The following is a 115343-nucleotide window of genomic DNA, read 5'->3' as shown; positions in this document are numbered from 1 at the left end:
ATGTCTACAAACAACAGGAGTCCATTAAAAAGAATATCGGTTATATGAGCCAGAAGTTCTCCCTGTACGAAAATCTTACGGTGCTGGAGAATATCGAATTTTTCGGGGGCGTGTACGGCGTATCGCCTGCGGAGATCCGCCACCGCAGCGACCGGCTGGTCAATAAACTGGGACTCGCACAGGAAGCAAGGAAGCTTGTAGGCGCGCTGCCGTTGGGCTGGAAGCAGAAGCTGGCCTTTTCGGTCGCTATCTTCCACGATCCGCAGATCGTATTCCTGGACGAGCCTACCGGTGGCGTGGACCCCATCACACGACGGCAGTTCTGGGATATGATTTACGAAGCCGCTGCTGCAGGGATCACGGTATTTGTCACCACCCACTACATGGATGAAGCGGAATACTGCAACCGCATCACCGTAATGGTTGATGGTAAAGTGGAGGCGCTGGATACGCCCGGTAATCTGAAGACGAAGTTCGGCGCAGGCTCTATGGACGAAGTATTTTATCAACTGGCCCGTGGCGCTAAAAGGTCGGCCGATTAAAAGGATGATATGAAACAGTTGTTGGTATTCATCAGGAAAGAATTTTTTCATGTGTTCAGGGACAAACGTACCCTGCTGATCATGTTCGGCCTGCCGGTGGTACAGATCGTGCTTTTCGGCTTCGCACTCACCAGTGAAGTGAAAAATATAACCCTTACCGTTATCGATCAGGCGCGGGATGTTAATTCCACCCAGGTCATCAACAAAATAAAGTCATCTTCCTATTTTATTGTGGACGAATCGACGGTCAACTACGATGCGGTAACCACCGCGTTTAAGAAGGGGACTGCCAAATGTGCGCTGATTTTCCCCGCGGGATTCGGCAATGACCTTCAGCATGCAGGCCAGGCGCAGGTGCAGATCCTGACAGATGGCTCCGATCCCAACATGGCCAAAACGGTGGTCAATTACCTGACGGCTATCCTGACAGCCTATCAGCAGGAGATCAGCCCCGGAACACAGTTGCCCTACCGGATCATCCCGGAGCAGCGCATGCTGTATAACGAAGAGGGCAATGGCTCCCTGAATTTCATCCCCGGCGTGATGGCGCTGGTCCTGATGCTGGTGTGTACGGCGCTTACTTCGGTGGCGGTTGTCCGCGAAAAGGAACTGGGCACCATGGAGATCCTGCTGGTATCGCCTTTTAAGCCGCTGCTGGTGCTGCTGGCCAAAGCGGTGCCTTACCTGGTGCTGTCATTGGCCAACTTTACGCTGATACTGTTGCTGGCCGTATTCGTATTGCATGTGGACGTGAAAGGCAGCGTCCTGCTGCTCTTCCTGGTCAGCACCTTGTTTATCATCGCTTGTTTGTCCATCGGGTTGATGATTTCCAATGCCACCAATTCCCAGCAAACAGCCCTCCTGTTGTCGATGATGGGCATGATGATACCTACGCTGATCTTCACAGGGTTTATGTTCCCGCTGGAGAATATGCCCTGGATATTCCAGTGGATCTCCTACGTAGTGCCGTCACGGTGGTACTTCCTGATCATTAAGGCCGTCATGCTGAAAGGACTGGGCTTTTCCTATATCTGGAAGGAGATGGTCGTATTGCTGGGGATGACAGTGGTAGCACTGTCTGTTGCGTTGAAGAACTTTAAAATCCGCCTGTCATGAAAGTACTGCGTTTCATTCTGAAGAAAGAGTTCCGGCAGATTTTCCGTGACAAGACCATCCTCGCGATGATGCTGGTGATGCCTACCGTGCAGCTGATCATCCTGCCGCTGGCCATGAACTTCGACGTAAAAAGTGTGAACATAGCGGTGGTGGACAATGATCACAGCACGATGTCGCAGCAGCTGATCAACAAAGTCGGCGCTTCCGGTTACTTCCGGATTATCGCGGCGGCGCCTTCTTTCCCCGAGGCGCTGGGATATATCGAAAGAGAGGCGGCGGACGTGGTGCTGGAGATCCCGCCCGGATTTGAGCGTAACCTCGTGCGGGAGGGAGCGCAGCATGTGGGAGTGTCCATCGATGCGATCAATGGCACAAAGGCCGCGCTGGGCGGCAGTTACCTGCTGAATGTGATCGCTGACTACAACCAGCATATCCGGCTGAATGAGCAGGGTAAATACACGCCCGGTAAAGGCGTGAACATCGGTGTCACTTATTCCAACTGGTACAATCCTTTGGCTGAATACCGCTTTTATGTGGTGCCTGCGGTGATGGTACTGTTGCTGACACTGATCGCGGGATTTCTTTCTGCCCTGAATATCGTGCGGGAAAAAGAGATGGGGACCATTGAACAAATTAACGTGACGCCGATCAAAAAATGGCAGTTCATCCTTGGGAAGCTGATTCCTTTCTGGGTGGTGGGACTGGTAGTGTTTACGCTGGCGCTGGCAGTAGAGTGGGCGGTATACGGTATATGGCCGGTAGGCAGTTTTGCGCTGCTGTACCTGTTTGCCGCCGTATACCTGGTGGCGCTGCTGGGTTTCGGCCTGCTGGTGTCTACCTATACAGACAACCAGTTACAGGCCATGTTTGTCGCGTTCTTTTTTGTGATGATATTTATGCTGATGAGCGGACTGTTTACCGCGGTAGATAGTATGCCCCGCTGGGCGCAGGGCATTGCGGCGCTCACGCCGGTGACCCACTTTGTGAAAGTTGTGCGTATGATCGTACTCAAAGGCAGCGGTTTCGCCGATGTACAAAAAGAGTTCCTGTACCTCGTGATATTTGCTGTAGTACTCAACAGCTGGGCCATCTGGAATTACCGGAAGACCAGCTAGTCCTGTTGTTTTTTCCACCTGCGGTACGCCTCCGGCATACAATGCCCGCAGGGCCTGTATCCATGAGCGATCGCTTCTGTTTCCCCGGAGAAAAATACCCGGTTGGCCGTCAGCATTCTTTTGCCGGAGCGGCAGGAGAGCAGCCCGTATATTTTCAGCCGGCGGTTGCCGCCCAGCGTCAGCCGCCCATCCCGCCTGAGCCGGCATATCTGCCGGTTGCGCGCTATGGCGCTTGTTCCCATTGCTGCATGATCATACATAGTACCCTCAACTTAAAGCGTCATGGAAAATGATGCCCAGCGTATGCCTGTTACCGTTATGGACCGGGCTGACGCCATGTTTCATATTGACCCTGTAATAACCCTTGGCGCCTTTTACCGGCCTGAAGTTGGTGGTAAAGATGAGCATGCTGCCCCGTTTGGGCTGCAGCACATTAGCTTTGGACTGCGCCCGGGGTATTTGTTCCGTAAGCACAAATTCGCCGCCGGTATAATCTTCTCCCGGTTCATTCAGAAACAGCACCATCTGCATGGGAAAATAAATATCACCGTAGAGGTCCTGGTGCAGTGTGTTGAAGCCGCCGGCGCCATATTTCAGGATGAGTACCGTGGGCTTGTCCTGCCCGGCAGCCTTGCATTGCAGCAGCAGCTCCTCATGCGTGGCGGGAAAGGTGGTATTGATATGCAGCACCTCCATCCATTTGTTGGCCACCGGCGCGATGTGGCTGTATACCGTTTGCCGCATAGCCGTGATCAGGGAAGACAGCGGATATTTAAAGTACTTGTATTCCCCGCTGCCAAAGCGATAGCGTTCCATCGAAATAGTTTTGCGGTAGAGATCGGGGGATGCGTAATTATTGATCAGCTGTTTGCATTCTTCCGCTGATAACACATTGTCTGCCACGCAGTATCCTTTGTCGTGCAGTGTTTCGGTGATGCCGGACCAGTCCTTTGCCTCCAGCCGTTCGATGATGTTCTTCATATGCCTTCATATTATCCCTGTAAAAGTAGGACGACTACCATCCATGTAAAACCCGTTTCTTGCGGTTTTGAAATTCGTTATCGGTTTTATAACTTTCGGTTATGGGTGATAATCAATTGTGATGATAACATCATAGAGGCTGCTATTACCTTTGAGCTATTGAATTGTAAGGAAACTATTGTACAATGAAAACAGACTGGATTCCCGTTTTGCTCTTTGCCACTACCGGCCTCGTAGTAGCAAAGGAATGCATCAGTGCCCGCCGTCAGAAGAAAAAGGCTGACGAGGCTTACGCCGCCTGGCTTACGACCCACCAGCCGGAAAATGTTTGGAGTGGCTTGAGCAGCCGCCAGATACCCAACTCCACGGAGCGTGGCCGCCTGATACAATATGGCCACGACCTGATCGCCAACACGGCACAGTACCTGGGACCGCAGGGCTCTGTTGCGCAGATCTCCAACGGCATGAACTGCCAGAACTGCCATCTGCAGGCAGGGACAGTGCCTTATGGCAACAACTTCGGTAAGGTGTACGCCACGTACCCGTTGTTCCGCGCCCGTAACAACGGTGTGCAGACCATCTACGACCGTGTGAAAGACTGTTTCGAAAGAAGCCTTAACGGTCATGCGCCGGACACCGGCAGCCGGGAAATGCAGGCGATCTACGCCTATATCCGGTGGCTGGGAGAAGATGTGCCCAAAGGCACTAAACCGAAGGGCACCGGTATCATGAAGCTGCCGTACCTTAGCCGTAGCGCCGATCCTGCCGCCGGTATGCTGGTGTACGAACAGAAGTGCAGCAGCTGTCACGGTAAAGAAGGAGAAGGACAATCCAGTCCGGTGGGGCCGGGGTACAGTTACCCGCCCCTGTGGGGACCGCACAGTTATAACGACGGCGCAGGACTTTACCGCTTAAGTAATTTTGCCGGCTTCGTGTATAACAATATGCCGCTGGGGACCACTTATCACCGGCCACAGCTTTCAGAAGAAGAAGCATGGGACGTGGCGGCGTTTGTCAACAGCCGGCCACGGCCGCATCTCAACCAGGACAACGACTGGAAGCTGACAGCTAAAAAGCCGGTGGATTTTCCTTTTAAACCATATGCAGACACTTTTTCCGAGCGGCAACATAAATTTGGTCCTTACCAACCGATAAAGGAAGCACAACAAGTCACAAAATAAAAACCCAGATATGAAGAAATTCCTTGTAGTTCCACTGATGATGATGATGTATACCGGTTACGCACAAACGACCGATGCGCAGCTGCGCAAAAACCGCGAATATACCGGCGCTGTAGCCAGGCAGAAGCAGTATCACGCCATCTATCAGCTTGATAAGAACGATCCTAAAGTAATTCAGAAAGCTATCCGGAATATCAATAATGCATTAAATGACCCCCGCCTGAAAGGGAAGTTACAGATAGAGCTGGTGGCTTTTTCGGCCGGTACCGATGCCTATCTCAAAGGCAGTGAATACGAAGAAGCGCTGAAAGCGCTGGTAGGCCGCGGCGTGATCGTGGCGCAATGCCAGAACACCCTCGAAGAGCGGAAGATACCCAAAGAACAACTCTACGACTTCATCGCACTGGTGCCCAGTGGTAATGGAGAATTGATCATCCGTCAGGCCGAAGGCTGGTCTGTCGTTAAACCGTAACATCCATGAAACGATTATTTTTCCCCACGCTGCTGCTGGCAGCACTGACCCATAGCGCCTATGCACAGGACCACCGCTTCGATCCGCCGTGGAACAAACCGCCGGAAAGCAAAGTGATGTTTACCGTACCCGGTGTGGATAACGTACCGGACTTATATGGAGATATCAATGATCCGCAGCTGGTGGTATTTTTCGCGGGCAACCAGTTTATGTGCATCGATGAACTGCTGGCGGCTTTTAAGCAACAATATCCCGCCTACCAGCGCGTGTTTGCAGAAACGCTGCCACCAGGCATACTGGCGCAGCAGATAGAAGGCGGTTCCCTCACGCTGGGCAACATGCGCATCACTCTGCAGCCGGACGTGTATACCGCTGGTAAAACACGGATCACCGCTATGGCTGACCGTTTTACCCGCACGGAAGTGTATGCTTATAATAAACTGGCGCTCATGGTGCCCAAAGACAATCCCGCGAAAGTGCACAGCCTGAGCGATCTGGGGAAGCCGGGCGTACGGGTGGCTATGCCTAATCCCGCGTGGGAGGGCATCGGTAAAAGAATTGAAGAGGCTTATGTGAAAGCCGGCGGAGCAGAACTGAAGCACCGGATCATGGATGTGAAGGTGAAAGACAGTACTACGTTCCTTACGCAGATCCATCACCGGCAGTCTCCCATGAGAATTCTATACCGCCAGAGCGACGCCGCACCGGTATGGTATTCCGAGGCCTGGTACCAGCAGATGATCGGCCACCCGGTATCGTTGGTAACGATCCCGGACAAACATAATATAACAGCCACGTATATGGCAGGGCAGCTGAAGAATGCGCCCCACCAGCAGGCAGCGGCGGATTTTATGGATTTCCTGGTAAGTGATAAAGCGAAGGCTATTTACCGTAAGTACGGCTTTGATATTTAGAGATTTTTTGATTTACGATTTTTTGATTTCGGGAATCATAAGAACGAAGATCGGAGCGGTTCCATTCGATTTTGTCCATCCCCGAAATCAAAAAATCGTAAATCAAAAAATCCCTACATGAGCCGTCCCCAATACATCCGGGTGGTATAATGGATGGTGATATGCCCATCTTCCTGAAACTGGCCGAACAGCTGTTTTAAATCCTCTACCATAGAAGGGTACCGGGCATCCTCCCGGGTGGGCATATACGAAGAAGAGAGCAGGCGCCCTTCCAGCCCGTTGTAATCGAAAACCTGTTTGTTGGCGAACTCGGTGAGCGTTACGCCGGCGGGATGAAAGAACTGTTCGATGACCGCTATGTCTATATTACGATGGTTAAGTTCCTTGTACTGGTTGCCGTGTTTTTCGATTAATTGCTCATAGGCTTTTTCAAACGGTGAGTTTGTCATCCGTTCGTTCCAGAACAGGATAACATATCCTTCCGGTTTTAGGATGCGTGTGAACTCAGCGCGGGTGGTTACCTGGTTGAACCAGTGAAACGCCTGGCCGGCGATGATCACGTCGATGCAGTGTTTTTCAAGGGTCGTATGTTCTGCGGTGCCATCTACCGCAAAAAATTTCGCATAGCCTTTCAGCAGCTCTTCACTTTTCTCTCTCATTTCCTGGTTGGGCTCCACCCCCAGTACGGCATAGCCTTTCTGCAGGAACAATTCGGAAGAGATGCCGGTGCCGGACCCGATGTCGGCCAGCAACATGCCCGGTTGCAATACAGATTGTTGTTCCAGGAAGGAGATCATCTCTGCCGGATAGTGTGGCCTGTATTTTACGTAATCTTCCACACGGTTACTAAAGCGACTGGTACTGTTTTGCATACTGCAATATTAACAATATTTTGCCGCCCGGTAAAACGTGTGGAAGACTCCATATGACCGTTAATAGGTCTTATAGGCCGCAGCTACGTGTTCGTCACCATAACCTGCATCCTGGGCGCGTTGGAAGATACCTTTTATAAAGGAAGGCACTTCCGCGGAAATGTTGGCGTCTTTGGCCTGTTCAATAAACAGGTCCATCGCACCGGAGCACAGGTTCAGCGAACTATGGCGCTGGTGATAATCGCCGGCTTCAATAATATCGCCCTGGTGTTTGAGCATTTCTCCCAGCGCCGGCGCCAGCTGAAGGATCATATTGCCCAGCGCGGTTGGCGGCAGTCCTTCCGACTCGAAAAGTTTGGTGGCATGAAAATAACCACCGATGGCGCCAAAGAGCACGGAGAGGAAGCCCATGTCCCAGGTGGAGGCAGCGCCCGGATCTTCGCCCATGTACTGCAGCCCGGCAGCAACAACTTTCAGCGTGGCCTCGCTTTGCGTATAGGCGTCCTTGTTACCGGACATGAAAAATACGGTGTCAGGCCGGCCCACCTGGTCGGGCATAGCCATGATGGCGCCGTCGATGTAGGTGATACCTTCCGCGGTGGCCCAGGCATCGAAGTCCCGCGCTTCTTTGGGGGTGCCGGAGCTCAGCTGTACAAACACCTTTCCTCTTAAAGCCTCCGTAGCTCCGGGCGTTTCCAGGATTGTACGGCTGATCTTATAATCGGTCACGCAGAAGATGATAATATCTCCGGCGGCGATGGCTGCGGTCACGCTTTCTGCCAAAACGGCGCCGGCCCCCTGCAGCGGCGCTGCTTTGGCGGCGCTGCGGTTCCATACGGTCACCTGATGTCCTTCCCTGAGATAAGTACGTACCAGTGCAGCTCCCATATCTCCTAATCCTATAATGGTAATCTTGTTTTTTGTTTCTTTTGTCATCGTTGTATGTTTTATAATGGATGACAAATGTCAAACGAATCGCGGTGCTGAACAATACAGGCAAAAATGTTCAGATACGGATATTTTTTTCCGGGTATTTATTGCACTGTTCGCAATGCGGAAAAAAAACGGCGTATAATTTTTCCTGATATCGAAAATGATTTCATTTTTCGTAAGGTACTTTTACACCCGGTCAATTACCTATAACACATTGTACATTTCTTTCCGGATTTGTAGCTCCGGATACTGACCAAACAATCAGGTATCGTCAAAAACCAGCGGCGTAACACGCCCGGCATTGCATTGCCTATACCCAACGGAAACGAACTAACAATATATAAACAATGCATATCAAAAAGATTCTACTGACAGGCATTTTGAGTATTTTATCCCTATTCCTCCATGCTCAGAGCAGCATCAGCGGTCATTTGAAAGACGCTGCCGGCTCGCCCGTCCCCGGAGTGTCCGTCAAAGTGCAGCATGGCACCGCGTACGCTGTTTCCAACACGGAAGGCTATTATCATATAAAAAATATTCGTCCGGGCAGGCATACCCTCCTGATATCTGCCGTAGGCTTTAAAAGCGAACAGAAAGAACTTATCCTGAAAGAAGGAGAACAACAGCAGTTAAATATCCGGCTGGAAAACGCGATCAGCGAAATCAACGCCGTATCGGTGATTGGACGCTCCGCCAACCAGGAGGTGAACCGGCAGGCTTTTAACGTGACCGCTATTGATGCAAAAAAACTATATAACTCCACCCTCGACCTGTCGCACGCGCTGGACCGCGTTTCCGGCGTAAGGGTGCGGGAAACCGGCGGCCTCGGCTCCCGGATGAACTTCTCCCTTAACGGCTTTACCGGCCGGCAGGTAAAATTTTTCCTCGATGGCGTGCCCATGGATAACTTCGGTTCTTCTTTCCAGCTGAACAACATCCCCATCAACCTGGCAGAAAGAGTGGAAGTATATAAAGGCGTAGTGCCCATCTGGCTGGGCGCGGACGCACTCGGCGGCGCTATCAATATCGTGACCAACACCAACCGCAACTCCTACGTAGACGTTTCCTATTCCTTCGGTTCCTTTAATACCCACCGCTCCACGCTGAATGCCGGCTATACCTCGAAAACCGGTTTCACCGTGCAGCTCAACGCTTTCCAGAATTATTCCGACAATAACTATAAAGTATGGGTAAATGTAGCCGATATCAATACCGGCGACTATTACCCTAAACAGCATATCAAACGTTTTCATGATACCTATCACAACGAAACCGTGATCGCCAACGTCGGCGTGGTGGGTAAGAAGTATGCTGACAAACTGCTGGTAGGCATCACCCTGGGCAAAAACTATGCTGAGATACAGACCGGCGCCCGCATGGTGAGCGTATTCGGCGACTGGCACCGCAGAGGCGATATCGTGATGCCCAGCATTAAATATTCCGTGAAAGACCTGTTCGTAAAAGGACTGAACTTCAGCCTCACCGGTAACTACAACTTTGGCTACGAGCAGAACATCGACACCGTATACCGCCGCTACAACTGGTTCCAGCAGTACAAGGAATATAAAGGCAAAGGCAGCGAACGGGAACGTTCCATGTATAAGTTTCGCAACAACAACGGCCTGGCTACCGCTAATCTCAGCTACCAGCTCAGCCCGCGCCACTCCTTTATCCTGAACAACGTGTTCAATACGTTTAGCCGTTCCGGTAAGGACGAGCTGTTCCCCGATGATCAAAAATATGATCAGCCCAAAAAGGTGCGCAAAAACATCACCGGACTGGGCTACAAATTCGACTACAGCGAGAAATGGAACACCTCTGTGTTTGTGAAGAACTACTCCCAGCAGAACAGGTATTCCCAGAGCTATAACCCCTCCGGCAACTGGGGTGATGTGGCTTACAAAAACCAGGAAAGCAGCTTTAATAAAGTAGGCTATGGCGTTGCTTCTACCTACTTTATCAAACCGGCATTACAGGTAAAAGGCTCTTACGAAAGGAGCTACCGTCTCCCTGAAACAGAAGAATTATTTGGTGACCTGATCAACCTGGAAGGCAACGTGAACCTGAAACCTGAAAGCAGCAACAACTATAACCTGGGTATCAGCTACCAGATGCAGTTCCGAAAAGACCATCGCCTCAGCTTCGACGGTAACCTGCTGTACCGCGATGCCAAAGACTTTATCCGCCCTATGCTGAATCCTAACCAGACCAAGCAAACCAACGGCAACCTGGCAGATGTGACCAACCTGGGCGTAGATGGCGAAGTGCGGTATTCTTACAAACAGCTGTTTACCGCCGGTGTTAATATGACTTATCAGAACCTGCGTAACAATACCCGCTTTGAAGAAGGCCAGAAAGAAGAAAGTCCGTTGTACCGTGACCGTATTCCCAATATGCCGTACCTCTTTGGTAACGCCGATGCGTCTCTCTTCTTCCATAACGTGCTGAAGAAAGGTAATACGCTGACACTGGGCTACAACTTCCTGTATGTACATGCTTACTACCTGTCATGGCCCAGCCAGGGTGATGAGAAGCTGGAGATCCCGCGCCAGTTCTGCCAGGACGTGAACCTGGTGTACAGTCTTGCCAACGGCAGGTACAACATTGCGCTGGAATGCAAAAACCTTGCAGATAACCGGTTGTATGACAACTTCACCTTACAGAAACCCGGGCGTGCCTTCTACGCCAAGGTGAGATACTTTTTCAATAAAAACCAATAAGGACAGCGGTTAAACAAACAGTCATGAAGAAAATCAGCAAATATTTGTTTCTGGCGGCAGGCATTGTATTTTTTATGTCCGCCTGCGATAAGGAAGACACCCTCAATACGGAAGACTTTCAGGAATATGAGCCACAGGGCCGTACCAAATATATCATAACGGCTACGCCTGTAGGTACTACGGGTATCGCCGATTATCTGCTCACCGCAGATAATGTAAGCAGCGGTTCTATTTCCACCGCCGGCAATGGCAAGGAACAGGATGGCTCTTACCGTTACTACCTGACGCATAAAGGACGTTTCTTCAGCCTTCTCTATGGACAAGGTAATCCCGGCGACGTGACCACCTACCGCCTCACCCAGGAAGGTAAACTGGTGATGACCCGCTTTTTCCAGGCTGAAACGGTGCAGGTATTGGCCAAGGTGCAAGACGAACTGCTGCTCATGAAGATACCCCGCTCCGGCAATGAGAATGCTTCTTTTTACCGGATAGACGCGCTGAAGTCCCGTGTGAATGGCGAAAAGCAGGTGAATATCGTGCAACTGGCGGCCAACGGCGAGCGCGCCCACTTTACCTGGGCAACGCAGGTAGGCAACAAAGTGTTTGCGCCATATATGAGCATCAAAGGATGCTGTGGCGACGCTTTCGGCACTGCCTACCCTGACAGCAGCTGGATCGCTGTGTTCTCTTATCCTGACCTCAACCTGGAGAAAGTGATCCGCGATAACCGCACCAGCTTTATCGGCAACTATTTCAACAACGGGCTGGCAGTGACGGAAAAAGGAGATGTGTACGCATATTCTCCGGCATCTGCTAAGAATGGCTCCAAATATACGTCCACCAAGCCTTCCGCGATTGTTCGCTTACTGGCCGGTACTACGGTGTTCGATAAGTCTTACTTCTTTAACGTGCAGGAAAAATCCGGTGGTCATCATATCTCTGCCCAGATGTACCTGGCGAATAACAAAATGTTGCTGATGATGTATGACAAACCCGGCGCCTTTAGCGGTAACCTGAAACTGGCTATCGCAGATGTGGCCAATCAGACTTTTGAATGGGTGAAAGGCGCACCTGCAGAAATCATCAGTACCTCTGCCCCTTACAATAACAATACGTTGTCTGACGATGGAAATACTGCTTTCATCGGTCTGAATACCCCGTCCGGCAACTGGATTTACAGGATTGACATCGCTTCCGGAACATTTACACCAGGAATGAAAGTGGAAGGCGGCACTATCACCGCGATCACTAAAATGGTCTATTAATCCGCAGTCATGAAAAAGACACCGAAAAAGAAACAGAACAAGTCTTTGTTTTACCGGATCTCTGCCTGGTTGCATCTCTGGCTGGGCCTCATCTCCGGCATTATCCTGGTGATCGTGTGCCTGACCGGGTGTATCTGGGTCTTCAATGAAGAGATCACCGGGTGGATGCAGCCGGAAACAAAGATAGCAAGGCAGGACGCGGCGGTGATACCGCCCTCCCGTATCCTGGAGATAGCAGCGCGTGAGTATCCGGGCAAGCCGGCCAGTTATGCGATCTATCGTGAAGGCCGGGTGATAGAAGTTAATGTCGGCGGGCGCCGCAGCGGCTCCACGCTCAAACTGAACCCTTACACAGGCGATGTGGTAGCGAAGGTGACCCGTAAAGACGGGGAGGTGGATTTTTTCCGCTGGATATTAAACGGGCACCGTTTTCTGTGGATGCCTTACAAGATAGGCCGGCCGATCGTCAACTATAGCACGCTGGTATTTGTGATCACACTGGTGACAGGCATGGTGCTGTGGTGGCCGAAAAAATGGAACAAAACCACCCGTGAACAGAGCTTCAGCATCAAATGGGGCGCCAGCTTCAAGCGGGTCAATTACGATCTGCACAATGTGCTGGGCTTTTATTCGCTGCTGATATTGTTTGCCATCGGGATGACGGGCATGGTTTGGGGAATAGAATGGTACAGCAAAGGACTGTATTGGGTAACTGCCGGTGGAAAGTCTTTGCCGGCGTATAAGGAATTGAAGTCCGACAGCACGCAGGCGGCCAGCAATCATCTCTCCCTGGGGCAGGCGATGGACCGCACCTGGCAGCAGGTGGCTGCTAAAAATTCCCGCGCTACCGGCTTTTATATAAGCTTTCCGGACACCAGCAAGGCTGCATCGGCTATCTCGATGATCGTATATCCCAGCAAGGGGCAGTATTACAACAATGTACGGTATACCTTTGACCGCCATACGCTGGCGGAGCTGAAAGACAACAGCGTATATGGGCAACCGTATGAAGAAGCTGGTTTCGGCACCAAACTGCGACGGATGAACTACGATATTCACGTAGGCAGTATTATGGGACTGCCCGGCAAGTTCCTGGCTTTCTTTGCCAGCCTTATCGGCGCAACTTTACCTGTCACGGGTTTCCTGATCTGGTGGGGACGAAAAAAGAAAAAACCACAGCCGGCGCCTGTAAAGAAGGCTGTTGCGGTTATATAGGGATTTTTGATTTAGAGATTTTTTGATTTACGGATTTTACGAATAAAAAAAGCGAAGATTGAAGCGGATTAATATAACGCTTTGGTCTTCGTTTTTTTTATTCACAAAATTTATAAATCCGTAAATCAAAAAATCCCTAAATGGTTAACCGGATGCCTTCGAGATCGTCCATGCGGGCGATAATGCCCCAGCCGTAGAAGTCGTTGGCCACCCCCATCACCAGCTCGTTGGCGCCTGCTTGAGCGGAAGGTAAAAGGAGGTGTTGTCGGTCGTGCAGCGGCCGGCAGGTACTTTGGCCAGTGGCGTGCCGAACGTGTTTTTATCGAGGTAAACCGGTTGTCCGTTAAGGTATACCCAAACATCATCGCTGAAGCCAAGGTGTATTTTTTTCATGACGGCAGCCTGTGCCTGGATGGTTGTTTTCAGCCACACGATGCGGCGGGTGCTGCTTTTACCGAACTGCCGCGTGAGGTTGATGAGCCCCCGGCGTTCTGCAGCAATGGAGTCCCAGCTAATCTGTTTCGGAAAATCCCGGAGCATATCCAGTTCGTGCGGCAGGCTGTCGGGTTTGCTGACGAGCCATTTGCGGAGGTAACGGGGATCGTTAAACGTAGGATCGTTCCCGGGGACAGGAGAAAGTCCTTCTGTTTCGCCGGGTTTGATGACCAGGTTGGCGATGTAGGCCTGTCCATCGAAAGCGATACCGCCACGGCTCGTGTTCCCTTCCAGGTAGGGGACCTGTAATACCGGTTGATGATTGACATAGGCTCTCATCTGTCTTCCGGAGATGACCAGTTTCACGTGATTCCACCTGCCCTTGTCAAAAGAGGCGTTGCCCTGAAAGTGATACAGCATATCCCAGAGGTTCACCTCATCGATGTAAGGCACGTACTGTACGCCTTGCGGCGCATAAGCATTACCGGCAAACGGCGTCCGGAAATAGAAGCATTCTTTTTCCCTGGCATCGGCCCTCCTGAAATATATGGCGGTGAAATTGTCGCCGAATGGTTCAATATCGTATTCTATGGTGCCATCCGCGAAGTCGGGACCTTTCAGCAGTGCGTGACTGTCGGGAGCTGTCAGTTGCATGGCCGGCACATCGCGATGCGTGAGGAACTGTACTTTGCCGGGAATAAATTCCCATTTACCGGCCTTTAAAGGTATTTGTTGCGCCATTGCCTGCATGCCTGTAAACAGCAGTGCCACCCAGGTGATTTTTCTTTTCATGAGCTGTCGTTTTTTTGGATTTGAAATTCACATGCGGCAAAAGTGAATAATGAGTAACTTAAAGGCGATTCAAAGCATCAACAAGTTCGTGCAAGTGTGTGCAAGTTTCTAAGTAGTTGTTTGTAAATGGAAAATAATATTGATAATTATTATATACGTTTGTGCCTGCAGCAGGTGGAAGCGAAGTTGAAACGCGGTTGTTCCTCGGAATGGACCACGTACGACTTTGACAGGCTAAGTGTGGAGATACAGGAGGCAACGGGTGTATCGCTGAGCGTTACCACCCTGAAGCGGCTATGGGGAAAACTATCCTATCAGCATATGCCGGCCATGACCACGCTGAACACGATCGCACGTTTTGCAGGATATGAAGACTGGCGGGATTTTAAGCAGCAGTCATCCGCCGGTGAGCAGGTAGTTCCTCCGCTTCCGGAGGAAGGTCCGCCCCCCGTAAATCATCTTGCGGTAGCAAATACAGCAACGGCAGATCATCTCCCGGAAGAAAAGGCAAAGGGCGGTCATCTGACGGGACAAGATAAAAAGCGGAAGTGGTATGTGTTGTTTGTGGTGCAACTGCTGGTCATAGCCGGTGCGTTGTTTGTATGGAGCAGGCAGCCGGTGAAAAAGGTGAATGCAGCGGACTACCGGTTCAGCAGTAACAAGATGGTCTGCGAGGGCGTGCCCAATTCCGTGATCTTTCACTATAATGCATCCGATGCCGGCGATGATACTGTATATATCGCCCAGACATGGGATGTGAGCCGTAAAGTGGCCGTGCCGAAGGACAAGCATCAGTATTCTGCGATCTATTACGTTCCCGGTTATTTTAAAGCCAAGCTGATGGTAGGGACACAGATTGTGAAAACGCACGACCTGCTCATTACCTCCGGTGGCTGGGTGGCGTTGTCTGAAGGCGATGCGCCGGTACCGGTTTACTTTAAAAAGGAAGCCTTTCAGAAGGATAGCATCTTATCGGTAGACGTGCCGCTGCTGCAGCAAAACTTCCTCTACGACCGGCCATCACCGGCCAAAATCCGTTTTGTGAACGTGCAGGAAATGGGTTCGCTGCAAAACGATCATTTCGTTTTTGAAACGATGGTCAGGAATCCCAGGAACGACAAAAGCGCCGCATGTCAACTGGTGGAGGTGCTGTTATTATGTAAGGACGATGTGATCATGGCGCCGCTATGCCCTAAAGGCTGCGTAGGCGATCTGCAGCTGTATGGCAGGGGCCATGGTGTTTCCAGCAAAGATGCGGACCTGTCCGGCTTCGGCTGCGACCTTGACGACTGGGTAGCGTTGCGGGTGGAAGCAAATGGCCGGCAGCTACGGTTCCGGGTAAACGGAAAACTCGCTTACGAACTGGATTGCCCCAATGCGCCGGCAGGAATCATAGGCCTGCAATACCGCTTCTTTGGTCCTGGCGCCATCAAAAATACCCGGTTCATACAGGACGATAAAATTTGGTTATTTTGATATTTGGTTATTTGGATATTTATAGATTCCTTATGGAATCAGCACACTTAAGTAACCTGTAAATATCCAAATAACCAAATAACTAAATATCTAAATATCTAAATATTACTGGTCGGCTGCTTTTTGCCGGGTGACAATAATATCCGAAAGCCGTTTTACCAGTCCCTTTATTTCAGGATCGGTGCTGAGTGACATTTTCAGCCATGCGCCGCCGCCTTCATAGTAAGCGATGGGCAGGTTGGCCCATGCTCCTGCGTTATTAAACTCGTTGATGTAATCAGTATATTTCTGGCGATAGCCGGCCTGGGTCATCAGGCGGTCGTCGAATTCCATTTCAAGCGCCATCTTATTGGTCTTGGCAAAATTAATGGCGCCGGTGAGGATGGAATAAGGAGACGACAGGTCGAAGAAATAATTCGGCTGCTGATAGGCGATATCGAAGCCCATTGCCTGCCAGTTGGCGGCTCCGGCAGCGCCATAGTAAGGTATCCAGTAAAAACGCTGTTGTTTGTTATGCAGTATGTTGGCTACCGCAGGCAGGATCTCCACGGCGCCGGTATTTTGTTCTGCTACCCAGTAAAAGCCGGACAGTTCGATGTGTTTAAAATTAGCAGCCTGCCATTTGGCCATGGCTGTTTCTATGAACCAGTTACAGGCCGCCACCCTGTCGGCGCTGTCGGCGAAATTGAGATTTTTACCATTCAGTTCGCCCCAGTTGCTCAGGCTGCGGATAGGTTCCGGCAAGGTGAGCACCACTTTCCTTTTTCGTACAGGCTTGATGTTTAGTTGCGCCAGGCTGTCCAGCACATCGTCCAGTGCATGCAGCGCTTTGCCGCTTTCGAAGTTGCGGTCCAGCAGCCATTGCCATTCTGTTTTACCGGCTGGCGTTGGCTCGTATCCTTCTGCATATTCGTGGCCCATGCCGTCGGTGAATTCGATGAACAGGAAGCCGTCAAACAGCCACTCTATGCCGCCGGTGGCGGCTGGCCGGTAGATGTAGGGCGTCAGCTGGTCTTTGGTCCAGGGCAGCCGGTGAATGCCTCCCTGGTAGATGAGCGCCAGGTCGGAGATATACCATACCGGTACCGGTTTGGGCTTGGCTTTGGCATTAACGGTGGCAGTGTTTTCTTCTTTGTCCGGACCGTTTGCCAGCTGTGTTTTCTGGCAGGAAGTGGTGACAGAAGCCGTTGACACCATAAAGGCCAGGCTCGTTGCTAATAATGATAGTTTTAACATGATGTGCCGTTTAAATAATTAAATAACTAAATGATTAAATCTCTAAATGGTCATTGAGGTGTCCGGGTGACGGCAGTTGTATAGAAGGTATCTATACAAAGCGTATCCGGACGGAATAAGGTGCGGTAACTGAAACTGCTGCCGGGCCTGTAGTCTGCCAGCGTAGTGCTGGTGGCGGTAGCTGGTTCTTTCACCGTGATGGTGGCGCCTGCGTTGTTGGTGTAGGTCACTTCCATACCGGTAACCGTTTCTTCTGCCAGCCCCCAGCTGAGCACGACGTTGCCATCGCTGATGACAGCATCGGTAAGCGCGCGGTTCAGCAGGCTGTTTTTATAGATGCTGCCGTAGGAACGGCCCGTGATGTAAGCCGGTACTGAGCGGGAGCCGGTGTTGTTCCACGTATATACTTCAAAGCTGTAGGTGCCTTCCGGCATGTTGCTGAAGAGATGGTACATGGAATCCACACCCTGACTTCTTTTGACGGGCATGACTACAGAGTCCTTTTTGCTGTTGTAATAGATCGTAACGCCGGTGATCTTTGGGTCGGAGATCAGCAGCCAGGTGAGCTCCAGGCGGCCGTCGCCGGGCAATACCTTCAGAGAGTCCACGCGACCGGTATAGGCGATTTCCTCCCGTCCCGCGATATCGAGATAGGCGTCCATTTTAGAACAGCCGGCGAAGATCATCATCCCTATGAACAGATATAGTAACAGCGATTTATTTTTCATGTTGTATATGTTTGATCGTTATTGGGTATCGCCCCAGAAAGTGATTTCGGAAAAAGACATGTTACCATTGCCCATCCAGTTTTCCAGGCATTTGATACGGATATACCGGAAGGCCGGCAGCCCGTCGGGGAAGTTGGCCATATCGCCGCGCAGCCATACTTCCGCATCGGCGTCGTTGTATTGTTCGCCCTGCAGGCCGGAAGGTTTCTCCTGTTCGTAGTACAGTATTTTGGTCCAGTTATTCCAGCTGCCGTCAGCAGGCGGATTGTTACTGCCCCATAGTTCATATTTACGCAGACCTTTGTTAATGAAACGGTAGTAGTGGTTGAGGCGGAAGCGGCTGATATGTACGGTCTGTCCCAGGTCGATGGTGACATGAATGGGCCTGCCGTCGGTAGGGCCGTTGGTGGAGAGATTGAGCCAGTTGTTGCCGTTACCGTCATACGGACTGTTGAACGTGGAGGAGTACCGGCCGTCCCAGATGAACGGATAGGCGATGTTCCATTCGGTGGTATACACCGGGCCGTCGCCGGGGAATTTGATCTCCCGGAATTTTGTTTTGTCCAGCATTTTTTCAAACAGCGGTGTAAGCTCCCGGAAGACGGTATCGGAGGTGTTGCCCCATTTGTCGCGGATAAACACACCGAAGCGGGCTTTGACGGCCGGCAGGCCACGGAAGGTATGGTTGCCTTCTTTGGCGGCGCTGAAATAGGTGTCCAGCAGCGTGAGCGTTTTCTTTACTGAGTCGGGGCCGCAGAAACCTATTTCCAGTTCTGACCCGGTAGGATTTTCGAACTTCAGGTTTACGCCGCCGAAATCCGCTACCATGACAAATGATTTGAACACGTCCGTGAAAGGCGGTTCCAGCGGATGGATGGTGACGGACACCGGTGTGGAGCGTACTTCGCTTTTGTTGACCGAGTAGAGTTTTACTTCGTAGGATGAGGTATCGCCCAGGCCTTCTATCTGCAGGGTATTGGTATAGTAGGATGCTTTGAACTGCCGCACCACGCCCTGTTTGGTAGTCACTTCCGCCAGTACGTACAGGAGGTTGCTGCTGGAAGGCAGTACATATGTCAGTTTGGAGCCGCCGGGGATCGGTTGTTCGGTGATCTTTGTTACATGGTCCGGGGGCGTGGAATCATCGGACTTCGGTTTCATTATTTCGTCTTTGCAGGCCAGGAGTCCGCAGGCTGCGAAGAGTAAAAGGATATATCGTTTCATAGACAATATGAATGGATGTTAAAGGAAAAGGTTACCAGCCGGGGTTCTGTACCAGGTTCGTGTTGACAGTGAGATCGTATTCGCGGAGCGGCCACAGGTAGTCGCGGGGTGCCACGAAGGTTTGCTGGAACAGTGTTCGGGGGCGGTAATATTCGCTGGCCACCCGTTGGTTCACATCCCATCCCAGCACCGGTTTATTCTGGTATATCACTGCTTTTTTCCATCTTCTGAGGTCCCAGTTGCGGGAGCCTTCGAAGCACATTTCAATCAACCGTTCCTGGTGGATGATCTCCCGCAGTCCTTCTTTGGACGAGAATTTGCCGGGGCTGGTGGAGTAGTTGCTCCAGGAGGTGACTACGCCGTCGAGGCCGGCGCGTTTGCGGATTTTGTCCAGCCAGGGAATGGCATCGTTGCCTTTACCGGTTTCATTCAGGGCTTCTGCGTAGAGCAGGTACAGATCGGCGAGGCGCATCTCCGGCCAGGGATAACTTTCTGTAGTGTAACTGTTATTGGTCTGGGTAAATTTCCAGTTCACCAGTTTCTTGGGCCAGTAGCCGGTTTCGGAGTAGAACTGGTCCGACACTTTGCCTTGTGGCTGTCCGAACTTGGCTTTGATGGTCCACGCATTTTCGTCGGTAGCGTTGCTTTGCATGAACCAGCGGCCGCCGTCGAAGCCAAGGCAGGCGTAGAATCGGTTTTCCCGGTCGAAGTTGAGTTTGGCGGTGGTATATCCTTCCTGTATGTCCAGTCTTTCTGCATAGGTGCCTGTCCGTTGTTCGTAGCGCCGGCTGTAATCCCATGTTTTATCTTCATTGATAGGTACACCGTGCTTGCTGTAGAAGGTCTCCGCCATTTTGATGGTGGGAGCCATATAGGAGTTGAGATAAGTAGGATTGGGAAAAGAAGGATCTATCCTGTCCACCATAGAGTAGGTTTGCAGCACGTTATCCACACGGCCGGAGAGGGCCCAGATGGTTTCAGTGTTCCAGCGTTCGGTGATGCTGCCGCGGATGCTCATCTGTATGGCGGTGGAGGGGGCCAGTTTTACGAAAGGGTCGGTGAATTCATAGAGGCGTATACCGGCGCCGGCACAGGTTTGTATGGCTGCTTCGCAGGCGGCGGCGGCTTTTTCCCATTTGGCGGCGTCGTAGTTGGGATTAAAAAGCAGCTGGCCGTCTTTGTCTTTGAACGAACTGTAGTCCGGGTTGCCGTTGAACAGCGGGCTGGCGGCCATCACGAGCAGTTTGGCTTTGAGCATCTGGGCGGCGGGTTTGGTAACGCGCCCCAGTTCCGTACCGCGATTGGTGATTTCCGCAGGAAGTTCGGCGGCGGCTTCATCGAGCAGCCGGACGATATAGTCCACTACTTTGTCCACCGGGTCCCGTTTTACCTTTACCTGTTCCGGTGTAGCGGAAACAGGCAGGCTTTTATCGGTGATGGGAATCGGTCCGTACATGCGTAACAGGTAGAAGTGATAATATGCTTTGAGGAATTTTACTTCCGCAATCCAGCGTTTCTGCATATCGGGGCTGAGGTAGGCGATATGCCGGTAGGATTCGCCTTCGAACATATTTTCCAGGAAGATGTTGCAGTCGCGGATGGCTTTGAAATATGGTTTGGCGTGATTGTTACCGTTCCAGAAATCCACCCATGGATTGACGACATTTTGTTCGCCGCGGGCTATTTTCCAGGGCGACTGGTAGAAGTAGTTGTTCTCGTAGTAGGTCCACATGTCGTCTGCGCCGAAGAACAGGATATTGGACACCGGGCCTGCGTCGGGGAGGTAGCCGTAGCAGGTGTACAGGTATTTTTCCGCTTCTGTTTTATTGGAAAACGCGTTGGCGAGCGTAACGACGTTGTCCGGAACAATGTCGAGGAAGGGCTTTTTACAGGCGCTGGCGAGCAGGCTTGCGGCGAGCACTGTTCCGTATATGCTGTGTAGAAAATTTTTTTTCATGTGACAAGTGTTTTGCATTAGAATCCGAGGTTAATGCCTGCATTGAATACTCTTTGTACCGGGTAGCCGAGGCCGTTGCCTCCCATTTCCACGTCCCATAGTTTGAAATTGCTGAACATAAGCAGGTTGAAACCGTTGACGTAGATGCGCAGCTGGCTGAGGCCATAACGTTTCAGGCCGCGGGGAGGAAGCGTGTACCCCAGTTCCACGGTTTTAAGCCGCAGGAAGGCGCCGTTGCGCATCCACCAGGTGGATGCCTGCAGGTTGTTGCCCTGGTAGCTGTAGCTGAGGCGGGGCCAGAAAGCGTACAGGTCGCGGTTATTTTCAGACCAATGGTTGTCGGCGATGACCTGCAGCAGGCCGTGCTGGTCCATGGTGGGAGACACGGCGCCGTCGCCATAGGCATAGTGTTCGGTGATAAAGGGCGAGATGGCGGCGGGGTTGATGAAGATGGATGAACGGCCGGACCCCTGGAAGAATGCGCTGATGTCGAAGGCGCCGTAACCGAAGGTGAAACCGAAGCCGTAGTTGAGTTCGGGGGTGGTTGGGTAACCGATGGGCACCCTGTCCAGATCGGTGATCTGGCCGTCGCGGTTGATGTCTTTGTATTTGATATCGCCTGCCATGTATTTGCCATAGTTCTGGCGCGGAGAGTTCAGCACTTCATGTTCGTCGGTAAAGTAACGTTCTGCCACAAGGCCCCAACGCTGGGAGACCGGATAGCCTACATGGGAAAGGTACCGGTTCTGGTCGGCGTACAGCGGTTCTTCGTTGACCAGTATTTTACTGGTAGCATAGGTGAAGGTGCCGCGTACCTGCAGCCATGTCTTTTTGCCGAAGTTGCGCTTGTATTCCATGGTCATGTCTACGCCGCGGCCTTCCGCAATGCCTACGTTGGCCTGCGGAGTGCCGTACAGTCCCATGGAGGTGGGAATGTAAGCGCGGGACATCAGGATATTGGTACGGCGCTCGTGGAAGAAGTCTGTTTCCAGGTGAAAGTTTTTAAACAGCTCCAGTTCGAAGCCCAGGTTGGTTTTATAGGCTTTCTCCCAAGTGATGTCCTTGTTTTCATAACGGTTGATCCGCACGCCGGGCTTGCCTTCTGTGAAGTTCTCACCGAACGTATAGCCGTTGCCGCCGTTGAGGTCTACGTTGGAGAGATAAAAGAAGCGGTCGTTGGTGTCGCCGATCTGGTCGTTGCCTACCAGGCCGTAGGTGGCCCGCAGTTTCAGCCGGGATATAACGGGCAGCAGGCCGGAGAAAAATGTTTCATTGCTCACTGTCCAGCCGCCGCCGATAGAGGGGAAGAAGCCCCAGCGGTGATGCCTGTCAAATCTTTCAGAGCCGTTATAGCCGAAGTTAAATTCCATCATGTAACGGTCGTCGTAGGCATAGGTGAACCTCCCGGAGACGCCCTGGTTGCGCCGCGGCAGCGAGGCGATGAGGCTGCCGGCGTTGGCGCTCAGCTGGTTGTTGAGGATGGTGATGAGCATACCGTTGATGGCGTGGCGGTCGTTGATCACCTTGTCATAATTTACCGCTGCTTCCATGTAGGTGAAAGTGGTCACCTGCTTGTCGCCTGGGCTGTAGTTCAGGTATTCGGTGCCCTGTGTTTCGTTGAGCAGCGTGAGGCCGCGGAGACCTTCTTCGGGGTCGATGCTGACGCTGTAGTAGAACGGATTGAATCTGCGGCTCATGTTAAAGAACGAATACCTTTTGGTATAGGCCATCATCCTGGCCGACAGTCCTTTGGTGATGAAGTTGAAGTTCTGTTTCAGTTCCAGCTGCGCGATCAGCGTGGAGGAGCTTTCCTGCTGGAAGCCGGAGACCGCGCTGGCGAAGGGGTTGGTGTAGAAACTTCCGTCGTCGGCTTTCATATTACCGAAGAGCGGGTGTTTCTCATCGGGGGCGAAGCTGGCGGGGAACCAGGCGGGGAAGCGCACGGGCGTGGCGCTCATGGCCTGCCGGAATATTTCGCCGCCGCCTCTGATAGGCCCGTTATAATCGGAGAACCTGCCGGAGGTGCGTACCACCGCGTCTGTAGTGGGCGTGAGTTTAATATTGATGTTGGAGCGGATTTCGTAGTTACGGGTTTTAACATTGCTGTTAAAGTTGTTATCGTTGATGGTGCGAAGCACGCCGTTGTCGATGTTGTAGGTGGCGCCGATATAGTATTGCGCTCTTTCCACGCCACCGTTGAGGTTGAGGTTGTAGCGCTGGTTGTTGGTGGTATTTTTCACCAGTTCGTTGATCCAGTTATTGTTGGGATATACATAAGGATCGTCGCCGGCGGCAGTATGCGCTATCTGGCTTTGTGTGTAAGGCCTGGTGGTGAGCGGTTCGCGGGTGATCACCGCTTCATTGGCCAGTTTCATATAGGTGATGTTATCTGCGAGTTTGAAGTTGCGGGTATTGGAAGAGGTGGAGTTTTCAACGCGTACGTTAAACCTCGTTTTGCCCATCTGGCCTGACTTGGTGGTAACGAGGATAACGCCGTTGGCTCCTCTGGCGCCGTATAACGAAGAAGCGGTAGCATCTTTCAGGATAGAGAACCCTGCGATGTCATCGGGCTGGATGCGGGCGAGATCGTTGGGAGTCATTTCCATGCCGTCTATGAGGATGAGCGGGTCTACTTTACCGCTGCCGAAGGAGGTGATACCGCGGATAAAAAATTCCGCGTTGTCGCGGCCGGGTTCACCGCTGCGCTGGAAGGAGATCACGCCTGCCAGTCTGCCCGCCATCATGGTAGTGAGGTTGCTGGTGGGGCCTTTCAGCTCTTTGGGGTTGATGGTAGTGACGGCGCCCACCATGCTGGTTTTTTTCTGGGTGCCATAGGCAACGACGGCAACCTCATTCAGTTTGCTGTCGACCGGTTGCAGTACGGCGGTGATCATGCCGCTGCGGGCCACCGGTATTTCTTTCCTGTCGAACCCGATGTAGGTGAAGATCAGCACGTCTTTAGCGCTCATACGCATGGTGAAGTGGCCGCCGGCATCTGTCTGTACGCCTTTTTTGGGATCGGACTTCAGGGTGACGGATACGCCGGGCAGGGACAGGCCGCTGCTGTCCATTACTTTTCCGCGGATGACGATGGTGGAATCGGCGGTGGGGTTACGTACGGGCGTGGCCGTTTCCTTCTCCCTGATGATGATGGTGGAGCCAACCACCGACCAGGTAAGGGGCAGGTCTTTCATACAGGCTTTCAGTGCCTCTTCGAGGGAGGCGTTGGATACGGCGATGTCGATACCCTGTGTGCGTTGCAGCATCTGGCGGTCGCCGATAAAGCTGCAGCCGGTTTGTTTTCGGATGGACTTCAGTACTTCCAGCAGGGAAGCGTTCTTCTGGTGAAGTGTCACCTGCTGGCCGAAGGCGGAGGCGGTAACCTGTAGGGTAGCTGCGATCATCAGAACGAGCGTCAGTTTCATAAACAGCAGAATTGTGGGGGCAAGCCACTGGCCTGCATACCCCGTTTGACCTTTTGTTTAAAAAGCATAAATTTGGTACGCTTGGTTAATGTGTTAAGAATTCATTCAGTTCACTGATGAAGGATTTAAACCGGGCAATAGTTCCCCGGACGCGTCGCAACCGCGTCTGGGTTTTTCTTTCGGTGATCCTGTTTCGATGGAATTACATGTTGTTAATTTTGGTTGATACGATATGCTGTTTTTACGGTGATACGATAATCTTTCTGCCAACTGCCCTGAAATGTATTTTCCCTGTGAGCTCCAGTATTTTCAGCACTTCGCTCAGGTTTTCATTCCGTGAAATATCTCCTATAAAAGCCTGGTTGCTGATGTTGCCTTCATATTCCACCTGGATATCATACCAGCGTTCCAGCTGCGGCATGATATCGCGGATGTTGCCGTTGAAAATAAAGCGTCCATCTTTCCAGCCCAGCTCCTGGTCGGTGTCTGCGTTGCGGAGGGTAAAGGCGTCGCTGCCTTTGGGGAGCACCGACTGTTGCCCCGGCGCCAGTTGCAGGGTGTTGCCGCCGGTGGTAACGGCCACTTTTCCTTCAGCGAGGGTGGTGCGGATCTGTGTTTCCTCCGGGTAGGCGCTGACGATAAAACGGGTGCCCAGTACGTTGACCTGCATGGGGCCTGTTTTTACGATGAAGGGTTTGCCGGCCTGGCGGGCCACTTCAAAGTAAGCTTCTCCGCTCACTTCCACCGTACGCTCGTTACCGTTAAAAGCTACCGGGAAGCGGATAGACGATGCGGCGTTGAGCCATACCCGTGTGCCGTCCTGCAGTAGCAGCTGGTATTGCCCGCCGCGGGGCGTGGTGAGGGTGTTGTACACGGTGGCGCTGGTTTCGCCCCGGGGATTGTATTGCAGCAGGCCGGCGGCAATTTTGACGACGTGGCTGGGTTTGGCTGCGCCGGCGGTACCGGTGCTGTCCAACGCGATGGTGGTGCCATCTGCCAGCTGCAACGTGGCGCGGGTGGAGCCGGCAACGATGCCGGCCACCGTTGTGGTATGTTGCCTGGATGCGGTGTATTGCCACAATGCATAGCTGCCGGCAGCGAGCAACAGGGCCACGCCTGCGGCGAGGGACCGTTTGCGTTTCCACCAGGGCAGCGAAACGATCCGGGCCGGTTGCTGGCGGTCCAGCTCACGCAGCATACGGTCCAGCAGCTCCCGGTTGGCCGGCAGCCATACGGGATGCTGTTCCATCAGCAGGGTGTATTCGTCCAGCAGACTTTGTACTTCCTGTAACGGTTGTTCGTGAATCCATTGCTCAAAGGCCGCATGTTCTTCAGGAGTAGCGGTCCCGGCAGCGTATCTTTTCACAAAGAGGCCAGCTTCTTCATTGTTCATAAAGCGACATTTTGGTTGCACTGCTATTAATAAGACACGCGTATCCCAAAATAAGACAGGTCAATTAGAAAAAAAATTTTTTAATTCTTGGGGAGATATATAAATCGTACTTTAATAGGGTTTACAAGATAAGCAGGGGCATGGCGGTCAGGTACGGTTTTCAAAAAGGGTGAGAAATAGCAGCAGGGAGGCGGTAATATCGCCGTGCTTTTGCAGATAATCGCGGATAAAGCACGACGCGGCATACAGGTGCTGTTTAACGGCAGAAGAGGAAATATGCAGCTGGTCGGCGATCTCGTGGGTATTCAGGCCGTTTTCGTGGCTCAGGCGGAATACTTCCTGCCGGCGCCTGGGCAGCTTGTTAATGGCGTCTTTGGCCAGCTCATAATATTGTTTGTATTGCAGCAGTTCGCCGGCATCCGCATTCTCAGGAGCGTCTTCCTCCGCCATCATTTTCTGTACCCGTAGCTTCACCTTTGCGCTCCGGAAATAATTGAGCACCTGATTACGGGTTACGCGGAACAGGAAGCTGCGCATGGAACGGACTTCCCCCAGTGTTTCCCGCTTCATCCAGATACGGGTAAACACATTCTGAAGGATATCCTCCGCGTCTTCCCTGGACCGGATAAAAAGATAGATATAACGGTATAACTCGCCGGCATGCTGCTCATAGAGCAGCACAAAAGACGCTCTGTCGCCCTGGCACAGGCTCGTCATCATAGCAGCATCGTCAGGCAGGTTATTCATATTAGGTCCATGAAATTACATCATCGCTGATGGCAGCTTTAAGATAGCTAAATCAGATTAATAATCAAATTCCCGGGGTTAAAGCCATATTCTTGCGGCGCCTGGAGACCTCCGGAAAAGAAACTTAACGGAAGGCGTCAACACAAGGTAGCCATGGATGGCCGGACGGATGAAAATTCAATCAGCCCCGGTGAAAATTCAGCAGGAATATTTTCGTGCAGCCGGTTATCTTGCTGATAGAATGTTCCGTTATGAAAAAACTACTCCCGGTATTGTTGTTGTTACTGGCCATGGTGCCTGCATGGGCACAGCTGGAAAGCGAAACTTTTATTGCCCGCTATGGTACCCTGGATAACGCGTGGTACCATATCAGTGCCCGTAAGAAAGCCACGGTGGCCTTCCTGGGCGGTTCTATCACCAATATGGAAGGTTGGCGTGGCAAGGTGGGCGATTATCTTACCCGCACCTACCCGGCTACGGCTTTTACGCTGCTCAATGCGGGCATGCCGTCGCTGGGCAGTCTGCCGCATGCTTTCCGCCTGCAGCAGGATGTGCTGGACAAAGGCCCGGTGGACCTGCTTTTTGTGGAAGCGGCGGTCAACGATAAAGTCAACGGCACGCCGGCTGCGGTGCAGCGCAGGGCGCTGGAAGGTATTATCCGGCACGCGCTGGCGACGAATCCGCATATGAACATTGTGCTGATGGCCTTTGTGGACGAAGATAAAATGGCAGACTACCGCGCGGGGAAAGTACCGGCGGAAGTAGCGCTGCATGAGGAACTGGCGCAGCGTTACCACCTGCCTTTCATCAACCTGGCCCGGGAAGTGACAGCCCGTATCGATGCGGGGGAGTTCACCTGGAAAGAAGATTTTAAAGACCTGCATCCGTCGCCGTTTGGGCAGGAAGTCTACTTTAATACGATCCGTCAGCTGCTGGACAGTGCGTTTAAAAAACCGGCGCCCCGGAAGGCGCTCGCCGCTACTCTACCGCCGGCAACGGACCCGTTCAACTACGCCGCGGGGCACTACGTGGACGTACATACGGCGAACCGGCTGCAGGGTTTTGCGGTGGATGAATCCTGGAAGCCGTCTGATAACGTGCATACAAGGCCGGGTTTTGTGAATGTGCCCATGCTGGTGTCCGGTACGACTGAAGCCTCCATGGAGCTGCCCTTTACGGGCCGTACCATAGGCGTGGCGCTGCTCTCCGGCCCCGACGCAGGCGTGCTCCGGTACAGCATCGATGGAAAAGCGGAGCAGCAGATAGACACCCGTACCCAATGGAGCCGCAGCCTTTATTTGCCGTGGTACCTGGTGCTGGGCGATGAACTGGCTACGGGCACCCATACACTGAAAATCACTACCACGCCCGGCAGCGCCTGCCGTATTGTACACTTTCTCGTGAACCGTTGAAAAATGCCTATTTTCAACATAACAACGGAAATCATATGAAAAGTGAAAGAGAAAAAATGATCGCAGGCGAACTGTATGACGCCTCAGACCCACAGCTGCAGGCCGAAAGAACAAGGGCTAAAAAGCTGCTGCACCGGTTGAACGTAACGGAATACCTGGTCACAGACAGCGCCCGCGAGGTGCTGCGGGAACTGATACCGCATACAGCAGGGCGTTTGTACATAGAACCGCCGTTTCATTGCGATTATGGTTATAATATCATTTGCGGCAACCAGGTCTACTTTAATGTCAACTGCGTAGTGCTGGATGTTTGCCCGGTGAAGATCGGCAACAATGTGATGGTAGGGCCTGCGGCACAAATATATACGGCCACGCATCCGCTGGATAAAGTACACCGCCGCAGTGAAGAATATGGAAAGCCGGTGGTGATCGGGGACGATTGCTGGATCGGCGGCGGCGCCATCATCTGCCCCGGCGTGACCATCGGCAGCGGTTCAGTTGTTGCCGCGGGAGCGGTGGTGACAAAAGATGTGCCCGAAAATTCACTGGTGGCAGGCAATCCCGCAAAAGTAATCAGGAGTATCGCCTGATAAGACAACAATGAAGAAGCCGCAACGCTGCGGCTTCTTCATTGTTTATATAAATAACAATTATTTGTAGTATTCAAAAACAGCGACCACGGTGCCGGCACGCTGGTCGAACGTGTAGGTAGCGGTTCTTTTGATCACCTTGTTTTTATCATTGTATTCGTATTCATATTTATTGGTACGGTCAGCCATATCTTTCTGAGACCTGGTATGTGTCAGGATGTTGTTGGCGTTAAGGCTTTCCGTATCAAAACTGTAGTTCATGGCAGCTACTCCCAGCGGCGCCTGCCAGCTTGGTTTATCATCAAATGTATAGGTGTCTGTGTACGCGTAGGCGGGCTTCACCACACCATCTATCATGCTGAAACCTTCATGCACAGTCTTGGTGATGTTGTTGCCGGTCCATACCAGGGAGTCTGTGCTGTTTATATAAATGTTGGGTTTCATGCCACCGAAACGGAAGATTTTTTCGATTTTACCGCTGGCATTGTAACGGGCGGAGTCGTAGTAGAGATAATTGTCTGCTTTCCCCGGCTCGATCACTTTCTGGAGCTTATCGCCTACATACAGGAATTGCGTTGTCAGCTCGTTGGGGCCCCATACTTTTGATTCACTGTAGGAGCTTTCCCAGATTTCTACAGCGCGGCCATTCTCATATTTGATCGTAGAAATACTACCGCCTACATCTGTTCCGTCGATCCAGCCGGAAGTAAATTTGGACACGGTTTTGTCGCTGTTGTATTCAATGCGGGTGGTGTCCGTTACGGTGTACATACCTTTCAGCAGGCCGCTGAATGAGCCATTGGACGGATTGGGCTCCGGTTGCGGGTTGTTGTCATCGTTTTTGGAGCAGGCGACAAACAGCAGCGCTACGCCTGCCAGCGCGAGTAATTGTTTCTTCATAGGTTGTTTATGTGTGATAGAAAATTTTCAGTCGGGTTGATTATTGATAATATTCAAAAACAGTGGTCTCAATACCGGGGCCTTCATCGAAGTTATAGGCAGAAATTCTTTCGATCACTTTGTTTTTATCGTTGTACTTGTACTGGATGTTGTTGGTGATGCTTTTATTACCCTTTGTCCTGGTGACTTTTACAATATTGTTGGCATTAAACGGTTCTGTTGCATAACTGCCGTCCAGCATAGCAGGTTGAACATCCAGGTATACATTGCGTTTATCATCATGGACAAACATATCTGTAAATCCCTCTCCGCCGTACGCGCTGGTACTTTCGCGGATTAGTTTGGTGATATTATTACCTGTCCATACCAGGGAGTCTGTGTTAATAATGACCGGCAACGCATTAATACGGGCAATGCGGAATATTTTTTCCATTTTACCGCCTGCATTGTAACGGATCGAGTCGGTGAGCTCGTTGTTGGCATTTTCCCACATCCATATTTTCAGGATGTTCTTATCCGCATAGGTAAATGCAGTGATGAGCCGGTTAGGACCAAACACGCCGGTTTTGTCGTAGGTGCTTTCCCACATTTCTGAGATTTTACCGTTGGCGTATTTCATGGTGACAATGCTCCCGCCTGCGTCAGCGCCGTCTTTCCAGCTGTTACGTACTTTGGACACTGTTTTATCGTCATTGTATTCATAACGGCTGGTGTCTGAAACGTTGTACATGCCTTTCAGCAGGCCGGCAAACGGACTTGCTTCCGGTTGTGGTGGCGGTGATGGTCCATCTTTTTTGGAGCAGGAGACAAACAACAGGGCCATGCCCGCCAGTGCGAGTAACTGTTTTTTCATAGGTAATATGTGTGATGTGGTTTAAGGGTATTTCATGGTATACAAACACGGGTCTGTTACTGTCCGGAAGCGAAAATATATTTTATTTTTATTATATCAAAGTGTTTGTCAATACACTTTGACGATTCTTATCAAGCTGGAGGGTGTCATGGATGGGTGCCTATTTCTATATAGCTGTCAGTTCTCCACTGCAGCTGTACCGGCCCGCCCGCATCGGCCATCGTTTCCTCACTTACTTTTTTGCCGGTACCGTAATTGATTTCTTCAAACGGATTCTGGTTGACGTTGATCACCACCACCAGCCGGCTGCCTTTGGCAAGTTGTTTACTGATCATACGGGTATTGCTAAACGAAATAGTATTGACGCTGCCGGGTGTGAGCAGCTGCCGTTTTTCCAGGCTGGCGGCGTAACTGGCCCGCCCGATAAAATACGAGAGCTGGAAATATTGTCCGTCCGGCGTTTGTTCATACAGGTTAATGCCAATGTCCACATCTTTTTTATTGGGGATGACCTGCAGCCTGCCCAGGAACGAGCCGTTGACAGCCATGGAGGCTGGCAGCGGATCACTGACGAATACCAGCCCGTTGGCAGTATTGATGCTGCTGCCGGACAGCGGAGAATGGATATAGTTGCCGGTGAAACTGCCGTTCCTGTCTGACAAATCAACCTGTTGCGGCATGAAAACCGTATCAGCCGCCGGTTGGCGTACCAGCCGCTGTGGCGACAGGTAGAGCTTCAGCGTATCGTTATTCATCTGCCGGAGGGATGGCACATGCCTCCATTGGTTGGTGCCCATCACCTGGTAGTTGACGCGGTCTTTCAGCAGGGCCGGTTTAGGCGCCCCTTTCAGGATATGATCAAACCACTGGTAGATCAGCTGATGGATACTGATACGCGCGACACTATCAATCGTATAACCGTTGACGTAAGGAAGCGGCACATGCTGGCACCCAAGATGATCGTACGGCCCGATAACGAGGTAGTGTTCCGCGTTGGAGCGGTACCGTAAGTGTTCCCTGTAATAATACATAGCACCGATTTGGGCCCCGTCGAAATAGCCTGTAGTGCTCAGGATGGGGATGTTGATCCTGGCGAAGTCCTCTTTGCAGGTCGTCATGTTTTGCCAGTAAGCGTCGTAGTCCGGATGCGCCAGCCACCGGTGGTAGATGGGGTTAGGCGTGCCGTCTATGCTGTCCAGCGTTTCATAGGCAGCGCCGCTGCGATACCAGTTGAACTGCATTTGTCGCCAGCGGCCCCGGTCATTGTATGTCACGTTATCCAGGAACTTGTTGTTGGTGACATAGGGTATCCACGGATACACGAAACTCATGAACACATTGTTTTCTTTGGGTACATCAAAGCCGGGAACGACGGCAGCAGACGGTACGATAGTTTTGAGCGCCGGCGGCACGCCGTCTTTAACAGCGGCCCATTGCGTGAAGCCCACATAGCTGCCGCCGTACATACCGATACTTCCATTACACCACGACTGACGGATGATCCAGTTGATCACATCGCGGGCATCGTCGCCATCATGTTCGTAAGGCATAGTTATTTGGGGGCTGAAGCGTTTTCCCCGGGTATTGGCGACTACGCCTATGTAACCCTTGTCGGCTGCTTCCTTGGCGATGCAGAGATTACTGCCATCGGTATATATGGTGAAGAAAAAGATAACGGGCAGCGGTCGCTGCTGACGCCTGGGCCGCACCACAATGGCCGACACGCTGGCGCCGTCACGGGTAGGGATCAGCAGGCTGTCCCGGATGTGGTAATGTTGCCGGTTGAACTGCCGCAGCAAGGGCGCGGCCATCCTACTGATGCGGGGGAGCAGTTGCCAGGCGGTATAACGCCGGCACAGCTGCACCGCCTCCGGCAGCGCGATGCTGTCCTGCCCTTCGAGTTGTGCCAGCTGCCGTTGCAGATCGGTAGTAAGGTAGGCCGTATCCGCGGTATACCAGTTGTCGATGTCGTACCGGCTGGCGGCGTGCAGGCTTGCCAGTGAGACTTTAAATGTTTTGCCGAAGGCTATCTCCACCGGTTGTTTGCGCCTGAGTGCATTAATATAAGTCTCATACTGGATGAACCGCACAGGGGCTTTTTCCGCATCGCTTTGCGCATAGGCGGCACGATATTCTCTGATAGTCTTCAATGCTGCCTGGTATTGCCGGGCCGTCAGCTGCACCATCAGCAGCTGCTGCAGATAGCCCCACCTGTCATCGCCGGCTTTGAGCTGTGGCAGAATCTTTTGTGCGAGCGCCGGCATAGCGGCCGCCAGTATCTCCGGATTTACAGCAGCTTCCCGTGGGAAGGGCAGTGACTGTGCAGCGGTGTTCCCGTACAGGCATAACAATGCCCCCAGGAGAATGTGTCTCATGTGAACCATCTTACAGGATATTAAAGGGAGAAAAGATTACATTTTATTCCATTGTTTGAAACGTACGGCCTGCCGGCTGGAAACGATGACGGTGATATTCCCACGGACCGTGAGCTGTAGCCGGTCGCTGTCTATTGCCACAATACCGGTAATATACCGGCCATGCACCAACTGGTACCGGTTGGCCCGGAAGAAAACGGCCGGGTCCAGGCGTTCTTCCAGTTGGTTCAGCGAAGTTTTAATCAGCGCCTGTTTATTCACAGAGAATATGCGGGCGTAGTTGTTGACCGATTCCACCAGGTATATATCGTTTTGCCGCAGAAAAAAACACTGGTCGCCGTCTTTGATGAACAGCTGTTTATCGGGCACGGTGCTGCCGGACAGGGCAGCCCGTTCCCGTACTTTGGTACGGTGTTTTTCCATCGCCTGTGCAAAGCGCTCCGTGCGGAAAGGTTTTAACAGGTAATCCAGCGCGTTGTTGTCGAATGCCTGTACGGCATAGGTATCGTAAGCAGTAGTGAAAATTACATCGGGTACTTCCGTTAAACCGGCCAGCAGCTCAAACCCACTGGCGCCTGGCATCTGCACGTCGAGGAACAACAGTCCGGGTTGCAGCTCCTGTATCAATGCCAGCGCCTCCTGCACATTGCGTGCTTCTCCTGCCACGGCGTAGTCGGCATACGGCTGCAATGCCCGCCTGATCTCTTCGCGGGCGGCCCGTTCATCGTCTATGATCAGCACCTGTATTTTTTGCATACTGTATGTTTAATGGATAAAGGGGATAGCAATGACAGCCAGTACATTTCCTTCCGGCAGCCCGGCGATCTCAAAGGATGCCTGTCCGGAGAACTGGAGCTGCAGCCGTTCCCGGAGGTTCCGGATACCCAGTCCGCCTGCCGCCGTTCCCTGCAATGTGCCCGGGTTCTGTACGGACAGCAGCACCCGGTCGCCCTCACGCGCGATGTTAATAACGATACTGCCGCCGTTTACGCTGTGAGCGATGCCGTGTTTGATGCCGTTTTCCACCAGCGTTTGTAAACTGAGCGGCGGAACACCCATATGGCTCAACGCAGGATCTGCCTGGATGTGTACCTGCAGCCGCTCTTCAAAACGCAGTTTCTCCAGTTCCAGGTAGTCGCTGACCAGCTGCAGCTCCTCCTGCAATGTTACCAGTTGATCGGACCGTTTATACAAAGCGTTGCGCAGCAGGTCTGAAAGCAGGTCTATCGCTCTGCGTGCCAGCGTTGGGTCTTCCAGTACCAGCGACTTGATATTGTTCAGCGAATTAAAAAAGAAATGCGGATTGAGTTGCGCCGTAAGGTTGTCCAGCTGTATTTCTTTCGTCAGCAGCTGCAGCCGTGCATTTTCACGGGAGGCGGTATGCTGTTGCTGTGCATAATGATAAAGATGCCAGGCCAGCACCCATACCGCCATGGTACGGATGCCCGTCATAAAAGGCACACGGCTGTTGATTTGCAGGTATTGAAGGAAAGTCCCCTGGTGTGGGTCCCACCAGTAGAACCGCAGCGACACTGCCAGCGTGAAACAAACGGCGAGTATGATAACAGCCGGTGCAATACGCCACAGCAGCGCTTTGGGGCGTAGCAGGTGCCAGCCGTGCTGCAGGGCAAACCGGCGGTAGGCATGCGTCAGCAGCAGGTTGACGGTGATGTCTGCCACAAAATTGAGGGCGGCGAAGCTGTAACTGAAAACAGGGCTGCGGACAAAAGCGTCCACCTCCCAGTAAAGGGCGGCGATCGTCCAGCCGGCCAGCTGGCATTGCCAGTATGGTGATAATGACGCCTGCTTCTTCATACCGGACAAAGTAAACCGTTCCGCCGGACATAAAAAAGTAAAGTACAGGAGCGCCGGAAAAAGGGGATAGGCGCCTATATCGCTGGCTGCTCCTGCAGCGCGTCGTCCTGCCTGATGAAGCACAGGTAGTACTGGAAGTACAACAGCACCAGCAGACAGGGCAGCGCTTTCAGCTGATAGTTCACTGCTATCTTGTTGATAAAGGACGGTACAAGGTCTGTAGGACAGAGAGAGGTGACGATCACCAGTAATCCCAGCAGGATGACGGACAGCGGCCGCTCAGGCAGCATCATCAACCCCACTACGGCGCCGGTAACGGCCATAATATAAGTAGGTGATTCGGTACTTTGATTGAACAACACCACCCAGAGTAAGAGGTAGCCTCCCAGTATCCAGTGGTATTGCTGCGGCCTGTTTTTCCAGGCGAAATAAAGAGCGGCAGCCAGGCCTGACAGGGCCAATGCGGTGACGGTCTTCCCGATGCCGCCGCCGGCCTGTGGTGGCAGATGCAGCATCGCGAGGACCATGCCGCGCACGGACCCGTCTTCCAAAATCACAGGACTGGTGATCAGCTGGTACCAGTCGTGGTATGCGCGCAATAGTTCCGCCGGCGACATTACCACCAGCGGCAGCAACGTACCGATCATGCCAAACAACAGGCAGTACGCCAGATAGGTGAGCTTCCGGTCGTAGAAAAGGAACACGAGGCCGGTAATGGCGCCGTATCCTTTGATAAAAAAACAAAGGCAAGTGAACAGCGCAGCCAGCACCGGTTTGCCACGGTCGAGGTTTATGACTGTCAGCAACATCAGCGCCGTCATTATAGGATTGGTCTGCGAAGACTGTATCGCATTCAACAGCTCCAGTATCAACAGCCAGCTGATGATGTAACGTTTGTGGGCGGCTACCGGCAACTGCCGCAGGGCATACAGAAAGAGGCCGGCGCTACCCATCAGCCATACGAAAAGCCCCGTCCTGACCGGCAAAAGGGCCAGCGGGGCAAAGAGTACAGGGAAAGTAGGATGGTACAGAAAGTAGTCAAAATAAGTATCGGGATAAAGCTGGTATAACGGCATATGGTGCAGCATATGGTCCCATGAGCTGCGGAAAATGATGAAGTTGTTATACTTCCGGGTCGCCAGCGACTGAATAAACAATACCAGCGTACCAATAAAATACAGTACAGTAACGGTGACCGGCCGTTGATACCACAAAGGCCGGCGGTTGGCTGCAGTCAGCGAAATTACAGGCGTAGGTGTGTTATGCTTTGTCACAGAAAATCTATTAACGCTCGTATCATAGACGCGCGTTTCACGGATACCCCCCACAGATTCACTGAAAAAATATCACATTGCTTTTTAATTGTATTTAAAAATGATGGAGTTACAGCATGACTTGATAAAAATGATACAATGCCGGCCACCGGCTATAACACTGCAAACAATTCCGCGTCCCGGCTGTTAACATACCATAAAACACTACCGTATGAAACATATCATCCTCCTGTTGCTGCTATGGAGTGCCGGCATGACAACTGTTTATTCACAGGAAAAAGAGCTGAAGCCATTTCCTAAAGCATGGAAAGGGGTAGAACGCTTTGTTATCCAATTGCCCGCTAAAGATGCGGAAGATAACTACCAGGTGGAAATCATGGCCGGCAAAACACTGAAAGTGGATTGTAACCATCATGGGCTGATCGGCAGCTGGGCCGCCAAAGATGTAAAAGGGTGGGGGTACACTTATTACCAATACACCTCCACCGGTAAAACAAGATCCACATTGATGGCCTGCCCCGATAAAACGCTGCAGGACAAATTTATTTTCAGCACCAAACTGGTACGCTACAACAGCAAGTTGCCCATTGTGGTGTATGTACCCAAAGGGTTTAGTGTAAAATATAAAATCTGGGAAAGAGGGAATCAGGAAATGGATGCGGAAATCAAATAAATTTAGGGATTTTCTGATTTACGAATTTACGAATTTAAAAAATGCAGCGGAGACCATCTGGTATGATCTCCGCTGCATTTTTTAAATTCGTAAATTCGTAAATCAGAAAATCCCTAAATTTTAATGGGTGCTGTCCGCACGGAAACCCCGTTCTCATTGATTGCTTCTATACTATAGTAGTACGGTAGTTCCTTATCCATCCCTTTGAAGAAATAGTCGTTGGCATTGTGTACCATGATACAGTTGTACAGTTTATCCGGGGCAATGCCAAAATAGATATTGTAGGCATAGGCATTATCTACCGGTTGCCATTTGATCCAGGCGCTGCGTTTATCCTTTTCCGTGCGGAGCACTACGAACGATTTGACGGAATCGGGTGCGGGGCCGTTGCCTTTGCCGAATACCCGCAGTCCGCTGACGGCGAATTTACCGCCCGGCATATGAACGTTCACCAGTTTGACGTACCGGGCTTTTACAGGACGGGGAAGTTCAACGTAATCATGCGGTACATCTGTACGGTTGTTGCTTTTATCGGCCATTACCTGCCATTTTTTTCCATCCAGGGAGTAGTAGAGCAGGTATTGATGATAGATATCGGTCTGTTTGCCGAGGAATGGCGCATCCTGATCGGCGTAGTTGATCTGTACGGCGTGGACGGTGCTTACTTCACCAAGGTCGCTCTGCAACCATTCTCCTTTGTTGCCGCTAGCGGCGCTCCAGTAGGTTTTGATGTTTTCATCCACGGCATTGTTGGGAAGATACCCTCCCAGCGTAGAGGAAACGGTCACCGGTTTGTTGTAGTTCAACAACATCCATCCGGTAAAGGAGCGGCTGTCGGTTTCGAAGGAGTTGGTATTGCTGCCCCTGTTGAGATAATGGGGATAGTCTCCGAAAGCAGTGTTGCAATAGAGCAGGTCATCTTTGTCGAAACCGGCGGGCCAGAAACCGAGCCTTCTTTCAAAGCTGTTTTTTACCGCGATGACCATGGAAGACACATGCCACCAGTTGCCTTTGTTGTCCTGGAAGGTGGCGCCATGGCCTGCGCCGCGGGCGAAGCCTCCGGGTTTGAAGGAGAAAGGGTTGTGGGCCTGCGGCTGGAAAGGGCCCAGCGGGTGGTCGGACACCACCACCCCGTCGGAATAACCGCTGAACTCTGTTCCGGGAGCACCGTATTGCAGGTAGTATTTGCCGTTATGTTTGGTCATCCAGGCGCCTTCGATAAACGGGTCGAGGAAAGTATTGTCCATGTATTCCCCGAAACGCTGCCAGCCATAACGATAGTCTTCCAGCATGTACAGCTCTTTACGGGCGCCTTTCAGTTGTAATGTTTTACGGTCCACTTCTCCGCCGTACAGCGGATAGCGGTTGCTGCTGCCGTTGTACTGGTACAGCTTACCATCGTCGTCCAGGAAAAAAGCCGGGTCCCAGCCGCCGGCGGCGAAAGAGTCCACCGCCTCTTTCCATTGATTGCCTTTAGGATCGGTGCTCATCCAGATAGGAAAATTACTGCTATAGGTAGAACCGAATACCATCATGGTATCACCCATTACCCATACAGCGGGAGCGCACAGTTCATCATATACTTTGTGCCAGGGCTTGAGGAACTTACGCGATACAAAATGCCACTGGCTGAGGTCTGGGCTCCACCAGTATCCCCACTGGTTGGTGGAGAAAAGATAAAAGTCCCCTTTGTAGTTCACGATCACCGGGTCGGCGGTAGCCCTGTGTTTGCCCCATTCCGTGAAATTGGGAATGGGACAGTAGCCGTAGTCCACATTGATCGGATTACAATAAGTGGTTTGTTGTGTGTAGGCCGGCAATGATAACAGGCATGACAGCAGCACTGTCAGTATACGAGGTAAATTCAGCATGACCGTTTATTTCATATGCGGACTGGTAAAGTCCAGTTTTTTTAATCCTGTCTGTACTTCAGGGCAGCTCATAAACAGTTTCCATAACAACCCGCTGCGGTAGTTTTCTATCATAACGACGATAGGGCCCTGATCGATGGCGAGATGTGATTTGGCGTACCATTGCTGTGTTTCGTTGAATGCGTCTGTAAAGCCGTATTCACTCCAGATTTTATTGCCCAGCTGGTAGTAAAAATGTTTGAGCGCCTGCATGGAATATTCCGGTGTATAAGGGAATGAGGACAGGGCGGCGGTAGGCGTGATGGTGCCGTGGTCGTTTTCGGGAGAGTGTGCGTCGTAACCGTTATAGGTGTCGCTGGCGGTCAGGCCCCAGGCGTTGGCGCCATAGCCTTTGAACCCTTTCGGATTTTGTATGCAGTATTCACGGTTGATGAGCGTGTGTTTGGTGTTCTGTTCCCAGTAGTCGGCATAACGGTCTTTTAATCCGCGGGGATCAAGACCGAGAAAAGAATAGTGGGTAAAGAACAGCGGGCCGCCGTAATCCATGCCCAGCGGCAGTTTGATGCCGAAGAAGGTGCGGTCGTTGCGGAAGTAGAAGTTGTTGGCCCATCCCTGGTGATATACGGAGGATGGTATGGCGTAGGTAGGTGACGAGGCAGACAGCACATAGGTAATCAGGCATTCGTTCCATCCTCTGATTTCGTGGTTCATGCTCCAGCCGTTGTTGGGGCTCCAGTGCCAGTAAAGGACGTTGCGTCCGTCCCGTGTGTACCAGTCCCATTCTGCTTCTCTCCATGTCCAGTTGATTTTATTCCGCAGTTCTTCTTCTTTGGGAGTGCTGCGGTCAAAATACTGGCGGGCGGTGAGCAGGCCTTCGAAGAGGAAGGATGTCTCTACGAGGTCGCCTCCGTCGTCCTTGCGGCCGAAGGGGATGGTTTTGCCGGTGGCGCCGTTGAGCCAGTGGGGGAAAATGCCGTGATAGGCGTCTGCCTTGCGGAGGAAACCGACCATTTTGAGTAAACGTTCCACGGCTGCCTCGCGGGTGATCCAGCCTCTTTCGGTGGCGACCACGATGGCCATTATGCCGAAGCCGGTGCCGCCGGTGGTCACTACTTCATCGCCGTAGTCAAATGATTTGTTGCTGCGTTCGCGTGCCATCCCGGAAACGGGGTGGGCATAGTCCCAGAAGTAGCGGAAGGTTTGTTTCTGAACGAGGTCCAGCAGGGCGCTGTCTGTCAGGTTTTGCCGGATCTGCAGATCGGCTTTGATAGTTTGTTGTTTTACCTGCGCCTGCCCGCCAAAGGCGAGCAGGCATATCAGGCATATCATCGTTGTGCATTGTTTCATAGCATCCAGACTGTTGTTTAGTAACCCGGGTTCTGGGTCAGTTTGTTGTCACTGAGGTCGATCTCGGTTTGGGGGATCGGCATCAGTTCATTTTTACCTGCCTTGAAGCCCATCGGTCCGAACACCTGTGCGCCTCTTCCCTGGCGGATAACGTCGAAGAAACGATCGCGTTCCATGGCCAGTTCTATCTGTCTTTCGTGGTAAATGGCCTGGCGGAGCTGTGCCTGATCGGCGGTGGTCACATCAGGCAGAACGCCGTTGTTGCCACCGCGGGCGCGGGCCCTTACGGCGTTGAGAGAGGTCCGTGCCTGACCGCTGTTGCCCAGTTCGTTGGCTGCTTCGGCGTTCATGAGCAGTACTTCGGCATAACGGATTACGCGTACGTTCTGATCGGCGCCTTCGTTGTAGCCGGGTACCCACTGGGTGAAGGGCACGTAGGATTTATAATTAAAACGGCGGTTTACACCAGCGTATTTAATACTATCGCCTTCAATGGTTTTAGTGCCTCTGAAGAGGATCGTGGAGTTTTTACGGGGATCTCCAGGCTCATAAGCATCCACCAGCGCCTGTGTAGGGGTGTTGAAGCCCCAGCCGCCACCGGGCTGGCTCTTCACGCCCTGTATCTGAGAGTACTGGGAGTTGGAGGCGTCTTTGTTGCCGACAATGGTCATACACTGTATTTCGAAGACGGATTCCACGGAGTTTTCATTGGCTACGCGGAACAATTTGTGATAGTCCGGGAACAGGCTGTAACCCAGGCCGGCCACCTGGTTGGTGAAGGTGAGCACATCCTGCCATTTCTTCTGGTACATGGCCACTTTAGCGTGTAAGGCCAGTGCGGCGCCTTTGGTGGCGCGTCCTGCGTTGGCAGCATCATAGCCGGGAGGCAGTACGGCAGCAGCTTCTGTCAGGTCTTTTTCGATGGCGGCCCATACTTCCGCTTTAGGCGCGCGGGGAATGTTGTATTCCTCCGGACCTTTAGGTACATGCAGGCGGAGTGGCACATCGCCGTAGGCCCGCACCAGCCGGAAATAAGCGTATGCGCGGATAAACTTGGCTTCCGCGAGGTAGCGGTTTTTCAGGGCATCATCCATTTTGATGTTGGGGACATTGTCCAGTACCTGATTACAGAAATTGATTTCCTGGTATTGTCCTCTCCAGAAGTCGGCCACCTGGCCGTCGGATGCGGTGACCCTGAAATAATCGAAGTCGCTCAGGAAGCTGGCATCGTTGGGATCACTGCCTTTTTCGGTTTCTTCAGAGCCAAGGTCTTCTACAGCGAGTGCGGCAAAGCCTACCTGCCGCCATTCGTGCAGGTTGGCATACATAGCGTTCACGGCTTTGGTGGCGTCGCCTTCAGACGTCCAGAATTCCTGTGCAGGTTGCTGACCTTGCGGGTCTACATTCAGAAAGCTCTTTCCGCAGCCGGCAGTAAGGGCCAGCAATACCGGCAGGGCGTAGCCGGTGATACGTTTTATATGTAGTGGGTGATTTCTTTTCATGGTCGTCATCATTTAAATTAGAAGGTCACATTTACACCGAAATTGTAGGTGGCATACAAGGGATAAACGGCTTTGTCGATACCCTGATTGGTTGGTGTGCCGCCGATTTCCGGTGAGAAACCACGGTACTTGAAGAAGTTGAATGCATTTTGTGCACTGGCAAAGAAGCGCAGGTTCTGCATCCCCCAGCGGTTAGCGATGGTCTTCGGCATGGTGTAACCCAGCTGTATATTCCGGACACGGAAATAAGAGCCGCTTTCCACAAAGAAGGTATTAGGCAGATAGTTCTGGCCGCCGCCCACGTTTGCAGAAGGATAGGTGTTGGAGGTGCCTTCGCCATGCCAGCGGTTGTCAAAGAACTCCTTGGTGAAGTTTTCGTTGCCGAAACGCAGTGCCATGTTAGCATTGTAAACATCCACACCGGCTACGCCCTGGAATTCCAGTGCCAGATCAAAGTTTTTATAGTTGAAGCTGGTATTGAAACCATAGGTGAATTTGGGATTGGGATTACCGATGGGTACCCGGTCCAACGCATCAATCTTGCCATCGTTGTTGACATCGCGATACCTGAAATCACCGGGCTTCGCACTTTTCTGAGCAGAAGCAGCTACTTCTGTAGTGTTTTGGAAGACTCCTTCTACCACGTAACCGTAATACTGTCCGATCGGTTGACCTACGATGGTACGGGTGAGCAGCGCACCACCGGTGGAGGCGCCACCACCGTCGTATATCGGAGTTGCGCCGGTATTCACTTCGCTGACTTTATTGTTGTTGATGCTAAAGTTACCACCGATGGCGTAGCCGAAGCCGCCGGCTGTCTCGTCTTTCCAGTTGGCTGCAAATTCCCAGCCCTGGTTCCTGAACGTGGCCTGATTGGCCAGCATCTTGGAGTCCTGGGTACCAAGGGACATCAGAATGGGCACCAGGAAGATGGAGGACAGGGTTTTCTTGTTATAGAAACCGGCTTCTACATATAACCTGTTTTTTAACACGCTGGCTTCAATGCCCGCATCGATACCTTCTGATTTCTCCCAGTTAAGGACTGGAGGAACCAATGTATTCACGCTGGCCCCGGTGTTGACGATGCCACCAAAAATAGCCGTCATGAAGGGATCCTGCGTAATCCTAAGCTGCGAGATGGAGGGCGGTACGGAGGCGTTACCCACTCTGCCCCAGCTGCCGCGCAGTTTCAGGTTATCAAAAATGCCGGTGTTTTTGATAAAAGGTTCTTCACTCAGTACCCAGCCCAATCCTACAGAAGGGAAGTAACCCCACTGATCTCCTGCTGAGAACTGAGAAGCGCCATCAGCACGGATAGAGGCGGTAAGCAGGTATTTATCTTTGTAAGCGTAGTTCACACGGCCGAAGTAGGAAGCAATATTGATCAGGGCTCCTTCATCAGTCACAGACCGGCCGTCGATATTACCGAGGCGCAGATACCGTGTACCTTCATTGTTGTTGGGCACGTTGTCGGCGCTGGCGATCAGTTTGTAAAAACGACGTTGCTGTGCAGCTTGCCCTAACAGTACTTTCAGGCTATGGTCCCCAAATTTATTATCATATGTGAGGGTATTTTCCACGATCCAGTTTTGCCTGTTAGCGGTGGTGCGGGTCAGCCTGCTGACTTTATTGAACTGGTTGGTAGTGGCCTGATACTGTGGCGTATAGTTACGGATAATACTATCTCCGTACTCGCCACCGAGGCTGCTATGGAGGACAAAGTGTTTGGCGAAGCGGAGATCTGCGTACACACTACCGGTAATCACACGGCGTTGGGTTTTCTGATCATAAAAATCCAGCGTTGCCTGCGGGTTTTTACCGGCACCTGTACCGAGGTTTAGCTTGTCCGGGTCGCCGTAGGAGCCGTCCGGATTGAATACGGATACTACCGGTGCGGAAGTATACAGCTGCAGGAAGTAGTCGTCCGGAATGTCATGCGTGTTATAGGCCGCTGCTGTTACGGTATATCCGATTTTCAACGGTTCAAATACCTGGAAGTCATTTTGCAGCCGGGCGGTGATACGGGAGAAGTCGTTGGTTTTGATCAGACCGTCCTGTTTCATATAACCCAGTGAAAAGTTATAGGTAGATTTTTCGGTGCCGCCGTTGATAGATAACTGATGGTTGGTGGTAAAAGCATTGCGCATTTCCTGCTTAAACCAATCCGTACCTGCGCCGTAGGCGTTGGGGTCCAGCCGCAGCGCGTTGTTGTTGATAGCGCTCAGTTCATTGATAATGGTGGCGTATTCATTGCCATTAGCCATTTTTACTTTATTGGTGGCCCGCTGCATACCTACGTAACCGGTATAGTTGATGCTGGCTTTACCGGAGCGGCCTTTTTTGGTGGTGATGAGCACCACGCCGTTGGCAGCGCGCATACCGTAGATCGCTTCGCTGGAAGCGTCTTTCAGGATGCTCATGTTTTCGATATCGCCCGGGTTAAGGAAAGAGATATCATCATACCACACTCCGTCTACTACATATAACGGGCTGGGGGAACCGTATACGGTGCCGGTACCACGGATTTTAATGGTAGGGGCGCCGCCGGGTTTACCATCGTTCACAATCTGTACACCGGCTACTTTGCCTTGCAGGCCGCTCATCGCGTTGGTGACCGGTTGTTTGCTGATTTCTTCGCCTTTTACCTGGGAGATGGAACCGGTAATGTCTACTTTACGTTGTACACCATAACCTACTACCACTACCTGTTGCATCTGGCTAACCGATTCTTCCAGTGCAATGTCGATCTGCTGGCGGTTGTTGACCGGCACCTCCTGGGAGGTGAAGCCGATAAAGCTCACGACCAGCGTGGCATTGTCGGGAGCGGTGAGGCTATAGGAACCGTCCGGGCCGGTCACGGCGCCCTTTGAGGTGCCTTTTATAGCGATGGTAGCGCCGGGAATAGGGGATCCGTCTTTTTTGCTGGTGACTTTACCGGTAACTTTCACCTCCTGGGACATGATCACCACGAGGTTGTTTTCCACCAGTTTGTACCGCAGCGACGTGCCGGCGAACAGCGTGTTCATCACGGCGTCCAGCCCCGAGTTGGTGACGTCTACATTGACTTTTCTTCTGATTTCGGTCAGGGCGTTATTGTACAGAAAGCGGTAGTTACCCTGCTGTTCAATACTGCTCAGGACCTGTGCGATCTCCGCTTTCTTCAGCTTGAGGGTGATGGTAGCCTGCCCTTTAACAGCGGCGGATACCTGGAGAAAACACGCCAGCAATAACAACGTGGTGAGTTTCATAATAACAAGTGCTTTTTTCAGGGCATAGGTATACCTGTCCCTAAATTCTAGCGATATTTTCATACTTTTAAATCTAGAGGTGAAAGTGATGGAAGCTTGCGGCTTAGCGTGCTGGCAAGTTTCCGGACAAGACTGCATCTTTGGCGGGAAATGTTAGCGCATTTCCCGTTTTTGTTTTGGTGGTGTTCAGGAACTGTTTAACAAGTGTGTGTTCATAACGTTGTCATATTATTCAGTGGATAATGATGGTGTCATTTTGTATCTCATACCGGAATGCGGCGGTCAGTTGTAATGCGTTGAGCGCCTGCTGCACAGTTTCCTGTTCGAAGATGCCGGTAAAACGAAGCGTTTCCGGTTGCGGATTGTCGAACCGCACCTTTACCCCGAAAAACCGTTCCATCTCCCGGGCCAGCGTTGCAAAGGATTCATCTTTAAACACCAGTTTGTTGTCCATCCAGGAAGTTTCCGTAATAGCAGTGGTTTGCGCTGCGTAATAGGAAACATGGCTGAGCGTGACCGGATTTTCTTCTTTCGCAGCCATAGTCCTGGTTGCCGGGACTACCTTGGGCAATTGGTTCAACACCACGATTTTTTCGCTGGGTTTAAGAATGATCCGGGTGGCGTTGTGCTTTACAATGGCTTCTATGCTACCGGTAATCAGTGAGGCTTCGGTGGTTTTATCCTGCGGATAGGACCGTACGTTGAAGCGGGTTCCCAATACCCTGATGTCCATTGTTTCCGTATGAATAACAAACGGACGGTCTGCTTGTTTGGCTACATCAAAAAAAGCTTCCCCGGAGAGCGTTACGCTCCGGTCATTTTTACCAAAATCTTTACTATAGGAGAGTTTGCTTCCGGCGTTTAGCCATACCCGTGTTCCGTCCGCCAGCTGTATGCTGGTGCGGGATCCGTTGCGCGTAGTTACTTCGCTGGCGATAGCGTCGTTGTTTTTTTTAGCGGAGGTCCACCACCAGGCGCCCATACAGAGCAACAGGCCGGTGGAAACAGCGGCGGCCCACAGATAGCGGCGGCGGGGCCGCAGGGCCACAGTTCCGGGTTTCACCCCGTAGGTAACAGGTGTTGCCTGCCCGATAGGAATGCCCATGGCCTGCATCCGGCCGATGTGCCGGTCGTGCGCAGCAATGGCGGTTTCCTCACTGGCGGCGGCCGTAGTCTTTTGCCACAGCTCATCCACCAGCCCGGCCGGCATTTCTGCGTCGGGATGGTCACGTAGCAGCGCCAACAGCTCCTGCAGTTCTTCCGCAGTAGCTTCATTGGCCAATTTCCGGGCCGTCAGTTCCCATATACGTCTCGTGTTCATAACGTGAAATAAGATGCTCTCCTTACAGGATCTCTTTTTTCACAAAATCTACCAAAAGGAAATAAAAAAAATTTAAGGCTGTAACCGTTGGGGCTTTTTCAGGGAGGTATTGATAGCACGGGCTATGCGCGCAAGGGCGATGGCGAGTTGATTGTCAATGGTTTTGACGGAGATATCGAGGATTTCCGCAATTTCTTTGTAGCGGAGACCGTCTTCTTTGATCAGTTTGAAAATAATTTTGCAGCGGGGAGGAAGATCGCTGACGGCCTGCTCAAATTTGGCCAGCAGCTCGGCGCTGATCAGCTGTTCTTCAGGGTTGTAGTGTGGGCTCTCCATGTCCAGCTCCAGGGCGTCGAGGGAAAGCGCATTTTTTTTCTGTTGCTGCATCAGGTATTTAAGGGCCACGTTTTTGGTGCTCACGTAGAGATATACCCGCAGATTGTTGACTTCCGTGAGGCGGCGGCGTCCCTGCCATATATTAATAAACACATCGGACACTACTTCTTCGGCAATCTGTGCAGAGCGGACAAACGACCCGGCGAATTGTACCAGCGGTTCATAGAAATGCAGGAACAGCTCTTTATAGGCTGATTCGTCGTCATGTAAGCTGATACGGCGCTGCAATTCCTGTATGTTATTGGCCGGGAGCATCGTGGCATAAGCTGCTATGCGGCCAAGATAAGTTAAAAATCAATACCAGCCTTCAATATTGTCATTGTTAACCTTTGGGGCAGATGCGGTACGCACATCTCCTGGCGCCCGCCAGCAGGTGGTCCACACGCTCTACTTCCGCTCCTTCACCGATCACTTTCCGGAATGTCTCCAGCTCGGCGGAACAGAAATTCTGACAAACCTCGGCTGCCACGCAGATAGGGCAATGGTTCTCTATTAACATATATCCTTCTTCGTCTTTTTCCCAGGTAGCCATGTACCCTTCCGCGTCCCTGGTTTCTGCCAGCCTGCTGATCTTGCCTTCCAGCGTTGTTTCCCGGCTTGTCGCCTGCAGATACTTGTCCAGTCCCACTTTTTTGCTGCTTTCGATGACCGCCTGCAACGCTTCATCCCCCAGTGTTTCCCGGATAGTGTTGATCAGGCGCACCGTCAGCTCCGCATGCGAATCCGGAAAACGGGAGTTGCCCTTCTGGGTGAGCGCCCATATCTGTTGCGGCCTGCCACGTCCTTTTGCGACATTGGTGGCCTCCACCAATCCCTCGCTGCTCAGCTTCAGCAGCTGAAAACGTGCACCCTCCACCGTTATGTTAAGGGCTTCCGCTACGACCGACAGGGGCTGAGGCCCTCTCGTCTTCAATATCCACAATGCTCTCTCGTTCTCCTGCAAAATATTATTCATAATAAACAAAGTGTTTATTTGGTTTATTCGCAAATTTACTATTTTTGCATCAGATAAACAATTCAACGGCCGGAAATGCGCTCCTGTACTGACGAGGCGCTGGCGTCCAGCCTTCACTCCCGTGCCCATACAAGATTGGCAAGCAATTGCTGCTGCAGCCCACTGCCGCGGAATGGCATTGCCATGCTTTCATGCGCCGGTATCACATAAAACCATGTAACAATGCAAACAAATTTATCGTTCCAAACCGCAGCCCTGGCACTGCTTTCTTTATTGACAGCCTGCGGCGGCCATAAAGAGGCCGGTTACAGCAATGAACCGCAGCCTTATCCCGTGCTGACGCTGAAAACATCGGAAACGACCCTCTATATGGACTACCCCGCGACAGTACGCGGTCAGCAGAACATCGAAATACGGCCTAAAGTAGACGGCTACGTGGCCGGGATACTGGTAGACGAAGGCGCCACCGTTAAAAAAGGCCAGCTCCTCTTTAAAATAAACGCTCCCCAATACGAACAGGAAGTGCTCACCGCCCAGGCAGCCATCAAAAGCGCCGAGGCGGCAGTCAATACCGCCCGCATGCAGGTACGCAAAGTAACGCCGCTGGTGAAAAAAGAAATCGTCAGCAACTATGAACTGGAAGCGGCGGAACTGGCTCTCCAGGCCCGCGAGGCGGAACTGGCACAGGCAAAAGCCAGCCTGCAGAACGCCCGCGTCAACCTCGGCTATACTACCATCTACAGCCCGGCAGACGGCGTGATCGGCACCCTGCCCTATAAAATCGGCAGCCTCGTGGCGCCCGCCAGCGCCCAACCACTGACGGTCCTCGCAGACATCGCCAACGTACACGTCTATTTTTCCTTCACGGAAAAACAACTGCTGGACCTCGCCGGTACAGACGCCAATATCCCATTGGACGCTAAACTGAAACAACTGCCGCCGGTACAACTGGTACTGGCTAATGGCAACGAATACACGGAGAAAGGAAAAGTGGAAACAACCGGAGGCCTTATCAATAACGGCACCGGCGCCATCAGCATGCGGGCGGTATTCCCCAACAAAGCCGGCCTTATCCGCAGCGGCAGCAGCGCTACCATCCGTATCGTGCAGCCGGTCAGCAACGCGCTCATCGTACCAGCCAAAGCAACATATGAACTGCAGGGCAAAAAATTCGTTTACACCATCGACTCCGCCGGCGCTGCCCACTCCCGCGAAATCACGGTGAGCGACCGCTCCTCCGGCGACGTGTATATCGTCAGCAACGGCCTGCAGGCCGGCGATAAAATTGTTGCCGACGGCATCGGCTCCCTGAAAGAAGGAACGAAGATAAAACCTGTCGCCTCCGCCGCACCGGTGGCCGCCGCTGGCCCGGCGAAAACCGCTGTAGACCCCGGACTGAAGTCCGGCACTACGGCCGCCCAATAACTAAACGACCGTGGTTTAAATGTCACGGTACCGGCTATACGCCGGTACCTGTAGCTACTGCTTTGCCTTTTAAAAACAATTGTATGCTCAAGAAATTTATCGATAACCCGGTACTGTCTACCGTTATCTCCATCATCATCGTGATACTGGGCGTGCTGGGCCTCATGTCCCTGCCCATTTCACAATATCCTGAAATAGCGCCGCCCACCGTGGAAGTGACGGCCAACTACCAGGGCGCCAATGCCGACGTGGTGATGAAAAGTGTGATCATCCCGCTGGAAGAACAGATCAACGGCGTGGAACATATGACTTATATGACCTCCAAAGCGAGCAACGACGGCTCCGCGGTGATCACGGTCAACTTCAAACAAGGCACCGACCCCGACCTGGCCGCCGTCAACGTGCAGAACAGGGTGGCCAAAGCCACCGGTCTTATGCCGGCAGAAGTCATTAAAACAGGTATCACCACCACTAAAAAGCTGAACAGTGAAGTGTACGGTTTCCTGCTGTACAGCGAAAACAAATCATACGACGAGAATTTCCTCGACAACTATCTCCGCATCAATATCATCCCTGAACTGAAAAGGATCTCCGGCGTGGGCGATGTACAGGTATGGAGCGACCAGGCTTACTCCATGCGCATCTGGCTCCGGCCCGATGTGATGGCCTCCTACGGCCTGGTGCCCGACGATGTGATCGCCGCTCTCGCAGAACAGAACATCGAAGCGGCGCCCGGTAAACTGGGAGAGAACAGTAAAAAGACATTCCAGTACGTACTGAAATATACCGGTCGCCTTGAGCAACCGGAACAATTTGAAAATATCGTGGTCCGCGCCACGGCCGACGGGCAGCTGCTCCGCCTCAAAGACGTGGCAGACGTGGAGCTGGGCGCTTTCAACTACACCACCGACCTCACCGCGCAGGGGCATCCCTCGTCCGGTGGCGCTGTGAGCCAGACCGCGGGCTCCAATGCACACGAGGTGATTATACAGATAGAAAAGGTGTTTGAAAAGGCAAAGGCGAATTTCCCGCCCGGGGTGAAGCTGGCGGTCTTCATCAACGCGAACGATTTCCTCGACGCCTCTATCTCCAAACTGATACAGACCATCTTTGAAGCGTTTATCCTCGTGTTCATCGTGGTGTTTATCTTCCTGCAGGATTTCCGCTCTACGCTGATACCGGCCATTGCGGTGCCGGTAGCGATTATCGGGACTTTCTTCTTCCTCAAAATATTCGGCTTTACGCTGAACCTGCTCACACTGTTCGCCCTCGTGCTGGCCATCGGTATTGTGGTGGACGACGCCATCGTGGTGGTGGAAGCGGTACATGCCAAACTGGACCAGGGCGCCCGTTCGGCGCGGAAAGCCACTATGCATGCCATGAGTGAAATCAGCACCGCGATCGTATCCATCACCCTCATCATGTCGGCGGTGTTTGTACCGGTAACGTTTATCACCGGTTCGGCCGGCGTGTTCTACAAGCAGTTCGGGCTTACGCTGGCAGTGGCCATCCTCATCTCCGCGGTGAACGCGCTCACCCTCAGCCCCGCGCTCTGCGCCATACTGCTCAAACCGCACGGAAAAGACCATCACGTTAAAAAAAGTCTGCTGCAACGTTTTTACACGGCTTTCAACGCCGGTTTTACGGTGGTAACGGACAGGTATATACGTATCGTAAAAATACTGATCGCACGCAAGTGGCTGGCGCTGGGAGCTATCGCCGTATTCGCGGGCATCCTCGTGTTCCTTTTGAGGACCACGCCCACCGGCTTTGTGCCGAATGAGGATTCCGGCGCCATCTACGGCGATATTATTCTGCCACCGGCATCTACGCTGGAACAAACCACCAGGATCGCCGACCAGGTGGACAGCATCGCACGGTCTATGCCGGAAGTGGCAGTCACTTCCCGCCTTTCAGGGATGAACCTCATCAGCGGTTTCGGCGGATCATACGGCGCTATGTTCATCGCCCTCAAACCATGGAAGGAAAGGACCAAACCCGGTCAGGACATCAACAGCCTTGTGGGCAAACTGTTTGCGCAAACAGCCGGTATCAGGGGCGCACAGATCATCTTCTTCGCCGCGCCCACCCTCCAGGGCTTTGGTAACAGCAGCGGCTTCGAAATGCAGCTGCTCGATAAAACCGGCGGCAGTTACAAAGACTTCGGCGGTACGGTGAACAAATTCATGGAAGCGCTCAACAAACGGCCGGAGATCATGTACGCTGCTACGCCGTTTAACACCAACCTGCCGCAATATGAAGTACAGGTGGATGTGGCGCACTGTAAAGAAGCCGGCGTGGACGTAGGCGGACTGCTGCGTACGTTGCAGGGGTATCTCGGTGGTATCTACGCTTCTGACTTCAACCGTTTCGGTAAACAGTACAAGGTGATGCTGCAGACCAATCCCCGTTACCGTACAGAAGAGGCGGACCTCAACAAAATTTTTGTCCGCAACAACAAAGGGGAGATGGCGCCGGTGTCGGCTTTCCTGACATTACGTAAAACCAGCGGTCCTGAGTTTATCAACCGCTTCAACCTCTACACTTCCGCCGCCGTGACCGGAGCGCCCAATCCCGGTTACAGCTCCGGCGACGCCATCAGGGCATTCCGCGAGGTGGCTGCCAGCACGCTGCCAAGAGGAACAGACTTCGATTTCAGCGCGCTCACCAGGGAGGAAATATCCAGCGGCAGCCAGACATTGCTCATCTTCGTACTGTGCCTGTTGTTCGTGTATTTCCTGCTGAGCGCCCAGTACAGAAGTTATATCCTCCCGCTGGCAGTACTGCTGTCATTACCCATCGGGCTGGCCGGCGCTTTCATCTTTGCCCGTCTCGCCGGCCTGGATAACAATATCTTCCTGCAGATCAGTCTCATCATGCTGATCGGCCTGTTAGCCAAAAATGCGATCCTGATCGTGGAGTTCTCCATCCAGCGGCGCAGAAGTGGCCTGAGCCTGGTGCGTGCCGCTATTTCCGGCGCTGCGGCCCGTCTACGGCCTATCCTCATGACTTCCTTCGCTTTCATCTTCGGCCTGATGCCGCTGATGCTGGCTTCCGGCGTAGGTGCGCTGAGTAACCGCTCCATCGGTACCGCCGCCGTAGGAGGGATGCTGGTGGGTACCGTATTCGGCGTGTTTGTGATCCCGGCGCTCTTCGTGATGTTCCAGGCTTTGCAGGAACGCATAAGCGGCGCTGCTGTCAAAAAAGTAGAAGAACACGAAGAGGAGCCGGAAGAACTGGCCGTTTAATTTTCCTGAATCAAAAAAGCAACAATGACACATAAAAAATATATATGGCTGCTGGCGCTGGTAACGCTGGCAGCCGCCTGCCGGATCACACAGCCTTATAAATCACCGGAGACGGACGTCAACGGTTTGTACCGCGACCAGCAAAACAGTGACACCAATACCATAGCGGCACGGCCCTGGCAGACATTTTTTACCGATACCGCCTTACAACAGCTGATAGCCCGCGGTATCCGTGAAAACCTGGACCTGCGGATAGCGATGCAACGCATCGTAGCCGCGCAGGCTGCGCTGAAACAGAGCAAGCTGGCCTTCCTGCCCGATGTTAACGCCAACGCCTCTGTGAAACAGAGCCGGCTGGCCTTCCCGCAGGGATATGGCCTTATCACCAGCGCTACACAGTACGACGTAAATGGGACGGCGAGCTGGGAAGCGGATATCTGGGGTAAGCTGCGCAGCGGCAAAAGAGCGGCGCAGGCGGCCCTGCTGGGCTCCGTCGCGGCGCAACAGGCAGTGCAGAGCAGCCTCGTGGCAGATATCGCTGCGGCGTACTATTCGCTGCTGGCGCTGGACCAGCAACTGCTGGTACTGCAACAGACACTGGCCAACAGGGGAGAAGATGTGAACAGCATGAAAGAGCTGAAAGCCTCCGGCGTAGTGAACGGCGCAGCCGTAGTGCAGAGTGAGGCGAACCAATACGCCGCTGCCGTGGCCATCCCGGATGTGAAGCGGCAGATCCGTGAAACCGAAAACGCCCTCTCTATCCTGCTGGCGCTGCCTCCGGGACCCATTGCCCGTGGCAGCATGGCTACACAACAATTGCCGCAGGACATTGCTGCCGGTGTACCGGCGCAACTGCTGCAGTACCGCCCGGATGTAAAGGCAGCGGAACACGCTTTCCGTAATGCTTTTGAAAATACCAATATCGCCCGCACGGCTTTTTATCCTTCCCTCAATATCACCGCAGCAGGAGGTTTTACCAGCTTTGACCTCAGCAAATGGTTCACCGACGCCGGCCTGTTTGGCAACGTGGTAGGCGGACTGACACAGCCCATCTTCAACCGCGGCCTCAATAAAGCGCGGCTGGCCACTGCACAGGCCAAACAACAGGAAGCGCTGTACAACTTCAGCAAAACCATGCTGACAGCCGGAAAGGAAGTGTCAGACGCACTTTACTCGCTGACATCTGCCGGAGAGAAAAAAGAAAGCAGGGAAAAGCAACTGGCATCACTGGAGAAAGCGGTGGACTTTACAAAAGAACTGCTGCGTTACAGCTCCAGCACCAACTATACCGATGTACTAACGTCGGAACAAAATTTATTGAGCGCACAGATAGGAAGCATCAACGATCAGCTGCAGCAATGGCAGGCGGTGATTGCCCTGTACCGCGCGCTTGGGGGGCATTGATAAATGTCACGCAAAGGCGCAAAGCAGCAAAGAGCGCAAAGAAAGAAATAAGAAAGAAAGCAAAGGAGCGAAGATCAAATCGAATTGGTCTTCGCTCCTTTGCTTTCTCTGCTCGCTTATATAATCTTTGCGCTCTTTGCTGCTTTGCGCCTTTGCGTGACATTACAGTTCCAGTTTTTTCTTTCCTTTCCAGATGAACCACGCCAGATGCTCTACTTCATAAGATTCGAGCTTCAGCGATCTGACATAGTTTTTCAGCAGTTCCATATTCTCCGCTGTTTCCAGTGCTTTTAATTCTTTAATGGGTTTGATATCCTGTGCGCATCGCAGTATGTCCACGATGGAGGGAATCGTACCGGCGTTAATGCCGTGTTGCTGTATAAACTGTACCAGGAAATGGTTCTGTACAGACTGGTGTTCATCGTCTACTTTGTCGAGGTATTGTTGCAACAGCGGAAAATACTGCGCGTCCGCCAATGCCAGCCCGAATACGGCGTAGGTGCCTGGCCGTGCGCATTGTTCCGCTTCCACGTCGTTGTACCATTCGTACTCCTGGCGGATAGCCAGCTGTGCATATTTTTGCAGCTGCGGGTACAGGGCGGGGTATTGCAGCGCATTGGCGAAGAACCGTTGTGTGCCGGATTTCCCAAGTCCTTTAACGGGAAGCAGGTTTTTAGTTTTGGATTTGCATTTGATCTCGTAGCTGGGCGGAAAATCTTTTTCCAGCAGGTTGCAGATGAAGTCCAGCGCTTTACCGTAGGCAGCTTCCGTTTCATTCTTAAAGCTGATGTCGAAAGTGGCAAAGACGTCGTTGGCCGTACAGGTTACGTCTGGATCTTTGTATTGGCTGTCAGCAGTACTGAAGGTGCCGCTGCCGGTCTTCAGTATCTGTGTGGCTTTGGTGCTGCCCAGTTCTTTTGCTTTTTCGATGAAGCCTACGCCGGTACTGCGGCTGTAGTTGGGCTCGAAGCGGATGATGGTCACGCCCGCGTATATCAGCAGGTCCAGCAGCTGTTCCGGTGGAGCGGGCCTTTCGTCGCCGTTTTTTAAAGTAAATTCCGGCAGTCCCCAGGAAGGCTTGTGTATGTTGTAATACGCCGGCAGGAACTTTTCTTCGGCCCATGTCCGCAGGGCGTAGGTGATATGATGCTGATGTTGTTGCAGTTTATCTTTACTGTGTTTATTGAGCGTCCGGATCTTTTCGAAGACGGCGATCACGGCGGGCACGTCTGTCTCCGGGTACAAGGCGGGGTTGATCAGGTGTTTGGCAAGGAAAAATGTTTCCAGCTCTTTGGTGGGATATTGCCCTTCGTTGATTTTTTTAGCGAGATACTGATCGATGGCCTGCAGCAGCTTTGTTTTTTTAGCCTCGCTGGTGGTGTGCAGCACCGGCAGTTTATAGAACTTGCCGTCGATCCTGAATTTGCCATCTACCTCGAATTCGTAATCCAGTACCGGCTTATCGTCGTAGGAGCTGTACAGCTCCTTCAGCTTTTCCTGCAGCAGTGGCAGCATTTGATCGATGTCTGCTTTGGTGAGCGGGGCATCGGGGAAGTGGGTGCCTTCATACTCCACGTCCGGGCGGTCTTCGCCCATGCCATCCATAAAACAATGCACTTGTCCGTTGTAGTAGAAAAAGCGGACATAATCGTGTACGCCTGCCTGTAAGGTAGTACGGCGTACAATATTGGCGGAATCTGTTTTTTCGTCCATTTTTTGCAGCAATTGGCTTACTGCGGTGGTGATATCACTGACAATCGTCTCCAGGCGTTTATCCATGAGGGTTAATTTAAATGACAATGTTGAATTTGTGGCCGCAAATTAACGAAAAAAGGGGGATTGAAGGTTGCATAAGGGGTGGGTATTTTGTATCTTTACGGCTTCTCAAAAAGCCATGTGTGGCAGTCTGTAACAGCATGATTTTCAATATAATCTGATAATATATAGTTGTTTTTTAAGCCATCTGTTTCAACAGCAGGTGCAGGGTGTTTTTTGGGGTACGGTTTTGAAAAACGATGCAAGAGATATGAATGTGAACAATCATCAGCAGCGGCCTTCTTTCAGGGAGGCGCTGAAGTTCTGGTTTAAACTGGGATGGATCAGTTTTGGCGGTACGGCGGGCCATATTGCGATTATGCATGAATACCTGGTAGACCGCAAGAAGTGGATCAGTAACAGCCGCTTTCTGCATGCCCTTAATCATTGTATGATATTACCCGGTCCGGAGGCGCAGCAGCTGGCCACTTATGTGGGCTGGCAGTTGCATGGCAAAAAAGGCGGGCTGGCTGCGGGTATCCTGTTTGTGCTGCCGTCTATGTTTATCCTGTTGGGTTTAAGTATGATGTATGTATTGTATGGGAATGTGCCCTGGATATATGCGATGTTCAACGGGTTGAAGCCGGCGGTGGTGGCTATTATTATCCTGGCGATGATCAGGGTGGGACAGAAAGCGCTGCATACGCCGTTGCATTATGTGCTGGCTGCGGTGGCTTTTGTGTGCATATTCTGGTTCAACCTGTCCCTGCTGGCAATCATCGCTGGCACTATCGGAATGGCGCTGCTGCTGCGGTATCTGTGGCCTTCGCTGGTAGAGCGGGATATACATCACGAAGAGGCGATGGCGGCGGAAGAGCAGGGGTATTACCTCAACAAATATACGAAAACGCCGGCGGCCGGTAATGTGTTGCTACAGCTGGGTAAACAGATAGGCGTCGCCCTGTTGTTGTGGGTATTGCCTTTTGCCCTGTTTTTCCTGCTGGCGGAAGATTTCCGCTTCTGGAAAGGCATGGTGCTGTTTTTCACGCAGACGGCGTTGGTGACGGTGGGCGGGTCTTATACGGTATTGCCGTATGTGGCGCAGTTTAGCGTGGGCAAGCTCAACTGGTTGAGCAATATGCAGATGATCGACGGTTTTGCGTTGGCGGAGACGACGCCGGGGCCGCTGATCATCGTGCTCTCTTATGTGGGCTTTATGGCCGGTTATAATCATTTTGGCGGGTCGTTGTGGATGGGTACTCTCGGACTGCTCACTACCACGTTTTATACTTTTCTGCCCTGCTTCCTGTTTATTTTCGCCGGTGCGCCGCTGATCGGGAAAACGCAGGAGAATAAGTCGATCGCCGGAGTGCTGGGCTTTGTCACCGCCGCGGTGACCGGTGTTATCCTGAACCTCACCATTTTCCTGGGAAAGGATGTGTTGTTTCCCGGCGGGGTAGCCCTTGCGAACCTGGATTATCCGGCTTTGGGCTGGATGCTGTTGTCGCTCTTCCTGCTGATACGCTACCGGCTAAACGTAGTTTACCTGATCGGTATGAGCCTCTGTTATGGTCTGGTGCATTACCTGCTGACAAAATAAAATATCCTGATAATTATCAGGCGGGCGTGTGCCGGCAGTACCTACATTTGTGGTATAATCTTGTCGTATGTTACTACCTGCTGTGGTGGCGGCCACTATCCTGGTTGTTCTTTCCGCTATACATTTTTACTGGGCTTTCGGCGGCCGCCGGGGTATGGGTGAGGCCCTGCCGGTCAATGCCGCCGGAGAACTTATGTTAACGCCCGGTGCGGGCGGCACTTTTATCGTAGCGTTGGGGTTGCTGTTTTTTGCGTTGGCGGCGATCGGTAATACCGGCGCTTTTGATGCATGGGTAAGCCGTCGCCTGATCATGTGGACTACCCGTGGTGTCGCCGCTGTCTTTGCGTTGCGGGCGATCGGCGACTTTAAATACGTGGGCCTCTTCCGCAAGGTAAAAACAACGCCCTTTGGCCGCAGGGACATGCGTTATTTCACACCGTTGTGTATAGTGCTGTGTGTACTCTGCCTGCTGGCCGCCTGGCAGTAATGTGCCTGCCGTGGGCCACCTCGCCGTTAAACGGAGCATCCTTGTTCCGGTATTTATTGTAGGGAGATGGAAGAGCACTGTTTTACAGGGCTTTCAAGATGATGAAACGGTTACAACGGGCCCGTTGTATTTTTCGTCTTTACTTTTCCGGCAGCGGCGTGAAGGCTGACAGCAGCTCCTGCAGCAGTTGTGCCGTTTCCGTTAATAAATCGGCCAGGAGCAGCGCCGGCAACTCTGCCAGGCTGATGACCACCGCGAGAATACTAAAGTTGTGCATCGTAGAATTTACGGTAATAAGCGAATTTTTGCGTCATGTTCCTGCGGGTCTCCGGCAGCCCTTCCGTCGCCAGTTTTTTGAACCAGCTGAGCACCGTGTCGCTGAACTGATCGTAGCCCTGTGAATAAGTGATGGCGTCGGTCAGCGCTACAGTAGCGTCGTCGTCCTGTTGCCAGTAAACGGCGATCGCCTGACACAGACCGGTAGCCAGTGCCGGATCGTAACATTTCTTCAGACAATGTGCCACCGCGGCAGCCCTGTCGGGATAATTCATCAGCATAAAAAACAGAAAATGTTTGAGCGCGGTCATCTCTGCCGGTTCCAGCCGGAGGGCTGCCAGATCGGGCCGGTGGACCAGCTGCTCCGCGCCGGCGGGATCTTCATACCTGTTCAAAGCATGCCGCTCCAGCAATGCCGCCAGATCGCCAAGCGCCTGGCTGGCCCGTGCCGGCTCCGCCTGGCTGTCGGTCATCAGTTGTTCAAGTGGTGCCTGCATAAACTATTTATTACGGTTCCGTTCTTTATCTTTACAAAGAAAGCACAAAATTCCGATAAAAACAACGAAATCGTTTTTAATTATAACGAAATCGTTTTATTTTAAAATACGTACTTTTTTAATAAAATCTTTCTAAAGATGACGCCTTTAGTGGAACTGATCACAGCATGGGAAGCATATGCCGGTCAGGCTGACAAGCCTGCGGTGGCGGACTTTTGCGCACATTATATGCGGAAGCAGGCAAAAAAGAAGAAGGAGAAGACCACTGAACCGCCGCCGGACATGGACGGCCTCATCTCCGAACTGGTCGGCAGAATGAGCGGTATGCACACCATCTACGCTAAAATCATGATGAAAGAATGGCCGGACATCGAACTGGAGTGGTTTTACCTGCTCAACATCATCAAATACAAAAAAGAAGCAAGGAAAACGGATATTATCAGTCTCTGTATGATGGAGCAATCCACCGGTATCGACATTCTGAACAGGATGAAAAAGAAGGCGCTGATCACGGAGAAGAATGACCCGGCCGATAAGCGGGCGAAGCTGATCAGCATCACCGACAAAGGCAATACCCTGCTGCGCAAAATCGGCAGCAGCCTGTTCAAAGTCTCCTACATCCTGTACCACGATGTGGAAGAAGAAGACAAGCAGGCGCTCATCCGCATTATGGGGCAGGTGCATAGCCGCACCCGCCCGCTGCTGGCAGAAGGCAAACAGCGTAAAATTGACGACATGCTCGCAGAACGGTACGGAAAGGCGGCGCTGGCAGACGTGGAAGAAGGTTTCGACCGCCTGGTGAAGCAGCGGGAAAAGATGCTGGCCGCCCGGAATAAAGAGGAGCCCATAGATAATATCATCCGGTCATTGTATAAATAAACAGCAACATGCCTGCCCGTTCATCTCACAAGGAAATTCCGCAATACGGACTGGAAGCTTCCCGGCAGCTGCACCGCCTGCCCGGCGATGCTTCTGCGTTTGGATACAATAATCTTGCTGCTGCCGCACGGATAAAAGGTTTTGAACTGTATTCCAGTGAAGGGGTGCGCGCACAGATGGGACCGCTGAAATCGGATTATTACCGCATCAGCATCTCTGTGCGCGGCATCACGGAAATACAACTGGGGCTGGAAGATTTTACACACGGCATTGGCACCATCAGCTTTACTTTCCCGGGACAGATCTTTAGTAAGCGGGGCCTGAGCGATGATGCATTTGGTTATTATCTGCTGTTTGAGCCCGGTTTTCTGGAAGATATAATTGCCCCCGACCGTATTCCCGAAGAGTTTCCCTTCTTCGCTTTTGCCGGCGTGCCGTTTATGCAGTTGACGCCTGCCGAACTGGACATTACAGTGGACTTCGCACAACGGATGAATGCAGAACTGCAAAGGCACCAGCCCGGCCATGATAAAGCGATACGTATGTACCTGTATCTGATGCTGCTGGAGCTGAAGCGCGCCTATCTGCGGCAGGGCTTCGATCTGGCAGAGAAGAACGATAAGCCCGCCTGGCTGGTGCCGCGTTATAAGAAACTGGTCAGCGAACATTTTCTCACCAAAAGAAAAGTGGCAGACTACGCAGCCATGCTTGGCGTAACGCCCAACCATCTGAACAGGGCCATCCGCGAGCATACCGGTCACACCGCCTCTGAAGCCATTGCAGATATGCTGGTGCGGGAGGCCAAAGCGGCCCTGCGTTACACCGATACCACCATCGCTGGTATCTCGGATCAGCTGCAGTTCAGCGACCCTGCGGGCTTTAACCGTTTCTTTAAAGAGAAGACGGGCGTTACGCCGCTGGCTTTCCGGAAAAATGCAGTATCCGGTTAATTTAATGCAGTATCGGGTTAACAACTCCCCGCCTTTTATGCGCCAATTTTACAGCATAAAAGAAACGCATTTATGGCTTCATTTGAAAATTCCCGTATAGTCATTGCCGGTGGTTCGTCCGGCATCGGATTGGCTACAGCTGCTTTACTCACCGCAGAAAACGCTCATGTCACTATTACCGGCCGTTCGGCCGAACGCCTGCAGGAGGCTGCTCAATCGGTACCGGTGGCGGGTACCGCCGCACTGGATGGTAACGACCGGCCTGCGCTGGACCACTTTTTCGCTGCACAAGGTAATATCGATCATTTGGTCATCGCCCTGAGCGGCGCTAAAGGCGCCGGTATGTTCAAAGACCTCTCCCTCGATGACCTGCGCGCCGGTTTTGAAGGTAAGTTCTGGCCGCAGCTACAAACCTTACAGGCTGCATTGCCCTATATGCGCTCCGGTGGCAGCATAACACTGATCACCGCCATCAGCGCCGTCGCCAAAAGTCCCGGTACCGCCGGGCTGGCGGCTATCAACGGCAGCCTCGAAGCTATGGTCCCCGGCCTGGCGAAGGAACTGCAACCCTTACGGATCAACGCTGTTTCTCCTGGCGTTGTAGACACGCCATGGTGGAACTTCCTGCCGGCAGATGCAAAGGCGGACACATTCAAGGCTTATGCCACCCAGCTGCCAACCGGAAAAGTGGCTGCGGCCACAGACATAGCAGAGGCGGTGTTGTTTTTAATGCGCAACAGCAATACTACCGGCACCATCCTCCGTAGCGACGGCGGTTTCAGCTTATAACAAAAGAGGTCAGGGTAATCCCCTGACCTCTTTTGTAAATATACAGGCGGCTTATTCGCCAAGATAAAATTGTTTGATAGCAGCAGTGATCTGATCTACCTGCTCGTTGGTCAGCTCGTAGAAGAGCGGCAGCCGCAGCAGCCTGTCGGAATAAAAATCCGTATAAGGCAGCTCCCTGCCGTCATGCCGGGGCTTGTAGAAAGGCGACTTATGCAGTGACAGGTAGTGGAACACGGCCAGTATGCCGTTGGCTTTCAGGTGGCGTATCAGCCGGTCTCTTTCGTCCACATCGTTACAGATGATGTAGAACATATGTGCGTTGTTGGTAGCATAAGAAGGGAGCCAGGGAAACCGGATCCTGCCATCAAGTTCCTGTAGCCTGGACCGGTACAGCTCCCACAGCTCTTTACGGCGTTCCTGTATGGGCTTGATGTGTTCTATCTGCGCATACAAAAAAGCAGCTACTACCTCAGACGGCAGGAAAGAAGACCCGATGTCTACCCAGCCATATTTATCGATCTCGCCCCTGAAAAAGGCGGAGCGGTTGGTACCTTTTTCCCAGATGATTTCCGCCCGTTTCACAAAACGTTCGTCGTTCACCACCAGCATACCGCCTTCCCCTGAAATGATGTTTTTGGTTTCATGAAAAGAAAAAGCAGAGAGATGCCCGATACCTCCCAGGTACTGGTTTTTGTAACGGGAGTCAATCGCTTGCGCCGCATCTTCTATTACAAACAGGTTGTAGCGCTTTGCCAGCGCCATGATCTTGTCCATATCGCAGGCGATGCCGGCGTAGTGGACAGGCACGATCGCTTTCGTTTTGGGCGTGATCAGCGATTCTACCAGGTCGGCGTCTAAATTCGGATTATCGGCGTTACTGTCGGCAAAGATAACGTTGGCGCCTCTGAGTATAAAAGGATTGGCGGTAGATACAAATGTGTAGGAAGGGATGATGATCTCATCGCCTGGCTGGGTGTCGATCAGGATGGCGGCCATTTCCAGCGCATCGGTACAACTGGTGGTGAGTAATACCTTTTTGAAGTTGTACATCTCCTGCAACTGCTGCTGGCATTTGTTGGTGAACATGCCGTTCCCGGACAACTTACCGGAAAGGGCGGCCTGGTACATATAGTGGGCTTCTTTTCCGGTGAGGTATGGTTTATTGAAAGGTATCATCTTATGGTCTAATTATTAGTCAGTCAAATTATAGCCAGAAATGGTAAAAATACTCAATACGGGCGATATGGAACCCACATTTTTGATACAGGTTACAGGCCGGTGTATTGGCGCCCTGCGTCACCACCTGCAGCTGACGATACCCCTGCCGGCGGCTCCATGCTTCGGCGGCGGCCATGAGGGCCATTCCCACGCCTTTCCCACGGGAGGCGGGGTCTACAGCCACGAGGCCTATGTCTCCTTTACCGCCTTTTTCACCTAAGGTGATCAGGCCGGAAAGCTGTTCCTGTTGCCGGTATACCAGTACTTCCTTTGCGATCTTCCTGCTCACGGAATTCATCACCCACAGGCGATATAATTCCTTGTATTTCTCTTCCTCAAAGTTATCATCTACCCTAAATCTTGAATGAACGCCACTTTCAATGCCCAGCCGGATAAGGGCTTCTTCGGCTGGGTTGGTGGTGTAGCTGCTGATAAAAGGAGAGAGGGCCACCGGTCCTTCGACGTCTTTTTCGAAAGTGGTTTTGATGTCGGCCAGCCGGCCGTTGTAGGTATCCAGCAGGGCCGCTTCGGTTTCACCGGCAGCCGCCAGGTAAACCAGCCGCGCCCTGCCTTTCAGGTCTGAAAGGCATTGTGCAACATCTGCGTGGCCGTTCTGTATCCTGTATACTTCAAAGCCAAAAAAATCGCTGTCCCAGCTGAGTCTTTCGTATGGCGTCATGTTATGTCGTTTAATTACCTGCCAGCGTTTCTTTTAACACCCGCATCTTTTCCTGCTGATCGAACAGCTGGTCCACGATGGTGATGTTCTGCTGTATCTCGCCGGCGGTGAGCGGCCTGGAAAATTCTTCGAAAGACAGGCTGCTGATATCTGCTGAATCAAATACCGTAGCGTGATTGTTCTTCAGCAGGCCGAAGGTGGTACTGTTGTGGTGCACAAAGACTTTTTTACCCCTGTACAGCAACGCCAGCGTATTGCCTGCCGCCTGCGGGCGGTAGTGGTACATCACAGCGACATCCACTTCGTCCAGTTGTTTGTAATATTCGTCCCTCGGTAAAAATCCCCGCAGTGCCCTTACTTTCTCCTTACCGAAGATGGCTATGGCCTGCTGTTCAACGAAGTCGGCATAGGCGCCGTCGCGGTAACTCAGCGGGATGACCAGTTTAACGGGATCGTTTTTAAATACCGACAATGCCCGGAGTGCTTCGAGGTGATTGTTGGTAATGGTATCGGAGTTGCCCAGCAAAATGGTGGTATACGGCCTCTTTTCGCCGGAACCCTGCACCTGCGCTGTATCATCCGGTTTAGGGTTAAAGTTGTAGAAGAAATATTTGTACGCAACGCGGGTGGTGTAATGCTGTTTGATCCAGTCATGGTCCAGCAGGTTCCAGTTGAGGAAGTAATTGAGCCGTTCAAAGAACAGCGCCCGCGTATGGGCTATTTCCCGTTGTTCGCGTTTATAATGGATATATCGTTTGGCAAAGGAACGATAGAGCTTTTTAGGCTTCAGCAGATTCCATTGCACCAGGTCATGTTCCTCGTGTTTTTCGAAGTACGGAAGGCTTAACGGTCCGTATATGGTGTGTTTAAAGCGGCTTACCGGTATTTCCACGACATCGCCGCCCCAGAAAAACAACCCGAGCGGAATATTTTTGTCCAGCGTCAGCGCAAACCGGATGGCGCTTTCGGAGGCCCAGTGAATGAATACTTTGTCTTTTGAGGAAATGTTTTTTACCAGTTCGCGGAACGCCGGCGTATAATGTGGTGCAAAGTGTACACGATCGGATTTAACATGTTTTGCCTGTTCCTTTACGGCGTCGATGATAAAAATGTTATTTCCGGGCGCTACCTGCTCGGCATCCTTAATGAAATCGTCGATGAACTTATCGTCAATCATTAAATGGTAATTCATTCCTCTTGCATTTCTGTTTTAATGTGAACAACCCTGCCATCATGGATGGAGTGCCCGTTGTTTCCCGGTACAGGAGGGCAAATATAACTAAAGCGGCCAAATTTCAGCCGTTTCCGGGCGTTTTCTGCCCTGGGGCCTTGCCCCGGAAAGGTTTTGACAGCAGACGCCGCTTTCCAGGGCCCGCGGCGGAAAGACTGCGGGGCTTCTTCGGAAACCAGCCTGCCGCAGGCTATCGCGCACCGGAGACGGGGAGAAACTAATCTTTCCTGTTGTGAACATAATCCCTTTTTTACTGTTGTAGTATTTGCAATGATACTGCAGTGGATTCCGATGTATGTAGAGTCATGTATCATCTCCGATTTACAGGAACGACAGAATTATAGCGCAGCAAACTAATTCGGATGCCATGGAGCATGCGCAGGATTCCTTTTTCTCACCACCTCGCGAAAACCATGATCCCCCTGTTATAAATATGTCGGGACTTGCCCCTAAGAGAAAACCAAGTTATTCTACAAACCCAGCTATTATGGTAAAGATGCTGTCCATTTTTGTAAATGTTCAGAGTGTTGTTCCCCGTGTTGTAAAACAATTCAGTTGTGTGTTGCTGTTGCTGCTGCTGCTGGCAGGGAGTATTGTGAAAGCCCAGCAGTGTACTGGGTCTCTCGGCGATCCGGTTTTTAAGGAAACTTTCGGCGAGGCAGCTACGGCGGCTAAACCGACGTTAGGCCCCCCGCTGCCGGCGGGTATTACCACGTATACCTATTACGCCCCCGGCGTAGGGTCGCGTCCTACCGGCCCTTATCCCGGCCAGTATACTATCAGTAACACTACGCGGGGCTACAACAACATTTACTTTGTGGACCGGCCGGACCATACCACGACCAACGGCCGTGGTTTCTGTATGGTGGTGGATGCCAATGCCACCCCCGACAAGTTTTATGAACGCACTATCACCGGTCTTTGTGCCGGCACCACCTTTGAGTTCTCCGCCTGGATCATGAATATCAACCCGAGTGGGGGCGTAGCGCAGCCCAGCCTGCGTTTTGACATCGTAGACGCCAATAATCCCAACGGGCCGGTGATCAAATCCGTGTCTACCGGGGTGGTACCTTACCAGGCTCCCGGCACCTGGGTACGGCAGGCAGGTATCTTCCAGATGCCGTCTACTACCAGCGCCGTGATCCTGCGTATCTTCAGCAATACGCCCAACAGCAATGGCAACGACCTGGCACTGGACGATATCGCTTTCGCGGCCTGCGGCCCCCCGATCGCTTTTGCGCAGACAACCGGCGTGGTATGTGCCGGCGGTACCGGTGGCTTCTCTGTCAGCCTGCCGGCGGGAAGCTACTCCAACTACTATTTCCAGCTGCAGAAAAGAGCACAGGGAACTGCCACATGGACCAACGAAGGCGGTGTGATCAACAACCAGGGCAACAACCAGTATACTTTCAGCGTCCCCAACGCCCGCGCAGGTTTTGAATACCGTGTGGTGGCAGCCGGCGGGATGGCTGAAATGAATAATGTCAGCTGCCGTGTGGTGTCTGCCCCGGTGGAACTGAAGGTGATCGACTACACTGCCGGCATCAACGGGCCCGCCACCATCTGCTACAATACCGGCGCTACCCTGACGGCTGCCGTTACTCCCAGGGCGGGTACCGGTACCCCTTCTTCCGGTTTCGCCTATGCGTGGGAAACCAGCGCCGACGGTACCGGCGGGTGGACCGTCGTGCCCGGACAAACCGGCGCCACGCTGAACACCGGCGCGCTGACTGCCAGCCGCTATTACCGGGTAACCGCCACCGTTAACGGTTGTTCAGGCGATGGCGCCTCCAGCCCGTTCCGGGTGGTGGTGAACCCTAATATTGCTGTCAACATAGGGACGGTCAACCCGGTATGCCAGGGCACTGCCTTATTCAGTATACCCTATACCGTTACTTCCGGCAACGCCAACGTCTTCAGCATCACCTCCGCGGACATGCCCGGCTTTAGCACGGTAACCAATGCGGCGCTGGGCGGATCGCCCGTTAATGTGGTGATACCCGCCAATGTGGCGCCGGGAGCCTATCATTTTACCATCACCTTCCGGCATCAGGCCAGCGGTTGTTCGGCATCCTACCCGGTGACGCTCGACATCAGCCCGGCGCCCACCACGGCTACCGTAGGCCCTGACCAGCAGCTGTGCGGCACCAGCAACACCACTCTCACCGGCAATACGCCTGCCGCCGGCACCGGCAAGTGGATGCAGGTGAGCGGTCCGGGTACCGCAGCATTTGACAACCTGGAGGCTCCCAATGCGAAGGTGTCCGGACTGGTGACCGGCACCTACACCTTCCGCTGGACAATCACCAGCGGCGCCTGTCCACCTTCCTATGCTGATTTAGACGTAACGGAATATGGCAATACTACCCTGCCCGACGCGGGACCTGACTCCACCCAGTACAACTCCGGCGTATTCCATATGCAGGCAAATGCACCTGCCGTCGGTACCGGTAAATGGACCGTCATCAGTGGCAACCCGGTCATCGCTGACCCTACCGATCCGCATTCCACGATCACCATACCACCCAATACCAGCGCCACGCTGGCATGGACCATCACCAACCAGGCCTGCCCGCCGTTGCAGGATGAAGTGACCATCACCTATGTGAGCCGCGCCGACATCCAGGCCACGAAAGAAATACTCGAACAGGGGCCCTATATCGCCGGGCAGTCTCTCGTATACCGCATGGTGATCTCCAACGCAGGTCCGAGCAACGCCATCGGTGTGAAGATCACCGACCCGCTGCCCGCAGGATTTGCGGCCGGCGATGTGACTGTTGTCAGCAGCGGCGCCGCACAGATCACACAAAACAACAGCACCAACACCCATATCGATGTGACGGGAGACATTCCCACCGGCAATGCGGCCATCACCATCACCGTATCGGGGAAAATACAGTCCTCCTTTGAGGGAGACCTGGCCAATACCGTAACGGCTGTATCGCCGGTAGTGCCTGACCCCGACGGCGCCTCCGCCACCGTAACGGTGCCGGTCATACGCCGCCCTTACTTTGAAGTGGTGAAAAGCGCTCCCGCCATGGCCGTTGCCGGAGAGTCCATCCGCTTCGGTATCATTGCGCAGAACAGCGGCCTGGGAGATGCCCGCGCCGCCGTGCTGACAGACGTGATCTCTTCCAAATTGGCCAACGTCAGCTGGACCGCCACCGCCACCGGTAAGGTGACCATCCTTTCCGGCGCCACCGGTACCGGCAACAACCTGCGTATCGTGGCAGACTACCCCGGCGGCGATACACCGGCTGATACCGGTAAAATTTATATCAGTGTAACAGGCACCGTAGACGCCGGCGCCACCGGCAGTATCGACAATGTGGCCAGGGTAACCCCGACTGAAACATCTGTAAGCGACTTTACTTCCAATACTACCAATACAGTGATCACCAGCAGTCCCGGACTGGTGATAGACAAGAGCCGCACCACGCCAGTGATAGCCATTGCGGGTACGCCGGTACAATATGTGATCACGCTGATCAATAATGGTCCGAGCAACGCCGTGCAAACCGTCATTACCGATGCTGTACCGGCGGCCATACAGCAGGTACAGTGGACCGCCACTGCCCAGGGCAGTGCTGCGGTGACTGCCGGCGCCTCCGGTACGGGCAACCAGGTACGGGTTACCGGTAATATCCCCGCGGGTTCTTCCAATGTCATTACCATCCGTGTGTCCGGCGTGATCAGCGCAGATTATTCCGGTACGCTCAACAATACCGCCACCGCTACGCCGGCTGAACCGGGCGTGCCCTCCGTATCCGATACGGACGTGGCCACCGTACAGAAAGCCGTGAAGCTCACGATTGTGAAAAATGGTCCGGCGACGGCTGTCCCGGGCCAGCAGATCTCCTATACAATAGACGTAGATAACGAAGGACCTTCCAATTCCACCGCTACCACGATCAGTGATGTGATCCCCGCGTCCCTGTACAACGTCACCTGGACGGCCAGCGTGGTCTCCGGCACTGCTGCCATCACCAGCGGCGCTACCGGCGCCGGCAACCAGTTGAGCGTGACCGCCAACATGGCGGCGGAAGCGGCTATCCGCATCGTGGTGCGTGCGACCATTTTACCGCCTACCTACAATCCTATTCACAACACCGCCGTAGTAACCCCATCAGAGCCGGGCTTCCCGCCGGTGACCTCCAACGAGGTGATCACCACCGTGGACCCGCAGGCGGCGCTGACGATCAGTAAAACAGGTCCGGATACCGCTACTGCCGGTAGTTCGGTGTCCTATGTAATTACAGTTGGTAACAACGGCCCAAGCAACGCCCGGGATATGCAGATCAAAGATGCCGTGCCGGCATCGCTGCAGCAGGTGACCTGGACGGCCGTAGCCAACGGCAATGCCACCATCGACAACGGCGTCACCGGTCGCGGTAACAACATCGCGCTCTCCGGCGATATCGCCGCCGGCCGTGGAAATAATATAGTGATTACCGTTAGCGGCAAACTGGACCCCGCCTTCTCCGGTACGCTGACCAACACGGCCATCGTTGTCCCTTCTGAAACCGGCAGTACCGGCGACACCGCCACCAAACAGACAGTGGTCAGAAGGCTGCCACAGGTTACCATCACCAAATCCGCTGTCGATGGCGTACTGGCCGGCGATAGCGTGACATATACCATTGAAGTGGCCAACGCCGGCGCCTCCGATGCGCAGGGCCTGGTGGTAACCGACGTTGTACCCGCCGCGCTGAGCGGCGTACGATGGACCGCAGGTGCGCAGGGGCAGGCCGTTATTATTACAGGCGCCAGCGGTACCGGGAACAGTGTGCGGGTAACCGGTAACATCCCCGCCGGCAGCGCCAATAAACTGATGATCATCGTTACGGGTAAAACCAGTCCCGGCTTCTCCGGCACTATCATCAACGAGGCTACCGCCACCCCTTCCGAACCGGTGCCACCGGTAACGGCTACACAGACTGTGGTCGTGAAGAAGCTGCCTGCCATCAGGGTGACCAAAGCCGGTCCCGCTTCGCTGAATGCCGGTGAACGCATCACCTACACTATTATGATCACCAATACCAGCGTGTCTAATGCCGACAACCTGGTGATAGAAGATATCGTGCCTGCCGCGGTAACGCAGACCACCTGGTCCGCTACCAGTAATGGCGCCGCTGTTATCAACAGTGGTGGTACCGGTACGGGCAACACCATGCGGATAAACGCCAACATCCCCGGCGGCAGTACCGGTAACGGTATATCGGTGACCATCACCGGCATCGTGGACCCTGCGTTTTCCGGCAGCTTCACCAATGTGGCTACGGCACAACCTTCCGAGGCAGGTGCGCAACCAGCGGTGTCAGGGCCCGTGGTGACCACGGTGGCGCAACGGCCATCCCTGCATGTGGTGAAAACAGGCCCTGCTGCTGCCAGCGCCGGCGATAGGGTACGTTACCTCCTGACGGTAACGAATACCGGTCCGTCCAACGCTCTCAACGCCATCATCGCCGACCAGCTGCCGGCACTGCTCACCAACGTGAGCTGGAACGCCACCGCAGCAGGGGGCGCTACTATTCTCTCAGGAGCTACCGGTACCGGCAACAGCCTGCTGATAACCGCCAATGTTCCGGTGACGACAGGCGCCGTAAATGTTGTCATAACCGGCACCATCCCGGCAGCAGCACTGGCGGGCACTATCAGCAATGTGGCGATGGCAGATCCGAAAGTAACCGGCCTGCCGCCGGTAGCCTCCGATACCGTTATCACCGTGATCAGCCAGCGGCCAAAACTCATCATCCAGAAAAATGCACCGGCCAACTGGAGCGCGGGCGAGTATATTATCTATGGCGTGAAAGTGGAAAACGCCGGCCCGAGCGACGCGCGGGCGACAGTGATCACCGACGTGATTCCGGCTACCATCATAAATCCTTCCTGGACAGCTATCGCCAACGGTACGGCGGTGGTTACCAGCGGCGCTGCCGGCGCCGGTAACCAGTTGAATGTGGTGGCGGATATTCCCGCCGGTGCAGGCAACAGCGTGACCATTCTCATTGCCGGCAGGGTACAGAGCGATTTCGCAGGCGTGATCTCCAACACCGCCACCGCCACGCCGGCAGAGCCCAATGTGCCGCCGGTAAGCTCCAACGTCTCTACCAATATCAGTCGCAGGGCAAGACTGCAAATACATAAAACAGGACCTGCCGCCACAACGGCGGGTAACAGCATCGCCTATACGCTGGAGGTGCTGAACAATGGCCCGAGTGATGCCAATAACATCACTATTAAAGACGCGGTCCCGGCGGGCATAGTCAACGCCACCTGGACGGCCACCGCTTCCGGTGGCGCCAGTCTCACTTCTGCTGCCTCCGGCACGCAGGACGTGCTGGTGAACGGTAACATTCCCGTTACCGCCGGGGCCAGAATTGTCGTTCAGATAAACGGTAAAGTAGATCCTGATTATGCATCGCCCAACATCACCAACGTAGCGATCGCGCTCAACGATCCGTCCTTTGCCACACCGGTAGGAGATACCGCTTCCGTAGTGACGGCGGTCAACCGCGTGGCCAATCTGCGCATTGTGAAGAGCGGCCCTGCCAACCAGGGCGCCGGTGAACCGATGCAGTACACGCTGCAGGTGCAGAACGACGGTCCCTCCAATGTACAGGGCGCCCGTATCCAGGACGTACTGCCGTCAACGTTACTCAACAGCACCTGGGTGGTGACCAGCACCGGCGGCGTGTCTAACATCAGCCCCACCAGCGGCACCGGCAATGTGGACGTTACCGCCGACATTCCCGCGGGAAATGGTACCCTCAAGGTAACGGTGACGGGCGTACTCAGTCCGGCAATGGTCAACGGTGCTACTGTTATCAATACCGGCACGGTAGCACTGCCGGCTGGCAGCCCCGTCACTGACCCGAACCTGGCCGATAACACCAGCACTGTAACAACAGCAGTGGATAATGATCCGGTAGTACGCATCGCGAAAACCGGCCCTGCTGTCGTGAACGTAGGCGATACCATTCAGTATCGCATCGTGGTGACCAATGGCGGCTCCGGTAATATCACCGGCGCAATCATCACCGACCAGGTACCGGCAGATGTCACCGTTACGTCCTGGGGCGCCGCTGCCACGGACAGTGCGCAGGTGACCGGACCCACTGCCGGCACCGGCAACAATATCAGCACCACCGCCAATATCCCCGTGGGCAGCAGTCATACGATCGTGGTCCTGGTCAATGGCATCGTCAACAAAACATCCAACACCTCTTTCACCAATACTGCAGTGGTGACAGCAGGCTCCAATAAACAAAGCTCCATCACCACCACCGTCAACCAGTCCACCGATGTGAGCATTGTGAAGAGCGGCCCGCAACAGGTAACAGCCGGGGAAACGGTCAACTATACGCTCCAGGTATTCAATGCCGGTCCGGTGGACGTGGAATCGCTGGTCATTACAGACCAGGTGCCGGTTACCGTCACCAATGTCACCTGGAAAGCCGTGGTAACGGGCACGGGAGAAGTCATCGGCGCACAGGAGATAGACAGCGCCGGCAGCAATATCATCATCCCGGGTAAACTGTCGGCCGGCAGCGGGAACTACATCACCGTATATATCAGCGGTACTGTCAGCGGCAGCGCTACCTCCGGCAATATTACCAACACCGCCAATGTGACTGTTAATAACGTGAACGATTATAACCCCGCCAATAACACCAGCACACTGACGACGAACATCGGCCGCACTACCGGGCTGCAGATACGTAAGAGCGGCCCTGTGCAGGCACAGGCAGGCAACACGATCACCTACCAGGTGGTGGTGACCAACAGCGGTCCGTCTGACGCCACCGGTGTGAACATTTCAGATGTGGTACCTGCTGAAGTGGAAAATGTGAGCTGGGAGGCCGTAGTTACCGGCGCAGCTACTATCACCGGGCCGTATAACGGTACGGGCAACAACGTGGCTACTACTGCTAATATCCCCGGCGGAGCAGGCAATAGTGTGGCTATCACGATTAGGGGCACACTGAACGATGATTTCGCGGGAACGGTGCTCAACGTGGCTACGGCCAGCAGCAGCGAGTCTCCCGCGGTGAACGATCAGGTAACGACCACGGTGGCCAAACAATCCGATGTACAGGCGCATAAGAGCGGTCCTGCTACCATCACCGCCGGTGATAGGATCACTTACCTGATCACGGTGACCAACAACGGGCCAGCGTTCGCCCGCGGCCTCACCATCATTGATTCCGTGGACACACGTATCACCGGCGTTACCTGGACCACCAGCACTGCCGGCAATGCGAACGTAGTCAACGGCGCTACCGGCAGCGGTAATCGGCTTAGTGTGACAGCCGACATCCCGGCCAATGACAGCGCTGCGGTAACCATCACCGTCACCGGTACAGTCAGGGCTGATGCCACCAATACCATTACCAACACCGCAAAAGTCACTTCGCCCGATCCGCTGACACCTCCTGTAGTAACGCCGCCGGTGATCACAGAAGTGGTACAGCGCCCTGAACTCACCATCAGCAAAAGCGGCCCGCAGCAACTCAGCGCCGGAGAAAATATCAGCTACTGGCTGGACATCACCAACAAGGGTCTGAGTAACGCCACACAGGCTGTTATCAGCGACCAGGTGCCTGCCACCGTGAAACAGGTCAGCTGGTCCGTTCAAACCGTCAGCCCCGGTACGACCGTCACCAGTGGGGCAACAGGTTCGGGCAATAACGTACAGGTCACCGCCAATATACCGGCGGGCGGCAGCATCCGCATGGTGATACAAGGCAAGGTAGACTCTACTTTTGCCGGTACGATCACCAACACCGGTGTTGTTACACCGGCAGAGCCGGGCAATACGCCGGATTCTTCCGAAGTGCAGACGGACGTCTTCCTGAAACCAACGGTGCAGATCACCAAATCCGGACCGGCGAGGTTGCAGTCCGGCCAAACGATCACGTACACCATCATCGCTGCAAACGCCGGTCCCAGCATGGCGACCAATGCCGCCATCTTCGACGCGGTGCCTGCAGCGATCAACAACGTTACCTGGAGCGCAGCGGCAGCCGGTAACGCCCTGATAACGGGTCCTGCCAACGGCGCAGGCAACCTCGTCAGCCTGACCGTCAGCATACCACCGGGCGCAGACAACAGTGTAACCGTTACCGTTAGTGGTACCATCGATCCGTCTTTCCGGGATACCCTGAGGAATACAGCGGTCATCACCCCGGCGGAAACAGGCGCCCTGCCTGATAGTTCCGCTGTGGTACAAACGGTGGTAACGGCAGCGCCTAAACTGCATATACAGAAAGCCGGTCCGGCTACCGCAACGGCGGGTCAGCCATTACAATACACCCTGCTGGTCAGCAACAGTGGTTTGAGTAATGCGGTGAACTTCACCGTGACCGACGTAGTACCCGCCACACTGACGCAGGTCAGCTGGAAAGCGGTGACCAACGGGGCAGCGGTGATCAAGAGCCCCGCTTCCGGTACCGGAAATAATATCAGTCTCACCGGTGACATGCCGGCAGGCAACGGTAACAGTATCGTTGTCACCATCACCGGGAACATTGCAGCCAACGCCAGCGGCACGATAGTGAACACCGCCACCGTGACGCCGGCAGAAACAGGCGCCGCACCGGAATCAGCCACCGCTACCACGCAGCTTGTCACCGAGTCGGCCGTAAGGATCAGCAAAACCGGCCCGGCCACGATGATACGCGGTGATCAGGCCAGCTACGTCATCAGTGTGGTCAACCAGGGGCCGAGCGACGCCGTTAATACCGACATCACCGATCTGGTGCCTGCTGTGCTGACTAACGTTACCTGGACGGCGACGCCACTGCGCAGCACGGTGATCAACAGCGGCGCTACCGGCAGCGGCAACAACATGAAAGTTAATGTGAACATACCGGCAGCTGATACCAGCGGACTGACTATCGAGATAAAAGGTACGGTAGCGCAAAACGCGCCTGCCGGCAGTGTGAACAACACTGCACATGCTGTCCTTAACAACATGGGCGGCAAGGATATTCCATCCAATACCGTGGTAAGTAACATCGGCAGCGCTACCGACCTGGTGATGACGAAAACCGGCCCGGCGGAAGTATTTACCGGCAGCCAGGCCAGCTATCAGCTGACCATCAGCAACGACGGGCCGTCCAATGCAGACAATGCAACGGTGACGGATATACTGCCGGCGGCATTAACGCAACCTGCGGTGACCGTCTTGTCCATGACCGGCGGGGCAGCCAATGTACAGGCCGCGCTGAACGGCAACACCATGAACGCTACGCTGGGGATCTTCCCGGCAGGCGCGAAAGTGGTCTTACAGGTGAGCGCTACAGCCGGCACCCCGGGCAGCATTCAGAACACCGCCGTGGTAAGTACGCCGGCCGGCATGATGGATGAAGACAGCAGTAACAACAGCAGCACGGCTGCTACGCTCATCAGAGGAAAATCTCAACTGGAGATCACGAAATCCCTGAACCCGGGCGGTGGACCATACAGCATCGGTCAGGTGATCAGTTATACCCTGCAGGTCCGCAATACCGGCAGCGCCGGCGTGAACCCTGTCGTGGTGCTGGATCCCCTGCCGCCTGCCAGCCTCGTCAGCGATCCGGTATACAGCAACCCGCCGACCGGCAACGTCGTTTACAACAGCAGCACCCGGGTGCTGCAATGGAACGCCGGTCTCCTGAATGCGGGAGAGACCCGCAGCTGGAGCTACGATGTAACTATCACCGGTGCAGGCAACGTCCGTAACATCGCTGTGGTGACCGGCCCACCGGATGTAAGCGTACCGGATACTTCCACCGTCACCATCAACACGGAAAAACTGGCCAATCTCAAAGTGGTGAAACAACTGACCAGCACACCGCCGTTCAGTGTCAATAATGTGCTGACCTTCACCATTACGGCCACTAATAACGGGCCCGACAAAGCTACCGGCGTGATGATGCAGGACCGCCTGCAAAGTATGCTGGGCAGACCGCTGACACTCAACGCCAGCGCAGGTACAGCTACTTACGACATCGCTGCAGCGACTATCAGCTGGCAGATACCGGAACTGGCTTCCGGCGCCAGCGCCACACTGACAGTCACCGTGAAGCTGATAAGCGCAGACGACATCACCAATACGGCGACGGTCAGCGGCAATGAAAAAGATCCCGATATCAGCGATAACACATCGACGGTAGGTCCTGTTAAAGTGACCGGGGAAGATATCTTTATCCCGAATGTGGTAACGCCCAACGGAGATGGTAAGAACGACAATTTCTACATACCGGGCCTGAGCAAATTCCCGGGTTCGGCGATGTACATCTACAACCGCTGGGGGAACCAGGTGTACCAGCACAAGAACTACGACAACAAATGGAACGGCGACGGACTGAGTGAAGGCACGTATTATTACATACTGGAGCTCCGCACCGAACAAGGCGTAAGGAAGTATAAAGGATGGGTGGAACTCATGCGATAACCGTCACGCGAAGTGCTCGCAAAGCACTCGAAGTTCTCGCAAAGCACGCAAAGGAGCAAAGAGCGCAAAGATTTTTTTAAGTTTAAAATAAGAAAGCAAAGGAGCGGAGATCAAATTTGATCTCCGCTCCTTTGCTTTCTCTGCTCGCTTATTTTATTCTTTGCGCTCTTTGCTCCTTTGCGTGCTTTGCGAGAACTTCGAGTGCTTTGCGAGCACTTCGCGTGACATGTTTGCGTGAAGTTAGAGCGTGGGGATCGTAACTACCTCTTCTTTTACGGGTTCATAGTTGATTGTGGTAGCAACAGCTTTGAATTTTTTGGAATCCACGCCCAGCACTGCGCCTTCCGGTGTCCACGTGTGCAGCGGTCCGCCTCTGAAAGGCAGTTCCGGTGTAACCCACAGGGTGAGCGGTCCGTTTTTACCATTCACGTTTACCTCTTTACAAACGAAGCCGAGGATGGTGCGGGTATTATTGCCCGGACGGGGTTTAGCCGGATCGGGATGATCTTTCTCTGTAAGTTTCTTTTTACCGTCTGCTTCCGTCAGCGCCCATGCTTTGCCTGTGGCGCCGTCTTCATAGAAAGCCAGCTCGTTGTCTCCCATCTGGATGTGTACCCTGGCGCCTTCTTCCGTTTGCAGTTCTCCCGGCTGATGGCGGGTAATTTTCGCTTTGTTACCGTTGAAATACAGCACTTCCTGGCTGTTGGCTGTTTCCGGTATCATGTCTTTATACTGAAGCTGGTCTGGTTTGAGGGAAGCATGAAGGAACATGGTGAGATCATAATGGATGACGCCCTGTGTTTTGTCTTGTGCAGCAGCGGCAAGTCCGAAGAGGAGAAAGGCCGTGATCAGGATGATGTTGCGTTGCATTGTTACTTGTTTTTTGATTTCGGAAAATGTCTGAATTTATAGATGGCGCTGAGCATGAAATACTGGCCCAGTGCGTTGTTTTTGCGATCTTCTATATAGCCGTTGCCGGTAATGCGGTTAATGCCGGCATTGTTGTTCAGCAGGTCTTTGGCGCTCAGGTGCAACGAGAAATGTTTGCCGATTTCTTTGTTGAGCCCTGCGTTGAGCAGCAGGATGGTGTTGTTGTATCCGGCCGCGAGGCCCAGTGCTGAAAAGCCTTCCAGGCTGGCGTCGAAGGTCATGTTCCACGGTAGTACCACAATGCTTTCGAGGCTGTAGTTGAGCAACCAGTTTTTTTCCGGCAGCCCGTTGCGGATGGCAAAGCGGCGGTTGTTCCAGGTGGCGCTGCCGGCAGCGTTGAGGCTGATACGGTCTGCCGGGTAGTAGTTCACATGTATATCGGGCGCTAAGGTGAGCACCGTATTGTTATTGGCTTCTCCGTTATTGAATAGGGTATTGCGGGAGTAGGTGCCGGTGAAGCCGAGTGATACCGACGAGTTGCGTGGTCCTAAGGTGATGCTTTTGCCGGCGGAAAGCGATGCCTGGTAGTTACCGCGTACATTCACCGGGATGATCAGTTGCTGCCCGGTATTTTTGTCGATGCTGGTGCTGTCGGTCACCTGGCTGCTGTACCAGTCGAATCCGGCGTTGGCATATATGGAATTTCCGGAGCCAGGGGACACTTCGTTGAATGACAACGACCATCGGTGGCTTTTTTCCTGGTCCAGTGCCGGGTTACCGCGACGTATATACAGCGGGTCGGTATTGTCTGCCAGTGGCTGCATATTCGCGACAGACGGCGTGGCGGCAACGGTATTATACCGGAACATCAGTTTTTGACGGCTGTTGGTTTTATATTCCGCATAAGCTTCCGGCAGCCAGGCCTGAAACTGCCGGTCTATCGTGTAGCCTTTCAGCCCGGAGTGGCCGTTGACGGTGCTGCGCTGCCATCCGGCGCCGATGGTGTAACGCAGCTTTTTATAGTTGCCAGCCAGCAAGGCTTTGGTGGTATGCTGCCATTTACGGGTGTTGTAGTTGTCGCTGTACAATGGATCGGTATCGTCATAGCTGCCGCTGCTGCTGCGGTTACGGGCCTGCCGGTCGTAGGCGCCGTCGCTGTAATAGAGCTGTTGCCCCAGCTGAAGGCTCAGTACCCGCGATAACGGTTCTGTATATACGATATTTCCGCTGATAGAAGAGACTTTGGATTTGCTGACTGTCTGCTGGTCGATGTGGCTGTCTTTTTCTCCTGCGGGAAGATGAAAGAAGGTACTGTTGAACTGGTTCTGCAGGGTGGTGTTGTTTTCGTAATATTCGGGTTTGGCCGTCAACATGAGCGTACGGCCGGCTTTAGCGAGGCGGTGGCGTAGTTGTACTTCCATGGCGCCGAGGCGGTTGTCGCCGGTGGTCCGGGTATTTTGATTGCCCTCATTGAGCAACGTGGCGCCGTCGGCGGTGTAGGAGCGGAAGCTGCGGTCCTGGCTGTTATTGAAGTGGTTCAGATCGGCATGTGGCAACAGCTTCAGCGTGGTGCGGGCATTCAGCGGCGTTTCCACGGTGAAGTCTATACGCTGGTTCATATTATAGTTGACCGTATTGCCGTTTTGCAGATAGTTATAAGCCGTATCGGTCAACCGGTACTGACGGGCGTAGTCGTAGTTGTTGCGGGTATTGGTTTCGTTAAAGAAATAGCTGCTGCGCAGTTTAAAGCCGTTGCGCCAGTCGTTGTTGAAGTTGACGCCGCCGAAGCGGGTATCGGTAAGGCCGATGGGGCGCGCAATTTCCGCGAGGGCTTCCGGCGTGCCCATAATCTTGACTCCTTTCATGTTCATCAGTTCAGAGAGCGCCGCAGGTGGCAGGTTGTTGAACATGTCCGGGTTGGAGCCGGCCATTTTGATCAGTTCCGAGGCGCTGAAGCCGGACTTGTTGACATTGTTGCCTTTCAGCAGCAGTGACAGCTGCATGTCGTTGAGGAAGCTGTTGGCATTGACGCCGCCTTCATAGCGGTCCATGGAGCCTAACCCTGCGCTGGCGTTGCCGAAGTAGCCACGTTTGCGGTTCTTTTTCGTGACGAGGTTGATGGTCTTCACCTGCTTGCCATCCGCTACGCCGGTAAATTCGGACATGTCGCTTTGTTTGTCGAGCAGCTGTACTTTATCGATCATATCTGCGGGCAGGTTGCGCGTGGCAATGGAAGGATCGCTGCCGAAGAATTCTTTACCGTCCACGAGCACGCGTTGTACGGTTTCTCCCTGCGCTTTAATACTGCCGTCGCGCTCTACCTGTACGCCCGGCAGCTTACGGAGCAGTTCTTCCACCACGGCGTTGTCTTTTGTTTTGAATTTATTGGCGTTGTATTCGATGGTATCGCCTTTCATCTGTACAGGTGGTGTATTGTCTTTAATGGTGACGGTCTGCAACTGCCTGCTGCCGGCATGAAGCGCTATGGCGGCAGGTAATGTGGGGAAGCGTCCAGCGGGGATGCTGAAGGAAAGCGTGCTGTCGGTATAACCGAGGCTGTGCAGCTGTAAGCGGTAGCTCCCGTTGGGAAGCGTGAAGGACACTTTGCCCTGTGCATCGGTCATGGCTGTACGAACGATGGCTGTATCGCTCCAGGAGGTTATTCTAACAGATACGCCGGCGAGCGCTTTGCCGGTGGCGGCATCGCCGATCTGTGTCTGTAGCGGAGACAGTTGGGCGGTAGTTATCAGCGAGCATAATAACAGGATGCCCGGCAGGTATATTTTACGCATCATTTTTTTCATGCTGTAAAATTACCGGGCTGCCGGCGGGGAATAGGTTAACGAGTATGTATATACTCTTAATGAGTGTTAAAAAATCAGGCGAGGAGTTTAAAGCCGCGGCCGCGTATGTTCACTATCTGGATGTTTTCGTCCTGTTGCAGGTACTTGCGCATACGGGTGATATAAACGTCCATGTTGCGGGCGTTGAAGAAGCTGTCATCGCCCCAGATGCTGAGCAGCATATCCTTGCGGGGAGTGATGTTATTGACGTTGTCGGCCAGCATTTTCAGCAGGTCGGCCTCCCGTTGGGAGAGGCGCCGGGTTTCACCGTTGTAGTGCAGCTCCTGCCGCGGATAGTCGAACACGTAGCCGCCCAGCCGTATCTGTTGCTGGTGGGAAGGCGGGGTGGCAGGGACAAGAGTGCGTTTCAGCAGGGCATGTATACGCAGTATCAATTCTTCCATGCTGAACGGCTTTTTAATGTAGTCGTCGGCGCCGGCATGAAAGCCTTTGAGCACATCCTGCACTTCGCTTTTGGCGGTGAGGAATATCAGCGGCGTGTGGGTGTCGATGGCACGGATGTCCTGTACCAGCGTGAGGCCGTCTTTCCGGGGCATCATCACGTCTATCACGCATACGTCGGGCCCGTGCTGTTTGTACAGCTGCCAGCCTTCCTGTCCGTCGGCCGCGTAGATCACCTCGAAGCCTTTCATCTCCAGCGTTTCCTTTACTACGCCGGCCAGTACGGTTTCGTCTTCTACCAGTAATAAACGTATCTGTTGTTTCATCGTTTTGCCAGTTCAATGGTAAATGTGCTGCCTTGTCCGGGGTAACTGTCGACTTTAATGGTACCGCCTATTTTGTCCAGCAGGCTTTTGACATGGCTGAGTCCCAACCCGTAACCTTTGACCGTATGGAGGTTGCCCTGCGTAACGCGGTAAAATTTATCGAAGATATACGGCTGATGCGCTTTGTCGATGCCTATGCCATGGTCCTTAACGATAAACCGGTAGTACTGCGGGTGCTCGGTGACGGTCAGGTCTACCTGTTTAACATCCGACGGCGTGTATTTGATCGCGTTATCTACCAGATTAGACAAAATTGTCCGCAGGGCGGCAGGTTGGGTGAGCAGTTCTTCCTGCACCACCTGCATCGAGGTGTTTATCTGTACGCCGGGAAGCCCGGAGAAGCGGGCCACGACCGTTTTCAGCAGCATGGGGATGACAACGGGTTCCAAGGCGTCCTGTGGCTCTTCTTCGTGTTCCAGCCGGGTGAGCGCCATGATATTGTCTACCAGTCCCTGTAACTTATGCAGCTCGTCCTGTTCCAGCCGCAGGTATCGTTCCGTTTTTTCCGGGTCTTTGCTGCCGCCGAAGGTGAGCAAGGCTTCGTTGGTGGCGGCGAGAATAGCGACCGGTGTTTTCAGTTCATGGGTGATATTACTGATGAAGTCGTTTTTCATGGTCTCCAGTTTCTTCTGCCGGATGATGATCCGCCACAGTACCCATATGCAGCCGGTGATGAGTAATATCATGCAGAAAGATAAGAGCAGCGGCCATAGGATCTTTACCATCAGGAAGGTGCCGCCGCCGTCAAACCGGGCTATGATGGTGCGGGGCGACTGCAGGGAGCTGGAGCGGATAGCCACTATCTTTTCGTCTGGCGTAACAGCGGTATCTTTTTTCAGTATCGCGATGGTAAAAGGCAGGGCGATATGGCGGTTGTCCAGTTCTTCGCGGTAATATTTATGGAGCAGCGCAGTATCCACTTCCACGATATTGCTGAAAGCGAAGATGCTGGCCAGGAAGCGGTTCATGTCTGCGCCTACGTCCTGTAGCCGGAAGTTCTGCTGGATGATGGTATTGCCCTGCCGTAGGCCGCTGCTGCTGGTGACGACCTTCACCAGCCCGGTGTCTGCGTTTGACAGGAGGGTATCGGCAATGTCGCCGGCGGTGAACTGGAAGGTGCGCCGGTGCCGTGGCGCTTCGGTGCTGTCTTTGGCCAGTGACTGGCCTTCCAGCTGTTTAACGGAGCCGATCACGGCGCGGTCGTAGGCTTTCTGCAAGCCGTCAGACACCACCTGCACGAAGCTGGCCTGCTGGTTCAACCAGGCAGTCCGCAGCCAGTACAGCTGGAAAGCCAGTACCGCCAGCGCGGTCGGGATGGTAATCCACCATATCCGTTTAACAATGAAGTCCATCTTACAAAGATAGCCGAAGCCATGATGCCGGCAACGCGGGATTAACACTCATTAACACTTTTGCAAGGATAGTTAACAAAAGCGGTAAAGGCATAAAAAAACTGGCCGTCTCTTTTGAGACGGCCAGTTTCAAAGCTTGTGATGTTTTATTTCTTTTGCTGTGCCAGGAAGCTCACCAGCGCTGCGAATTCTTCGTAAGACAGTGCGTTGGCCAGGCCTGCAGGCATCATGGATGTTTTCATCTCCTTACGGCTGATGATGTCTGCCGTTTTTACCGTGTATACGTCTCCGGCAATATCTCTCAGTACTACTTTAGCGGCTGTTTCTTCCGTCACAAAACCTACGTAGCTCTTGTTGCCTTTAGCCGTTATGGTGACGGTGGCAAATCCCTGGGAGATGGAAGCGTTGGGTTTCAGGATGGATTCGGCGATCCGCTCGCGGTTCATGATAGAGCCGATTTGTCCCATAAAAGGACCTTTCATCTTTTCACTTCTGCTGAGGCTATGACAGGCAACGCAGCCCTGGTTGGTAAAAAGGACCTTGCCTTTGGCGGGATCTCCCTTTATTTGTTTCACCGCGATGAGCACATCTTCGATAGATGACTTGCCCACCTGTCCTTTTTTGTTTTTTATTTTCTCCAGGTCGACTTTGACTTCTTTGGCGGCCACGGGTTCTGTTGGTTTCAGCGGGGCGAAGGCCGCTATCTCCATTCTGTGGCGGGCGTCGAGGTCGCGGTACAGGCCCATGTTGGCCGGGCCGGCTTTCTGCGCTTCTCTCTTCAGGAATTTTTCGATGACGGGTGATCCGGCCCACAGTACTGCTTTGTAGTAGGGGCCATGGGAGTCCGGGCGGGTACCCCACCACCAGGAGGCGTCGTAGGTATCTTCTTTTTTATAGAGACGTGCGAGGGTGGTCAGGATCTGTTTTTTCACCTTTGCGTTTTTCGACAGGCGATAGGCGGTGATCAGTCCATTCACTGCTTTTTCTTCATGCACATACCGCAGGGCCCATAAGGCCAGTGTAGCATTGGGGCCGTTGATGGCAGCTATCAGCGCGTCTGTTGCCTGCAGTTCCAGTAATGATCTTACGGCCAGGTGGGGCAATACAATGGCTGCATTGGGAGTGGCGTGAGGGCCTTCCGGGCTTTTCAGCGGCGCCACAAAGGATGCCGGTACTTTTGTTTGTAACAGGGCCGTGGCGGCGTCCGGGCGACCTAAACGGCCGAGGCCCACGATAGCGGCGGCGCGTACGCGGGGAGACGCGTCCTGCAGCCCGTCCAGGAACGGTTGCTCCGGAACATCTGCCAGCACGCCTTTGCGGTCTGCCAGTGCTCTCAGCGCATGTTCACGAAGACCGGCGTCTTTTGTCAGGGCCACCAAAGCGGCGATCCCTTCTTTGCCCGTGGCCTGCGCATAGGTGTAGAGGCCGGCTACGCGTGAATACAGCGGCTGTTGCGTGTCAGATGCTATCTGCAGTGCGGCGGCGGTTCCCTGCGGGTCGGCGCGTCGCAGCAGCTCCTGCGAGGCGCTCAGGCGGGCCACGGCGCTGGCTGATTTCAGCATGTCTGTCAGTTCCCCCACGGAAGCTTTGCCCGGATCGGGAAAGGCTTTATAGGTCCAGTTGTTGGGGACAGCCCTGACAACAAATCCTATCGTATCGCTACCGGAGTAGCCGGCGCCGTCCCATGCGGAGAGGTAAAGCCGGCCGGAGCCGTCCACATCGAGGTCGGTGATCTGGGGCAGCGCTATAAAGTCTTCTTCTTTTTGGGTGAAAGTGGGGCCGTCGGGCGTTACACGATGGATATAGAGCATGCTTCTGCCCCAATCGGCCATCATGGGCACATTGTTGTATTTCGCCGGCCAGGTGGGTTCGGCCATGAATAAGGCGCCGGTACCGGAACCGCCGCCCAGGTCTGCCAGCGCAGGGATGATCTCATCGGTAAAATGCTGGAACAGCACCGGGTAACCGTATTCGCCGGACTGGAGATGATGGGAGAACCGAACGTTCCATCCGCCGCCGTCGTTGGTGTTTTCCCGCGTAAAAATGTTCATGTAGGGGTCGATGGCCACATCGTACACATTGCGGGTACCGTGGGAGAATACTTCCATCTCGGTACCGTCGGGGCGTACCCTTACGATCCCTCCGCCTAGCATGGTCAGCTTTTTACCGGAGCGGTCGGTGGCGTTATGAAAACCGAAGTCACCCACGGCGATATAGATCCAGCCGTCGATGCCCATGCGGATACCATTGGTAGCATGGTCGGTACCCCGCTCCTGGATGTATTTGGTGTTGCTGAGGTGCTCCACCAGCGGGGTGGGAGGGCCGTCGGCTTTCCCATCGCCGTCTTTATCTTCAAAAACCACCAGGGCCATGCCGGTGGCTTTGCCGGTTTCGGCGGAAAAGGTGGTGTGCAATACGAAGACCTGCGGGCCCATGACGATGATGCCACGGGGGTTGTCCACCACAGCGAATTCGGTGTGCTGGTCCATTTTGCCGTCATTGTCCCGGTCCACCAGCTTCAGTATGCGGCCTTTGCCCGCGTCTTTGCCAAGGGAGCCCATCATGTCTACCCCTACAAACACTTCACCCGTGGGTGCTACCGCCAGGCACGCAGGACTGGGGGTGACGGAAGGGCCGGAAAACCGGGTGATGCGAAGGTCAGGGGGTGTGGGCGCGGGCGTGGTTTGCGAATACCCTGAAAATGGTTTTACTGTGAAAAGCGCTGAAAGGGAACAAATCAACGCAACTGGAAATTTGGTCATTGTTTACTGCTTGTGTAATATGGTGGAATTAAAAATGCATGAATAGTCGGTCAAGATATAAAAAAATAGAATTTATTTATAGCCTTTTATCCACTTCCTTACATAGCAGTATAAAAGCGGGTGTTACTGAAGAACACCCGCTTTGTATTTAAAGTGTGAGCAGCATATCCCGTAACTTATACCATTCCGCTTCGTCTTCATCCCTGTAGTCGCCATTGATCATCACTACTGCGGCCCGTTTGGTGGCATAGTTGACATACAGTTGCATGTGGCTGCCCGGTACGTCGCCGCCGTGGCCGAAGATATCCTCGTTGCCCACCTTGCGGTGTTGCCAGAAAAGCCCGTAAACGTCCTGCGCCCTGGGGTGCTGTACTTTGCCCATGGCTTCCAGCGAGCTGGCCGCAATGATTTGTTTGCCGTCTTTAGCGCCGTTGTTGACCAGCATCCTGGCGAAAGTGCTGAGGTCTGTCAGGCTGGCGTGCAGGCCGCCGGTGCAATAGTCTGCCATGCTGTAGTTGCCGATTGGCTGCCGGTCGATATTATAAGGCATGGCGAAAGGTTGGGTGGTATAATCGCGCAGATGCCATACGAGCGACGTAGTACCCAAGGGCGCGATGAACTGGCGGGAGGACCATGCGCCAAAGTCTTCTTTCACGGTCAGTTCCACGATATAGGCTGCCAGTGCGGAACCCACGTTGCTATAGCTGAAGATGGTGGTGTCCCGGTCGTTGTGGAAGGTGCCGGGGGCGTAGTATTTCCCGGAAGGGGTCAGCATTCCGCGTACAAATTCCGACAGTGGCATGGGATGATCTGCGTCCGGCACGATAAAGTCCGTGAACACCCTGAGCGCATAGACAGAATCGCAGATGCCGGAGGTGTGCGACATCAGTGCCCTGAGGGTGATTTTCCTCTCCGGGTTTTTAGGGTTTTGCACATTAAACGGCAGGTAAGTGTTGATATCGGCGTCCAGGTTTAACCGGCCGTTTTCTGCCAGCCGCAGGATGCTCAGGCCGATGAGCGGTTTAGCGAAAGAGCCGATTTTGAAAACGGTTTTAGCCGTCACCGCTTCTTTCTTCTCCACATTGGCCATGCCGGCGGTTTTAGACCATATGATGCCATCGGGGCCTACCAGGGCCACGGCAACGCCCGGGATCTTCACCCGGTCGGTCAGTACAGCGATCTGTTTTTCTACGTTATCTGTTTTGAATGGTGCGGAAGGAGCGTAGTTGTCATTGTCTTTCTTTTTGCAGGCGCAGAAGGCCAGTAGCAGTCCAAGCCCGAGGCAGTAGTTTCTCATCTTTTTTTCTGCAAATGAAAGCAGGATGGCCCGGACGGGCGACGGGTATTATAGGAACAAGGGAATGGCGGCGGCCAACAAACGGTTGGGTACAACAATGGCCGGATAGGGGTAGCGGCAGACGAGCCGCGTATTATTGGTAGACTAAATCAGCCGGTTGGTGAGATGAACGGTTACCTTCGTTTCCCGGTGGCTTTTCGAAACAATGAAAATACAAGCAAGCGAGTGGAAAAGAATCATATCTGTTCTCCAGCATTTGGTACCAGCGGTAGTGTTATACCTGATCGTGGGAATGAACGATTACCAGCCGCAATGGCAACCGGTCATGAAAGTGTTGGTTACCCTGTTTATCCTTATAGCCCCTTATGTAAACCAATATGTGCTGGTGCCGTTCCTGTTGTTGCGCTTCCGGTACTACGCTTATGCAGCGGCAGTGATGGCGCTGATCTCGCTTTTGCTGGGAGTAACGGTTTGGGTGGAGCCGCTGGTGGCGCCGATGTTAAAAGAGGGAAAGGCATTTGAACCCTACGACCTGCAGGACGTATGTGTGTTTTTTGTGTTGATGTTGTCGCTCGTGGCGGCCTCTACAGCTATACCGCTGTTCTGGCAATGGATACAGGCCGGTTATCATCGTGCGGCAAGCCTGCAGACGGAGTTGGAGAACCTGAAAAAACAGTTGTCGCCGCACTTCCTGTTTAATACCCTGAATAACCTCGATACGCTGATTTATGCTGACCAGCAGCGGGCTTCCGCAGTGGTGCATTCCCTTTCCCGGTTGCTGCGCTACCAGCTGTACCTGTCGGGCAGCGGGCAGGTACGCCTGCGGCAGGAGCTGGATTTTATCGCCGACTTCCTGTACCTGGAGCAGCTGCGGCATGATGTGCTGGAGATAGACATCAGGGTAGAGGAGGATGTGCAGGATGTATTGTTACATCCGTTCCTGTTGATGCCTTTTGTAGAGAACGCAGTGAAACATAACGATTATAACGGAAACGCCTATATACATTTGCGGCTGTCTGCCGCCGCCGGCTGTTTGCAGTTTACCTGTTCCAATTCTGTGGCCCGCGAAGCGGCGCCTGCAGGTGGTGCGGGGTTGAACAACGTACGCCGCCGGTTGTCGCTGTTATACCCGGACCAGCACACGTTGCAGGCGGGGAACAACGGTCAGGTATATACGGTAGCTTTAACCATCAACATATGAATTGTATTGTAATTGACGATGAACCACTGGCAAGAGAGAAGATCCGGTTGCTGGTAGCGCAGGATGTATCGCTGCAGTTGCTGGGATGTTTCCCGGCGGCAGACAAAGCGGCGGATTTTATGGAGCTGAACCCTGTAGATCTCATATTCCTGGACGTACAGATGCCCGGCGGCTCGGGGTTGGATTTTGCAAGGCAGTTGCCGCCGGAGGTGATGGTGATCTTCACCTCTGCATATGCGGAATACGCGCTGAACAGCTATGATGTGAACGCGATCGATTATCTGGTGAAGCCCGTGCATCCTGCACGTTTTGCACAGGCGGTGCAGAAAGCGATGGACTTCGCCGACATGAAAAGGCACCGGAAACAGCAACAGCAGCAGACGGCGGCCCTGCATAAGGACCATGTGTTTGTACGGGCCGACAGGCGCCTGCATCGGGTAGTGTTCAGTGACTGCCGGTATATTGAAGGGATCAAGGATTACAGCATATTACACCTGTCTGACCGTAAGCTGATGGTGGGGGTTAACCTGAAAGCGCTGTTGGAACAGCTACCTCAGGATATCTTTGTCAGGATCAGTAAATCGGTGGTGGTAAATTTCCGGCATGTGTCCAGCCTGAACCACCAGGATGTGCGGATAGGAGAGGCGGAGCTGCTGATCGGCAATGCTTATCGCGAATACCTTTTCTCCTTTTTCGTGGAACATCATGTGGTAGGGAGATGATCGATTTTTTGTTGAAGTGTTTGTTTCTCCGGTAGGGTTTTGGAGAGATGCCATGCCTGTTGCAGGTGGTGTAACGCCTGCTGGTTGTCTATCCCCTGGTACAGCTCGCCCAGCAGCGCATGGTAATAAGGATTGCCGGAAAGGCCCAGCTTCTCTGCTTCCGGCAGTGCTGCCGCGTTGCCTTTTACTTTCGACAGGGCGAAGGTCCGGTTAAGGGCCGCTACCGGTGAGTATTGCAGCTGCAGCAACCGGTTGTACAGCTGTAATATATTATCCCATTTTTCCGGCGTGTCTTCCTTATTGGTATGCCACCAGGCGATGGTGGCTTCCAGGTGATAGGGAGACAGGGCGGTACCCTGTGACGCGGCATGCAGGTAACAAGCACCTTCTGCGATGAGGCTGCGGTTCCATAAAGATTCATCCTGGTCCTGGTAGAGGACCAGGGCGCCGTTTTTGTCTTTCCGTGCCGGCAGCCGGGAGGCATGGAAACACATCAGGGCCATGAGCGCGTTTACGGCAGGCGTGTTGGTCAGCGGATTGTCCAGCAACAGTTTGGTAAGACGCATGGCTTCCACGCACAGTTCTTCCCGGATCACGGCATCCTGGCTTTCAGAGTAATAGCCTTCGTTGTACAGCAGGTAGAGCGTGGTGAGTACAGCGTTTAGCCGTTGAGGTATGGCAGCCGCTTCCGGCATTTCGATGGCTACTTTTTCCGCCCGCAGTTTCTCCCGGGCGCGGAACAGCCGTTTGTTGATGTTTTCTTTATTGGAGAGGAACGCATTTGCGATTTCATCGATGCCGAAACCGCAGAGGATGCGCAGGGCCAGGCCTATCTGCGCTTCGGCGGGTATACAGGGATGACATACGGCGAACAGCATCTGCAGCTGGCTATCGCTGATATTTTTATCGGAGAGGTCTATCTCCGGGGCTGGCGTATCATTGGTTTGTTTTAGCTCGGGCATTATTTTTTCGCGGAACATATGCGCGCGGGCGAAATAATTCTTCGCCTTGTTTTTCGCCACCACATACAGCCAGGCGCTGGGGTTTTCCGGAGCGCCTTTGTAGGGCCACGTTTCCATGGCCAGCAGGAAGGTCTCGCCGGCGATATCTTCTGCCAGTTCAATATGGTCTATACCAAAATGTTTACAGAGGACTGCCGTAATTTTCGAGAATTCAGTCCTGAACAAATGTGGTATTAATTCCTGTTGCCGCATAAGGGAAAATTAAGCTCCTGCCCGGTGAAGGGAGGAGCTGTTACAGTGTTAGCAGTGCATATCTTTTTCCCGGATGATCTTTCTTACTTCCACGGTATTGCCTTCGCCGCCTAAAATGGGGCAGTCTTTGGCAAAGGAAGCGGCTTCGTCGGCAGATTCGGCCCGGACGATAATATAACCGCCCAGTGTTTCCTTGATTTCTCCGAAAGGCCCGTTGGTCACCATTTTGTTATGGTGTACCACGCGGGCGTCGTCAAACAGCAGGCCGTTGCCCAATACATATTTGTTTTGTGCAGCGATGCCGCCGATCCAATCCATGGTGGCTTTCATCCATATCTGCATTTGTTCGGGAGAGGCAATTTTCTTACCATCTTCGTGGCGGAAAATCAGCATAAATTCGTCCATGATGAGTGCGTTTTTGTTATCAGGAATATTGTTTCAGAACACCCCTTAACAAACGGAAATTACCAAATTGGACAGCTGTCTGAAAAAAAATTTTCTCTGCCTGAAAAAGGTTATTGTATCACCAGTCTAACGGAGTCAACCGATAGCCGGCTTTTGAGCCATTGCTGTACTTTCATTTTTTCCGCTGGTTTTATTTTCCGGGAGAATCCGGCCATAACGACCATACAGGTGTCTGTGCTGCTGCTGTCGGGCCGGCGGAAGACCATGGGAGAGGCCGCATAATACTCGCAATAGGGGAATAACGCTTTCAGTTCGCCGGTAAGGTCTGGCGGCGCCGGCGCCGGGGCGGCCGCCGGGATGTGCGCCTGGCGGCTGCTGTCCCGCCGGAACACATCTTCCAGTATACTGGCTTTGATTTGGGAAAAATCGATCTCCTGTTTGGCGTTAAGCCCCTGTCTGACAACCAGCTGTGTATGATGCAGGTTGTACCGGGCCATCCCGTCCCTGATACGCCCGATGGTGGTGTCAGCCAGTTCCGCGCCGATCAGCAGCAGGTTAATTTCCTTTTGCTGCGGGTGGTAAACGAAGCTCCGGTTCACTACCTGTGTATTGTTGAAGTTAAAAGCGTCCCGCACGAAGTTCCGCGCATTGTTTTCAAAGATGCTTTTATCCACAATACGGTAAGCCAGGTAGATGCTGGGGACAATAGTGACGATGGTGATGAGGAGGATATAACGGGACACTTTCCGTTCATATTTTTTGTCTTCGAAGCGGCGCTTCCGGTAGCGCAGGAAGCGCACGATCAGGAAGGTGCTCAGGCAGATGAAAATACTGTTGATAAAATACAGGTACAACGCTCCGGCGAAATACAACAGGTTGCCATTGGCCAGCCCGTAGCCCGCTGTACAGAGCGGGGGCATCAACGCGGTGGCGATGGCTACCCCGGGGATCACATTGCTTTTCTCCCGGCGGGTAGACGCCACCATGCCCGCCAGTCCGCCCAGGAAAGCGATGAACACGTCCCATACGGAAGGGGTGGTGCGTGCCAGCAGCTCCGATTGCGCGTCATGCAGCGGGGTTATCAGGAAATAAACCGTGGAAGTGGTGATACTGATCATGGTTGCAATGAGCAGGTTACGGCTGCCTTTTTTCAGGAGGTCAAAGTCACTGATGCCGATGCCCAGCCCGATGCCCATGATAGGGCCCATCAGCGGGGAAATGAGCATGGCGCCGATGATGACGGCAGTGGAATTGACATTGAGCCCGATAGAGGCGATAAAAATGGCAAATATCAGTGTCCACAGGTTGACGCCCCTGAATTCAGCGCTTTTGGTGATGCTGGTGATGACGGTCGCCTCATCGGCCTTATCGGCATGCAGATTGAACCGCCGTTGCAGTGTAATGCGAACTGCTCTCCAGATGCGGGATTCCTGAAAGCTTTTTATCATAGCTGAAAAGATGTAACAGACAATTAATGGATTAACAATCCTGCGTCCGCTTTCGTTCACGCGGCAGTCCTGCAGGGAAAATCACGTAAAAGCGGGATTTTCTGTCCGTCCTGATTATTTTAAATTGTTAGTATTTCTAATCACTCAAACCGGTAAATTATGAAAAAGAAACCCGCAGCCAAATTAAAACTGGCTAAAATCAAAGTGGCCGCCCTCAGCCAAACTGTTGTAGCAGAAGATCATAACCGTACCCTGCCGATCACACAACACAAAACCTGCCCTGAAACTTTCTGGGTGTGTTAGTCTTGCAAAGGTTTGGTAAGAGAGCAAAGAACGCAGAGAAAGCGTTTGTTGATAAGAGCGCAGAGAAAGCGGATATCTTTGTTTAATCTTATGGTATAAGAACGCAAAGAAATGAATACATAGGCCGTTGGCTATTGTATTTATCCTTTACAATAACTATTTTGGGAAGGATATATATTATAATCAACCAAATATAGGATTCGCTTCTTTGCGTTCTTGTCTTTCTTATAAAATCTTTGCGTGATGAACATTTCCAGAAGGAATTTCCTGCGACAAGGTACCCTGGCGCTGGCGGGGGCCACGCTCTTATCCCGTCCGCTGCTGGCGGCGGGCGCTAAAAAAGAAGTGATGGGCATACAGCTGTACTCTATCCGGGAGGACATGAAAAAAGACCCCCTGGGTACGCTCAAACAGCTGTCGGCCATGGGCTACCGTCATGTAGAACACGCCAATTACGTGAACCGCAAATTTTACGGCTATGCCCCCATGGAGTTTAAAAAAGTATTGGCCGACCTCGGGCTTTCCATGCCCAGCGGTCATACTGTATTAGGGCGCACCCACTGGGACCCGGCCGCCCGGGACTTTACCGATGCCTGGAAATATACGGTGGAGGATGCGGCCGTGGCAGGACAGAAATTCGTTATCAGTCCCTGGCTCGATGAAAGCCTGCGAAGGAACTACGATGATTTTAAAGCGTATATGGAGGTGTTCAACAAATCCGGAGAGCTGTGCCGTAAATCAGGCATGAAGTTCGGTTACCATAACCACGATTTTGAATTCAGCCAGGAACTGAACGGGCATAAGCTGTTCGACCTGATCCTGGAAAATACGGACCCGGCGCTGGTAGCACAGCAGCTGGACATTGGCAATATGTACCATGCCGGCGGGGTGGCGTTGGATATTATGCGCAAATACCCCGGCCGTTTTGAGCTGATGCATGTAAAAGACGAAATAAAAGCTGCCGGAAAAGGAGAGATGGGCAGCGCCTTTGAAAGCACTGTGCTGGGCAAAGGCGTGATCCCGGTAAAAGAGGTGATCGATTTAGGCCGCAAATCCGGCGGTACCAGATATTTTATCGTGGAACAGGAGTCTTACCAGTCACTGACCCCGCTGGAATCTGTTAACCAGGACCTGGCGGCCATGAAAAAATGGGGCTTCTGACCTATTGACAAGCGTTTTTTCCGGTTGAGAAACTACCGGGTATATCCCCAAAAAAAAGGGCTTCTCCGGTGGAGAGGCCCTTTTTATGTGCAGTGGTTATGATTTCCTGGTTAACCGCGTGGCGCATCGTAGCTGACCATCCACCCAACGCCGTATTTGTCGGTCAGCATACCGAAGTAAGAACCCCAAAACTGATCGGCCATGGGCATGATCGTTGTTCCGCCTGCGGCCAGTCCACCGAACAGCTTATCCGCGTCCGCTTTACTGTCCGCCGAAACAGAGATAGAGAAGTTGGTGCCTATGATCACCTTGCCCATATGCGAAGGTGCATCGCTGCCCATCAGAAGGGAACCGTTGCCGATGGGCAGGGCGATGTGCATGATCTGGTTTCTTTCGCCTTCCGGGGGTGTAAATTCCGGGGGGCTGTCGCTGAAACGCATGATCATAGCGAAATCGCCGCCAAATACAGATTTGTAGAAATTGAAAGCTTCTTCACAGTTACCTGAAAATGTCAGGTATGGATTAAGTGCAGATGCCATGGGATTACAGATTTAAAGTGAATGAATATCTTGAACATTACATTTGGAATTCAAAAATACGATCCATGTATTAATTCATCAGGGGGCAATCAGGACATTCCGGGGAGTATATTACGACATTTTTTATTTATGCAGCGAAATCAGCAGCAAAATAACAATTCCTTCTCTTAACCTTTTGAGGGCTTTTCGCATATGTTGTTCTACTGTATTTACAGAGATGCCCAATGTGTCTGCGATTTCATGGTTGGACATATGTTTGTTCCGGCTGAGCAGAAACACCGTCCGGCATTGATCGGGGAGGGACTGTACCTTCTGCTGGAGCGCCTTGAGCAGGTCTGTGCGGTATAGCTGTTGCGTGGTGTCTTCCACCGTGACCGGCTGCTGTTGCGCGGCCAGCGTCGTGTGTTGCTCCCGTACCAGCACCTTACGGAAATAGTCGTAGGTCTTATGCCGCAAGATCACCTGAAGATAAGCGGCGACATTGTCCAGGCGGTATTCTCTTTTATAGTAAAATGCCAGCAGGCTTTCCTGTGCCAGTTCTTCAGCGATGTAGCGGTCTTTCGTTTTCTGATAGGCAGTCGTTACCAGCTGCGGAAAATACCGGCGGTACAGGCACGCAAAGGCCGCTTCATCGCCGCTTTCCCAAAGCGATAATAATGATTGGTCGTCCTTATGTGTTTCGTAATAATTCAAATAATTCAAATCAAAGCATCAACGGTGGCGGGATAAAGATAAAATCTTTTGTTAAAAATCAACCTTTCAAAAAAAATATGCGGGAGGAGTAACGGTAGTTCCGCTGGCATTCGTCATACTCTCACAGCGCTGTTTTATTAGATTAAAAAATATTTGTGCAACGGGTAACGGTAGCGTCCCGCAGGTACGTCAAACCAGTATATGGAACAGGAAAAACTGCATCAGTTACTTGAAAAATATCATGCCGGCCGGTGCAGCGATGCTGAACTGGAAGCTTTGCAGCAATGGTATGAAAGCCTGGGAGGTGCCCCTGAGGCGCCTCACTGGGACGTAACGGATGATGTTTATTTGCGGGACCACTACGCAGCTTTTCAGCAGCGCGCCAGGCTGCAGCCTGTCACCCATCGCCGTACCTGGAAAAAGGTGGCCGCCGCGGCGGCTGTCATTACCGTTTGCGGCCTGCTGACCCGGTACTTTTATCCATTGCCCGCCACCGACACCCGTCAGCCGGTGGCTGCTGTTACCGTTCAGGAAGCACTGAGGCCACCGGCGCCGGAGGAGGTGGTGAACTACGACCGGCACCTGGTGCTGCCCGACAGCTCGGTAGTGCTGTTACGCGCTGGCAGTTCCCTGCAACTGTCAGCCGCCTTTGACCAGGCAGACCGCCTCGTGACCTTGCAGGGCGAAGCTTACTTTGACATACGCCGGAATGCCCGTCACCCTTTCATCGTAAGGTGTGCTAACGTATATACTTACGTGTTGGGGACCGCTTTTAATATCAATACTGCCGGGAAAGACCGGCAGGTGACCATCACCGTTACCAGCGGGAAAGTGCGGGTAGAGCGGGAGCATAAGACCGTGGCCGTACTGACGAAAAATCAGGCCCTCACGTTCCGCGACCACCAGCAGCCGATACCGGCCACCCTGGAGAACGTTACGCCCACCGTGGAGTGGATGGCCAAAGACCTGCTGTTTAACGAAACCAGCCTTGAAACGATCTGCCAACGGCTGTCTGCCCGATACCAGGTGCATTTTACCTTTGAGCGGCAGGTGAACAAAGAAAAACGCGTTACCATTACCGACGCCTTTTATGGGACCGAATCACTGAACGATATACTGGATATCGTCTGTACTACCCTTGGATATACCTATTCCGTTACAGGCACTACTGTAACCGTCACAACGCAGTAATCATCCGTTCATACGGAAATTCAAAAAATCAACCAAGCCTTATCATCATGAGGAAAGTATGCCTGTTGCTATTATTTGCCTTGCATGTGCACCTGGGTTATGCCCAGATCTTACAGAAAACCATCAGCCTGTCCTTCGAACACCAGCCACTGTCAACCATCCTGACAGAAGCCGGTAAACAGGCGGGATGTAAAATCTCTTTTCCGGCAGACGAAGTGGCCGGCTGGAAAGACGTGTCTTTCCACTGTAACGGTAAACCGCTGGGCGAAGCGCTCGCGCAGCTGTTGGCCGATACCGACTTCGGTTATAAAGCACTGCCCAATGCCATCGTGGTGTTCCGCAAAACGGCGCCCCCGGTGAGCCGCCAGCAGGAGCGTACCGTATTGCTGAAAGGCATCGTCAAAAATGAACAGGGCACCCCTTTGCCTTATGTGACCATCGCCGTAGGCGCCACCGGTGTAATGACTTCCGGCAACGGCGTCTTCGTGCTTTCCAATGTAGGCGCCAAAGCCACCGTACGGGTGTCTTGCGTGGGATATGAATCACGCACTTTCGTGGCGGAAGACCTGGCGGCAGTATCCGAAGTGGTGCTGAAATTCGGCCGTCACAGCCTCGGCGTGGTGGAAGTCAGCACCGCCTACCAGCGTATCCGCCCGGAACAGAGCACCGGCGCCATCGCAGCCATCGGTACCAAAGAATATGAATCGCGCATCAGCACCGATTTTTTGTCGGGTATACAAAACAAACTGCCGGGTGTGCTCATCAATAAAGACATGCAGTTCGAAGGGAATTCACTTTTCCAGATCAGGGGGTTGTCAACTATTTCGGCCAACAAACAGCCGCTCATCGTAGTGGATGGTTATCCCACAGAGCTGACGCTGGACGCCATCAACCCCAATGAAATCAAATCCGTAACGGTGCTTAAAGACGCCGCTTCCGCTACCATCTATGGGGTGCGCGCCTCCAACGGGGTGATCATCATTGAACGGAAGCAGGCGGAAATAGGCCGTACGAAATTTGCTTTTCGTACTACCCTCGGCGTTACCGGGAAAGAGAAATATAACACCTACCGCCTCGCGCCCAGTTCAGCAAAACTGAACTACCTGCGTGACTCCTATAAAGACGGCGACGATTTACCGGTGGACTGGTCTGCTTACCGTACCAGCTATAATGTTTACCAGCCGGGCTTTGAAGTGCTCCTGGACAAAAAAGCCGGGTATATCACCCAGGCTCAGCTGGAAGAACGGTTCGCTGCCATGGGCGCGTATAATAATGCGGCCGACTACAGCCGGCTGTTCCTGCGTTCGGCCGTTAACCAGCAATATGACCTGAATCTGTCAGGTGGTACGCAGCAGGCTACCTATTATGTGTCTGCCAACTATACGGCCAACCGTTTTACCAAAATGAATAACAGCGACAGTAAGTTCCTGCTTTCCGGCCGCGCCAACTACAATTTTAATAAGCGTTTCTCCCTCGAGCTGACCACCGATTACCTGGAAACAAAAAACCTGCTCGCGCCGGTGCCCGATTTTATGAGCGTATACGGGTATGAACGTTTTCAGAACGCCGATGGCAGTCCTGCTGCTATCTTCGCCGGCTCCAATATGAACCCGGTGTTTAATGATACGGTTATTAAGAAAGGGTTGTACGATAATATGAGCTATCCGCTGGTGAACATGAATGAAGTCAGGGACCGGAACAGAACGGTGAACAATAAAGTGATCGCTAATTTCAGTTACCGTATCGGTCACGGCTTTACGCTCAAATTTGGTGGTATCTATGAGAACTCGCGTGCAGACCTGAAACATTATGCCAGCGAAAAATCCTCAGAGGCGCGTCAGTATGTGAATGCCTATGCGGAACAAACGCCTGCCGGCATCCTTTTCAATGTGCCAAAGGGCGGTTACATCAACCAGATGAACAGCAGCGCAGTGAGTTATACGCTGCGGGCACAGCTGGACTACAATAAGATTATTCAGGATCAGCATTCGTTCAACGTGATCCTCGGTGCTGAAAACCGGAAAGTAGTGGGAGAGAGCTCCACCAGCTCCACTTTTGGATACAATGATCAAACGTTGTTGCAGCAGCCGGTGGACTATAATAAGCTTCTCACCGGGTACTGGGTTTCCAATTTCGCCGGCCGTAATCCCACTTTTGTTTTCGACAAACTTTTCGGGAAAACTTACCAGGAAGACCGTTACGTATCCGGTTACTTTAACGGCGTATATGCGTTCCGGGGGAAGTACTCGCTGACGGGTAGTGTGCGGGTGGACCAGTCCAACCTGTTTGGCACCGATCCCCGCTTCCGTTATAAGCCGCTGTGGTCCGTAGGCGCCGCCTGGAACATTGACCAGGAGTCTTTTCTGCAACACGCCACCTGGGTGGACGCGCTGAAGTTCCGGGTAGCGTACGGTTTTAATGGTAACACCTCCAAAGCGAGCATCCCGCAGATCGTGGCCAAATACGCCACTAACCTGCGTACGTCGCCTACGTCCACTTCGCTGAACCTGCTGTCGATGGAGAATGCCGCCCTGCGCTGGGAGCAGACCAGGAACTTCAATACCGGTCTTGACTTCCGCTTTTTCGGCAGCATCTACGGCAGCGTGGACTACTACGAGCGTAACAGCGTGGACCTGCTGGCAGATGCGCAGCTGGACCCTACCAAAGGCGCCAGCAGCGCTAAGTTGAACGCCGCGTCTATCCGTAACCAGGGGATAGAGCTGAACCTGCACGCCGACTGGATCACGCGGAAGCGGTTCAACTGGAACACCGGTATCGCGCTGGCGCGTAATACCAACAAGGTGCTGGACCTGTATGTCAACAATAAATTAAATTCCTATACCTATCTGACCAATAATTATGTGGTGGGTTATCCGGCCGGTGCAGTGTTCAGTTATCGGTTCGCCGGGCTGGACACCACCGGTCTGCCACTGATGTACAATGCTGCCGGAAAGGCGAAGACCCCCGGTTATGCCGCGCTGGACGAAGGACTCAGCGACCTGGAGTACAACGGCGCCGGTATTCCTACTATTACTGCCGGTATCAGTAATCGCTTCGACATCGGCAATTTTTACGTGTACTGCATGATCGACTACTATGGCGGTTTCAAAACCAGGATTCCCGCACCTTCTGTTTATGATAGCAGGCCATTGGCCGGCGCCGGGAATTATTTCCGGGAGAAAGGTGATGAGCAGCGTACCGATGTAATGGGCCTTTATCCTTACTGGTTGTACAACGCTTACCATTCTTATGTGTACAACTACGCCAATACGCGGGTGGTCAACGGTGCTTACCTGGTGCTGCGGGATATCACCGTTTCCTACAACTTCCGGAAGCTGCCGGCCATACAGCGGATGGGCTTTACCAACTTCGAAGTGAAATTACAGGCTTCCAATATTACCACCATCGGCCTGAATAAATATAACTACAGCATCGCCACCGGTAATTATGCCAGGAGGTTCCTGGTACCAACGTACACCATCGGTCTGTTTACCAATTTCTAATGTATCAACAGTAATATATGCGCAACAAATGGATGATATATGGAATGGCTGCCCTGCTTACCACAGCTGTCTCCTGTAAGAAATACCTGGATGTGGAACCAGTCGGCAAAACCATCCTGACCAACGTAAGCGACTACGATTTGTTCCTGAACAGCCAGGACCTCACTTCCAGTGGTGCACGGGAGCTGAACCTGCTGTCCGACGACGTGGACGTTACCACTATCCCCAAACGCCCGACAGGGTGGAAGACCTGGTGTATTTGTGGGCCAACCAGTATACCGTTGACACGAAGATACCGCCTGCTTTCTGGGGCAAGCACTACGGAAATATCTATCGCTATAATGCAGTGCTGGTGGGTATCGATGCAGCGGGCAATGGAACGGAGAGGGATAAACGCCGTATCAAGGCGGAGGCTTTGCTGGGAAGGGCTTTCGAATACCTCTACCTGGTGAACCTGTACGCAAAGCCTTACAACGCCGCTACTGCCGCCAAAGACCTGGCCGTGCCGTTTATGACGTCTGTGGATATTGCCGAAGAAACACCGCCCCGCAGTACGGTAGCCGACATCTACGATCGCATCATCAGAGATATTAATAGCGCTATCCCTGATTTGAATGCCAATAATACAGGCAATCGTTTCAGAGGGGCTGCTACAGCGGCTTACAGCGTGCTGGCGCGTACGTACCTCTGCATGGGGCGTTATGAAGACGCGGCGAAGAACGCGCGCCTTGCGCTGGGAGATAATCCGCCGCCTATATTGGACTACAATACCATTACGAGTAAATCCGCGATTCCGAATATGGCCCTCCGGCCATTCGACCTGTATGCGCGGTATTCCACCAACGCATCTTCCAGGGAGTATCCTACGATCGCTTTCCTGAAAATGTTTGATGTGAATGACCTGCGGTTGAAATTGTTTTATGAAAATACCGGCGACTACACCTATCCCAGGAGGGGCATCGTGTTTTTTAACCCCAGTGGCGCCGTTTCTAACTTCGGTACCGGCGTAGAAGAGATGAAGCTGATCATCGCAGAAGCGGCCGCCCGCGGCGGCAGGCTGCCGGAAGCGCTGACGCAGGTGAACGATATCCGTAAATGCCGTATCAAAAAAGAAGTGTATCAGCCTTTGGCTTCCACCGATGCTGCAGAAGTGATGGGCTTTGTGATGCGGGAACGCCGGCTGGAACTGGCATTCAAAGGATTACGCTGGATAGATATGCGCCGGTTGGACGCAGAAAATAAGATGCCGGCGGTGTACCGTTATAATGCCAATAATGAGGTCATTGCCACACTGACGCCTCACGCTGTCCGCTATACGTTGCAGATACCGCTGGCAGTGCTGCAGTTCAATCCTACTATGCCGCGGAATGATGAATAAAACACCGGATCATGAAAACAAACTTCTTATTAGGCATAACATTGATGGGTGCTGCCGCCGTGCAGGGGCAGTCGTTCACCCTCAAAGGGACGCTCGCTAAACGTACACTGGCGGTCAATTCGTTTATTTATCTGCGTTATGAACAGCAGGGAAAGATGATACTGGACAGTTGTCGCTTGCAGCAGCAGGCGTATCATTTCCAGGGGCAGGTGGAGTATCCTGCAGAAGCCACCTTATTCCTGAAGGTCGGGGACAAAGACGCCGAATACTATCGGCAGACGCGACTGCTGAAGCCTTATGAGCATACATTCTACCTGGATGCCGCTGTACTGACGGCAACGTCTGCGGGTGAACTGCGGGAGACGAAAATTACCGGCGGCGAAGCCGAGGCAGACCGCCAGGCGATAGAAGCGGCGTTGTCCGCCATCTATCAACGCGGCGAAAAGGAGTACGGAGCGAAGCGGGAGGCTGCATATAACGCCGGAGACAGCGTGGCCATTGCAGAAATAACCAGGCTTGCATACCGGAATGATGATGAGCGGGAGGCGGCTAAACTGCGGTTTATGCAGCAGCACCCGCAAACAGGTATTATGCTGAAACTGTTGCAGGAGTATACCCGTACTAAAATAGATCCCGCGGTGATAGGTCCTTTGTATGACGGGATGTTGCCATCGCTGAAAGCATCTCCCGAAGGGGTGGCTTATGGCCGGCGGTTAGCCAAAGCAAGGGAGATCGCTCCTGGTATGCCTGCCCCGGCGGTGGCGCTGGAAGACCGTCACGGGCAGCAGGTAACGCTGGAATCGCTCAAAGGTAAAGTGGTGCTGCTCGATTTCTGGGGCAGCTGGTGTTATCCCTGCCGTATGAGTCATCCGCACCTGCGGGAAGTATACGCCCGTTACAAAGATGCCGGCTTTGAAATCCTCGGTGTGTCCAACGAGCGCGGAGATCCGGCTGGCTGGAAAGAGAAGTGGACCAAAGCCATGGACGCCGATCAGATGACCTGGCTCAATGTGCTGAACACCGCCGCCAGTACCGATAAAGAGAAAGGCGTGCTGGAAGCTTACGATGTAAAAGCTTTCCCTACCAAAATACTGATAGACCGTGACGGAAAGATCGTGGTGAAGCTGGTCGGTAACAGCGAAGGCAGCCGCGAAGCGCTGGATGCGCAGCTGGAGCGGTTGTTAGGCAAAGAACATTAATAGGAGGATAGCCGGCCGGGGATAACCGGGCGGCTATTTTTTTATTTTATAAAAGATGTTTTTGTCTTTATTGTAACTTTGTTCCGGCAAAAACAACTGGCCTATGAAGCGTGCAAATACCGGAGCAACGGAGCGGAAGTGGATCACCATCGCCCTTATCAACCTGATGATCGTGGCAGTACTGGGGGTACTGTTGCGGACAAGGATCCTGTTTCCGCTACCGGGAATCAATTTTGGTTACTGGTTATATGCGCACTCTCATTTCGCCGTCGGCGGATGGATCACGCTTTGTTTATTTACCCTGATGACCTACCGGTTGCTGCCCGCAGCGGGTAGCGGTAAACGGATATACCCTGTTTTATTGACAGGGGTGTTGATCAGCTCCGTGGGGATGCTGCTGAGTTTTCCTTTCCAGGGCTATGCGCTTTTTTCGATTATATTTTCTACTTTGTTTATGGTATGCACCTGGGCGTTTGGGTGGGTGTTTGTCCGGGATTTGCTCAAGGCGGGCACGGAGCGCTCTGTCACCCTGCTGGCGGCGGGATCGCTGGTATCGCTGGCGCTTTCCTGTGTGGGGCCTTTCTCCCTGGCTTATATGATGGCCACGCATCAGCGGGATACTGTGTTTTACCATGATGCCATTTACACCTACCTGCATCTGCAATACAACGGGTTCTTCGCCCTTGGGGTGTTTTCACTTTTCTGTCACCACCTGGGACCCGCAGGAGCGGAGAAGGTCCGTTACCGTTTTGCCCTGGCATTATGTGCCTCGGTACTGCCAACATTGTTTCTGTCCTATCTCTGGCATCAGCCGCCGGTGGTTATCCGGGTAGTAGCGGGGGCTGGCAGCGTGCTGCTGTTGCTCGTGCTGGCGCGGTTTGCGGAAATGGCCCGTTCCGTGAAGCCGGAGCTGTATGGCGTCAATCCGTTCGCACGCCGCATAGGGGCACTGGCGCTGATGGCTTTCGCCCTGAAAACGCTGGCGCAGCTGCTCACTATTTTCCCGGCAGTGGGCAATGCCATTTTCAGCAACCGGCCGGTGATCGTTATGTACCTGCACCTCGTGATGCTGGGCTTCGTGACCCTGTACCTTTTTGCCCAGCTGCTGTATGCCGGCTTTTTTGCCACAGCGAAAGTGCTTGCCGGGCTGGGAATGGTAGTGTTTATCATCGCGCTGGTGTTCAACGAGGTGTTGCTGGTCATGCAGGGGCTGCCGGGCGTGTTTAAAGTGCCGGCGGAGATATACCTGTGGGGATTATGGCTGGCCGCTATGGGATTGTTGGTCGGTGCGGGGATGGTAGCGCTGGCGGCGGGGAGAGGTATCAAAGTCGAGTATTCTTTTAAGTCAGAGCTAAATATGTGAAGTATGTCTGATAACTATTAATTAGTTAGTTATATTTTTCATAATATGTAAAATTATTAATTTAAAATCATTTGTATTAATTTCGAATTAGTTAAGATTAAGAAGGCCTCCTCTAGAAGCTAAAATATTATACTCCCCTGCAATTTGTTTCAGGTTAATAGTTTTTTTGAAAAAATTTCTCTACCTTCAAATTAAGAAATTGTATTTAGACCTATATTTATAAAATCAGAAAGTGATGAAAAAAAGAGTAGGAATTTTCCTGACGTTTGTCCTGCTGATGTCTTTCTCTACATTAATTGCTCAGGATCTTAAAGCGCTGGTTACCCCGGAAGGAAAAGTTTGTTTTAAATTAAATGTAGAGGGTGTTAACCTATATGTCAATCTGAATGGAAAATTAATGGAGTTTAATGCTAACGTCCATTATAATGTTTTGGGCAATATTGATAAAATTGGTGATGTCTCTATTACGTGCGATGTTAACGGGTTTATTATTAAAATAGGTACTGCTGATTTGAAATATGGAATCTATAAGAGAATTGAAAAAATCGGCTCTACTCAATTTGGCTATGGAGCAAATGGAAGAATAAATCGTATCAATGATAAAATGGTTAACTACGATCTTTTAACAGGTAAAATCGATAAAATCGCTAATGCCCTAATATATTATAATGAAAAAGGTGAGGTTGATAGGATAGTAGATAATGACGGAATAATATCCTTTATTCCCAATTGGAGAGATAATGTAGAGGAGGGAATGAAGCCCTATTGGATAAAGAATAGTAATTAGTTTTTCGTTTTTATAGTAGATCTTATCAACATATAATATGTCGGATAATCCTGTGATGTTGTAGTTTATTGCCAATTGTAGTGCTATGTTCGAGAACTGGAAAATATTGTTTGTCCCTACCCAAGTTGTGATTTTTTGACCCGCATTTGTGCTCCCTGTACTGTGTAGTGATAAAAAATGTTATAGGCTATCAATGTTTGTTTGCCATCTGCTTCTTTAAACACTTATCTGGCTTAGTGCTTTGTTTACCAAAGTGAATCCTATAAACCATTTAAATTCAATCAAAATTTTTGCTGTGAATCTCGGTATTCGTTATGTGATCCTGTTGGTCGTCACATGTTGTTTTGTTCAGTGTATTTATGCTAAAGACATGCATTTCAATTCATTTGAATCAATAAGGGATAGGCTGTTTTATCACAATTGTCCGATCAGAGAAGACACCTTGCAAATTATTAAAGGAGTGGTAACCGATGAAAGTGGTGCTCCATTGGAATTTGTTTCGATTACTCTGATGACAGACACTGATTCATCAATTAATAAAGTGGTTTCTGATACCTCTGGCTTTTTTAGACTGCCGAAGATAAAAGCAGGTTGCTATAAACTAAGATTTAGTTTTCTGGGATATCAACGAAAAGACACGATACTTTGTGTCTCTAACGCCATTCATTTAAGCATTAACCTGAAACAAGAAGGGACTGCTTTAAAGAGTGTGAGTATAATTGATCGAAAGCCCTTGATCGAGAAAAAAGAAGATCGAACGATCTACAATGTTGATGGAAGACCCGCTTTTGTTGGGAAACCTATTTTAGATGTTCTGAGATTAGTCCCTCGTGTGAATGTTTCCGGATATGCGATTGAAATTAGGGGAAAAGGAACTGCCACTATTATGATTAATGATAAACCCATTTATCTTGACGGAAAATCGCTGGTTGATTATCTGAATTTATTTAAGGACAATATTGTTAGTATAGAAGTAGTTCCTAATCCTCCAGCAAGGTATGATGCGGAGGGGGAGGGGTAATTAATATTGTTACAAAAAAGTCAGGGGTCAAAGGTTTTTTTGGTGACATAGAATCAGAGTTCACGAAGAATTCCTATTCTCAGCAAAATCAAACGTTGAATTTACACCTGCGTAATAAGAACTTGAACTTAACTTTGGGTGGAGGGTATTCGGACGGAGGTTATAAAGAAAATGTAAGAAATCAGTACTTTTTTACTAAAATAAGTCAATCCGATTGGTTTAATGTCAATACGAACAAAACGAATTTTAAAAGGTTTGTAAATAATTTTGTCGTTGATTATCAAATTAATAAACGATCTTTTATAAGCATCAGCCTTAATCAAAGTCATATAAAATATACTACAGTCCAAAAAGCGCAAATAGAATTTTTTAAAAAAGACCTAATTGATTCGACGGGTGAAACTAATGGGAATGATTGGAATAACCTTTCTACTTATTCTGGGAGTTTTAACTTCCATTCGGATCTGAAAAAAAATGGCAGTTTTATCGATTTATCATTTGACTACTTGAGTAAAAAAGGAGAAACCGAAAATAAAAGTAAGACCAATAACTACGTTAACGGAAAAGAAACTGGATTTGAAAGAGGAATATATAGTTATGCCTTTTCTCCTAAAGAGGTCTTGAGTGGTAAGATTGACTTTGTTTTGTCAAATTCTTTTTTAAAGCACAAAGTTGAATCTGGAGCTAAGGTTATCCATTTTTTTAATAACAGTAAAATAGCTTACGATCAATTTGTAAATGAGCAGTCGGTTTTTAATAATACTATTACTAATGATAATTTTAATTACTCCGAAACTGATATTGCAGCATATGTGTCTCTTGGGAGAAGCTACGGGAAGTTTTCGGCTAAGTACGGGATGAGGTATGAATATACTATTACAACGGGACATACTATACAGTTAGATCAATCTTATAAGAATCACTTCGGTTATTTTTTTCCTAGCCTATTCTTGCAATACAAGTTATCAAAAAGTGTAGCTGTTGATTTTTCGTATGTTCGCAGGATTAGCCGGCCTAAGATATGGGACGTTAATCCTTATCGATGGTTTTCCAGTATATATTCCTACTCCGTGGGAAACCCATATCTTGTTCCTTCTTTGCAGAATAGCTTGGAAGCCAATGTGGTCATAAAAGATAAGCTATTTATCAACTCATACTATAATATAAGACATGATCCCATTGTTTCACTTCCTTACAGTAAGTTTTTATTTATTGAAAATATAAAAGAGAATAATGGTCGGCTTATAAGTTACGGTCTAAATATTGACTACAATATTCAAGTTGGTAACTGGATGCAAGCTGGCTATGGTATGGGAGTGGGCGCAATGAACTTTAGAACATCCTATCAGTACAATTATACCCGTTCGCCCATAATTGCAGATTTGACAGCGAGTCATTCTTTTCAATTTAAGAAGGATTGGTCGATTGACCTTGTTGGAAGGGCGACTTTACCTGGGAGTAGCTTTGACGTTACTACTCAGAATGGTAGTTTGCGTGTTGATATTGGAGTGAAGAAAATGCTATTGGCTGGTAAATTAGGTGTCTCGCTATCTGTTGCTGATTTGTTTCGTAGTAGTTCTCCAGTTTATACTACAAAGACATTGGATTTTTTCAGTGAACAGTTTAATTATTATGACTTTAGAAGCGTATCGTTATCTGTTAAATTTAAATTTGGAAAAGCATTAAGGGAAGCTAAGACCAAGTCTGGAGTTTCTTCTAGTGAAAAAATGCGTATCTGACATATAAAAAGCTTGCAGATGCCTGTTAAAGTGTTTAGGATCAAAAAATGGGTAATATCCTAAAACTTTTCCCACCATTTTAAACTTTAAACTTACAAGCATGCTAAAGAAAAAAATGAAAGCGTTGGCATCGCAAAAAAAAGTGCCAGGCTCAGAAAAACACTTTGAAGTGATAAGTGATGCTGCTGCGGCATCTCTTTTTGGTGGGTATTCAGAGGATTGCCAGAAGCTGAAAAACTGTGGTGAATTTCATGGTACCTGTAATACTCTTGAGACGTGTGGTAAATATACAGAACCATCGATCTCATAGGTTGTCAGTCATTCTTTTATTATTAAAAAGAAATTATGTTAAAGGGAAAGCTTAAAGATCTAGTATCAAGAAAGGATGTTGGTAGGGATAGCTCTTTTGAAATATTAAGTGATCATCAAGCGTCGTTTGTTCTTGGCGGTGCGGATTGTACTAAGCTAGCTGTATGTGGAACATACATCGGCCAGTGTTCTGAACTTAGTGCTTGTAATCGATTTGGACTCACTAAGGAGGAGCTTTGTGAAAACTATATTTGATTAAATACTTGCCCTGTTACTCAGGGCACTTGATATTAATCTTCTATTATGGTTTGTAAAATTAAAATAATGAACAAATGATTAAAAAAAAGTTATCCGATTTAGTATCAAATAGAGGTTTGTCATCAAATAGCAAATTTGAGGTGCTAAGCGACGTTGCGGCGTCAAATTTGCTAGGTGGCGGTCCTGACGATTGCGGTAAATTACAAGAGTGTGGTACTTTTAGCGGTGGAAGTTGCCCTGATCTCGGACTGTGTGGTAAATACACCAACCCTTGATTCATTTTCTAGAGGTGTGATATTAAAAAATGTCACACCTCGCTTAGTTAAGGAATATATAAATCTTTTTATCCCCTAAAAAAGTCAGTATGAAATTATCTAAGTACTTTTTGACCACTGATACGTTGGATGAGGTGGGTATCCCTAATAAGAGGATAATATTTTCTACACGTACCGCGACCTCCATTTTGGTAGATGAATCAATTTACAAGGATTTAATAGAGAGTAATTTAGCGAACATTGAACCAGGAATACTATCCAAACTAATTGATAAGGAATTTTTGGTCTCAGAAGACCAGGACGAGTTTCAAAGTATTGTTACGGCTAATTCGGCCGCAAAGAAAGATGGGAAGTTTCTTTCTATGACGATACAGCCGTCAGCGAACTGTCAATTAGGGTGCCATTATTGTGGTCAATTGCATTCAAAGCACTATGCTTCGGATCAAGTTATTGAGAAATATTATGAAAGAATTGTGCAGTTATTATCTGACCGAGAATATAGAGGGTTGTCTATTACATGGTATGGAGGTGAGCCGCTAACAGGATACGGTGCTATAAGGAAGACGTCGGAAAAATTGATTTCGTTGGCGAATGAGCGGGGAATGGCATACTTTTCTAATATGGTGACTAATGGACTTAGTTTGAAGCCATCTATATTTGAGGAACTAGTTGAGGTCTGCAAAATTACGGACTATCAGATTACCATCGATGGTACTGCTGAGAGCCACGATAAAAGACGTATTACGAAAAGCGGGGAATCTACGTTTGATCTTATAATGAAGAACATTTGTGATGTTTCTCAGATGGATATATATTCTGCAAGGAACTGCAATATTTCGGTCCGCGTTAATATTGATAAAACCAATTACCAATATGTAGATCCTTTAATTGACTTGATACGAGAAAAAGAGTTGCAGAGTAAGGTTACAATGTATTTTGCTCCAATTGTTGATTTTGGAGGAAATGATGCGGGTAAAGAAAGCCTAGATAAGGAATTCTTTGCAGGTAAAGAGATAGAATGGTTGCTCCGCTGTTATGAAAATGAGATTAAAGTTAAGGTGTTGCCAAGTAGAACTCATTCTGTTTGTATGGCTGAGAATAGGGATTCAGAAGTTTTAGATGCCTTTGGTAATATTTATGCTTGTTGGGAGTTTCCATATTCCGAATCGTATGCTCAAGGTGATAGTTTGATTGGAAATCTTTTTCTTCCAAAGGAAACATATAATGAGAATGCAACATTACGTAATTGGAATGAGATGTTAACCTCAGGTGCAACATGGTGTAAAACCTGTAACCATCTGCCGGTTTGTGGCGGAGGATGTCCTAAATCATGGCACGAAGGTACTCCAGCCTGTCCACCATTTAAGTTCAACTACAAAGATAAATTGTTGTTAGACTATTATATCAAAAAGAAGAATGAAGTAGATAAGGAAAATAATGAAGTAGATAAGGAAAATATTGAAGTTATAAAATAGCTTTATGAAACATGATATATTGAAAATTATTAATATTTTATCAATTCGAGAGAGAGTTAAGCCGATCGGAAGTCATTTGGTGAAAGAGTTGATAATGAGTAATTCCTCACCAATAACCTTCAATGAGAGAGTTTCCTTGATGTCTTTATTTAGTTTGGTGGAGAAAGCTATGAGAGAAGCTCGTCTTGATAATGTTAATTATAGCGGTTTTTATTTTGATGAGATCGATAAGAGGTCAAATTTCAACCATGGATTTGCCAGTTATATTGAATGCGCATTAGTGTGTCCAGCGAAGGCTTTTTATTTATATAAGTTTACTGATAAGTACGAGGAAGCAATTTCTTTGTTGAAAGAATCTATTACTGGAATTAATAAAATAACAGAAGCTGGAATTTCGGCAGCAATTGATGGTGCCATAGATCAATACTTAAATATTTGTCGCCTTCTTTGTAAGCAAAAAGGTATACATGAGGCGATGAAGGAATGCGGTAGTCTGCTGTATTTTCTCCTCACGAATAAATCCCTATTGCAATACGCTAGTATTGTTATACCAGCGATGAGATCCGAGGATGACAAGATTTTAATGGTTGAGTATGTTACAAATTCTTTTGTTGGGAAATGTATAAGAGAAATTGTCGAAGGTGAGCAATATGATTGTTTGATGTCTTTATTTTCTCTTTTTAGAAATCCCATATCGGATTATGAAAGTTTTTATTTTCATAATTATGGCGAAGCTGCCCGGCATATCCTTCGATCATTTGAGTCCGATTCGATAGACATATTACAAGATATGACAAGTCATTTGGAGAGGGTTTTTAATCTACCTTCGTTGTTGCAGTATTACTACTTTGTTCGGTTGGAAAAAAAATATTTAAAAATTTATGGGAATGATGTAGAGCTTGAGATGAGTATCCGCCGTTATTGTATTGAAAGACTTAGTTTAGGATATTTATATGAGGATGTGGATGCATTGTACGTTCCGGTACCCTCCCCAGTAAGAGTTGCTCCTTGAAATAATATTGTCTTTTAGGATGAGATTCCCATTTTATTTTCAGTTAGATAAATTTGATTGCGGGCCTACCTGCTTAAAAATGGTGGCTAAGTATTTTGGTAGGTCGTATGATTTGCAATACTTACGAGATAAGTGTTTTGTTACTCGTAATGGCGTCAGCCTTTTGGGGATCAGCCAGGCGGCAGAAACACTGGGGCTTAGATCACTGATGGTGAAAGTTGAGTTGGAGGTGCTAATTAAAGAATGTCCTTTACCAGCAATTTTGCATTGGAACCAGGAACACTTTATTGTACTTTATAAGATTCGAAGGAAGAAATCTCTATTTTATGGAAAAACCTCGAATCAATTTATTATCGGTGATCCTGCCTTCGGCATAACAAAGATTGACGAAGAAACTTTTAGAAAGTGTTGGACCGCTTCGTCATCCATTCCTGGTGTTGCCTTGCTATTGGAGCCAACATCAAATTTTCATACAAATAAAGTGATGAGGGAGCATAGTCCCAGATATGTTTTTCTTTTAAGTTATCTCAGGCCATTTAAAAGGCAGCTTTGGACTTTGTCGTTTTATATGATACTGTCTGCAGCAATTGCTTCATCATTTCCGTATCTTACTAAAGGGGTGGTAGATAAAGGAGTCGCATCAAAAAGTTATTACTTTGTTACCCTTTTTTTTGTTTCTCAGCTGTTCTTGTTTCTAGGTAGTACAGTTGTGGAAATGTTACGAAGGTGGTTGGCTCTTCATATAAATGCTAAAGTTAGTTTGCATATAGTATCTGATTTTTTGAAGAAGATGTTAAGACTTCCTACTGTTTTTTTTGATAGTAAGTCCATCGGCGATATTACGCAACGTGTAAATGATCATCATCGAATTGAAGGGTTTCTGAGTAATGATGTAGTAAGTACTTTTTTCTCGCTTGCAATTATAATGGTCTTTGCTTCAATGCTGCTTTTATATAGTTGGATTATTGGGGTAATATTTATCGGACTTAGTCTTTTGGGTGTTTTTTGGATTTTTTTGTTTCAAAGAAAGAGGAGGAAGCTCGATTATATAAGGTTTGCCCACAGTAAACTGTCTCAGGAAAAATTATTTGAGATGATTAGTGGGATACAAGAGATAAAATTATATGGTAGTGAAACTGCAAAACGCTGGGAGTGGGAGTTTTTGCACCTTCGTTTATATAGATTGAATATCAGTAGTCTGAAACTGGAACAGTTTCAGACTACTGGATTTATGTTTTTAACTCACTTGAAGAATATTGTTATTTCCTTTTTGTCCGCCGTGTTGGTTATTAAAGGCGAGATGAGCCTCGGTGTAATGTTGAGTATATCTTATATTATGGGACAGACAAATGGTCCTCTTGATCAAATGGTGAGATTTTTCAAATCGGCTCAGGATGCTAGTTTAAGTTTAGATCGTTTATTAGAGATTCATCAAAGTAGAGAAGAGGAAAAGGAGGCAGATTCTTTATCTTCAGAGGTTGATAGAAAATGTTTAATTGGAAATGATCTCATTTTAAAAAATGTTTCGTTTCAATATCAAGGTCCTCGATCACCCTTCGTACTTAAGAATATTTGTTTGAATATTCCCACGGGAAGGATTACAGCAATAGTTGGCGCTAGCGGAAGTGGAAAATCGACTTTGATGAAGTTGTTGTTGGGATCGTATAAGCCGATTGAAGGAAATATATGCGTCGGAGATGTTAACCTTTCTACATGTACACCTGGAAACTGGAGGAGGTTGTGTGGCACAGTAATGCAAGATGGGTTCATTTTTAATGATACAATAACTCGCAATATAGCATTAGATGGAGAGGAAGTCGATCTTGCGCGTTTGAAAATGGCTGCCGAGATTAGCAATATTGAAGAGTTTGTTAGCCAGCTTCCTCTTCGGTATCATACTCGTATCGGTAACAGCGGAGTAGGCTTAAGTGGAGGGCAGAAGCAAAGGATTTTAATCGCAAGATCTGTTTATAAAGACCCGCAATATTTATTTTTAGATGAGGCGACTTCGAGTTTAGATGCTAATAACGAACGGTTAGTAATGAGTAATCTCAATAGTTTCTTTAAAGGAAGAACTGTAATAATAATTGCCCACAGGCTAAGTACAGTTATGAATGCAGATCAAATAGTCGTCTTAGAAAAGGGAGAGGTTGCTGAGATTGGAACTCATCAATTGCTTATTACTAAGAGAGGACGATACTATGAGTTGATTAGAAATCAACTTGAACTTGGAGATTAGATAAGCTTTTCTGTCATTTCGTAGTTTGATGTGGTCATAGTGAAAGCTTCCCTCAGACAGTAACGTTTTCAACTAAGGTTTCCCACTCAAATCCTTCATCTTTTTGAAGAGTAGGAAATGTGTTGGTTTTTTGATGCCGACATAGAAAATCTATTGGCGATCTGTAACCCAGTGCCTTGTGTGGTCTTTGGTTGTTGTACACCCACATCCAGGCGTTTGAAAGTATTTGAGCTTCCCCCAGGCGGGTAAAACAAAATGCATCCAATACTTCCTCGCGGTAGCTTCTATTGAAGCGCTCCATATAACCATTCTGGAAAGGTTTACCCTTCTGGATGAATTTGAGTTCGACACATCGGATCTCAGCCCATTGAGAGAGTGCTTCAGCAACAAACTCCGGCCCATTATCGACTCTGATCTTTAACGGTTGTCCACGCCAGGCAATCAATTGGTCCAGCTGCCTGATAATACGCTTGCTGGTTAAGTTGGTATCAATAGTGATGTTTAGAGCCTCTCTGTTATAGTCATCGATGATATTAAATGATCTGAAAGTAACACCATTGCTTAGTGTGTCATGCATAAAATCCATGGACCAGGTTATATTAGGTCTGAGAGGCTGTAGCAATGGCTCCATTATTCTTGCTGGTAGGCGTTTTTTATGCTTACGCCTCATATTGAGTCCCATCTCTGTATAGACCCTGTATACCCGCTTGTGATTCCATTTGTGGTTCAGATTACGCAGATAATGGTGCATCATCCAGAATCCCCAGCGATTATGCAATTGCGACAATTCAGATAATTTCTCCCGAATATCTTCGTCACCGTCTGGCAATGGTTTATAATAGTAAACAGAAGGATGGATTTGAAACAATCTTAACGCCTGCCGGATACTCATTTTATGGCTATCACGGGCATAATCCACCAACTCACGCTTATCTGCAGGCGTTAGAGCTTTTTTTCTATGACATCTTTCATTACGGTGATCTGAAAGGCTTGTTCCGCTACTATTTTTTTGTACTGGGCAAGTTCCGACTCCAGATCCTTCAGTTTCTTTAACTGATTGACTTCAAGCCCGGAGTATTTCGACTTCCACTGATAAAATGTCGCCTGGCTTATTCCATGATCACGACAGATGTCGGCTACCGATTTGCCTGATTCCTGGCCATTTAGAATCCCAATAATCTGGCTTTCTGTAAATTTTGATTTTTTCATACCCATTAAATTTAACGATTATTCGATATTTTTAACCGTTACGTTTTAATGGGAAGCTTTCAATAGAATAGTAAGAATTGAAAAAGATTAGACGGTTAATTTTACACTTTTCAATTTTAATGAGTCAAGGAGGACTGCCATACACCATGAAAACCAGTCTGTCTCAAAGCCCCTGCAATGTCTAATACATAATACTCGCTTTGTGCGATGACGTTGCTGCTTATTTATATATAGATAACAAAAGAGTTGTTTATAAAGTGCAAATATGTATTGCATTTTGTTTTATTTTACTCCCAACTTTCCCTCGTATTATGTAAATTCGCCATGTCCATTTATCCAATTGCGCTTTTCCCGCCATGGGGCGGAAGCCGGCTATCAATGAAAAACCTTCAACAACGACGCGCTTATCATGAACGAACTGGCAGCTGATCCTATAACATGGTGGAAATCATTCCTGGAAGGGGATAAAGACGCCCTGTCGTCCCTCTACCGGCACTATTTCCCCGTGTTGTACGAGTATGGGGTACGGCTGCACGATCAGGAGGAGCTGGTAAAAGACTGTATCCAGGACCTGTTTGTTAAACTCTGGACGAACCGCAGTACCTTACAGCAGGCCCGGGATCCCCGCCTGTACCTGTTGATTGCCCTGCGGGGCGGTATCTATAATAAACTGAGACCGGCAGGTATCCGGAAGGTGGTCCCGTATGAGCCGCACCATGATTTCCGGTTGACATTCTCCGCCGAATCGGCCTATGTAAAAAAGGAAGCCGCGGGGCTGCAGTCCCAACAGCTGCTACAGGCGCTGGAAAAGCTGAGCGCCCGGCAGAAAGAGATCATTTACCTGCGTTTTTATGAAGAAATGGAATACGATGATATTTCCGCTGTTATGGGAATCTCTGTTAAAGCGGCCTATAAACTGTATGCCCGTGCGCTGGAAGCATTGCGCGGCGTGCTGAACATATCCATGTCCGCGCTGCTGTTGCTGCTGGCACAACATAAAGCCTGATTTTTTCCGGTTGCTGAAAAAAAATTAAAAAAACTTTGAGAAACGTGGGGTGTTTTTTCCTCTTGTGGCTGTCCTGTATGCCTGGTACGTCAAAAAACTAAAAAGAGAAGGTATTGGACTATCATCAATATGACAAGAACGATTTCCTGGAAGACGCTTCCCTGCTCGCTTATGTGAAGGGAGACGACCCTGTCGTTACGCGTTTCTGGGAAGACTGGGCCCAGCAGCAACCGCCTAATATCGATGAGTTCAGGAAGGCGGTGTTCCTGTTACGCCACCTGCTGTCCGCCGAAAGGATCAGTGTCCGGCCGGGAACGGAGCAGGAGGTATGGGGTCGTATTTCACAAGCGATAGATACTGCAGCGGCTACGCCGGTGCGCACTATAGGCCTGCGCCGCTGGGTGGCCGCGGCTGCCGTATTCCTGTTGCTGGCAGGCGCGGGGACCGGATATTATATTTACCGCTATACCGGCACACAGACCGTCTACGCCACCTACGGAACAAAAAAGCAGATCGTACTGGCCGATGCCTCCGTGGTGACGCTCAACGCCAATTCCAGCCTGCGGTATGCCCGTCACTGGGGGAAAAACAGCGTGCGGGAGGTATGGCTCGACGGGGAGGCTTACTTTGAAGTACAGCACCTGAAAAAAGACGCGTTCCCGCTGAAAGCCGGAGAACGCTTCCTCGTGCATACCGGAGAACTGGACATCGAAGTACTGGGTACCACCTTTAACGTGAAAGACCGGAGGGGAATTACCACCGTATACCTGAAGACCGGCGCAGTGAAAGTAAGTACCAATGCCACCGGTGTGCTGAGCATAAAGCCCGGTGAAGAAGCCGAGTACCGGCAGCAGGAAGGGGTACTCACCAAACATCCCGGTGACGCCGATGCAGCCGCCTGGCTGGACAATAAAATGGTCCTGCATAATACGCCGGTGAAAGAAATTGTGCAGGTACTGGAAGACACCTACGGCTATAAGGTGGTGCTGACAGATACCGCTGTCGCCAACCGCAGGATTAATGGGGTCTTACCATTAAAAAATACCGAAACATTATTGTACATACTATCCAACATGCTGGATGTGGATATAAACGTCAATAAATCGGACAGCACGCTGCTGTTCAGGCCTGGTAAATAGTATTGTATAAAAACGTTAACCGTCCTCTTTCGATGAAAAAAATGCTACTGATTGGTAGTCACCTGCTGTTGCTATTATTGTGCATGACCACGTTTTCGGCCGTGGCACAGAAAAAGATACCGCTGATACAGGCGCTGGACAAAGTTTCAGCCGCCCTCGGCACCCGTTTCGTTTATGAAGCTTCCCTGCTGGCCAATAAAACCACCACTGCCGACCTCAGCGACCTTAAAAACAAACAGGTGGAAGAAGTGCTGAAAGCTATCCTCTATCCCAACGACCTGCTATTCCTGTATGTGGATAAAAATCACTATACCATAGTAGCACGGAAGCAGAAGTCCAAAGGAGCTGACCAGCTGCAGCCGGACGACGACGTGACCATTCCCGGCGATTCCATGCGGCAGCTGCGCGGCAAGGTAATGAGCAACTACAACGAACCGCTGGCAGGCGTTACTATCCGGGCCGGCCGTTATGCCGGGGTAACGAACAACGAAGGCGACTTCACGCTGCGGGTGGGCCCGCAGGAAACCATTCTCGATGCAACTGCCATAGGCTGGCAAACCGTACATATCGACATCTCTCCCAAAAATGGATTATGGTACCCCATCACCATGCAGGCTTCTACCAGCCTGCTGAAAGAGATCGCTATCGTTTCCACCGGTTACCAGAAAATCGAAAAATCGCAGCTCACCGGTGCAGCCAGTACGATATCGGCAAAAGATTACGACCAGCGTACAGCCGTTACCGGTAACTTCCTGGAAAATCTCGAAGGTAAAATCCCCGGCCTGGTATATAACAGCCTCTCCAAAGAGCTGTCCATCCGGGGCGTATCCACTTTCGATGCGGTGAAACGCCCGCTGATAGTGGTAGACGGCTTTCCCACGGAAATAGACATCAGTACCATTAATCCCAACGATATCATCTCTGTATCTGTGCTGCGCGATGCCGCCGCGGCCGCCATCTATGGCGTGCAGGCTTCCAACGGAGTAATCGTCATCGAAACCAAGAGGGGCAAAAGCGGAAAACCGGTCTTTAGCCTGCGCGCTACCTATGCGTTGCAGGCTAAGCCGGATTTCGGGTATCTGCATTACCCCGGCTCAACAGAATATGCCCAGCTCATGAAAGACCGCGTGATGCTGGGTGGTCATTCCCGTCGCATTTACCGCTATGGTGCGGCCATCGATCCGATATATGAACTGCTGTTCCGCGTAAAGGAAGGCACCCTCAGTGCAGATGAGGCCGACCGCCAGATTGCGGAAATAGCCAGTTACAACAGCCAGGCGGATTATAAACGGCTTTTTTTCCGCACAAAAACAGCCCAGCAACTGGACTTTGACGTAAGCGGCGGAAATGAAAAAAGCACCTATCTGCTTGGCATCAATTACGTCGGTGAAGCACTGACCCAAAGACGCTCCGATAACCAGCGTTTTGTCCTGAACTTTGCCAATACCTACAAATTCACCGACCGTTTCTCTTTCGATTTCCGGGCGGTGTAC

The 115343-nt window shown here is 51.5% G+C and carries 85 protein-coding genes (2 of these 85 cut by a window edge); 41 read left to right on the top strand and 44 right to left on the bottom strand.

From position 1 onward, the window contains the following. The 3 genes in view from HF324_RS26205 to HF324_RS26195 are tightly spaced (at most 9 nt apart) and all read left to right on the top strand, a layout consistent with a single transcriptional unit that may run on beyond the window. Positions 1–542: the 3' portion of an ABC transporter ATP-binding protein gene (locus HF324_RS26205; RefSeq protein ID WP_168861220.1), read on the top strand. Its footprint begins 202 nt before the window's first position; only the last 542 of its 744 coding nucleotides appear in the window; the start codon falls outside the window, past its left edge; its stop codon occupies positions 540–542. Between the two features lie 9 nt (positions 543–551). Next, entirely contained in the window at positions 552–1658 is a 1107-nt protein-coding gene (locus HF324_RS26200) for an ABC transporter permease (RefSeq protein WP_168861219.1), read from the top strand. Further along, positions 1655–2773, top strand: coding sequence for an ABC transporter permease (locus tag HF324_RS26195; protein ID WP_168861218.1), 1119 nt, complete (start codon positions 1655–1657; stop codon positions 2771–2773). The genes HF324_RS26200 and HF324_RS26195 overlap by 4 nt, the downstream gene beginning before the upstream one ends. Here HF324_RS26195 and HF324_RS26190 read toward each other — a convergent pair. Together HF324_RS26190 and HF324_RS26185 are read right to left on the bottom strand one after the other, a co-directional pair. Then, positions 2770–3033 (bottom strand): Ada metal-binding domain-containing protein, encoded by a 264-nt coding sequence (locus tag HF324_RS26190; RefSeq protein WP_168861217.1) that lies wholly within the window; start codon positions 3031–3033, stop codon positions 2770–2772. The genes HF324_RS26195 and HF324_RS26190 overlap by 4 nt on opposite strands. 7 nt (positions 3034–3040) lie before the next feature. Further along, complete coding sequence (locus tag HF324_RS26185) at positions 3041–3754, bottom strand: 2OG-Fe(II) oxygenase (RefSeq protein WP_193114968.1); 714 nt, start codon at positions 3752–3754, stop codon at positions 3041–3043. A 185-nt stretch (positions 3755–3939) separates the two neighbouring features. Here HF324_RS26185 and HF324_RS26180 point away from each other — a divergent pair, with 185 nt between their 5' ends. From HF324_RS26180 to HF324_RS26170, 3 genes are read left to right on the top strand one after another with little or no spacing between them, the layout of a single operon-like run. Beyond that, entirely contained in the window at positions 3940–4935 is a 996-nt protein-coding gene (locus HF324_RS26180) for a c-type cytochrome (protein WP_168861216.1), read from the top strand. A gap of 10 nt (positions 4936–4945) precedes the next feature. Next, positions 4946–5407, top strand: a complete 462-nt coding sequence (locus HF324_RS26175; protein WP_168805857.1) for a DsrE family protein — start codon at positions 4946–4948, stop codon at positions 5405–5407. 5 nt (positions 5408–5412) lie between these two features. Continuing rightward, entirely contained in the window at positions 5413–6321 is a 909-nt protein-coding gene (locus tag HF324_RS26170) for a molybdate ABC transporter substrate-binding protein (RefSeq protein ID WP_168805855.1), read from the top strand. Positions 6322–6434: 113 nt separating this feature from the next. On the opposite strand, the gene HF324_RS26165 is transcribed toward HF324_RS26170, so the two are convergent. Further along, positions 6435–7193 (bottom strand): class I SAM-dependent methyltransferase, encoded by a 759-nt coding sequence (locus HF324_RS26165; protein WP_168861215.1) that lies wholly within the window; start codon positions 7191–7193, stop codon positions 6435–6437. 60 nt (positions 7194–7253) lie between these two features. Further along, positions 7254–8129 (bottom strand): NAD(P)-dependent oxidoreductase, encoded by an 876-nt coding sequence (locus HF324_RS26160; protein WP_168805851.1) that lies wholly within the window; start codon positions 8127–8129, stop codon positions 7254–7256. 344 nt (positions 8130–8473) lie between these two features. On the opposite strand from HF324_RS26160, the gene HF324_RS26155 reads away from it, so the two are divergent. Genes HF324_RS26155 through HF324_RS26145 form a run of 3 tightly spaced genes read left to right on the top strand, consistent with a single transcriptional unit; the run spans position 8474 to position 13326 of the window. Next, complete coding sequence (locus HF324_RS26155) at positions 8474–10846, top strand: TonB-dependent receptor (protein WP_168861214.1); 2373 nt, start codon at positions 8474–8476, stop codon at positions 10844–10846. Between the two features lie 23 nt (positions 10847–10869). Continuing rightward, a complete protein-coding gene (locus tag HF324_RS26150; RefSeq protein WP_220101241.1) occupies positions 10870–12111 on the top strand; it encodes a DUF4374 domain-containing protein in 1242 nt (413 codons plus the stop codon). 9 nt (positions 12112–12120) lie between these two features. Continuing rightward, entirely contained in the window at positions 12121–13326 is a 1206-nt protein-coding gene (locus tag HF324_RS26145) for a PepSY-associated TM helix domain-containing protein (protein ID WP_168805847.1), read from the top strand. A 216-nt stretch (positions 13327–13542) separates the two neighbouring features. Here the strand turns inward: HF324_RS26145 and HF324_RS26140 are convergent, their stop codons facing one another. Next, positions 13543–14553, bottom strand: a complete 1011-nt coding sequence (locus tag HF324_RS26140) for a LamG domain-containing protein (protein WP_168861213.1) — start codon at positions 14551–14553, stop codon at positions 13543–13545. 126 nt (positions 14554–14679) lie between these two features. Between HF324_RS26140 and HF324_RS26135 the strand changes: the two genes are divergently transcribed. Next, the gene (locus HF324_RS26135) at positions 14680–16029 is read left to right on the top strand and encodes a hypothetical protein (protein ID WP_168861212.1); all 1350 of its coding nucleotides are present in this window, start codon (positions 14680–14682) and stop codon (positions 16027–16029) included. Positions 16030–16134: 105 nt separating this feature from the next. On the opposite strand, the gene HF324_RS26130 is transcribed toward HF324_RS26135, so the two are convergent. The 7 genes from HF324_RS26130 to HF324_RS26100 all read right to left on the bottom strand — a co-directional run bounded on the left by HF324_RS26130 (position 16135) and on the right by HF324_RS26100 (position 26739). Then, on the bottom strand, positions 16135–17265 hold the full coding sequence (locus HF324_RS26130; protein WP_168861211.1) for a DUF4855 domain-containing protein: 1131 nt from the start codon (positions 17263–17265) through the stop codon (positions 16135–16137). Between the two features lie 50 nt (positions 17266–17315). Then, on the bottom strand, positions 17316–17993 hold the full coding sequence (locus tag HF324_RS26125; RefSeq protein WP_168861210.1) for a DUF4998 domain-containing protein: 678 nt from the start codon (positions 17991–17993) through the stop codon (positions 17316–17318). An 18-nt stretch (positions 17994–18011) separates the two neighbouring features. After that, positions 18012–19217, bottom strand: coding sequence for a DUF5000 domain-containing lipoprotein (locus HF324_RS26120; RefSeq protein ID WP_168861209.1), 1206 nt, complete (start codon positions 19215–19217; stop codon positions 18012–18014). Positions 19218–19248: 31 nt separating this feature from the next. Further along, complete coding sequence (locus HF324_RS26115) at positions 19249–21174, bottom strand: RagB/SusD family nutrient uptake outer membrane protein (RefSeq protein ID WP_168805835.1); 1926 nt, start codon at positions 21172–21174, stop codon at positions 19249–19251. 17 nt (positions 21175–21191) lie between these two features. Then, positions 21192–24599 (bottom strand): SusC/RagA family TonB-linked outer membrane protein, encoded by a 3408-nt coding sequence (locus HF324_RS26110; RefSeq protein WP_246269289.1) that lies wholly within the window; start codon positions 24597–24599, stop codon positions 21192–21194. A gap of 241 nt (positions 24600–24840) precedes the next feature. Continuing rightward, positions 24841–25992 (bottom strand): FecR domain-containing protein, encoded by a 1152-nt coding sequence (locus HF324_RS26105; protein ID WP_168805831.1) that lies wholly within the window; start codon positions 25990–25992, stop codon positions 24841–24843. A gap of 147 nt (positions 25993–26139) precedes the next feature. After that, positions 26140–26739: an RNA polymerase sigma factor gene (locus HF324_RS26100; protein WP_168805829.1), complete on the bottom strand. Its 600-nt coding sequence runs from the start codon at positions 26737–26739 to the stop codon at positions 26140–26142. Between the two features lie 251 nt (positions 26740–26990). Here HF324_RS26100 and HF324_RS26095 point away from each other — a divergent pair, with 251 nt between their 5' ends. After that, positions 26991–28151: an SGNH/GDSL hydrolase family protein gene (locus tag HF324_RS26095; protein ID WP_168861208.1), complete on the top strand. Its 1161-nt coding sequence runs from the start codon at positions 26991–26993 to the stop codon at positions 28149–28151. A gap of 35 nt (positions 28152–28186) precedes the next feature. After that, a complete protein-coding gene (locus HF324_RS26090) occupies positions 28187–28741 on the top strand; it encodes a sugar O-acetyltransferase (protein ID WP_168805825.1) in 555 nt (184 codons plus the stop codon). A 60-nt stretch (positions 28742–28801) separates the two neighbouring features. Here the strand turns inward: HF324_RS26090 and HF324_RS26085 are convergent, their stop codons facing one another. The 6 genes from HF324_RS26085 to HF324_RS26060 all read right to left on the bottom strand — a co-directional run bounded on the left by HF324_RS26085 (position 28802) and on the right by HF324_RS26060 (position 35958). After that, positions 28802–29641, bottom strand: a complete 840-nt coding sequence (locus HF324_RS26085; RefSeq protein ID WP_168805823.1) for a hypothetical protein — start codon at positions 29639–29641, stop codon at positions 28802–28804. A gap of 40 nt (positions 29642–29681) precedes the next feature. Next, positions 29682–30494 carry a hypothetical protein gene (locus tag HF324_RS26080; protein ID WP_168805821.1) on the bottom strand — a complete coding sequence of 271 codons (813 nt, stop codon included), beginning with the start codon at positions 30492–30494 and terminating at the stop codon, positions 29682–29684. Between the two features lie 146 nt (positions 30495–30640). Beyond that, positions 30641–32869, bottom strand: a complete 2229-nt coding sequence (locus HF324_RS26075) for a CocE/NonD family hydrolase (RefSeq protein ID WP_220101240.1) — start codon at positions 32867–32869, stop codon at positions 30641–30643. A 36-nt stretch (positions 32870–32905) separates the two neighbouring features. After that, complete coding sequence (locus HF324_RS26070; RefSeq protein WP_168861207.1) at positions 32906–33625, bottom strand: LytR/AlgR family response regulator transcription factor; 720 nt, start codon at positions 33623–33625, stop codon at positions 32906–32908. 9 nt (positions 33626–33634) lie between these two features. Next, positions 33635–34684 (bottom strand): sensor histidine kinase, encoded by a 1050-nt coding sequence (locus HF324_RS26065; RefSeq protein WP_168861206.1) that lies wholly within the window; start codon positions 34682–34684, stop codon positions 33635–33637. A gap of 74 nt (positions 34685–34758) precedes the next feature. After that, positions 34759–35958, bottom strand: a complete 1200-nt coding sequence (locus HF324_RS26060) for a glycosyltransferase family 87 protein (protein ID WP_168805814.1) — start codon at positions 35956–35958, stop codon at positions 34759–34761. A 211-nt stretch (positions 35959–36169) separates the two neighbouring features. Between HF324_RS26060 and eco the strand changes: the two genes are divergently transcribed. Continuing rightward, positions 36170–36631 carry a serine protease inhibitor ecotin gene (eco, locus tag HF324_RS26055; protein WP_168805812.1) on the top strand — a complete coding sequence of 154 codons (462 nt, stop codon included), beginning with the start codon at positions 36170–36172 and terminating at the stop codon, positions 36629–36631. Between the two features lie 113 nt (positions 36632–36744). Here eco and HF324_RS26050 read toward each other — a convergent pair whose 3' ends face one another. The 7 genes from HF324_RS26050 to HF324_RS26020 all read right to left on the bottom strand — a co-directional run bounded on the left by HF324_RS26050 (position 36745) and on the right by HF324_RS26020 (position 47271). Then, positions 36745–38502: a family 43 glycosylhydrolase gene (locus HF324_RS26050; protein ID WP_168861205.1), complete on the bottom strand. Its 1758-nt coding sequence runs from the start codon at positions 38500–38502 to the stop codon at positions 36745–36747. A 6-nt stretch (positions 38503–38508) separates the two neighbouring features. Further along, positions 38509–39849, bottom strand: a complete 1341-nt coding sequence (locus HF324_RS26045) for a glucoamylase family protein (RefSeq protein WP_168805809.1) — start codon at positions 39847–39849, stop codon at positions 38509–38511. A gap of 17 nt (positions 39850–39866) precedes the next feature. Then, a complete protein-coding gene (locus tag HF324_RS26040; RefSeq protein ID WP_220100625.1) occupies positions 39867–41351 on the bottom strand; it encodes a RagB/SusD family nutrient uptake outer membrane protein in 1485 nt (494 codons plus the stop codon). Positions 41352–41368: 17 nt separating this feature from the next. Beyond that, positions 41369–44599 (bottom strand): TonB-dependent receptor, encoded by a 3231-nt coding sequence (locus tag HF324_RS26035; RefSeq protein WP_193114967.1) that lies wholly within the window; start codon positions 44597–44599, stop codon positions 41369–41371. Positions 44600–44831: 232 nt separating this feature from the next. Beyond that, on the bottom strand, positions 44832–45920 hold the full coding sequence (locus tag HF324_RS26030; protein ID WP_168805805.1) for a FecR family protein: 1089 nt from the start codon (positions 45918–45920) through the stop codon (positions 44832–44834). Between the two features lie 72 nt (positions 45921–45992). Continuing rightward, positions 45993–46544, bottom strand: a complete 552-nt coding sequence (locus HF324_RS26025; protein ID WP_246269288.1) for an RNA polymerase sigma factor — start codon at positions 46542–46544, stop codon at positions 45993–45995. Positions 46545–46638: 94 nt separating this feature from the next. Beyond that, complete coding sequence (locus HF324_RS26020) at positions 46639–47271, bottom strand: helix-turn-helix transcriptional regulator (protein WP_168861204.1); 633 nt, start codon at positions 47269–47271, stop codon at positions 46639–46641. Positions 47272–47493: 222 nt separating this feature from the next. Here HF324_RS26020 and HF324_RS26015 point away from each other — a divergent pair, with 222 nt between their 5' ends. The 3 genes from HF324_RS26015 (at position 47494) to HF324_RS26005 (ending at position 53348) form a co-directional block, all read left to right on the top strand. After that, a complete protein-coding gene (locus tag HF324_RS26015; protein ID WP_168861203.1) occupies positions 47494–48696 on the top strand; it encodes an efflux RND transporter periplasmic adaptor subunit in 1203 nt (400 codons plus the stop codon). Positions 48697–48779: 83 nt separating this feature from the next. Continuing rightward, on the top strand, positions 48780–51944 hold the full coding sequence (locus tag HF324_RS26010) for an efflux RND transporter permease subunit (RefSeq protein ID WP_168805797.1): 3165 nt from the start codon (positions 48780–48782) through the stop codon (positions 51942–51944). Between the two features lie 24 nt (positions 51945–51968). After that, a complete protein-coding gene (locus HF324_RS26005) occupies positions 51969–53348 on the top strand; it encodes an efflux transporter outer membrane subunit (protein ID WP_168861202.1) in 1380 nt (459 codons plus the stop codon). A gap of 162 nt (positions 53349–53510) precedes the next feature. Here the strand turns inward: HF324_RS26005 and HF324_RS26000 are convergent, their stop codons facing one another. Further along, positions 53511–55127 (bottom strand): DUF6138 family protein, encoded by a 1617-nt coding sequence (locus HF324_RS26000; RefSeq protein WP_168861201.1) that lies wholly within the window; start codon positions 55125–55127, stop codon positions 53511–53513. 247 nt (positions 55128–55374) lie between these two features. Here HF324_RS26000 and chrA point away from each other — a divergent pair, with 247 nt between their 5' ends. Continuing rightward, entirely contained in the window at positions 55375–56703 is a 1329-nt protein-coding gene (gene chrA, locus HF324_RS25995) for a chromate efflux transporter (RefSeq protein ID WP_168805792.1), read from the top strand. Between the two features lie 67 nt (positions 56704–56770). Further along, positions 56771–57190: a DUF3995 domain-containing protein gene (locus HF324_RS25990; protein WP_168805790.1), complete on the top strand. Its 420-nt coding sequence runs from the start codon at positions 56771–56773 to the stop codon at positions 57188–57190. A 139-nt stretch (positions 57191–57329) separates the two neighbouring features. On the opposite strand, the gene HF324_RS25985 is transcribed toward HF324_RS25990, so the two are convergent. Together HF324_RS25985 and HF324_RS25980 are read right to left on the bottom strand one after the other, a co-directional pair. Beyond that, positions 57330–57467, bottom strand: a complete 138-nt coding sequence (locus HF324_RS25985) for a hypothetical protein (protein WP_168861200.1) — start codon at positions 57465–57467, stop codon at positions 57330–57332. Beyond that, positions 57454–57963, bottom strand: a complete 510-nt coding sequence (locus tag HF324_RS25980) for a hypothetical protein (protein ID WP_168805786.1) — start codon at positions 57961–57963, stop codon at positions 57454–57456. The genes HF324_RS25985 and HF324_RS25980 overlap by 14 nt, the downstream gene beginning before the upstream one ends. A 138-nt stretch (positions 57964–58101) precedes the next feature. On the opposite strand from HF324_RS25980, the gene HF324_RS25975 reads away from it, so the two are divergent. From HF324_RS25975 to HF324_RS25965, 3 genes are all read left to right on the top strand, one after another. Then, positions 58102–58842, top strand: coding sequence for a MarR family winged helix-turn-helix transcriptional regulator (locus HF324_RS25975; protein ID WP_168861199.1), 741 nt, complete (start codon positions 58102–58104; stop codon positions 58840–58842). 8 nt (positions 58843–58850) lie between these two features. Continuing rightward, complete coding sequence (locus HF324_RS25970; protein WP_168861198.1) at positions 58851–59792, top strand: helix-turn-helix domain-containing protein; 942 nt, start codon at positions 58851–58853, stop codon at positions 59790–59792. A gap of 72 nt (positions 59793–59864) precedes the next feature. Next, positions 59865–60581, top strand: coding sequence for an SDR family oxidoreductase (locus HF324_RS25965; RefSeq protein WP_168805780.1), 717 nt, complete (start codon positions 59865–59867; stop codon positions 60579–60581). Between the two features lie 51 nt (positions 60582–60632). Here the strand turns inward: HF324_RS25965 and rffA are convergent, their stop codons facing one another. The 3 genes from rffA to HF324_RS25950 are packed head-to-tail and all read right to left on the bottom strand — an operon-like array spanning position 60633 to position 63670. Next, entirely contained in the window at positions 60633–61757 is a 1125-nt protein-coding gene (rffA, locus tag HF324_RS25960; RefSeq protein ID WP_168861197.1) for a dTDP-4-amino-4,6-dideoxygalactose transaminase, read from the bottom strand. A 28-nt stretch (positions 61758–61785) separates the two neighbouring features. Further along, the gene (locus HF324_RS25955) at positions 61786–62478 is read right to left on the bottom strand and encodes a GNAT family N-acetyltransferase (protein ID WP_168861196.1); all 693 of its coding nucleotides are present in this window, start codon (positions 62476–62478) and stop codon (positions 61786–61788) included. 10 nt (positions 62479–62488) lie between these two features. Further along, the gene (locus tag HF324_RS25950; protein WP_168861195.1) at positions 62489–63670 is read right to left on the bottom strand and encodes a TDP-N-acetylfucosamine:lipid II N-acetylfucosaminyltransferase family protein; all 1182 of its coding nucleotides are present in this window, start codon (positions 63668–63670) and stop codon (positions 62489–62491) included. Between the two features lie 526 nt (positions 63671–64196). Between HF324_RS25950 and HF324_RS25945 the strand changes: the two genes are divergently transcribed. After that, positions 64197–75149, top strand: coding sequence for a T9SS type B sorting domain-containing protein (locus HF324_RS25945; protein WP_168861194.1), 10953 nt, complete (start codon positions 64197–64199; stop codon positions 75147–75149). Between the two features lie 240 nt (positions 75150–75389). Here HF324_RS25945 and HF324_RS25940 read toward each other — a convergent pair whose 3' ends face one another. From HF324_RS25940 to HF324_RS25915, 6 genes are all read right to left on the bottom strand, one after another. Continuing rightward, positions 75390–76019, bottom strand: a complete 630-nt coding sequence (locus HF324_RS25940; RefSeq protein ID WP_168861193.1) for a hypothetical protein — start codon at positions 76017–76019, stop codon at positions 75390–75392. A 2-nt stretch (positions 76020–76021) separates the two neighbouring features. Beyond that, entirely contained in the window at positions 76022–78823 is a 2802-nt protein-coding gene (locus tag HF324_RS25935; protein WP_168861192.1) for a TonB-dependent receptor, read from the bottom strand. 74 nt (positions 78824–78897) lie between these two features. Further along, a complete protein-coding gene (locus HF324_RS25930) occupies positions 78898–79590 on the bottom strand; it encodes a response regulator transcription factor (protein ID WP_168861191.1) in 693 nt (230 codons plus the stop codon). Next, positions 79587–81002 (bottom strand): sensor histidine kinase, encoded by a 1416-nt coding sequence (locus HF324_RS25925; protein ID WP_168861190.1) that lies wholly within the window; start codon positions 81000–81002, stop codon positions 79587–79589. The genes HF324_RS25930 and HF324_RS25925 overlap by 4 nt, the downstream gene beginning before the upstream one ends. 146 nt (positions 81003–81148) lie before the next feature. Beyond that, positions 81149–83764 (bottom strand): DUF7133 domain-containing protein, encoded by a 2616-nt coding sequence (locus HF324_RS25920; RefSeq protein WP_168861189.1) that lies wholly within the window; start codon positions 83762–83764, stop codon positions 81149–81151. A 148-nt stretch (positions 83765–83912) separates the two neighbouring features. Beyond that, a complete protein-coding gene (locus HF324_RS25915; protein ID WP_168861188.1) occupies positions 83913–85061 on the bottom strand; it encodes a serine hydrolase domain-containing protein in 1149 nt (382 codons plus the stop codon). Positions 85062–85266: 205 nt separating this feature from the next. On the opposite strand from HF324_RS25915, the gene HF324_RS25910 reads away from it, so the two are divergent. Continuing rightward, the gene (locus HF324_RS25910) at positions 85267–86262 is read left to right on the top strand and encodes a sensor histidine kinase (RefSeq protein WP_168861187.1); all 996 of its coding nucleotides are present in this window, start codon (positions 85267–85269) and stop codon (positions 86260–86262) included. Next, positions 86259–86984 carry a LytR/AlgR family response regulator transcription factor gene (locus HF324_RS25905; protein WP_168805757.1) on the top strand — a complete coding sequence of 242 codons (726 nt, stop codon included), beginning with the start codon at positions 86259–86261 and terminating at the stop codon, positions 86982–86984. Before HF324_RS25910 ends, HF324_RS25905 begins: the two co-directional genes overlap by 4 nt. Here HF324_RS25905 and HF324_RS25900 read toward each other — a convergent pair. The 3 genes from HF324_RS25900 to HF324_RS25890 form a co-directional block, all read right to left on the bottom strand. Then, entirely contained in the window at positions 86966–88198 is a 1233-nt protein-coding gene (locus HF324_RS25900) for an RNA polymerase sigma factor (RefSeq protein ID WP_168805755.1), read from the bottom strand. The genes HF324_RS25905 and HF324_RS25900 overlap by 19 nt on opposite strands. A gap of 48 nt (positions 88199–88246) precedes the next feature. Then, positions 88247–88603, bottom strand: a complete 357-nt coding sequence (locus HF324_RS25895) for a YciI family protein (protein ID WP_168805753.1) — start codon at positions 88601–88603, stop codon at positions 88247–88249. Positions 88604–88713: 110 nt separating this feature from the next. Next, entirely contained in the window at positions 88714–90051 is a 1338-nt protein-coding gene (locus HF324_RS25890) for a TIGR00341 family protein (protein ID WP_168861186.1), read from the bottom strand. A 159-nt stretch (positions 90052–90210) separates the two neighbouring features. Here HF324_RS25890 and HF324_RS25885 point away from each other — a divergent pair, with 159 nt between their 5' ends. Continuing rightward, entirely contained in the window at positions 90211–90354 is a 144-nt protein-coding gene (locus HF324_RS25885) for a hypothetical protein (RefSeq protein WP_168861185.1), read from the top strand. Positions 90355–90597: 243 nt separating this feature from the next. Beyond that, positions 90598–91515 carry a sugar phosphate isomerase/epimerase family protein gene (locus HF324_RS25880; protein WP_168861184.1) on the top strand — a complete coding sequence of 306 codons (918 nt, stop codon included), beginning with the start codon at positions 90598–90600 and terminating at the stop codon, positions 91513–91515. A 110-nt stretch (positions 91516–91625) separates the two neighbouring features. On the opposite strand, the gene HF324_RS25875 is transcribed toward HF324_RS25880, so the two are convergent. Beyond that, positions 91626–92054 carry a VOC family protein gene (locus tag HF324_RS25875; protein ID WP_168805745.1) on the bottom strand — a complete coding sequence of 143 codons (429 nt, stop codon included), beginning with the start codon at positions 92052–92054 and terminating at the stop codon, positions 91626–91628. Positions 92055–92177: 123 nt separating this feature from the next. After that, a complete protein-coding gene (locus tag HF324_RS25870; protein WP_168805743.1) occupies positions 92178–92747 on the bottom strand; it encodes an RNA polymerase sigma factor in 570 nt (189 codons plus the stop codon). A gap of 201 nt (positions 92748–92948) precedes the next feature. On the opposite strand from HF324_RS25870, the gene HF324_RS25865 reads away from it, so the two are divergent. The 12 genes from HF324_RS25865 (at position 92949) to HF324_RS25810 (ending at position 110496) form a co-directional block, all read left to right on the top strand. After that, complete coding sequence (locus tag HF324_RS25865; protein WP_168861183.1) at positions 92949–93938, top strand: FecR family protein; 990 nt, start codon at positions 92949–92951, stop codon at positions 93936–93938. A gap of 47 nt (positions 93939–93985) precedes the next feature. Continuing rightward, complete coding sequence (locus HF324_RS25860) at positions 93986–97441, top strand: SusC/RagA family TonB-linked outer membrane protein (RefSeq protein ID WP_168805739.1); 3456 nt, start codon at positions 93986–93988, stop codon at positions 97439–97441. A gap of 241 nt (positions 97442–97682) precedes the next feature. Next, positions 97683–98819, top strand: a complete 1137-nt coding sequence (locus HF324_RS25855) for a RagB/SusD family nutrient uptake outer membrane protein (protein WP_168861182.1) — start codon at positions 97683–97685, stop codon at positions 98817–98819. 11 nt (positions 98820–98830) lie between these two features. Further along, entirely contained in the window at positions 98831–100018 is a 1188-nt protein-coding gene (locus tag HF324_RS25850; protein ID WP_168861181.1) for a TlpA disulfide reductase family protein, read from the top strand. A 103-nt stretch (positions 100019–100121) separates the two neighbouring features. Further along, on the top strand, positions 100122–101381 hold the full coding sequence (locus HF324_RS25845; RefSeq protein ID WP_168805733.1) for a hypothetical protein: 1260 nt from the start codon (positions 100122–100124) through the stop codon (positions 101379–101381). Between the two features lie 235 nt (positions 101382–101616). Then, the gene (locus HF324_RS25840) at positions 101617–102168 is read left to right on the top strand and encodes a hypothetical protein (RefSeq protein WP_168861180.1); all 552 of its coding nucleotides are present in this window, start codon (positions 101617–101619) and stop codon (positions 102166–102168) included. A 295-nt stretch (positions 102169–102463) separates the two neighbouring features. After that, a complete protein-coding gene (locus tag HF324_RS25835) occupies positions 102464–103189 on the top strand; it encodes a carboxypeptidase-like regulatory domain-containing protein (RefSeq protein WP_168861179.1) in 726 nt (241 codons plus the stop codon). A gap of 95 nt (positions 103190–103284) precedes the next feature. After that, positions 103285–104928, top strand: coding sequence for an outer membrane beta-barrel family protein (locus tag HF324_RS25830; RefSeq protein ID WP_168861178.1), 1644 nt, complete (start codon positions 103285–103287; stop codon positions 104926–104928). Positions 104929–105028: 100 nt separating this feature from the next. Continuing rightward, the gene (locus tag HF324_RS25825) at positions 105029–105238 is read left to right on the top strand and encodes a hypothetical protein (RefSeq protein WP_168861177.1); all 210 of its coding nucleotides are present in this window, start codon (positions 105029–105031) and stop codon (positions 105236–105238) included. 621 nt (positions 105239–105859) lie between these two features. Next, the gene (locus HF324_RS25820) at positions 105860–107245 is read left to right on the top strand and encodes a radical SAM/SPASM domain-containing protein (protein ID WP_168861176.1); all 1386 of its coding nucleotides are present in this window, start codon (positions 105860–105862) and stop codon (positions 107243–107245) included. Positions 107246–107249: 4 nt separating this feature from the next. Then, positions 107250–108257 (top strand): hypothetical protein, encoded by a 1008-nt coding sequence (locus HF324_RS25815; protein WP_168861175.1) that lies wholly within the window; start codon positions 107250–107252, stop codon positions 108255–108257. A gap of 19 nt (positions 108258–108276) precedes the next feature. Further along, complete coding sequence (locus HF324_RS25810; RefSeq protein ID WP_168861174.1) at positions 108277–110496, top strand: peptidase domain-containing ABC transporter; 2220 nt, start codon at positions 108277–108279, stop codon at positions 110494–110496. Between the two features lie 52 nt (positions 110497–110548). Here HF324_RS25810 and HF324_RS25805 read toward each other — a convergent pair whose 3' ends face one another. Both HF324_RS25805 and tnpA read right to left on the bottom strand, forming a co-directional pair. Then, positions 110549–111415 (bottom strand): IS3 family transposase, encoded by an 867-nt coding sequence (locus tag HF324_RS25805; RefSeq protein ID WP_168804561.1) that lies wholly within the window; start codon positions 111413–111415, stop codon positions 110549–110551. A gap of 23 nt (positions 111416–111438) precedes the next feature. Beyond that, complete coding sequence (gene tnpA / locus HF324_RS25800) at positions 111439–111705, bottom strand: IS66 family insertion sequence element accessory protein TnpA (RefSeq protein WP_168804560.1); 267 nt, start codon at positions 111703–111705, stop codon at positions 111439–111441. A gap of 409 nt (positions 111706–112114) precedes the next feature. On the opposite strand from tnpA, the gene HF324_RS25795 reads away from it, so the two are divergent. The 3 genes from HF324_RS25795 to HF324_RS25785 all read left to right on the top strand — a co-directional run. Next, the gene (locus HF324_RS25795) at positions 112115–112711 is read left to right on the top strand and encodes an RNA polymerase sigma factor (RefSeq protein WP_168861173.1); all 597 of its coding nucleotides are present in this window, start codon (positions 112115–112117) and stop codon (positions 112709–112711) included. A 113-nt stretch (positions 112712–112824) separates the two neighbouring features. After that, positions 112825–113850 (top strand): FecR family protein, encoded by a 1026-nt coding sequence (locus HF324_RS25790; protein ID WP_168861172.1) that lies wholly within the window; start codon positions 112825–112827, stop codon positions 113848–113850. A 32-nt stretch (positions 113851–113882) separates the two neighbouring features. Continuing rightward, on the top strand, positions 113883–115343 hold the 5' portion of the coding sequence (locus HF324_RS25785) for a TonB-dependent receptor plug domain-containing protein (RefSeq protein WP_168861171.1). The gene runs 492 nt beyond the window's last position; the window shows 1461 of its 1953 coding nt (coding positions 1–1461); the start codon lies at positions 113883–113885; its stop codon lies off the right edge, out of view.

Source organism: Chitinophaga oryzae (genome assembly GCF_012516375.2).
In the GTDB taxonomy this organism is placed as follows: Bacteria; Bacteroidota; Bacteroidia; order Chitinophagales; family Chitinophagaceae; genus Chitinophaga; species Chitinophaga oryzae.
The sequence above is the reverse complement of the archived record's forward strand: the minus strand, read 5'-3'. Positions and strand labels throughout refer to the sequence as shown.

Bases quoted from the DNA above. Each gene is read 5' to 3' on its own strand.
- HF324_RS26200 (WP_168861219.1), top strand. From the start codon at position 552: ATGAAACAGTTGTTGGTATTCATCAGGAAAGAATTTTTTCATGTGTTC.
- HF324_RS26195 (WP_168861218.1), top strand. From the start codon at position 1,655: ATGAAAGTACTGCGTTTCATTCTGAAGAAAGAGTTCCGGCAGATTTTC.
- HF324_RS26190 (WP_168861217.1), bottom strand. From the start codon at position 3,033: ATGTATGATCATGCAGCAATGGGAACAAGCGCCATAGCGCGCAACCGG.
- HF324_RS26185 (WP_193114968.1), bottom strand. From the start codon at position 3,754: ATGAAGAACATCATCGAACGGCTGGAGGCAAAGGACTGGTCCGGCATC.
- HF324_RS26180 (WP_168861216.1), top strand. From the start codon at position 3,940: ATGAAAACAGACTGGATTCCCGTTTTGCTCTTTGCCACTACCGGCCTC.
- HF324_RS26175 (WP_168805857.1), top strand. From the start codon at position 4,946: ATGAAGAAATTCCTTGTAGTTCCACTGATGATGATGATGTATACCGGT.
- HF324_RS26170 (WP_168805855.1), top strand. From the start codon at position 5,413: ATGAAACGATTATTTTTCCCCACGCTGCTGCTGGCAGCACTGACCCAT.
- HF324_RS26165 (WP_168861215.1), bottom strand. From the start codon at position 7,193: ATGCAAAACAGTACCAGTCGCTTTAGTAACCGTGTGGAAGATTACGTA.
- HF324_RS26160 (WP_168805851.1), bottom strand. From the start codon at position 8,129: ATGACAAAAGAAACAAAAAACAAGATTACCATTATAGGATTAGGAGAT.
- HF324_RS26155 (WP_168861214.1), top strand. From the start codon at position 8,474: ATGCATATCAAAAAGATTCTACTGACAGGCATTTTGAGTATTTTATCC.
- HF324_RS26150 (WP_220101241.1), top strand. From the start codon at position 10,870: ATGAAGAAAATCAGCAAATATTTGTTTCTGGCGGCAGGCATTGTATTT.
- HF324_RS26145 (WP_168805847.1), top strand. From the start codon at position 12,121: ATGAAAAAGACACCGAAAAAGAAACAGAACAAGTCTTTGTTTTACCGG.
- HF324_RS26140 (WP_168861213.1), bottom strand. From the start codon at position 14,553: ATGAAAAGAAAAATCACCTGGGTGGCACTGCTGTTTACAGGCATGCAG.
- HF324_RS26135 (WP_168861212.1), top strand. From the start codon at position 14,680: ATGGAAAATAATATTGATAATTATTATATACGTTTGTGCCTGCAGCAG.
- HF324_RS26130 (WP_168861211.1), bottom strand. From the start codon at position 17,265: ATGTTAAAACTATCATTATTAGCAACGAGCCTGGCCTTTATGGTGTCA.
- HF324_RS26125 (WP_168861210.1), bottom strand. From the start codon at position 17,993: ATGAAAAATAAATCGCTGTTACTATATCTGTTCATAGGGATGATGATC.
- HF324_RS26120 (WP_168861209.1), bottom strand. From the start codon at position 19,217: ATGAAACGATATATCCTTTTACTCTTCGCAGCCTGCGGACTCCTGGCC.
- HF324_RS26115 (WP_168805835.1), bottom strand. From the start codon at position 21,174: ATGAAAAAAAATTTTCTACACAGCATATACGGAACAGTGCTCGCCGCA.
- HF324_RS26110 (WP_246269289.1), bottom strand. From the start codon at position 24,599: ATGAAACTGACGCTCGTTCTGATGATCGCAGCTACCCTACAGGTTACC.
- HF324_RS26105 (WP_168805831.1), bottom strand. From the start codon at position 25,992: ATGAACAATGAAGAAGCTGGCCTCTTTGTGAAAAGATACGCTGCCGGG.
- HF324_RS26100 (WP_168805829.1), bottom strand. From the start codon at position 26,739: ATGAATAACCTGCCTGACGATGCTGCTATGATGACGAGCCTGTGCCAG.
- HF324_RS26095 (WP_168861208.1), top strand. From the start codon at position 26,991: ATGAAAAAACTACTCCCGGTATTGTTGTTGTTACTGGCCATGGTGCCT.
- HF324_RS26090 (WP_168805825.1), top strand. From the start codon at position 28,187: ATGAAAAGTGAAAGAGAAAAAATGATCGCAGGCGAACTGTATGACGCC.
- HF324_RS26085 (WP_168805823.1), bottom strand. From the start codon at position 29,641: ATGAAGAAACAATTACTCGCGCTGGCAGGCGTAGCGCTGCTGTTTGTC.
- HF324_RS26080 (WP_168805821.1), bottom strand. From the start codon at position 30,494: ATGAAAAAACAGTTACTCGCACTGGCGGGCATGGCCCTGTTGTTTGTC.
- HF324_RS26075 (WP_220101240.1), bottom strand. From the start codon at position 32,869: ATGAGACACATTCTCCTGGGGGCATTGTTATGCCTGTACGGGAACACC.
- HF324_RS26070 (WP_168861207.1), bottom strand. From the start codon at position 33,625: ATGCAAAAAATACAGGTGCTGATCATAGACGATGAACGGGCCGCCCGC.
- HF324_RS26065 (WP_168861206.1), bottom strand. From the start codon at position 34,684: ATGAAGAAGCAGGCGTCATTATCACCATACTGGCAATGCCAGCTGGCC.
- eco (WP_168805812.1), top strand. From the start codon at position 36,170: ATGAAACATATCATCCTCCTGTTGCTGCTATGGAGTGCCGGCATGACA.
- HF324_RS26050 (WP_168861205.1), bottom strand. From the start codon at position 38,502: ATGCTGAATTTACCTCGTATACTGACAGTGCTGCTGTCATGCCTGTTA.
- HF324_RS26045 (WP_168805809.1), bottom strand. From the start codon at position 39,849: ATGAAACAATGCACAACGATGATATGCCTGATATGCCTGCTCGCCTTT.
- HF324_RS26040 (WP_220100625.1), bottom strand. From the start codon at position 41,351: ATGAAAAGAAATCACCCACTACATATAAAACGTATCACCGGCTACGCC.
- HF324_RS26035 (WP_193114967.1), bottom strand. From the start codon at position 44,599: ATGAAACTCACCACGTTGTTATTGCTGGCGTGTTTTCTCCAGGTATCC.
- HF324_RS26030 (WP_168805805.1), bottom strand. From the start codon at position 45,920: ATGAACACGAGACGTATATGGGAACTGACGGCCCGGAAATTGGCCAAT.
- HF324_RS26020 (WP_168861204.1), bottom strand. From the start codon at position 47,271: ATGAATAATATTTTGCAGGAGAACGAGAGAGCATTGTGGATATTGAAG.
- HF324_RS26015 (WP_168861203.1), top strand. From the start codon at position 47,494: ATGCAAACAAATTTATCGTTCCAAACCGCAGCCCTGGCACTGCTTTCT.
- HF324_RS26010 (WP_168805797.1), top strand. From the start codon at position 48,780: ATGCTCAAGAAATTTATCGATAACCCGGTACTGTCTACCGTTATCTCC.
- HF324_RS26005 (WP_168861202.1), top strand. From the start codon at position 51,969: ATGACACATAAAAAATATATATGGCTGCTGGCGCTGGTAACGCTGGCA.
- HF324_RS26000 (WP_168861201.1), bottom strand. From the start codon at position 55,127: ATGGATAAACGCCTGGAGACGATTGTCAGTGATATCACCACCGCAGTA.
- chrA (WP_168805792.1), top strand. From the start codon at position 55,375: ATGAATGTGAACAATCATCAGCAGCGGCCTTCTTTCAGGGAGGCGCTG.
- HF324_RS25990 (WP_168805790.1), top strand. From the start codon at position 56,771: ATGTTACTACCTGCTGTGGTGGCGGCCACTATCCTGGTTGTTCTTTCC.
- HF324_RS25985 (WP_168861200.1), bottom strand. From the start codon at position 57,467: ATGCACAACTTTAGTATTCTCGCGGTGGTCATCAGCCTGGCAGAGTTG.
- HF324_RS25980 (WP_168805786.1), bottom strand. From the start codon at position 57,963: ATGCAGGCACCACTTGAACAACTGATGACCGACAGCCAGGCGGAGCCG.
- HF324_RS25975 (WP_168861199.1), top strand. From the start codon at position 58,102: ATGACGCCTTTAGTGGAACTGATCACAGCATGGGAAGCATATGCCGGT.
- HF324_RS25970 (WP_168861198.1), top strand. From the start codon at position 58,851: ATGCCTGCCCGTTCATCTCACAAGGAAATTCCGCAATACGGACTGGAA.
- HF324_RS25965 (WP_168805780.1), top strand. From the start codon at position 59,865: ATGGCTTCATTTGAAAATTCCCGTATAGTCATTGCCGGTGGTTCGTCC.
- rffA (WP_168861197.1), bottom strand. From the start codon at position 61,757: ATGATACCTTTCAATAAACCATACCTCACCGGAAAAGAAGCCCACTAT.
- HF324_RS25955 (WP_168861196.1), bottom strand. From the start codon at position 62,478: ATGACGCCATACGAAAGACTCAGCTGGGACAGCGATTTTTTTGGCTTT.
- HF324_RS25950 (WP_168861195.1), bottom strand. From the start codon at position 63,670: ATGAATTACCATTTAATGATTGACGATAAGTTCATCGACGATTTCATT.
- HF324_RS25945 (WP_168861194.1), top strand. From the start codon at position 64,197: ATGGTAAAGATGCTGTCCATTTTTGTAAATGTTCAGAGTGTTGTTCCC.
- HF324_RS25940 (WP_168861193.1), bottom strand. From the start codon at position 76,019: ATGCAACGCAACATCATCCTGATCACGGCCTTTCTCCTCTTCGGACTT.
- HF324_RS25935 (WP_168861192.1), bottom strand. From the start codon at position 78,823: ATGAAAAAAATGATGCGTAAAATATACCTGCCGGGCATCCTGTTATTA.
- HF324_RS25930 (WP_168861191.1), bottom strand. From the start codon at position 79,590: ATGAAACAACAGATACGTTTATTACTGGTAGAAGACGAAACCGTACTG.
- HF324_RS25925 (WP_168861190.1), bottom strand. From the start codon at position 81,002: ATGGACTTCATTGTTAAACGGATATGGTGGATTACCATCCCGACCGCG.
- HF324_RS25920 (WP_168861189.1), bottom strand. From the start codon at position 83,764: ATGACCAAATTTCCAGTTGCGTTGATTTGTTCCCTTTCAGCGCTTTTC.
- HF324_RS25915 (WP_168861188.1), bottom strand. From the start codon at position 85,061: ATGAGAAACTACTGCCTCGGGCTTGGACTGCTACTGGCCTTCTGCGCC.
- HF324_RS25910 (WP_168861187.1), top strand. From the start codon at position 85,267: ATGAAAATACAAGCAAGCGAGTGGAAAAGAATCATATCTGTTCTCCAG.
- HF324_RS25905 (WP_168805757.1), top strand. From the start codon at position 86,259: ATGAATTGTATTGTAATTGACGATGAACCACTGGCAAGAGAGAAGATC.
- HF324_RS25900 (WP_168805755.1), bottom strand. From the start codon at position 88,198: ATGCGGCAACAGGAATTAATACCACATTTGTTCAGGACTGAATTCTCG.
- HF324_RS25895 (WP_168805753.1), bottom strand. From the start codon at position 88,603: ATGGACGAATTTATGCTGATTTTCCGCCACGAAGATGGTAAGAAAATT.
- HF324_RS25890 (WP_168861186.1), bottom strand. From the start codon at position 90,051: ATGATAAAAAGCTTTCAGGAATCCCGCATCTGGAGAGCAGTTCGCATT.
- HF324_RS25885 (WP_168861185.1), top strand. From the start codon at position 90,211: ATGAAAAAGAAACCCGCAGCCAAATTAAAACTGGCTAAAATCAAAGTG.
- HF324_RS25880 (WP_168861184.1), top strand. From the start codon at position 90,598: ATGAACATTTCCAGAAGGAATTTCCTGCGACAAGGTACCCTGGCGCTG.
- HF324_RS25875 (WP_168805745.1), bottom strand. From the start codon at position 92,054: ATGGCATCTGCACTTAATCCATACCTGACATTTTCAGGTAACTGTGAA.
- HF324_RS25865 (WP_168861183.1), top strand. From the start codon at position 92,949: ATGGAACAGGAAAAACTGCATCAGTTACTTGAAAAATATCATGCCGGC.
- HF324_RS25860 (WP_168805739.1), top strand. From the start codon at position 93,986: ATGAGGAAAGTATGCCTGTTGCTATTATTTGCCTTGCATGTGCACCTG.
- HF324_RS25850 (WP_168861181.1), top strand. From the start codon at position 98,831: ATGAAAACAAACTTCTTATTAGGCATAACATTGATGGGTGCTGCCGCC.
- HF324_RS25845 (WP_168805733.1), top strand. From the start codon at position 100,122: ATGAAGCGTGCAAATACCGGAGCAACGGAGCGGAAGTGGATCACCATC.
- HF324_RS25840 (WP_168861180.1), top strand. From the start codon at position 101,617: ATGAAAAAAAGAGTAGGAATTTTCCTGACGTTTGTCCTGCTGATGTCT.
- HF324_RS25825 (WP_168861177.1), top strand. From the start codon at position 105,029: ATGCTAAAGAAAAAAATGAAAGCGTTGGCATCGCAAAAAAAAGTGCCA.
- HF324_RS25820 (WP_168861176.1), top strand. From the start codon at position 105,860: ATGAAATTATCTAAGTACTTTTTGACCACTGATACGTTGGATGAGGTG.
- HF324_RS25815 (WP_168861175.1), top strand. From the start codon at position 107,250: ATGAAACATGATATATTGAAAATTATTAATATTTTATCAATTCGAGAG.
- HF324_RS25810 (WP_168861174.1), top strand. From the start codon at position 108,277: ATGAGATTCCCATTTTATTTTCAGTTAGATAAATTTGATTGCGGGCCT.
- tnpA (WP_168804560.1), bottom strand. From the start codon at position 111,705: ATGAAAAAATCAAAATTTACAGAAAGCCAGATTATTGGGATTCTAAAT.
- HF324_RS25795 (WP_168861173.1), top strand. From the start codon at position 112,115: ATGAACGAACTGGCAGCTGATCCTATAACATGGTGGAAATCATTCCTG.